At 62.6% G+C, this 83,962-nt stretch carries 78 protein-coding genes, 1 pseudogene and 1 CRISPR repeat array; of the genes and pseudogenes, 45 read left to right on the top strand and 34 right to left on the bottom strand.

Annotation, left to right across the window (positions count from 1 at the left end; genetic code table 11):
• Nucleotides 1-149 precede the first annotated feature (149 nt).
• Entirely contained in the window at nt 150-665 is a 516-nt protein-coding gene (locus BO1_RS24690; protein WP_028219831.1) for a hypothetical protein, read from the bottom strand.
• A gap of 284 nt (nt 666-949) precedes the next feature.
• Here BO1_RS24690 and BO1_RS24685 point away from each other — a divergent pair, with 284 nt between their 5' ends.
• The 10 genes from BO1_RS24685 to BO1_RS24640 all read left to right on the top strand — a co-directional run bounded on the left by BO1_RS24685 (nt 950) and on the right by BO1_RS24640 (nt 12,297).
• Nucleotides 950-1,897 carry a DMT family transporter gene (locus BO1_RS24685; protein WP_028219830.1) on the top strand — a complete coding sequence of 316 codons (948 nt, stop codon included), beginning with the start codon at nt 950-952 and terminating at the stop codon, nt 1,895-1,897.
• Nucleotides 1,898-2,011: 114 nt separating this feature from the next.
• Nucleotides 2,012-2,971 (top strand): 4-hydroxyproline epimerase, encoded by a 960-nt coding sequence (locus tag BO1_RS24680; RefSeq protein ID WP_156992388.1) that lies wholly within the window; start codon nt 2,012-2,014, stop codon nt 2,969-2,971.
• A gap of 8 nt (nt 2,972-2,979) precedes the next feature.
• Complete coding sequence (locus tag BO1_RS52635) at nt 2,980-4,170, top strand: NAD(P)/FAD-dependent oxidoreductase (protein ID WP_043286330.1); 1,191 nt, start codon at nt 2,980-2,982, stop codon at nt 4,168-4,170.
• Nucleotides 4,163-4,429 carry a (2Fe-2S)-binding protein gene (locus BO1_RS24670; protein ID WP_028219828.1) on the top strand — a complete coding sequence of 89 codons (267 nt, stop codon included), beginning with the start codon at nt 4,163-4,165 and terminating at the stop codon, nt 4,427-4,429. The genes BO1_RS52635 and BO1_RS24670 overlap by 8 nt, the downstream gene beginning before the upstream one ends.
• On the top strand, nt 4,426-5,694 hold the full coding sequence (locus tag BO1_RS24665) for an FAD-dependent oxidoreductase (RefSeq protein WP_028219827.1): 1,269 nt from the start codon (nt 4,426-4,428) through the stop codon (nt 5,692-5,694). Before BO1_RS24670 ends, BO1_RS24665 begins: the two co-directional genes overlap by 4 nt.
• Before the next feature lie 150 nt (nt 5,695-5,844).
• The gene (locus tag BO1_RS24660; RefSeq protein ID WP_028219826.1) at nt 5,845-6,618 is read left to right on the top strand and encodes an AraC family transcriptional regulator; all 774 of its coding nucleotides are present in this window, start codon (nt 5,845-5,847) and stop codon (nt 6,616-6,618) included.
• A 254-nt stretch (nt 6,619-6,872) separates the two neighbouring features.
• A complete protein-coding gene (locus tag BO1_RS24655) occupies nt 6,873-7,793 on the top strand; it encodes a dihydrodipicolinate synthase family protein (protein WP_028219825.1) in 921 nt (306 codons plus the stop codon).
• A gap of 143 nt (nt 7,794-7,936) precedes the next feature.
• Complete coding sequence (locus BO1_RS24650; RefSeq protein WP_028219824.1) at nt 7,937-9,580, top strand: APC family permease; 1,644 nt, start codon at nt 7,937-7,939, stop codon at nt 9,578-9,580.
• Between the two features lie 109 nt (nt 9,581-9,689).
• The gene (locus BO1_RS24645) at nt 9,690-11,282 is read left to right on the top strand and encodes an aldehyde dehydrogenase (NADP(+)) (protein ID WP_028219823.1); all 1,593 of its coding nucleotides are present in this window, start codon (nt 9,690-9,692) and stop codon (nt 11,280-11,282) included.
• Complete coding sequence (locus BO1_RS24640; RefSeq protein ID WP_028219822.1) at nt 11,275-12,297, top strand: Ldh family oxidoreductase; 1,023 nt, start codon at nt 11,275-11,277, stop codon at nt 12,295-12,297. Before BO1_RS24645 ends, BO1_RS24640 begins: the two co-directional genes overlap by 8 nt.
• 464 nt (nt 12,298-12,761) lie before the next feature.
• Nucleotides 12,762-14,551: direct repeats of the CRISPR family, unit length 28 nt; unit sequence GTTCGCTGCCGCGTAGGCAGCTTAGAAA.
• A gap of 95 nt (nt 14,552-14,646) precedes the next feature.
• On the opposite strand, the gene yfcF is transcribed toward BO1_RS24640, so the two are convergent.
• Nucleotides 14,647-15,279, bottom strand: a complete 633-nt coding sequence (gene yfcF / locus BO1_RS24635) for a glutathione transferase (RefSeq protein WP_028219821.1) — start codon at nt 15,277-15,279, stop codon at nt 14,647-14,649.
• 321 nt (nt 15,280-15,600) lie between these two features.
• Nucleotides 15,601-16,845, bottom strand: a complete 1,245-nt coding sequence (locus BO1_RS24625; RefSeq protein ID WP_028219820.1) for an MFS transporter — start codon at nt 16,843-16,845, stop codon at nt 15,601-15,603.
• A gap of 338 nt (nt 16,846-17,183) precedes the next feature.
• On the opposite strand from BO1_RS24625, the gene BO1_RS24620 reads away from it, so the two are divergent.
• The 4 genes from BO1_RS24620 (at nt 17,184) to BO1_RS24605 (ending at nt 22,409) form a co-directional block, all read left to right on the top strand.
• Nucleotides 17,184-17,996, top strand: a complete 813-nt coding sequence (locus tag BO1_RS24620) for an IclR family transcriptional regulator (RefSeq protein WP_028219819.1) — start codon at nt 17,184-17,186, stop codon at nt 17,994-17,996.
• 460 nt (nt 17,997-18,456) lie between these two features.
• Entirely contained in the window at nt 18,457-19,545 is a 1,089-nt protein-coding gene (locus BO1_RS24615) for a phosphotransferase (protein WP_028219818.1), read from the top strand.
• Nucleotides 19,546-19,607: 62 nt separating this feature from the next.
• Complete coding sequence (locus BO1_RS24610; RefSeq protein WP_028219817.1) at nt 19,608-20,825, top strand: acyl-CoA dehydrogenase family protein; 1,218 nt, start codon at nt 19,608-19,610, stop codon at nt 20,823-20,825.
• Nucleotides 20,826-20,843: 18 nt separating this feature from the next.
• Entirely contained in the window at nt 20,844-22,409 is a 1,566-nt protein-coding gene (locus BO1_RS24605) for a class I adenylate-forming enzyme family protein (protein ID WP_028219816.1), read from the top strand.
• A gap of 54 nt (nt 22,410-22,463) precedes the next feature.
• Here the strand turns inward: BO1_RS24605 and BO1_RS24600 are convergent, their stop codons facing one another.
• The 7 genes from BO1_RS24600 to BO1_RS56510 all read right to left on the bottom strand — a co-directional run bounded on the left by BO1_RS24600 (nt 22,464) and on the right by BO1_RS56510 (nt 30,581).
• Nucleotides 22,464-23,630, bottom strand: a complete 1,167-nt coding sequence (locus BO1_RS24600; protein WP_028219815.1) for an ABC transporter substrate-binding protein — start codon at nt 23,628-23,630, stop codon at nt 22,464-22,466.
• A gap of 122 nt (nt 23,631-23,752) precedes the next feature.
• Complete coding sequence (locus BO1_RS24595; RefSeq protein WP_028219814.1) at nt 23,753-24,460, bottom strand: ABC transporter ATP-binding protein; 708 nt, start codon at nt 24,458-24,460, stop codon at nt 23,753-23,755.
• Nucleotides 24,444-25,211: an ABC transporter ATP-binding protein gene (locus BO1_RS24590; protein WP_028219813.1), complete on the bottom strand. Its 768-nt coding sequence runs from the start codon at nt 25,209-25,211 to the stop codon at nt 24,444-24,446. Before BO1_RS24590 ends, BO1_RS24595 begins: the two co-directional genes overlap by 17 nt.
• The gene (locus BO1_RS52630) at nt 25,204-26,217 is read right to left on the bottom strand and encodes a branched-chain amino acid ABC transporter permease (protein WP_052409592.1); all 1,014 of its coding nucleotides are present in this window, start codon (nt 26,215-26,217) and stop codon (nt 25,204-25,206) included. The genes BO1_RS24590 and BO1_RS52630 overlap by 8 nt, the downstream gene beginning before the upstream one ends.
• Nucleotides 26,214-27,083, bottom strand: coding sequence for a branched-chain amino acid ABC transporter permease (locus BO1_RS24580; RefSeq protein ID WP_028219812.1), 870 nt, complete (start codon nt 27,081-27,083; stop codon nt 26,214-26,216). The genes BO1_RS52630 and BO1_RS24580 overlap by 4 nt, the downstream gene beginning before the upstream one ends.
• Nucleotides 27,084-27,561: 478 nt before the next feature.
• Nucleotides 27,562-28,653, bottom strand: a complete 1,092-nt coding sequence (locus BO1_RS24575; protein WP_407669998.1) for a porin — start codon at nt 28,651-28,653, stop codon at nt 27,562-27,564.
• 695 nt (nt 28,654-29,348) lie between these two features.
• Nucleotides 29,349-30,581 (bottom strand): helix-turn-helix domain-containing protein, encoded by a 1,233-nt coding sequence (locus BO1_RS56510; RefSeq protein WP_281179198.1) that lies wholly within the window; start codon nt 30,579-30,581, stop codon nt 29,349-29,351.
• A gap of 221 nt (nt 30,582-30,802) precedes the next feature.
• On the opposite strand from BO1_RS56510, the gene BO1_RS24565 reads away from it, so the two are divergent.
• From BO1_RS24565 to BO1_RS52610, 7 genes are read left to right on the top strand one after another with little or no spacing between them, the layout of a single operon-like run.
• Nucleotides 30,803-33,259, top strand: a complete 2,457-nt coding sequence (locus BO1_RS24565) for a TonB-dependent receptor (protein WP_043286280.1) — start codon at nt 30,803-30,805, stop codon at nt 33,257-33,259.
• A 23-nt stretch (nt 33,260-33,282) separates the two neighbouring features.
• Complete coding sequence (locus BO1_RS24560) at nt 33,283-34,068, top strand: tyrosine-protein phosphatase (RefSeq protein WP_167338387.1); 786 nt, start codon at nt 33,283-33,285, stop codon at nt 34,066-34,068.
• A 3-nt stretch (nt 34,069-34,071) separates the two neighbouring features.
• Nucleotides 34,072-35,421 (top strand): MFS transporter, encoded by a 1,350-nt coding sequence (locus BO1_RS24555; protein ID WP_084688168.1) that lies wholly within the window; start codon nt 34,072-34,074, stop codon nt 35,419-35,421.
• A gap of 28 nt (nt 35,422-35,449) precedes the next feature.
• Nucleotides 35,450-36,328, top strand: coding sequence for a metallophosphoesterase (locus BO1_RS52620; RefSeq protein WP_052409591.1), 879 nt, complete (start codon nt 35,450-35,452; stop codon nt 36,326-36,328).
• Entirely contained in the window at nt 36,325-37,098 is a 774-nt protein-coding gene (gene exbB / locus BO1_RS52615; RefSeq protein WP_052409590.1) for a tonB-system energizer ExbB, read from the top strand. The genes BO1_RS52620 and exbB overlap by 4 nt, the downstream gene beginning before the upstream one ends.
• On the top strand, nt 37,098-37,532 hold the full coding sequence (locus BO1_RS24540) for an ExbD/TolR family protein (RefSeq protein ID WP_028219806.1): 435 nt from the start codon (nt 37,098-37,100) through the stop codon (nt 37,530-37,532). The genes exbB and BO1_RS24540 overlap by 1 nt, the downstream gene beginning before the upstream one ends.
• Nucleotides 37,519-38,214, top strand: a complete 696-nt coding sequence (locus BO1_RS52610) for an energy transducer TonB (RefSeq protein WP_167338386.1) — start codon at nt 37,519-37,521, stop codon at nt 38,212-38,214. The genes BO1_RS24540 and BO1_RS52610 overlap by 14 nt, the downstream gene beginning before the upstream one ends.
• A 99-nt stretch (nt 38,215-38,313) precedes the next feature.
• Here BO1_RS52610 and BO1_RS24530 read toward each other — a convergent pair whose 3' ends face one another.
• From BO1_RS24530 to BO1_RS24520, 3 genes are read right to left on the bottom strand one after another with little or no spacing between them, the layout of a single operon-like run.
• Complete coding sequence (locus BO1_RS24530) at nt 38,314-38,763, bottom strand: VOC family protein (protein WP_028219805.1); 450 nt, start codon at nt 38,761-38,763, stop codon at nt 38,314-38,316.
• 55 nt (nt 38,764-38,818) lie between these two features.
• Nucleotides 38,819-39,826 carry a glutathione S-transferase family protein gene (locus tag BO1_RS24525; protein WP_028219804.1) on the bottom strand — a complete coding sequence of 336 codons (1,008 nt, stop codon included), beginning with the start codon at nt 39,824-39,826 and terminating at the stop codon, nt 38,819-38,821.
• An 11-nt stretch (nt 39,827-39,837) separates the two neighbouring features.
• The gene (locus tag BO1_RS24520; RefSeq protein WP_084688171.1) at nt 39,838-40,734 is read right to left on the bottom strand and encodes an alpha/beta fold hydrolase; all 897 of its coding nucleotides are present in this window, start codon (nt 40,732-40,734) and stop codon (nt 39,838-39,840) included.
• Nucleotides 40,735-41,445: 711 nt separating this feature from the next.
• Between BO1_RS24520 and gorA the strand changes: the two genes are divergently transcribed.
• The 8 genes and pseudogenes from gorA to BO1_RS24480 all read left to right on the top strand — a co-directional run bounded on the left by gorA (nt 41,446) and on the right by BO1_RS24480 (nt 47,785).
• On the top strand, nt 41,446-42,819 hold the full coding sequence (gorA, locus tag BO1_RS24515; protein ID WP_218002824.1) for a glutathione-disulfide reductase: 1,374 nt from the start codon (nt 41,446-41,448) through the stop codon (nt 42,817-42,819).
• A 330-nt stretch (nt 42,820-43,149) separates the two neighbouring features.
• Nucleotides 43,150-43,371, top strand: coding sequence for a hypothetical protein (locus BO1_RS60275; protein WP_167338385.1), 222 nt, complete (start codon nt 43,150-43,152; stop codon nt 43,369-43,371).
• A 233-nt stretch (nt 43,372-43,604) separates the two neighbouring features.
• Nucleotides 43,605-43,916, top strand: a complete 312-nt coding sequence (locus BO1_RS24505; protein ID WP_028219801.1) for a Dabb family protein — start codon at nt 43,605-43,607, stop codon at nt 43,914-43,916.
• A 112-nt stretch (nt 43,917-44,028) separates the two neighbouring features.
• Complete coding sequence (locus tag BO1_RS24500) at nt 44,029-44,643, top strand: glutathione S-transferase family protein (RefSeq protein WP_028219800.1); 615 nt, start codon at nt 44,029-44,031, stop codon at nt 44,641-44,643.
• Nucleotides 44,640-45,281 (top strand): glutathione S-transferase family protein, encoded by a 642-nt coding sequence (locus BO1_RS24495; protein WP_245643896.1) that lies wholly within the window; start codon nt 44,640-44,642, stop codon nt 45,279-45,281. Before BO1_RS24500 ends, BO1_RS24495 begins: the two co-directional genes overlap by 4 nt.
• Before the next feature lie 78 nt (nt 45,282-45,359).
• Nucleotides 45,360-45,515 (top strand): annotated as a pseudogene (locus BO1_RS59405) (malonic semialdehyde reductase); the annotation flags it as partial.
• A 33-nt stretch (nt 45,516-45,548) separates the two neighbouring features.
• Entirely contained in the window at nt 45,549-46,607 is a 1,059-nt protein-coding gene (locus BO1_RS24485; RefSeq protein ID WP_028219798.1) for a maleylacetate reductase, read from the top strand.
• Nucleotides 46,608-46,696: 89 nt separating this feature from the next.
• A complete protein-coding gene (locus tag BO1_RS24480; protein ID WP_028219797.1) occupies nt 46,697-47,785 on the top strand; it encodes an alpha/beta fold hydrolase in 1,089 nt (362 codons plus the stop codon).
• A gap of 120 nt (nt 47,786-47,905) precedes the next feature.
• Here the strand turns inward: BO1_RS24480 and BO1_RS24475 are convergent, their stop codons facing one another.
• Nucleotides 47,906-48,823, bottom strand: a complete 918-nt coding sequence (locus BO1_RS24475; protein WP_028219796.1) for a LysR family transcriptional regulator — start codon at nt 48,821-48,823, stop codon at nt 47,906-47,908.
• A gap of 221 nt (nt 48,824-49,044) precedes the next feature.
• Between BO1_RS24475 and BO1_RS24470 the strand changes: the two genes are divergently transcribed.
• Nucleotides 49,045-49,716 (top strand): glutathione S-transferase family protein, encoded by a 672-nt coding sequence (locus BO1_RS24470; RefSeq protein ID WP_028219795.1) that lies wholly within the window; start codon nt 49,045-49,047, stop codon nt 49,714-49,716.
• A gap of 184 nt (nt 49,717-49,900) precedes the next feature.
• Here BO1_RS24470 and BO1_RS24465 read toward each other — a convergent pair whose 3' ends face one another.
• The 3 genes from BO1_RS24465 to BO1_RS24455 all read right to left on the bottom strand — a co-directional run bounded on the left by BO1_RS24465 (nt 49,901) and on the right by BO1_RS24455 (nt 52,731).
• The gene (locus tag BO1_RS24465; RefSeq protein WP_043286277.1) at nt 49,901-51,049 is read right to left on the bottom strand and encodes a porin; all 1,149 of its coding nucleotides are present in this window, start codon (nt 51,047-51,049) and stop codon (nt 49,901-49,903) included.
• 633 nt (nt 51,050-51,682) lie between these two features.
• Entirely contained in the window at nt 51,683-52,117 is a 435-nt protein-coding gene (locus BO1_RS52600) for a hypothetical protein (protein WP_052409587.1), read from the bottom strand.
• 89 nt (nt 52,118-52,206) lie between these two features.
• Nucleotides 52,207-52,731, bottom strand: a complete 525-nt coding sequence (locus tag BO1_RS24455) for a gamma carbonic anhydrase family protein (RefSeq protein WP_028219793.1) — start codon at nt 52,729-52,731, stop codon at nt 52,207-52,209.
• 213 nt (nt 52,732-52,944) lie between these two features.
• Here BO1_RS24455 and BO1_RS24450 point away from each other — a divergent pair, with 213 nt between their 5' ends.
• From BO1_RS24450 to BO1_RS24435, 4 genes are read left to right on the top strand one after another with little or no spacing between them, the layout of a single operon-like run.
• Nucleotides 52,945-53,853, top strand: a complete 909-nt coding sequence (locus tag BO1_RS24450; RefSeq protein ID WP_028219792.1) for a dioxygenase family protein — start codon at nt 52,945-52,947, stop codon at nt 53,851-53,853.
• Nucleotides 53,854-53,865: 12 nt separating this feature from the next.
• The gene (locus BO1_RS24445; RefSeq protein ID WP_043286275.1) at nt 53,866-54,627 is read left to right on the top strand and encodes an SDR family NAD(P)-dependent oxidoreductase; all 762 of its coding nucleotides are present in this window, start codon (nt 53,866-53,868) and stop codon (nt 54,625-54,627) included.
• A gap of 25 nt (nt 54,628-54,652) precedes the next feature.
• Nucleotides 54,653-55,534: a BKACE family enzyme gene (locus tag BO1_RS24440; RefSeq protein WP_028219790.1), complete on the top strand. Its 882-nt coding sequence runs from the start codon at nt 54,653-54,655 to the stop codon at nt 55,532-55,534.
• A gap of 27 nt (nt 55,535-55,561) precedes the next feature.
• Entirely contained in the window at nt 55,562-56,554 is a 993-nt protein-coding gene (locus BO1_RS24435; RefSeq protein WP_028219789.1) for a quinone oxidoreductase family protein, read from the top strand.
• On the opposite strand, the gene BO1_RS52595 is transcribed toward BO1_RS24435, so the two are convergent.
• Nucleotides 56,545-57,597, bottom strand: a complete 1,053-nt coding sequence (locus tag BO1_RS52595; RefSeq protein ID WP_043286272.1) for a LacI family DNA-binding transcriptional regulator — start codon at nt 57,595-57,597, stop codon at nt 56,545-56,547. The genes BO1_RS24435 and BO1_RS52595 overlap by 10 nt on opposite strands.
• Nucleotides 57,598-57,973: 376 nt before the next feature.
• Here BO1_RS52595 and dctA point away from each other — a divergent pair, with 376 nt between their 5' ends.
• The 3 genes from dctA to BO1_RS24415 all read left to right on the top strand — a co-directional run bounded on the left by dctA (nt 57,974) and on the right by BO1_RS24415 (nt 61,309).
• Nucleotides 57,974-59,266, top strand: a complete 1,293-nt coding sequence (gene dctA / locus BO1_RS24425) for a C4-dicarboxylate transporter DctA (RefSeq protein WP_028219788.1) — start codon at nt 57,974-57,976, stop codon at nt 59,264-59,266.
• A 274-nt stretch (nt 59,267-59,540) separates the two neighbouring features.
• The gene (locus tag BO1_RS24420; RefSeq protein WP_043286269.1) at nt 59,541-60,317 is read left to right on the top strand and encodes a glutathione S-transferase family protein; all 777 of its coding nucleotides are present in this window, start codon (nt 59,541-59,543) and stop codon (nt 60,315-60,317) included.
• A 65-nt stretch (nt 60,318-60,382) separates the two neighbouring features.
• Nucleotides 60,383-61,309, top strand: coding sequence for a glutathione S-transferase family protein (locus BO1_RS24415; RefSeq protein ID WP_322788544.1), 927 nt, complete (start codon nt 60,383-60,385; stop codon nt 61,307-61,309).
• Nucleotides 61,310-61,367: 58 nt separating this feature from the next.
• Here BO1_RS24415 and BO1_RS52590 read toward each other — a convergent pair whose 3' ends face one another.
• From BO1_RS52590 to BO1_RS52580, 5 genes are all read right to left on the bottom strand, one after another.
• Nucleotides 61,368-62,294, bottom strand: a complete 927-nt coding sequence (locus tag BO1_RS52590; RefSeq protein ID WP_043286266.1) for a LysR family transcriptional regulator — start codon at nt 62,292-62,294, stop codon at nt 61,368-61,370.
• Nucleotides 62,295-62,463: 169 nt separating this feature from the next.
• Nucleotides 62,464-63,543 carry an alpha/beta fold hydrolase gene (locus BO1_RS24405; protein ID WP_043286265.1) on the bottom strand — a complete coding sequence of 360 codons (1,080 nt, stop codon included), beginning with the start codon at nt 63,541-63,543 and terminating at the stop codon, nt 62,464-62,466.
• A gap of 128 nt (nt 63,544-63,671) precedes the next feature.
• Complete coding sequence (locus BO1_RS24400; protein WP_028219784.1) at nt 63,672-64,385, bottom strand: SDR family oxidoreductase; 714 nt, start codon at nt 64,383-64,385, stop codon at nt 63,672-63,674.
• An 85-nt stretch (nt 64,386-64,470) separates the two neighbouring features.
• On the bottom strand, nt 64,471-65,625 hold the full coding sequence (locus tag BO1_RS52585) for an alkene reductase (protein WP_043286263.1): 1,155 nt from the start codon (nt 65,623-65,625) through the stop codon (nt 64,471-64,473).
• 3 nt (nt 65,626-65,628) lie between these two features.
• Complete coding sequence (locus BO1_RS52580) at nt 65,629-66,066, bottom strand: VOC family protein (RefSeq protein WP_063744708.1); 438 nt, start codon at nt 66,064-66,066, stop codon at nt 65,629-65,631.
• Between the two features lie 104 nt (nt 66,067-66,170).
• Between BO1_RS52580 and BO1_RS52575 the strand changes: the two genes are divergently transcribed.
• Entirely contained in the window at nt 66,171-67,103 is a 933-nt protein-coding gene (locus BO1_RS52575) for a LysR family transcriptional regulator (RefSeq protein ID WP_043286260.1), read from the top strand.
• Between the two features lie 81 nt (nt 67,104-67,184).
• On the opposite strand, the gene BO1_RS52570 is transcribed toward BO1_RS52575, so the two are convergent.
• The 4 genes from BO1_RS52570 to BO1_RS57890 form a co-directional block, all read right to left on the bottom strand.
• Nucleotides 67,185-68,090 carry an intradiol ring-cleavage dioxygenase gene (locus BO1_RS52570; protein ID WP_043286257.1) on the bottom strand — a complete coding sequence of 302 codons (906 nt, stop codon included), beginning with the start codon at nt 68,088-68,090 and terminating at the stop codon, nt 67,185-67,187.
• Nucleotides 68,091-68,215: 125 nt separating this feature from the next.
• The gene (locus BO1_RS24375) at nt 68,216-68,521 is read right to left on the bottom strand and encodes a YciI family protein (protein WP_028219783.1); all 306 of its coding nucleotides are present in this window, start codon (nt 68,519-68,521) and stop codon (nt 68,216-68,218) included.
• A 292-nt stretch (nt 68,522-68,813) separates the two neighbouring features.
• The gene (locus tag BO1_RS24370; RefSeq protein ID WP_028219782.1) at nt 68,814-69,728 is read right to left on the bottom strand and encodes a LysR family transcriptional regulator; all 915 of its coding nucleotides are present in this window, start codon (nt 69,726-69,728) and stop codon (nt 68,814-68,816) included.
• Between the two features lie 555 nt (nt 69,729-70,283).
• Nucleotides 70,284-70,841, bottom strand: a complete 558-nt coding sequence (locus tag BO1_RS57890) for a cupin domain-containing protein (protein WP_052409586.1) — start codon at nt 70,839-70,841, stop codon at nt 70,284-70,286.
• A 480-nt stretch (nt 70,842-71,321) separates the two neighbouring features.
• Between BO1_RS57890 and BO1_RS24360 the strand changes: the two genes are divergently transcribed.
• Nucleotides 71,322-72,071 carry an SDR family oxidoreductase gene (locus tag BO1_RS24360; RefSeq protein WP_028219781.1) on the top strand — a complete coding sequence of 250 codons (750 nt, stop codon included), beginning with the start codon at nt 71,322-71,324 and terminating at the stop codon, nt 72,069-72,071.
• A gap of 75 nt (nt 72,072-72,146) precedes the next feature.
• Here the strand turns inward: BO1_RS24360 and BO1_RS24355 are convergent, their stop codons facing one another.
• Both BO1_RS24355 and BO1_RS24350 read right to left on the bottom strand, forming a co-directional pair.
• Nucleotides 72,147-73,124, bottom strand: a complete 978-nt coding sequence (locus BO1_RS24355; protein WP_084688164.1) for a zinc-binding alcohol dehydrogenase family protein — start codon at nt 73,122-73,124, stop codon at nt 72,147-72,149.
• Nucleotides 73,125-73,183: 59 nt separating this feature from the next.
• Entirely contained in the window at nt 73,184-73,738 is a 555-nt protein-coding gene (locus BO1_RS24350) for a YybH family protein (protein ID WP_245643895.1), read from the bottom strand.
• A gap of 332 nt (nt 73,739-74,070) precedes the next feature.
• On the opposite strand from BO1_RS24350, the gene BO1_RS52560 reads away from it, so the two are divergent.
• A complete protein-coding gene (locus BO1_RS52560) occupies nt 74,071-74,982 on the top strand; it encodes a LysR family transcriptional regulator (RefSeq protein WP_043286255.1) in 912 nt (303 codons plus the stop codon).
• Between the two features lie 14 nt (nt 74,983-74,996).
• Here BO1_RS52560 and BO1_RS59395 read toward each other — a convergent pair whose 3' ends face one another.
• Both BO1_RS59395 and BO1_RS52555 read right to left on the bottom strand, forming a co-directional pair.
• Complete coding sequence (locus BO1_RS59395; protein ID WP_156992382.1) at nt 74,997-75,143, bottom strand: hypothetical protein; 147 nt, start codon at nt 75,141-75,143, stop codon at nt 74,997-74,999.
• Nucleotides 75,144-75,209: 66 nt separating this feature from the next.
• Entirely contained in the window at nt 75,210-76,121 is a 912-nt protein-coding gene (locus BO1_RS52555) for a LysR family transcriptional regulator (protein WP_052409585.1), read from the bottom strand.
• 89 nt (nt 76,122-76,210) lie between these two features.
• Here BO1_RS52555 and BO1_RS24325 point away from each other — a divergent pair, with 89 nt between their 5' ends.
• Nucleotides 76,211-76,540, top strand: coding sequence for a hypothetical protein (locus BO1_RS24325; protein WP_028219778.1), 330 nt, complete (start codon nt 76,211-76,213; stop codon nt 76,538-76,540).
• Nucleotides 76,541-76,852: 312 nt separating this feature from the next.
• Here BO1_RS24325 and BO1_RS24320 read toward each other — a convergent pair whose 3' ends face one another.
• A complete protein-coding gene (locus BO1_RS24320) occupies nt 76,853-77,737 on the bottom strand; it encodes a helix-turn-helix domain-containing protein (RefSeq protein WP_245643897.1) in 885 nt (294 codons plus the stop codon).
• Here BO1_RS24320 and BO1_RS61315 point away from each other — a divergent pair.
• From BO1_RS61315 to BO1_RS52550, 3 genes are all read left to right on the top strand, one after another.
• On the top strand, nt 77,625-77,939 hold the full coding sequence (locus tag BO1_RS61315) for a hypothetical protein (RefSeq protein WP_245643898.1): 315 nt from the start codon (nt 77,625-77,627) through the stop codon (nt 77,937-77,939). The two genes, BO1_RS24320 and BO1_RS61315, sit on opposite strands and share 113 nt — an antisense overlap.
• A gap of 97 nt (nt 77,940-78,036) precedes the next feature.
• Nucleotides 78,037-78,747 carry an iron-containing redox enzyme family protein gene (locus BO1_RS24315; RefSeq protein ID WP_156992381.1) on the top strand — a complete coding sequence of 237 codons (711 nt, stop codon included), beginning with the start codon at nt 78,037-78,039 and terminating at the stop codon, nt 78,745-78,747.
• The gene (locus BO1_RS52550; RefSeq protein WP_156992380.1) at nt 78,744-79,928 is read left to right on the top strand and encodes an MFS transporter; all 1,185 of its coding nucleotides are present in this window, start codon (nt 78,744-78,746) and stop codon (nt 79,926-79,928) included. The genes BO1_RS24315 and BO1_RS52550 overlap by 4 nt, the downstream gene beginning before the upstream one ends.
• Before the next feature lie 93 nt (nt 79,929-80,021).
• Here BO1_RS52550 and BO1_RS52545 read toward each other — a convergent pair whose 3' ends face one another.
• Both BO1_RS52545 and BO1_RS24300 read right to left on the bottom strand, forming a co-directional pair.
• On the bottom strand, nt 80,022-81,341 hold the full coding sequence (locus tag BO1_RS52545; RefSeq protein WP_167338384.1) for an MFS transporter: 1,320 nt from the start codon (nt 81,339-81,341) through the stop codon (nt 80,022-80,024).
• A gap of 174 nt (nt 81,342-81,515) precedes the next feature.
• The gene (locus tag BO1_RS24300; protein WP_156992379.1) at nt 81,516-82,037 is read right to left on the bottom strand and encodes a hypothetical protein; all 522 of its coding nucleotides are present in this window, start codon (nt 82,035-82,037) and stop codon (nt 81,516-81,518) included.
• Between the two features lie 902 nt (nt 82,038-82,939).
• Between BO1_RS24300 and lpxA the strand changes: the two genes are divergently transcribed.
• The gene (gene lpxA, locus BO1_RS24295) at nt 82,940-83,728 is read left to right on the top strand and encodes an acyl-ACP--UDP-N-acetylglucosamine O-acyltransferase (protein WP_028219774.1); all 789 of its coding nucleotides are present in this window, start codon (nt 82,940-82,942) and stop codon (nt 83,726-83,728) included.
• Nucleotides 83,729-83,962: the final 234 nt, after the last annotated feature.

The following is an 83,962-nucleotide window of genomic DNA, read 5'->3' as shown; positions in this document are numbered from 1 at the left end:
GGCCAACGCCTGCGGCCCGCCGCGAAAACAAGTTAAGGCCAACGCCTGCGGCCCGCCGCGAAAACAAGTTAAGGCCAACACTCCAAAGCAGCAACTAGCACGAGAAAGAGCGCCCGACCCCGGGCCGAGCAGGCCCAAAAAACCTCCCCTCAAAATCCGCGCTGGACGGAAAGCGTCGCGCCCGTGCTATGCGAATGCAGAATCGCGACGCGCCCCGTGGCGGAAAACACCCAGTCGTTGACGGTCAGCGACAGCCGCCGCTGGGGTTGCGCGCCAACTAGCACGGTGGTGTCCGGCAACTGGGTGATCGTCAATGCCGGCACAGGCGGCCCGCCCAGATGGAGATCGCTGGAGGTCTGCTGCGGCGCCGGGCCTGGCGTCGAAGCTTTCCCCGCACCGAACCGGAAGTCATGACTGACCTGAGCGCTATAGAAGTTGGTCAACTGCGTATCGAAAGGCGCATGCTGCTGCGCCTGATACTGGAAGTCATAGCGCTGCAGATAGCTTTGAGGCCCGGGAATAGGCGCGACGATCTCCACGGGCATAGGGGCAATGCTCGCGACCGTCATCTCCTCGGGCGCGTCCGCGACCGGGCCGTCCGCGAGCGCGTACCCGCTCAGCAGGAGACAGACTGCGCCGACAATCCTTTCGTTCAGGCACGCCATGAACATGCCTCCATTGAAGGAATGGAAACGTCACGCTACAGGATGTTATGTCTGAACAGACCGCTTTTGTCGCTGCACTTGCACTCAGACATTCTAGACAGTCAATCACGACTTGCTATGTAAATTTGTGCGAGCGCGCACATACAGAGCTTGGCGCGCGAAGCCCCGCCACACGCGTGCCCCTCTGGCGGTCTGTCGCTATCGGTTGTCAGTTTTGCGCTATATGACTTGAACGTGACGCGGGAATACTACGCCGGTCTAGAATAAAACTCGGCGGGTCCGGAATGAGAAAACATGTGGATGGCGCGGCAATCGCCATCATGGTGACGCTGTGCCTGATCTGGGGCTTCCAGCAGGTGGCGATCAAGTCGGTGGCTGGCGACATCACGCCCATGATGCAGGTGGGCGTGCGCTCGGGCGGCGCGGCGGTGCTCGTCTGGCTGTTCAACCGCTTGATTGCGCGCGAGCGCTGGCTGCCCGGCCTCGCGCTGCGCTCCGGGCTCGTGGTGGGCGTGCTGTTCGCGCTCGAATTCCTGTTCGTGGCCGAAGCGCTGCGCTGGACCAACGCCTCGCACGTGGCCGTGCTGCTCTACACCGCGCCCATGTTCGCGGCCATCGGCCTGCATCTGAAGCTGCCTGACGAGCGTCTCGCCCGCCTGCAGTGGGTGGGCATCGGCCTCGCGTTCGCGGGCATCGCCGTCGCCTTTCTCGGCCCGGCACTGGTGGGCGGGGGCCGCGTGGCGGGCGCCAACTGGCTGCTCGGCGACTTCATGGCCCTGTGCGGCGGCGTGGCGTGGGGCATGACCACGGTCGTCGTGCGCACGACCCGCTTGAGCGAGGCGCCCGCCACGCAGACGCTCTTCTATCAGCTTGCGTGCGCCTTTATCCTGCTGATGCCGTTTGCGTTCGCCACCGGCCAGACCAGGTTTCACGGCGCGCCGCTCGCGCTCGTGAGCCTCGTCTTCCAGACCACCGTGGTGGCTTTCGTGAGCTACCTCGTCTGGTTCTGGCTGCTGCGCCGCTACTTTGCGGCGCGCCTTGGCGTGCTTTCGTTCATGACGCCGCTCTTCGGCGTGGCGATGGGCGTGCTGCTGCTGCGCGAACAGGTCGACGCGGCCTTTCTCGCCGGCTCGGCACTCGTGCTAGTGGGTCTCTTGATCGTGAATGGCCAGGCGTGGCTGCGCCAGCTGTTCGTGCGCGGCGCCCGCGCGGAGGGCGGCGCGGGCATCTGAGCCTTGCGGCCGGGAATACCCGGAGGTGCCCGGGCAGGTCCGGCGCCCGCTATGCCGAAATCGTCATTGCCGTTGAGCCGTTCGAACAAGACGGCCAGACGGGCGAGACCTACGATTGTCGGCATGAAAACCCTCACCGTAATCGACTCCCATACCGGCGGCGAGCCCACGCGGCTCGTGACCGAAGGCGGCCCCGAGCTCGGCCGCGGCCCGCTCAGCGAGCGGCTCGAGATCTTCCGCCGCGATTTCGACCGCGTGCGCGCCGGCATCGTCAACGAGCCGCGCGGCTCGGACGTGATGGTCGGTGCGCTGCTGTGCGAGCCCCATGACCCGGGCTGCTCGGCGGGCGTGATCTTCTTCAACAACGTGGGCTTTCTCGGCATGTGCGGGCACGGCACGATCGGCCTGATCGTGTCGCTCGCGCATCTGGGTCGCATCGCGCCGGGCGTGCACCGTATCGAAACGCCCGTGGGCGAAGTCGAGGCCGAATTGCACGCGGACCGCAGCGTGACGGTGCGCAATGTGCCCGCGTACCGCTATCGCCAGGGCGTGCCGCTCGACGTGCCCGGCCTTGGGCGCATCCATGGCGACATCGCCTGGGGCGGCAACTGGTTCTTCCTCGTCTCCGATCACGGCCAGCAGCTCGAATTCGCCAATGTGGAGTCGCTCACGGAAACGTCGTGGGCCATCCGCCAGGCGCTCGAGGCCAACGGCATCACCGGCGAAGGCGGCGCGCTCATCGACCATATCGAGCTGTTCGCCCATTCCGGCCAGGCCGGCATCGACAGCCGCAACTTCGTGCTATGCCCCGGCAAGGCGTACGACCGCTCGCCGTGCGGCACGGGCACGAGCGCGAAAGTCGCGTGCCTCGCGGCCGACGGCCTGCTCGCGCCGGGCGCGAAGTGGCGCCAGGAGAGCATCGTCGGCAGCGTGTTCGAGGCGCAATACGAGACCGGCGCGGACCTCGCGCCCGGCTACGTGCGCCCGAGCATTCGCGGCACGGCGCACGTGAGCGCTGAATCGAAGCTGATCTTCAGCGACGACGATCCCTTCGCCTGGGGCATTCGCGCGTGACGAAGGCGATGGGTTCCTGTCCCGATGTGATCGTGGTGGGCGCGGGCATCGTGGGCGCGGCGTGCGCGTACGAGCTCGCGCAGCAGGGCGCCGACGTGCTCGTGCTCGAACGCGCGGGCGTGGGCGGCGGCGTGAGCGCGGCGGGCATGGGGCACCTCGTGGTGATGGACGATTCGCCCGCGGAGTTCGCGCTTTCGGCGTGGTCGCGCGAGCTGTGGCTCGATCTCGCGCCGCGTTTGGGCGAGCGCGAGGCGTTCGTGCGCTGCGGCACGCTGTGGGTGGCCGCCGACGACGAAGAATTGGCACTCGCGCAAACGCGCCAGCAGGCGCTCGTGAGCCAGGGCGTGGCGTGCTCGATGCTGGACGCGCAACAGGTGCGAGAGGCGGAGCCCGCGCTGCGTAAAGATTTGCAAGGTGGCATGGTGATTCCCGACGACGGCGTGGTCTATGCGCCCGCTGTCGCCGCGTGGCTGCTCGCGCAGCCGGTGAAAGGGCGCATGATGTGCAGGCTTCAGACGCAAGTCGCGCGTGTGGACCGCGCGGGCGTGGTGCTGGCCGATGGTGAAACGCTTGCCGCCGGCGCCGTGCTGATCGCCAACGGCCTGCAGGCCGCCGAGCTGCTGCCCGGCCTGCCGATGCAGGCAAAGAAAGGGCATCTGCTCATCACGGACCGCTACCCGGGCACGGTGCGCCACCAGGTGCTCGAGCTCGGCTATATCAAGAGCGCGCACAACGCGACCGGCACTTCGGTGGCGTTCAACGTGCAGCCGCGCCCCACGGGGCAATTGCTGATTGGTTCGTCGCGCCAGTTCGACAGTCTCGATCCCTCCGTGGAGCCGGCCATCCTCGCGCGCATGCTGCGCCGCGCCGCCGAGTATCTGCCGGAGCTGCCGTCGCTCAATGCGATTCGCGCATGGACGGGCTTTCGGCCCGCCACCACGGACGGCCTGCCGCTCATCGGCCCCGCCGCACAGTTTGCTGGCGACGCCTGCCACCGCTCGACGTGGCTCGCAACGGGGCACGAGGGGCTAGGTGTGACCACCGCGCTGGCCACGGGCAAGCTGATCGCCGCGCAGATGCTCGGCCTGCCGGACGCATTGCGGATCGACGCGAGCCCGTATTTGCCGGCGCGTTTTTCGACACACGCGGCGGCACCGGCTGCCACGCGTGCCGCGTCGACGGGAGCCACGCATGTCTGAGACGATTACGCTCAACGTGGATGGCCGCAGCGTTAGCGTGGCGCGCGGCAGTTCGGTCGTGGCAGCTGTCGCGCTTGCAACGAGTCATGCAGGTCTCGTCACGCGCCGCTCGGTGAACGGTGCCTTGCGCGGGCCGTTGTGCGGCATGGGCGTGTGCCAGGAGTGTCGCGTGACGATCGACGGCGTACGGCATCGGCTGGCCTGCCAGACCCTGTGCGCGGAGGGCATGCAAGTGGTCACGGGGAGAGCCGCCGAATGAATTTCGACATCCTGATTATTGGCGCGGGTCCGGCGGGACTCCACGCGGCGCGCGTGGCGGCGCACGCGGGCGCGCGGGTCGGCATCGTCGACGACAACGCTTTGCCCGGCGGCCAGATCTGGCGCCAGGGCCCGCAGCATCAGCCGGCCGGCCGCGCGCGCGAGGCCATCGAGGCGCTCGCGAAACTGCCCAATGTCTCGCGCATGAGCGGCACGCGCGTCGTGCAGGCCACCGGTGCGCGCCAGTTGCTGGTTGAAGATGCGGCGCGCGGCTATACGGTCGACTACGGCAAGCTCATCGTGGCGACGGGCGCGCGCGAGCGTTTCCTGCCGTATCCGGGCTGGACGCTGCCGGGCGTCACGGGCGCGGGCGGTCTCCAGGCGCTCGTGAAGGGCGGCATGCCGGTGCGCGGCGAACGCATCGTGATCGCGGGCACGGGGCCACTCCTCTGGGCCGCGGCCGTCACGGCGCGCGAGCATGGCGCGCGCGTGGCGGCGATCGTCGAGCAGGCGCCGCCGCATGCGGTGCGCCAGTTCGCGGCCGGCCTCGTGGCGACGCCCGCGAAGCTCGTGCAGGCGCTGCGCATGCGCCTCGATCTGCGCGCCACGCCATACCTGTGCGGCGCGCACGTGGTGGCGGCGGGCGGCGAGACGCAGGTGACGCACGTGCGGGTTCGCACGGCAAGCGGGGAAATGCGCGTCGATTGCGACCGCCTCGCCTGTGCTTATGGACTCGTGCCGAATACGCTCGTGGGCGCCGCGCTCGGATGCAGGATCGACGAATCGCAGGGCATGGCCGCCATCGCCGTGGACGACTTGCAGGCCACGTCGCTGCCCGATGTCTATGCGGCGGGCGAATGCACGGGCGTGGGCGGCATGGAGCTGGCGGCCGTGGAAGGCCGTATCGCGGCGCACGCGGCGCTTGGCGAGGACGCGCAGGCACGCGCGCTGTTCGCGCAGCGCGCGCGCTATCGGCGCTTTGCCGCGCGCATGCACGAAGCGTTCGCGCTCGATCCGCAATTGCGCACGCTCGCCGCGCCGGATACCGTGCTGTGCCGTTGCGAAGACGTGCGCTTTGGCGACGCCGCGCAATATCGCTCATGGCGCGACGCGAAGCTGCAGACGCGCTGCGGCATGGGGCCGTGCCAGGGCAAGATCTGCGGCGAAGCGGCGGCATTCTGCTTTGGGTGGCCGCGCAACGGCCAGCGCCCGCCATTCTCGCCAGCGCGTATCGGCACATTGCTCGAAGTCGAGAGCACGGCATAACGGAGGGCCTGTGCATCTGCACAGACATCGGGCGGCGGCGCGCACATCGCGCCGCCGCCCGATTTTCTTTCGCAGATGTGCCCGGCGTGGATACGCAAGCCTGCATCGCAAGGGCATAATCGAGCCGATTCCGACTCGTCATGCCTCGCGATGCCCGAACTGGTTCTGCCCACTCCCAACGAACACACGACGCTGCCGCAGATGGTGGCGCACTTCTCACTGCTGGAGCCGCTCTTCGACGCGATGCCCGATGTGGTCTTCTTCGTGAAAGACGACGAGGCGCGCTATGTGATTGCCAACGCCACGCTCGCCGCGCGCTGCGGCTTCAAGGACAAGCGCGCGCTGCTCGGCAAGACCGCGGAGGAGGTCTTCCCGAGGCGCTTCGGCCGCATCTACACGGAACAGGACGAAGCCGTCGTGCGCCTGAACAGCCGGCTCATCGACCAGCTCGAACTGCATCTCTATCCGGGGCGCCAGCCGGGCTGGTGCCTCACCTCGAAAGTCCCGCTGCATGACGCACAAGGGCGCGTGCTGGGCGTGGCCGGCATCTCGCGCGACCTGCAGGCGGCCGAGGGCACGCACCCCGCGTATCAGCGCCTCGCCATCGCCGCGAAATACATCCAGGACAACTACGCACAGCCGCTCAAGCTTTCGCATCTGGCCACGCTCATCGACATGTCAGTGGCGCAGATCGAGCGCTACTTCCACAAGATCTTCCACCTCACGCCGCGCCAGATGCTGCTGAAGACACGGCTCGACGCCGCCTCCGAGTTGCTGGCCGGCGACCTTAGCATCACCGACATCGCCACGCGCTGCGGCTATAACGATCACAGCGCATTTACGCGTCAGTTCAAGGCCACCGTGGGCCTGACGCCGAGTCAATATCGGGCGGTGCTGCATCCGCAGACTGGCGACGCGGATTGACCGGGCACGCGGGCGGGCAGGCCCACGGGCCGCATACGCTGTACGGAAGCAAGATTCGCGCGCGTATATCTAGGGGTTGTCCCGGATACGGTTCACCGACGCATCCCACGCGTTTACGCTGGCGTGCCCGATTGTGCCGATTTCGTCTTTTTGAGTCGCGAAAGCCCCCAAGCTTTACGCCCGCTGGATAGCGATACTTCTTCACATCGCCACACTGTGTTGGCGCGATCCATTCAACGAAGGAGATTGTCACTGTGAGCCGCAACGCGATCCAATGGAGCGGGGTGTTTCCCGCCGTCAGCACCCAGTTCAAGCCGGACTTCTCGGTCGATATCGATGCGACTCACCGCGTGGTGAGCAACCTCGTCAAGGACGGCGTCTCGGGCCTCGTGGTGTGTGGCACCGTGGGCGAGAACACCTCGCTGAACACCAGCGAGAAGCTGGCTGTGATCGAAGCCGCGCGCGACGCGGCGGGCGGCAAGGTGCCGGTGATCGCGGGCGTGGCTGAATTCACCACCGAGTTCGCGCGCCAGACCGTGCGCGAAGCGCAGCGCGTGGGCGTGGACGGCGTGATGGTGATGCCGGCGCTCGTGTACTCCGCCAAGCCGCACGAGACGGCCGCGCACTTTCGCGCGGTGGCGTCGAGCACCGACCTGCCGGTGATGGTCTACAACAACCCGCCGATCTACAAGAACGACGTCACGCCCGACGTGCTGATCGCCATTCAGGATTGCGAAAACATCGTCTGCTTCAAGGACTCCTCGGGCGACACGCGCCGCTTCATCGACTTGCGCAACGCCGTGGGCGACCGCTTCGTGCTGTTCGCGGGCCTCGACGACGTGGTGGTCGAGAGCATCGCTGTGGGCGCGGAGGGCTGGGTCTCGGGCATGTCGAACGTGTTCCCGAAGGAAGGCGAGACGCTGTTCCGCCTCGCGAAGCAAAAGCGTTTCGATGAGGCGCTCGCGCTCTATCACTGGTTCATGCCGCTGCTGCACCTCGACGCGCGCCCGGACCTCGTGCAGTGCATCAAGCTGTGCGAAGAGCTCGTGGGCCGCGGCAGCGCGCTCACGCGTCCGCCGCGCCTCGCGCTGGAAGGCGAAGCGCTCGCGCATGTGAAGGCCGTGGTGGAGAAGGCGCTCGCGACGCGCCCGCAACTGCCCGACGTGGGTCTGTAATGCCTTAGGGTCTGTTCGTCTGTGAACAGACCCGAAACCCTCGCACGCCGCGCGGCGCAATTCGCGTAGCCGTGCCTGCCGGCCAGGGTGAGGCGCGGCACGGCAACGTCCGCGGCCTCATTCCTATACGAGGAGACACGGCTATGTCCACACAAGGCAATCTGCATCGTTCTGCATCACTAAGTAATGTGGAGAATGCGGGCCATGCATTCGATGAGCAGGCAGGCGCTGGCCGCTTCAAGAAACAACTCTCGCTCACCGATCTGACCTTCATCGGCCTCGGCGCCATCTTCGGCTCGGGGTGGTTGTTCGCTTCCAGTCACGTCTCGGCCATCGCGGGACCGGCGGGCATCATTTCCTGGCTGATCGGCGGTTTTGCGGTACTGCTGCTCGGTCTCGTCTATTGCGAGCTGGGCGCGGCGCTGCCGCGCGCGGGCGGCGTGGTGCGCTACCCCGTGTACTCGCACGGACCGCTGCTCGGTTATCTGATGGGCTTTGTCACGCTCATCGCGTTCTCCAGCCTGATCGCCATCGAAGTCGTGGCCGCGCGCCAGTACGCCGCCGCCTGGTTCCCCATGCTGAGCAAGCCCGATTCGGGCAACCCTACGACGGTGGGCTGGTTCGTTCAGTTCGCACTCCTGTGTCTGTTCTTCTGGCTGAACTATTCGAGCGTGAAGACTTTCGCGCGGGCGAACAACCTCATCAGCATCTTCAAGTTCATCGTGCCGCTCTCGGTGATCGGCGTGCTGTTCACGTTCTTCAAGCCCGCCAATCTCACCGTGCACGGCTTCGCGCCGTTTGGCATGTCGGGTATCGAAATGGCGGTCTCGGCGGGCGGCATCATCTTCGCCTACCTCGGCCTCACGCCGATCATCTCGGTGGCGAGCGAAGTGCGCAATCCGCAGCGCACGATTCCCATCGCGCTGATCCTCTCGGTCCTGCTTTCCACGCTGATCTACGTGCTGCTGCAACTCGCGTTCATCGGCAGCATTCCCACCGATGCGCTCAAGAGCGGCTGGGAAGGCGTGAGCAAGGCCTTCTCGCTGCCGTACCGCGATATCGCGCTCGCATTGGGCGTGGGCTGGCTCGCCTATATGGTGGTGGCCGACGCGGCAATCTCGCCGAGCGGCTGCGGCAACATCTACATGAACGCCACGCCGCGCGTGGTCTATGCATGGGCGAAGACGGGCACGTTCTTTCGCGTGTTCACGCGGGTGGACGAGGCCTCGGGCATTCCGCGTCCGGGCCTGTGGCTCACCTTCGCGCTCGCGGTGTTCTGGACGCTGCCGTTCCCCTCATGGGAAGCGCTCATCAACGTGGTGTCGGCGGCGCTCGTGCTGAGCTATGCGGTGGCGCCCATCTCCGTCGCTGCGCTGCGCCGTAATGCGCCCGATATGGCACGGCCGTTCCGCGTCGGGCGCTTCGGCATCGTCGGGCCGGTGTCGTTCGTGATTGCCGCGTTGATCGTCTACTGGTCGGGCTGGGGCACCGTTTCGTGGCTGCTCGGCTTGCAGATCGTGATGTTCGTGATCTATCTCGCGGCAGGCCGCTTCGTGCCCACGCGCCAATTGAGCCTGGCGGACCAGGTGCGCTCGTCGATGTGGCTCATCGCGTTCTATGTGGTGATGATCGTGCTCTCGTGGCAAGGCAGCTTTGGCGGGACGGGCGCGCTCGCTCACCCCTACGACACGGTGGTGGTTGCGCTCGCGAGCCTCGGCATCTACTACTGGGGCGCCAATACCGGCGTGCCGGCCCACAAGCTGCAACTCGACGACGACGATCAGTAACGCCGCAGTTCGCCATCCGGCGGCAGGCCACACGCCATTCGTGCCGCCGGATTCCAATCCGTTTTGAATCCGGGCCTTGCCGGCCCGGTGGTTTTTTGAAGAGGGCAATATGACCTTAACCGGCCAGTCGCTGATCGGCGCGGCAAGCGTGCGAGGCACGAACGGCGCATTTCATGGCGTCGACGCTCGCACGGGCGAGGCGCTCGAGCCGGCATTCGGCGGCGCGACGCAAGACGATCTCGAGCGCGCCTGTGCGCTTGCCGAGAGCGCTTTCGATACGTACCGCGAAACCAGTCTGGAAGCACGCGCGGCGTTTCTCGAAACCATAGGAAAGCAGATCAATGCGATCGGCGACGCGCTGATCGAACGCTGCATGGCCGAAACCGGCTTGCCGCGCGCGCGTATCGAAGGCGAGCGCGGGCGCACGGTCGGCCAACTGAAGCTCTTTGCCGCGGTGCTGCGCAACGGCGATTTCATCGATGCGCGCATCGATCCCGCGCAGCCCGAGCGCAAGCCGCTGCCGCGCGTGGACCTGCGGTTGCGCAACATCGCGCTTGGGCCGGTGGCGGTGTTCGGCGCGTCGAATTTCCCGCTGGCATTCTCGGTGGCGGGCGGCGATACGGCTTCGGCGCTGGCGGCGGGCTGCCCGGTGATCGTGAAGGCGCATAGCGCGCATCCTGGCACCTCGGAGCTCGTGGGGCGCGCGATCCAGCGCGCCGTGCTGGCGTGCGGCCTGCCCGAAGGCGTGTTCTCGATGCTGTTCGACAGCGGGCTTGCTATCGGCCAGGCGCTGGTGGCCGATCACCGCATCAAGGCGGTGGGCTTCACGGGCTCGCGCGCGGCGGGCGTGGCGCTCATGAAGATTGCGAACGCGCGCCCCGAACCGGTGCCGGTCTATGCGGAGATGAGTTCGATCAACCCGGTGGTGTTGCTGCCGGGTGCGCTGGCGGCGCGCGGCGTGGCGATCGCGCAGCAGTTCGCCGCCTCGCTCACGCTGGGCGCCGGACAGTTCTGCACGAATCCGGGTCTCGTGCTGGCCGTGCAAGGCGACGCCTTGCGCGCATTCGAACAGGCCGCAAGCGCCGCGCTCGGCAACATCGGCGCAGCGACGATGCTCACGCCCGGCATTCACGCGAACTATTGCAAGGGCGTCGATCGTCTCGCCGCGAATCCCAACGTGGAACGGCTCGCACACGGTCCGGAGGGCGGCCGCTTCGACGCTCAGGCGGCGCTTTTTGCGACCACGGCCGAGGCGTTCCTCGCAGAACCGGGGTTGCGCGACGAAGTGTTCGGCCCGGCATCGCTCATCGTGCGTTGCAAGGATCTGGCGGAATTGCATGGCGTGTTGAGGGCGCTCGAAGGCCAATTGACGGTGGCCTTGCATCTCGAGTCGGCCGATCACGAAGCCTGCCGCACGCTCCTGCCCACGCTCGAACGCAAGGCGGGCCGCATCCTGGCGAACGGCTTCGGCACCGGCGTGGAAGTCGCGCATGCGATGGTGCACGGCGGACCGTTTCCGGCGACCACCGATGCGCGCACGACCTCGGTGGGCAGCCGCGCCATCGAGCGTTTTCTGCGCCCGGTCTCGTATCAGGATTTGCCGGACGATTTGCTGCCCGTGGCGTTACGCGAGGGGAATCCGCTCGGCCTCATGCGGCGCGTGGAGGGAGTGATTACTCGGGAGGGAAATCGGGATGACTAATCAACAAGCGGGCGTCACGCTTTCGCTCGACGAACTTTTTGCGCTGGCGCGCAAGGTGCTCATGCATCACGGCCTGTCGAGCGCTCACGCGGATGCGATTGCGCGCGTCATTACGCAGGGGCAGCGCGACGAATGCCATTCGCACGGCATCTACCGTTTGCTTGGATGCGTGCGCTCGGTGCGCAGCGGCAAGGTCGATCCGGTCGCGGAGCCCACCTTGCGCGATGTGTCGCCGGGCGTCCTTGCCGTGGATGCCCACTACGGATTTTCGTTGCTGGCGTTCGAGACGGGTTTGCCGGTGCTGGCGGAAAAGGCCCGCACGCAGGGAATCGCGGCGATGGCGATCAATCGTTGCTTTCATTTTTCGGCGCTTTGGCCTGAGGTGGAGGCGATCGCGGCGCATGGCCTCGTGGGCCTTGCGATGAACCCGAGTCATAGCTGGGTCGCGCCGGCTGGCGGCACGCGTGGCGTGTTCGGCACCAACCCGATCGCCTTCGCGTGGCCGCGCGAGCATGGGCATCCGTTCGTTTTTGATTTTGCGACCAGCGCGATTGCACGCGGCGATATCGAATTGCATGCGCGCGAGGGCAAGCCTATTCCTTCGCATTGGGCGATCGATCGTGAGGGGAAGCCGACTACGGATGCGCGCGCCGCGCTCGAAGGCGCGATGCAGACGTTTGGCGGTCACAAGGGATCGGCGCTGGCGGCCATGGTGGAGTTGCTGGCGGGCGCGCTGATTGGCGATCTTACGAGCATGGAGTCGCAGGCATTCGATGAGGGTGCGGGGGCGAGTCCTTGCCATGGCGAATTGGTGATCGCGATTGATCCGAGGCGGTTTCTTGGCGCGGATTATGAGGCGGGGCAGGAAAGGGCTGAGCGGCTGTTTGATGCGGTGGTTGGGCAAGGGGCGCGCTTGCCGTCGCAGCGGAGGTTTGAGGCGCGTGAGCGTAGCGAGCGTGATGGAGTGAGCATTCCGCTGGCGCTTTATGATGATGTTATGAAGTTGTTTGAGTGAGGTATTGGGAGGATGATGGCTGGATTGCACGCCGTGGTGGTTTGCTTCGGGCGTTGAGGCACTTTGCCAGGGAACGTTTCGTGTCGTTGCCGTGCTGCCTGCATGGCAGCGAACGCGATGGTTGCGCCTTGTCATGCCACCAAAATTCCCTTGACTGCCTACGCGGCAGCGAACGTCCGCCGCCGCGCGCTGCGCCTCGGCGGCGTTTTCTTAGCTACCTACGCGGCAGCGAACAAATCGTGACTCGACGCTATCGCGACGAAGCGTTTCTTAGCTACCTACGCGGCAGCGAACACGATCACGGGCTCATCGTCGATCTGGATCGTTTTCTTAGCTGCCTACGCGGCAGCGAACGCGCACACCGGCCCATCCGGGTCGGGCTTCACTTTCTTAGCTGCCTACGCGGCAGCGAACAATCTAGGACATTTCACGCCCCGGACTGCACTTTTCTTAGTTGCTTTCAGGTTCGCTGCCGCGTAGGCAGCTTAGAAAACGAGCACCTTGCCGCTCACAGAGACCGCTTCGTTCGCTGCCGCGTAGGCAGCTTAGAAAACTTCGAACGTTCCACCCTCGCCCAGCGTAGCGTTCGCTGCCGCGTAGGCAGCTTAGAAACACCATAGGCGCCGTCCTGAATCAGCCATCCCGGTTCGCTGCCGCGTAGGCAGCTTAGAAAAGATCACGGCGGCGCGGATCGAATCGCGCCGGGTTCGCTGCCGCGTAGGCAGCTTAGAAAAGTGCGTCACCATTTCAGACAAGCCCGCGATCGTTCGCTGCCGCGTAGGCAGCTTAGAAATCGCGTGGTCAAGTCCTGCACGACGGCAACTTCGTTCGCTGCCGCGTAGGCAGCTTAGAAAGCGACCCAGATGAAACGCACGTTCAAAAGCAAGTTCGCTGCCGCGTAGGCAGCTTAGAAAACGTCGAACCGCGTTTCGGGACGAGCATCAGGGTTCGCTGCCGCGTAGGCAGCTTAGAAATTGTCCTTTCGCGCCTTGAGCGGCGCCGTGTCGTTCGCTGCCGCGTAGGCAGCTTAGAAAAGATGATCCCGAGGCCAGGCAGCGACGACTCGGTTCGCTGCCGCGTAGGCAGCTTAGAAATCACGTTCGCGCTCGTGCTGATCATCGTTTCCGTTCGCTGCCGCGTAGGCAGCTTAGAAACTCGCCCAGCGTAGCCAGTGCCGCGTTCGCGAGTTCGCTGCCGCGTAGGCAGCTTAGAAATATGCGAATAACTGGCTCAGCCCCATCACTCAGTTCGCTGCCGCGTAGGCAGCTTAGAAAGCCGGCGGTACACGCGCAAGGCCAATCGCTTTGTTCGCTGCCGCGTAGGCAGCTTAGAAACTGCACGCTCGCCATCGGCGGCGATACGGTCATGTTCGCTGCCGCGTAGGCAGCTTAGAAACACGCCAACCGGGTTGAGTTTGGTGTTGTAGTGTTCGCTGCCGCGTAGGCAGCTTAGAAATGCATATAGAGTTGAATCGCGGTGCGCGCCGCGTTCGCTGCCGCGTAGGCAGCTTAGAAACCCAATTTCTCGCAAGTCGATCAACTTGCGAAGTTCGCTGCCGCGTAGGCAGCTTAGAAATTCGATCACGGTTAGCCAGGGTTGCGTATTGCGTTCGCTGCCGCGTAGGCAGCTTAGAAATTTTCAGTACCCTTTCCAATCGAATAAGTACAGTTCGCTGCCGCGTAGGCAGCTTAGAAATCGAGCTCGATAGACGTTTCGGTGCCCGCGGAGTTCGCTGCCGCGTAGGCAGCTTAGAAAAACTCCCGCGTGAAAATCTCTGCTTTCGTCCATGTTCGCTGCTGTCGTGCCGTTCGCTGCCGCGTAGGCAGCTTAGAAATACGCCACGGAGGGCGCTTGGCTGAAAAAATCGTTCGCTGCCGCGTAGGCAGCTTAGAAAAAACATGCAGCCCGGCACGCCGCCGCCGCAACGTTCGCTGCCGCGTAGGCAGCTTAGAGAGTAACCTGCAACGCACACACCAGATGCCTTATGTTCGCTGCCGCGTAGGCAGCTTAGAAATCCTGGTTTGGGGCGAGCGCCGTCTTCGCGCGGTTCGCTGCCGCGTAGGCAGCTTAGAAAAGGGGCAGATACCACACCTCGCCGAATTGATCGTTCGCTGCCGCGTAGGCAGCTTAGAAAGTCACGTCGGCGTCGAGCGTAACGTGTTCCGCGTTCGCTGCCGCGTAGGCAGCTTAGAAACGTTCACGAAGCTCGACGCCTCCGATGCGAGAGTTCGCTGCCGCGTAGGCAGCTTGGAAATAACAGAGCGTCGCTCATTCGCGCGCGCCAACGTTCGTTCCACTGAAACCCCCAGAACTCGCCAGTAGCTTGTCACCAACGTCAGCGTCACACCATCAAATCGCCGGCCGCTCCAACGCCACCCATCGCTGCACGGAAGGCCGCTGCCACTGATACCTCACATAGTCCGCAAGCAGCGGCGGCACCGCATCGCCATTCGCCACGAGGCGATTGAGCATCAACGCGAGATCAGTATCGGCAATGCACCACTCACCGAACAGGTTAGGCTGCCCATGCGCAAGCAGCGTCTCACACACCGCGAAGAGCTTGCGCACGCCGTCCTTGGCCACAGCGGAAAGCGGCGTATCAAACGGATGACGAAACACGACCTCAGTCGGCCTCTCGGTACGAAGCTGCAGAAGATCACTGCGCAACCAGGCCTGCACCTGACGCGCTCGCGCACGCTCCTGCCGATCCTCGGGATAAATCGGCGGCTCGGGAAACGCCTCATCCAGATACTCGGTGATCGCGGTCGATTCCGAAAGCGCGAAACCCTTGTGGATCAGCGTGGGCACACGCTGCGTGAGCGAGGTTGCGGCGAAGCCTGGAGCATGCTGTGCCTGCTTTTCCAGGTCGATGCCACGCAGTTCGAAAGCTAGCCCCTTTTCGTGTAGCGCCACGAAAACAGACATCGCATAAGGGCTCGCATATTGCGTATCGGCATAAAGTTCAAGCGTTGAATCTGGCAAGGCGGTCTCCATTGAACGTGGCGCGCGGCGTCACGACCATTCATATTACGCCCCGCGTGCACAGGCCTCCATTACGTCAACAAACTTCCGCTGGCGGCGTATGCTGCTGCCTTGAGCTCCATCGGCGTGGTGACGACGTACTGCATTCCCAAGACGCGCGGCCGAAATCTGGACGACCTCAATGACGCCGACGCTGCCTCGCGCATCGATCGCGCCCTATAAAAATCTCCACGTGGAGATTTATTGCAAATATGGCGATTTTCTCTAACTGATTTTCCAGCGATATTGGCCGATGCGAGGCGCCGCGGCGCGCAGACCGGCTCAGGCCGTGGCGACTGCCGCCGTCTCGCTCAGCGTAGTGATCGAGCGCAGGCGCACCGGCGGCGAGAGCGAGATGATCGCAAGCTGCGCGCCAAAGCCGATCAGCACGCCCACGAGGCAGCTGCCGATGCCAAAGCGCGTGCTGAGCCACGTGCCCAGCATGGCGCCGAGCGGCCGCGCGCCGAACGTCGCCATCATGATGACCGAGGAGACGCGCGCGACGAGGTCGCCGGGCGTGACGATCTGGCGTAACGACGTGGTGGAGATGGTCCACACGATGGGGCCAAACCCGAACAGAAAGAACGCCGCGAATACCGGCGCCTTCGCGTGAGCGAGGGCGCTGCTCGCCATGAGCACGGCGGCGATGGCGGCGCTCGACGGGCCGAGCAGGATTTGCCGGCCGAACGCGAGCCGCTTTGCGAGGCTTTTATAGAGAAACGCGCCCGCGACCATGCCGAACCCGTAGACGCCAAGGGCGAAACCCACCTCCGAAGCGCCAAATCCGAGCCGATGGATCGCGTACCACGCGAACACGGATAGCAGCAGGAACCACGACGTATTGAACACGAAGGCGGTCGCCACGATGGGCCGCAGCCACGGGTTGCTGCCGATGAAGCGCAGGCCATCCGCGAGTTCCTGCGCGACGTGCCTGCCCGAGGGTGGGCGGCGCGCCTCGCTGGGCAGGCGCGTCATGAAGCCCGCGCTCGCGAGCGAGAGCGTGAAGGCGGCGAGGAAGGCGACCCGGCCGGAACCCCATCCGGCGAGAATGCCGCCCACTGAGGGTCCCGCCGTATAGGCGATGCTGCGTGCGATCTCGAGGCGCCGGTTGGCGGCGAGCAGGCCGCCGGCATCGACGAGCGCGGCGACGAGCGAGGGCGCGGCCACGCTGAACACGACCGTGCCGGTGGCGATGGCGAATCCCAGTGCGCCCAGCGTGACGAGCGTGAGCGCGTGGCGCCAGAACAGCGCGAACAGCACGAAGAGGGCGGCGGCGCGCAGGAGCTCCGTCACGATCATGAGGTTCTTGCGGCGCACGCGGTCGGCGATCAGGCCGGCAGGCAACGAAAGCAGCAGGAACGGCAGCGTGTTGACGGCCTGCAGCGCCGCGGTTTGCTGCGCGGTGGCGCCGAACGCCACGACAGCGGCGATCGGAATGACGGCGATGGCCATCTGCTCGCTGAATTGCGCGGCGAGACTCGCGTGCGAGAGACGGCTGACGACGGTTTGCGTGTGCGGATGGTCCATGATTCGGTTTCCGATGCCTGGCGTGGCGAATTTACCTGGTAGTGCTTGTGAATGCGCGCTCGAAGCAGGCGGCTTTACGGCGCGCAGGAGACGGCCAGAGTGTTGGAATCGAGTCTAGGGACGGGTGGCGCGCGGGGCTATCCGGTTCTTGTGGTTCAATTTCGCGCTCGCGCATTCCGGCAGTGGGGGGCGCTGGGTGGAGCCGCACTGGGCGGCGCGCGCAGACGTGCTTAAGGCTTCCTACCCATTGACGCCCCCTTCCAATTTTGCGATACAGAATATAATTCCGCGTCCGAGCCGAGGCCGCGGGCCTCCGCGCCTCTCTACCCACTATCGCAATGTCCGAATCCGCGCAAAAGCAGAAACCGGCCCGAGCAAGCGCTCACAAGGAAGACCGCCATTTCGTGACCGCGCTGGCTCGCGGGCTCGAAGTCCTCGCGTGCTTCCGCGGCGGCGACACCACGCTCACCAATCAGGAGATCGCCCAGCGCTGCAAGCTGCCGCGCTCGACGGTTTCGCGTCTGACGATGACGCTCACGAAGCTCGGCTACCTCATCCATCTGGAAGACACCGGGCGCTACCGCCTTGGCACGGCGTGTCTCGCGCTCGGCAGCTCGATGCTGGCGCGCCTCGACGTGCGCAAGCTCGCGCGGCCCATGATGCAGGAGCTGTGCGAGTTCTCGGGCGGCACCGTTTCGCTGGGCGTGCGCGACCGCCTCTCGATGCTCTATATCGAAAGCTGCCGCAGCACCGCCGCGCTGGCGCTTACGCTCGACGTGGGCTCGCGCATTCCGCTCGCGACGTCGGCCATCGGGCGCGCGTGGCTGGCCGCCGTGGCGCCGCGCGAACGCGAGGACGTGATGGAGCAGATCCGCGAGCTCGACCACGTGGCATGGCCGAACATCAAGCGCGGCATTGAGCAGGGCGTGCGCGATCACGCGGAACTCGGCGTGACCTGTTCGTTCGGCGAGTGGCAGAAGGACGTGAACGGCATTGCCCGCGCGTTCGAGCCCGGCGGCGGCCTGCCGGTGATGGCCATCAACGTGGGCGGCCCGTCGTTTTCGCTCACGCGCGAGTTCTTGCTGGAAGAGGTGAAGCCGCGGCTGCTGCATATGATCGCGCAGCTGGAGGCCGCCATCGCGGGGCGCTGAGGCGCGTGGGCGCAAGCGGTCTGCTTGCGCCTTTCATTCCAGCCAAATTAATTCGTTATACAGATCAATTGGTACAGCTTCGACATAGCGCGGCGTCCAACGACATCGCTGCGGATCGCTTGAATGCATCGATGGTCACGTTCGTTCCCGGTCAGGTTCCCCACTCTGAACACGGCTTGAACCGGATCGCCAGATCGCCCGATCGCGTTTCGCCCGATGCCAGATGAGTCTTCAAGAGTTGCAGCTGGACTGATCGCCGGCAAGCCTCGCTCGCGTCGCGCTGCCCCGCCAGTGGGGTTTTTCCCGATCCGTCGACGCATTTCAGCGCTTTACACACCCAAACCGCTCGCGTTAGCATTTCTGCAATGCAGAATTCATGTTTGCTTTGCGGAATGATCTAGCGGCGGCAAACCTGCGCCCCAAGCGCAGCGCGTGCCGCGAAGGGAGACCTTTCGATTCCATGAGCATCGATCTCCAGACGAGTTTCAGCGGGACTCGCCCGGTTGCGCCCGCGCACGCGTTCGACGCCGCGCGGTTGGCCGCCTGGATGCGCGAGCATGTCCATGACTTCGCGGGCAGAGTCCAGGTCGAGCAGTTCAAGGGCGGCCAGTCCAATCCCACCTTCCTGATCGAGGCGGGCGGCGCGCGCTATGTTCTGCGCCGCAAGCCGCCGGGCGCGTTGCTGCCTTCCGCGCACGCCGTCGAGCGCGAATATCGCGTGATCCGCGCGCTCGCGCAAACACCGGTGCCGGTCGCGAGGGCCTACGCGTTGTGCGAGGACGCCGCCGTGATCGGCACGCCGTTCTATCTCATGGAGTATGTGGAAGGCCGCATCTTCTGGGACGCGGCGCTGCCAGGCCTGGCGCCAGGGGCGCGTGGCGCGATCTACGACGAAATGAACCGGGTGATCGCCGCGCTGCATTCGGTCGATCCCGTCGCGATTGGCCTTGGCGACTACGGCCGCGAGGGCAACTACATCGAGCGCCAGGTGGCGCGCTGGACGAGGCAATATCGCGCCTCGGAAACCGAGCGCATCGAGGCGGCCGACCATTTGATCGACTGGCTCCCGAAGCACATGCCCGCCGGCGATGAGCGCCGCATCGTGCATGGCGACTACCGGCTCGACAACGTCATCTTTCATCCACACGAGCCGCGCATTCTCGCGGTGCTCGACTGGGAGCTTTCCACGCTCGGCCATCCGCTCGTCGATTTTGCCTACCACTGCATGATCTGGCATATGCAGGCGGGCGCGCGGCGCGGTCTGGTAGGGCTCGATCTGGCCGCGCCAGGGATTCCCGACGAGAAGACCTATCTGCAGCGTTATCTGAAGAACGTTGCGCGCGCATCCAATGCGGAAGTTTCAGAAACGGACTGGGGCTATTACCTCGTCTTCAACATGTTCAGACTCGTCGGCATTCTGCAAGGGGTGATGGCGCGCGCACTGCAGGGCAATGCGTCGAACGCGCTCGCGCTCGAGACCGGCAAGCGCACGCGGCCGCTTGCGGAGCAGGCCTGGGCGCTGGCACGCGCGGTGGATGCCTTGCGCTAGTGCGGCAAGGCCATTGCTGCATACACGATACACAGTCTGACTATTCTCGCGGAAAGAGGCTTATGAACTTCGAATATTCGAGCAAGGTAAAGGAATTGCAGGCCCGTCTCACGGCGTTCATGGACGAGCACGTGTATCCGGCGGAAAAGCTGTTCGCCGGGCAAATGGATGCGGCGCGCAGCGCCGGCAATCCGTGGCAGCCCGCGCCGGTCATGGAAACGCTCAAGGAGAAGGCGCGCGCCGCCGGCCTGTGGAATCTGTTCCTGCCCGCGCACGAGTCGAAGGACGGGCTCACGAATCTGGAATACGCGCCGCTGTGCGAGATCATGGGGCGCTCGGCGATTGGCGCGGAGCCGTTCAACTGCTCCGCGCCCGACACCGGCAACATGGAGACGCTGCTGCGCTACGGCAGCGAGGCGCAACAGCACGCATGGCTCACGCCGCTGCTGGAGGGCAAGATCCGCTCGGGCTTTGCGATGACCGAGCCGGCCGTGGCGTCGTCGGACGCGACCAATATCGAGGCGCGCATCGAGCGCGATGGCAGCCACTACGTGATCAACGCGCGCAAATGGTGGACCTCGGGCGCGAACGATCCGCGCTGCAAAATTCTGATCTTCATGGGCAAGACCGATCCCGAGGGCGCGGACCGTCATCGGCGCCAGTCGATGGTGCTGGTGCCGCTCGATACGCCAGGCGTGACGGTGTTGCGCCATTTGCCCGTGTTCGGTTATGACGACGCGCCGCACGGCCACGCCGAGGTGCTGTTCGAGAACGTGCGCGTGCCGGTGGACAATGTGCTGCTGGGCGAAGGGCGCGGCTTCGAGATCGCGCAGGGGCGGCTCGGGCCTGGGCGCATCCATCACTGCATGCGGTTGATCGGCCGCGCCGAGCGGGCGCTCGAAGCCATGTGCCGCCGCACGACGAAGCGCACTGCGTTCGGCCGCGCGATTGCCGACCAGGGCGTGACGCGCGAGCGTATCGCCAATGCGCGTATCCTCATCGATCAGGCGCGCTTCCTCGTGCTGCATGCGGCGTGGAAGATGGACACGGTCGGCAACAAGGCGGCGCGCAAGGAGATTGCGATGATCAAGGTCGCCGCGCCCAACATGGCGTGCCAGGTGATCGACTGGGCCATCCAGGCGCATGGAGGCGCCGGTGTCAGCGACGACTTCGGGCTCGCGCGCGCCTATGCGAATGCGCGCACGATCCGGCTCGCGGACGGCCCCGACGAAGTCCATCGCAATGCGATCGCCAAGATGGAACTCGCGGCCTACCTTTGAGCAGCGGAGCACGACGACATGAACGTTTCTTCAAGCCCTTACGACGCGCCCTTCGTGAGCATAGGCGAGCAAATCCGCAAGTGGGCGCGCGAGCAGGGGGAACGCGCCGCGCTGATCTGTGACGACAAGCGCTATAGCTACGCGGAATTCGATGCGATGATCGACCAGTGCGCGAGCGCGCTGCAACGCGACGGCATCGCGCCCGAGGACGTGGTCGCCATTTGCGCGGGCGCGTCGCCGTGGTATGCCGCGGTGTTTCTCGGAGCGCTGCGCGCGGGCGCGGCCGTCGCGCCGCTGGCGCCATCCTCTCATCCCGACAGCCTTGCTGGGATGATCGAGAACTCCGGCGCGCGCGTGCTATTTCTCGATGAATCGGTGCGTGAAGCGCTGAAAAGCGCGGCCACGCCGCCCACGGTGCGCACGGTGTTGCTGGACGCACACGGCGACACCAAGGAGCCTGCCGGCATCGAGGGCTGGCTCGCGCCGCGCGGGACGGCTCCGCGTCACGTCGAGATCCAGCCCGCATGGGCCTTCAACATCATCTATTCGTCGGGCACGACGGGCATGCCCAAGGGCATCGTCCAGTCGCATGCGATGCGCTTTGCGTACGCGTTGCGCACTGTTGCGCGCGGCTACGGTCCCGAGGCGGTCACGCTGATCTCCACGCCGCTCTATTCGAACACCACGCTCGTGAGCTTCTTTCCCACGCTCGCGCTGGGCGGCACCGTGGTGCTGATGCCGAAGTTCGAGACGAAGCGCTATCTCGAGCTGGCGCAGCGCCATCGCGCGACGCACACCATGCTGGTGCCCGTGCAGTATCAGCGCCTGCTGGCCGACCCCGATTTCGATCGCTACGACCTGTCGAGCTTCGTTTCGAAGTCCTGCACGAGTGCGCCGTTCGGCGCGCGCCTCAAGGCGGAAGTGCTGCGCCGCTGGCCGGGCAGCCTCACGGAGTTCTACGGCATGACCGAAGGCGGCGCTTCGTGCGAGCTGTGCGCGGACGAGTTCCCGCACAAGCTCCATACCGTGGGCCGCCCCATGCCAGGCCACGAGATGCGCCTGATCGATCCGGAGGGCAAGGAACTGGAGCCTGGCAGTATCGGCGAGATCGTGGGGCGTTCGCCCACCATGATGACGGGCTACTACCGGCAGCCCGAGAAGACCAGCGAGGCCGAATGGTACGACCGTGACGGCCAGCGCTTCATTCGCACCGGCGACGTCGGCCGTTTCGACGAGGACGGCTTTCTCGTGCTCATGGACCGCAGGAAGGACATGATCATCTCGGGTGGCTTCAATATTTATCCGAGCGATCTCGAGCAGGTGCTGCTCACGCACCCCGAAGTGGCGGAGGCTGCTGTGGTGGGTGTGAGCTCGGAGCGCTGGGGCGAAACGCCCGTGGCTTTCGTCACGTTGCGCGAGACGGCCGCGTCGGATGCCCAGGCGATCGCGGCGTGGGCCAACGAGCAGCTGGGGAAGATGCAGCGGCTCGCCGAGGTGGTGGTGGTCGACACGCTGCCGCGCAGCGCGATCGGCAAGGTGCTCAAGCGCGAATTGCGCGAAAGCTTCAAGTCATCGAACGCTTGATCGTCAAGGCAAGTCCGCGCGAAGGCACGATGCCTGCGCGCGGGCTTGCCGCCGTTACTTCGCTGCGGCGAGCGCCGTGTCGGGCAGGGTCTTGATGCTGCCGCCTTCCACCACCGCCACCACCGGCCGGCCCATGGTCATGCCGCCGCGCGCATCCACGCCCGAGAGCGTATTGGGATTGTTCTGCGGCGGGAGCGACTTGACGGCCTGATCGAAGACCTTGCGGATCGCGGCGGCGTCGGTGGTCGTGCCCGCGAGTTTCATCGCCTGCGCGGTCGCCCACACTGCCGTGTAGTTGAGCGAGGCTTCCTGAGTCGGCATGCGGCCGTCATGGGTCTTGGCAAAGCGCGCGACGAAAGCCTTGGCGTCGGGCGAGGGATCGTCGCCCACCGGCATCACGCCGATCGAGCCCTCGAGCGCGCCATAGCCGCCCGCGATCTTCGCGACTTCATCGAGCTTCGCCTGGTCCATGATCGCAAAGCCGCCCTTGTAGCCCAGTTCGCGTGCCTGGCGAATGATGAGGCCCGTGGGCTCGGAGGGGCCGCCCACGAAGATCACCTTGGGCTTGGCGGCGAGCACGCGGCTCACGCCGCTGTAGAAGTCCGTCGCGCGGTTATACGACAGCGGGCTGTCGGCGACGATCGTGCCGCCCGCGGCCTGCCATGCGGGCTTGAATGCGGCGGTCCAGGCTTTGCCGTAGTCGGTGTCGGTGCTCGCGATGGCCACTTCCTTGCCGTACTTGCTCATTTCGTACTTCACGAACGCCGGGGTGTACGAGGTGAACTCGGGCGGAATGCGGATGGTCAGCGGATTGCCGCGCGCGGCGAGCTGCGGCACGCTGGTGTAGCCGAGCAGCAGGACCTTGAGCTGCTGATTGATGGTCTGGACTGCGTAGCATCCACCGGAGTGCGGTACCAGCACCACGGGCGCGTTGTCTTCCTGCACGAGACGGCGCACGTTGATGGCGGTTTCGCTCGGGTTGTACTGGTCGTCGAGTGCAACCACGTCGAGCTTCACCTTCTTGCCGCCCACCACCAGCCCGGCTTGATTGATTTCGGCCACGGCCATCTGCATGCCTTCGAGCACCTCCTGGCCATACTTCGCGGCGCCGCCGGAGAGCGGTCCGGAATAGCCGATATGCACGGCGGTTTCCTGCGCCATGGCGGGGGCGGCAAAGACGAGCGAGACGGCGAGCGCGAGGGGCAGCTTCCTGATGGTCATGAACGTATCCTCGAAGGGGTGACGAGAAACAACTGTTGAGATCTGCGAAGCACTGTGGCTGCTTGCTGGATCAGCCTGAAAGACGCCGCGCTGCACCGCATGCAGCACGGGCCGCGGGGAATTTAGCCGCCTACGTAGGCTCGGCGCACCGCTTCGTTGCCGGCGAGGCTCTCGTAGGTGCCTTCGAGCACCACGCGCCCCGACTCCACCACATAGGCACGATGCGCGATCTTGAGCGCCGCATGCGCGTTCTGCTCCGCGAGCAGCACCGTGGTGCCGGCGCGGTTGATGCGCTGGATCACCTCGAAGGTCTGCTTGACCACGAGCGGCGCGAGGCCGAGCGAGGGCTCGTCGAGCAGCAGCACGCGCGGGCGGCTCATGAGCGCGCGGCCGATCGCGACCATCTGCTGCTGGCCGCCGGAGAGCGAGCCCGCCGGATCGTCCTTGCGGCCGACGAGATCGGGAAAGAGCTCGAGCACTTCGTCCAGCCGCTTGCGATTGCCCACGCGGTCGCGCCGATGCAGATACGCGCCCAGCATCAGATTCTTCAGCACCGACATGGCCGGAAAGAGCTTGCGGCCCTCGGGGCAGTGGATCACGCCTGCGCGCACCACATCGGCGGGACACTTGCCGACCAGATCGACATTCTTCAGGCGGATATGGCCCGCACTCGCGCGCGTGAGCGCGCTGGCGGCACGAAAAATCGAGCTCTTCCCCGCGCCGTTCGCACCCAGCAGCACCACGAGCTCGCCTTCGCCCGCATGCAGCGTGATGCCGTGAAGCGCGCGAAAACCGCCGTAGTCGAGGCTCACATCATTGAACGTCAGCATGGTCGCTCCCGAGATAGGCGTCGATCACCGCCTGGTCTTTGCGGATCTCAGCGGGGGTGCCCTCGGCGATCTTCTCGCCGTGGTCGAGCACCATGATCTTGTCCGCGAGATTCATGATCATGCTCATCTTGTGCTCGACGAGGCACACGGTCATGCCGCGCCGCGCGATCTTGCGGATCAGCGCCGCGAGGCCGTCGGTCTCTTCGGGGTTCACGCCGCCCGCGGGCTCGTCGAGCAGCAGGAGCGCGGGATCGGTCGCCAGCGCCAGCGCGACGGCCACGCGCTTGCGCTCTTCCTGGGTGATGCCGCCCGCGGGGCGCGCCTCGAGGTGGGCGAGCCCGACGAAGTCGAGCGCCTCTCGCGCCTTGTCGCGGCAGATGCGCTCTTCGGCCTTGCAGCGACGCGTGCGCAGCAGCGCGTCCCAGAGCCCCGAGCGCGTGCGCAGGCGGTGGCCCACGATCAGGTTCTCCAGCACCGAAGCCGTTTCGAACAGCGCGGTGGCCTGAAACGTGCGCGCCACGCCGAGCCGCGCCATCTGGTCGGCGCGCAGGCCGGTCACGTCCTGGCCGCGCAGGCGGATCGTGCCGGTGCTGGGCCGGTACATGCCGCTGATCAGATTGAAGAACGTGGTCTTGCCCGCTCCATTGGGGCCGATAATGGCGTTGATGCAGCCTTCCTCGATGCGCGTGCTCACGTCGCTCACGGCGGTGAGGCCTCCGAAGCGTTTCGATAGGGTGGAGATCTCAAGCATGGCCGTCTCCGCTCGTGGCGCGGCGCGCGGTGGTGCTCGGGAGGCGGCGCACTGCGCTGCGGCTGCGCGCGCTCTGATAGAGGCCCACAAAGCCGCGCGGCAGGAAGATCAGGAGCACGATGAGCAGCGGGCCGAACACGAGAAAGCGATAGTCCTGCATGAACTGCAGCGACTGCGTGAGCCACGGCAATGCGATCGCGCCCAGCAGCGGCCCCGCCAGCGTGCCGATGCCGCCCACCACGATGTACATCGTCATGTCGAAGGTGTGGCCGATGCTGGCGAGATCGGGACCGAGAAAACGCACGAAGCCCGCGTAGAGACCGCCCGCAACGCCGGCATAGAAGGTGGAGATGAGGAACGCCAGCATCTTGTTGCGCATGAGGTCGATGCCCAGCGCCTGGGCCAGATGCTCACTGTTGCGGATCGCAACGAACGTGTGGCCCACGAGCGAATTCACGATGCGATGCATGAGCCACATGCCGGCGGCGAGAAACGCGAACGTGAGGTAGTAGAGCGCGCGCGGGCTTTCGAACGAGACCGGGCCGATATCGGGTGGCGCGGCGATGCCGATGATGCCCACCACGCCATGCGTGAGGCTGTCCCACTTCTCGATCACGAGAAAGATGATGTAGCCCACGCAGAGCGTGAAGATCGCGAAGTAGTTGCCTTTCAGGCGCAGCGAAATGAGGCCCACGAAGAAGCCCAGCACCCCGCTCACGACCCCCGCGAGCGCGAATGCAACCCAGAACGGCACCTGGTAGTCGACGGTGAGAATGCCCACCGTATAGGCGCCTATCGCCATGAAGCCGCCATGCGCGAGATTGAACTGGCCGGTGTAGCCGGTGAGCAGGTTGAGGCCGACCGTCGCGAGCGCGAAGATATAGGCCGTGGACATGACCGTGAGCGAATAGTCGTTTCGTACGAGAAACGGCAGCGCCACGCCGAGCACGAAAAGCGCGATCCAGCCCAGATAGCGCGTGTTGGGCGAGTTGGGCGGGTTCGTCATGATGCGCGCATCTCCCTCGAAAAGAGCCCTTGCGGGCGCAGCGACAGGATCGCCACGAGCAGGACGAAGGCAATCAGGTCCTGGTAGTCGGGCGAGACGTAGAAGGCGCCGAAGCTTTCGGCGAGTCCGATGATGAGGCCGCCCACCACGGCGCCAGGCACGCTGCCCATGCCGCCGAGGATGATGATGACGAAGGCCTTGAGGATCACTAACTGACCCATGGCGGGGTAGATGAGGTTGATCGGCGCGTAGAGCGCGGCGGCCACGGCGGCCAGCACGCCGGAGAGCGCGAAGGTGGCCATGCCCACTTTGCGCGGATCGATGCCCATGAGCGCGGCGCCTTCGCGGTTTTGCGCGACCGCGAGGATCGTCGAGCCCGCCACGGTGTGGTGCAGGAACAGTTGCAGCGCGAGCACGAGGCCGAACGCGCCGCCGATGATCAACAGGCGCTGGATGGGTGCGATCACGCCGCCCCAGTCGAGCACGCCTGGCCATGGCGGCGACATGCGATGGAAATCGGTGCCCCAGAGCGCCTGCGCGGCGGCCTCGAGAAACAGCATGAGGCCGATGGCGGCGATCATCGGCGCGAGCTCGGGTGCATTGCGCAGCGGATAGAAGACGAGGCGTTCCGCGAGCACGGCCAGCACGCCCACACACACTGCGGCCGCGGCCATCGCGCTCCAGTACCCCAACCCGAAGCGCGTGCTCAGGTAGAAGGCCGCGAAGGCGCCCACCATGTAGAACGCGCCGTGCGCGAAATTGGGCACGGCCATGATGCCGTAGACGAGCGTGAGGCCGAGCGCGACGAGGCTGTAGATGCCTCCGAGAGTCAAGCCGTTGAGTACCTGCTGCAAAAACAGATCCACCGTGACCTCCCGAACACGTGCCTTCGGCGCACGGCGCGATCGAGCGCCGGGGTGAAGGACGGAGATTGGACTGCCGCGCTCTGCTTTGCGACAGGCTTGCCTGGCAAATTGGCAAGGCTCAATTTGGCAATGAATTCTGCAGTGCAGTCAGCCTGGGGAAAGTACCAGACCGATGCGCGCGGACCATTACGGCGGCAATTTCTTATCCAAATAACATTGCGCGCAGCGCTGCAACGCCTTGTGCCGAGATCGGAGACGTCACCTTGACGCTCCAATATTGTCTCTATAAATTCCACTATGCAGAAATAAATTCTGCGAATCAGATTCGGTGGATCTATCTCGAACAACAATGAAGGTGAGCGACGATGCGCTTCAAGAATAAGGTCGCCATCGTCATCGGCACGGCATGAAGGTCTGATTCGCGCACGCGATCGCGCAGGGCGGCCCGTCTGAACCACGCGGGCCGCCCGTGCCCCAATCAGAACATGTGGCGGATGCCGATGCTCGCGCCCACTGTCGAGCCGGACACTTCGAAGAGCGCGTTGTTGATCGACAGGCCCGTGTCCATGCGTCCGTGGTTGTTCACGTAGCCGACCTGGCCATAGAGGGTCGTGCGCTTCGAGAGGAAGAACTGCACGCCGCTCGAGGCGAGGATCGAGTGATTGGCGCCTTCGTTGCCGTCGCGCGTGTAGTAGACGCCTGCGTTCACATCGAGGTAGGGCGTGACGAAGTAGCTGAGGCCGCCCGAGTAGACGCTGTTGTCGAACGAGTGGGCGACCTTGTAGAGCGCGTACGAGGCCGAAATCGTCAGGCTGTTTTCGAAGCGATAGCTCGCGCCGAGGGTGCGGCCCACGAACTCGACGGTGCTCGGCACGGGCGTGGTGGCCGCGGTCCCGCCCGCGTTGCCGTCATAGAGCGCGCCGCTGAGCGTGAGGCCGCCCAGGTGATAGCGCAGGCTCGCGGAGTACTGGCGGCCCGCCTGGAAGTCGCCCGCCGCGCCGCCGAACGCGAACATGCCCGACGCCTGCAGGCCCCAGATTTCCGGCGACGTATAGGTGATCGAATTGCTGTTGAAGAGGCCCGTGACATAGACGTTGTTCACGTAGCTCACGAGCGCGCTGCCGAAATACGACATGCCGCGCGGGTCGGTGTCGTAGAGCGAGAGAAAGAACGGCGAGTATTGGAGGCCGGCCTTGAGCGAGCCATAGGAACTGTCCAGGCCCACCCATGCCTGGCGGCCGAACAGGTTGCCGTTCGAATTGGCGAACTGCCCGTTCGCCACGCTGATGCCGCTTTCGAGCATGAAGACCGCACGCATGCCGCCGCCGAGGTCTTCCGCGCCGCGCAAGCCGAAGCTCGAACCGGTCATGCCGCTATCGGTGAACGAGAACTGATGCCCAGCGTTCTGGCCGGTCTGCATGTTCATCGTGTGGCTGGTGTAGAGCAGCGAGCCGTCCACGATGCCATACAGCGTCACGCTGCTTTGCGCATAGGCGGCGCTGCCCGTCATCCCCATGGCGGCGAGTCCGGCGGCGAGCAATGTCTTGCGTAGCATCTTGCAATTTAGCATTATGGAATCCTGATTAAATGACGTGGCCTGGAAACAACGGGATTCAACGGAATTCGCCCCCCGCCTGGCGTGGCGCGTCAGTTCGCGCGGACGTGGCGCAGGGGCGCCATCCGTGCGGGTTGCCGGCCTGGCTTTGCAGCGCGAGGCCGGTGTCGACGCGTCACGTGAACGTCGTTACGGGGATTGCAGCAGTAAATCGGGAAAGGACGCCATGCCGGTGAGGAGAGCCGGGCGCGCGCGAGTACGACGGCGCGCCGCGAGACGGTTTCGGATTGCAAGTTCAGGCCGATGCTCGTTCACCGATTCTCTCTCCACGAACCAGATGGGATTGCCAGGGCGTCCGGGGTGTCTGTCAGATGAAGGTTATTTTTGTACGAGCGTGCGGAAAGTGTCATCCTGGGGGAAATGCTAGCTGTACACAGGCGTTCGCGGCCTGGCATCGAACGCATAAAGCCATTACGAATCAACGGCTTGCTGTTTCTGGTGCGCCGTGCTGTTCACGCCAGTTGATGGCATCAATCGTCCTTGAATTGTCCTGGCGAACAAAGGACATGCTGCTATGGCACAGCATCAACGTTTCCGGATCGACCGCGCTTTCATACGCGCGATCGATACCAGAATCGCGAAGGACTACGCGTGCAATCGAATGGCCGGCGGGGGTTGGTGTTTCCGTCACCAGACGGCAAGGGCGCCTTCTAAAGCCGGCCCGTCGAAAACCGTCGCTCGGCTTCCGCAAAGCGGCTGTGCAGGCACTGCTCCCGTCTTTCCCCTGTCCAGCACGCCTGCGCCAGCAACGTCGCACCGACCGTCCACACGGAAAACGCATGGACGCTGAAGTCGGTGGCGTTGAGTTCGTCCTGATCGCTCCATTCCGGGTGCAAATAGTAGACGCCTCGCGTCATGCGCGTGCGCCACGCGAAGTCCGCGAGTTCGCTGTCGTACGCCGCGGCGATGATGGTTTCCAGCGAAGCCACATAGGCTGGCTTCGCGCCCGCACCCGTATCGATCACCACGTTCAGCGTGGCGCGGGTGGGTGAGGTCGTCGCCGGGACGGGGGCAGTGGCGAACCGGTCGTGAATGTAGCGGTAGGCGCCGTATAGCAGATCGTTCTTCGAACGAAAGTGGTAGCTCACCAGCGAGGGGGCAATCTGCGCTTCCTTCGCAACGGCTCGATGGGTCAATTCCGCCGGCCCGTGCTCCGCGAGGATGCGCGAGCTGGCCGCGAGGATCACGTCGCGCGCGTGCGCGGTGCGGCCGCCTTGCGATGCCTGGTTCTCCTGATGACGTTCGCGTAGCACCTGTGATGCGCAATATCGGAACCAGGCAGGGCATTGGGCGCGAGACTGCCCGATGGCGACGCGAAAGCCGTGCTCCACGAGTTCGGCGTTGAGGATCGGGATCATCGGATGCCGGCGGCAACCGAGCGAAAGCAGCTCCACGCCGGTGAGGTATTCGAGCAGGAACCGCGCGTCGCGTCGCGTCGCCGCAACCGTGCCGGCCAGGGCCTGGGCCAGTACCGCCCGGCGCCGGCTCGCCCAGCGACGCGCCATCGATCGCGAGCCGTCGCGTCGGGCGATGCTGGCGAGCGCGGCCACGCGCGCCAATGTGTCGGATGCATTCGCGCCGCACGAGTCGGCGATCAGCGCGCAGGCAATGGCCTGCGCCCCCTCCATTCCCCGCTGTCCCAGTGCCGGCAACACGGTGCCGAGCTGGGCGATACGTGCGGCGTCGCGTTCGAGCGCGGCGTCGTGCAGGGCGAGCAGCAAATCCTCCTTGGCGGGGAAGTGGCGCTGCACCGTGGGCGCGGACAGGCCTGCCGCGGCCGCCACATTTCTGATGGTGACGGCCGTCTCGCCCGACGTGCCCAGGATCGTCATTCCGGCTGCGATCAGTTTGCTGACGGTTTCTGTCTGCTGTGGAAGCCCCAACGTCCGTTCTCCTTGCGAAAAGATCGGCGCGCGTGATGCGCGAAATAATTAGGTGCAACTGTATCTTCAGTGTATCGAAAAATCAACTATCGCCATGAATTTAAGGAGTTTTTCTATGATTAGCGGGAAATTTGCACTTGGTACAACCGTAACATTGCCGTCACGATCGCCCGCTAAAGTGCGTGGCACTTCGCAACTGTCCGTATGCCCAAGGAGTGATCGTGTTCAAGGCAGCACCCCAATCCGGAAAGCGGCGCAATCGCCGCAGCTGTGCCCCCGTCACGCTGTCCGTTACCGCCATTGCCTGGGCCGTCGCCATGGCCGGTTCGGCGCGTGCGAACGCCGATGAAACCAAAACCGACGATTCGGAGAACATCGTGGTCACCGCGCAAAAGCGCGAGCAAAAGCTCAGCGATGTGTCGGCGTCCGTCTCGGCCGTGTCTGGCAAGTTCATCCAGCAGCAGCAGGTCCAGAGCCTGTCCACACTGTCGAATTACGTACCGAACTTTACGTACACGAAGGAGAGCGACGTCGACATCATCACGATCCGCGGTCTTGGGACCGCGGGCGGCGATACGCTCGAAAGCTCGGTCGGTGTCTATGTCGATGGCGTCTATCTGCCGAAGGCGCGCGACGCGATGTTCCCGCTGTACGATCTCGACCACGTCGAAGTGCTGCGCGGGCCCCAGGGCGCGCTGTTCGGCAAGAACACGATCGCTGGCGTGATCAACATAGAGACCGCGCGCCCGACCGACTACTGGACCGGATACGTTCAGGCAAGCTATGGCTCGTATGCCTCGACGGAGGAGACGGCTGTCCTCTCGGGGCCGCTTTCGCCCGTGCTGAGCATGCGCATTGCCGCCTACCACCGGCAGAGCGACGGCTATATCGAGAACGAAACGCCGGACCACTACGACGGCGGCGGCTACAACACGAACGCCGGGCGCCTGACGCTCGATCTGCATCCGAACTCGCAGTTCAAGTTGACCGGCAAGCTCGAGCTCCTCGACGATCAGGAACTGGGCTTGAGCCGCGAGCTGCAATATATCGGCCCCAAGGATCTCGCGAACCCCGCCTTTCAGGGCATTCCGAGCGGCCAGCTCTATCGCCAGATTTCGAACCAGACGGGCCTCTTCGACGTGGACAACACGCAGGGGCCGTTCGCATGGCTCGGCGCGCTGAACGCGAGCTATCGCTTCGATTCCGGCTACACGCTTTCGGCGACCGCGGGCTATTCGCACTTCGACAACCGCATCAGCTATGCGGACGCACTGCCGATCAACACGATCGTCCAGAACGATCCGATGACCCTCGCGACGAAGAACATCGAAGTTCGCCTTGCGTCGCCGGACGACCAGCCGTTTCGCTTCATCACCGGCTTCTACGCGGATCAGACTACGCTGAGCTACACCGGCTACAGCGCGCTGAATTTCGCGAGCGTTGGCAACGCCATCCAGAGCGCGCTGCTCGCGCGCGGCATACCGGCGGCCCTGCTGCCCAACGCAGCCGGCCTCGCGACCGCGAATACGGTCGTGACGCCCGGTAATGGCTTCAGCGAGGACTCGCATTCATGGGCGCTGTTCGGCGAGGCGAGCTATCGCTTCCAGCCGGCGTGGACGATTGTCGGCGGCTTGCGGTTCTCGCAGGACTCGGTCGCCATGAATCAGTATTTCGACCCGACCGATGCGAACGGCTTGCCGCTCGGTTCCGTGGCCAGCCTGAGCAGCGTGCTGCCGAAGCCGAATGCGCTCGTGGCGCCGGGCCTCACCATCGCACAGCTGCTTTCGAAGACCTACAGCAGCGTCTACAACACGATCTTCAGCCCGGCCGGCACGCCCGCCATCAATCAGTCGGAGACGGAGGATTCCGTCACGCCGTCCGTGCGGCTCGAGTATCGCCCGCGTCCGGCTACGCTCGTCTACGGTGTCGTGCAAACCGGCTTCAAGCAGGGCGGTTATGCGCCGGGAACGTCGGTTTCCACGCTCAACGATTTCGGCCCCGAGAAGGCGCTGGCCTTCGAGCTCGGCACGAAAACCCAGCTCGGTCCGGCCGACGTGTCGGCGGCGCTGTTCCGTACGCAGTTTCGCGACTTGCAGGTGTCGGCGATCAACGCCGAAGGCACCACGGACACGATGAACGCGGCCGGCGCGGTGTCGCAAGGGATCGAGCTGGGCACGCACTGGCATGTGACTTCCCACTGGAACCTGAGCGCCGATTACGCGTATCTCGACGCGCACTACACCAATTTCGACAACGCACCCTGTTCGATCGACCAGCTGCTCGCGTCGAAATCGTCGGTGTGCAGCCAGAACCTGTCCGGCCACCCGCTCCTGAATGCGCCCCCGAGCAGCTTTTCCGGCACCGTCGAATACCACACGACGTTCCAGCCCGGCTTCGAATTCAGCGCGGCCTTTACGGGCACCTACAAGTCCTCCTACTACACGGAGGTGTCCGATTCGAGCGAGCTGAAGGCCGACGCGATGCCGCTCTTCGACATCCGCATCGCGCTCGGCCGGCCGACGCAGCACTGGACGGCGGCACTGCTCGTGCACAACCTGTTCAACCGCCAGGGCGCGCTGATGGGACAACGGCCGTCGCTCGTGGCCGATCCTTCGACCTACATGGTCGTACCCAACGAACCGCGGATGATCATCGGTCAACTCCGCTACGAAATGTAATCACACTGACTACCATGAACGATATGAATTCGGATTCCGAACAGATAGAAACGGTACGCGCTGCCGTGCCGAACTTCCGCGATCTCGGCGGCTATGCGGCCGGTGTCGATCTCGTGACGCGCTCCGGCTGCGTTTACCGCTCGAGCGACCTGTCGCGGTGCGGCGCGCCGCAGTGGGATGCGCTGCGCGCGCTCGGCCTGCAGACGGTGATCGACCTTCGCGATGCGAACGAGGTTAGCGAAAGCGGGGGCGAGCTGTCTCCCGGCATCGAGCGCATCGCGATCGAGTTCCACCCGAGCCAGTTGCCCTGCGCGCAGGGCAAGTCGCCCGCCGAGGCTCCGCACGCGCTCGACGCGGACTTCATGATCGACATGTATCGCGATCTGGTGCGCCATCGTCAGGCGCAGTTCCAGCAAGTGGTCGTTCATGTCGCGCGTGCGGCCAGCGGTCCTGTCCTGCTCCATTGCACTGCGGGCAAGGATCGGACCGGTATCGCCGTCGCGCTGCTGCTGGAGGCGATCGGCGTGGGTCGGGACCAGGTCGTCACCGACTATCTGAAATCGAATGCGGCGATGCAGGCCATCGTGGCCGCGCGACGCGCGGCACGCCCGGATGCCGACGCCTCGCACACGGCCGCCGACGCGCAGCGGGCGATGCCGCTGCTGCGTGCGGACGAGCGCTACATCCGTGCGGCGCTGGAAACGGCGGATGCGGAATTCGGCGGCGCGCAGGCGTATCTCTCGGCAGACAGCGAAGCCCGGCGTGGCATCGACAAGCTGCGTGCGTCCTTGCTCGGCCAAAGCGAGTAAGTTATGCGAACCGTACCGTTATCGAGGCTCACGAACCGGCAACTGGTGTCGATGGGGCTGCCGTCGTTCGTCTCGGCTTCGCTGTTCGTGCCGCTGTCCTTCCTGATCCAGCCGTTTTACGCCGATACGCTGGGGCTCGGCCTCGCGGTCGTCGGGCAGATCCTGATGTTCGGGCGATTCCTCGATGTGCTGATCGATCCCGTGGTGGGCTGGATGAGCGATCACACGCACACGCGCTGGGGCCGCCGGCGTCCGTGGCTGTTCGCGAGCGTGCCACTGCTCGTCGCCGGCATCTGGCTGCTGTTTTCACCGGCCCGCCCCGTGACGCCGCTTTATTTGCTCGGTGCGCTGACGGTGTTCTACATCGGCGTGACGGTGTTCCTGATTCCCTATCACGCATGGGGAGCGGAAATCTCGAACGACTACCACGAGCGTTCGCGCATCGTCGCGATGATGATGTGGATGACCGCCGCCGCGGTACCGTTGACGGCGTTGCTGCCCAGCACGCTCGAACGCGTCATGCACCGCGGCATGGCGGGCCAGCTGCATGCGCTGGCGCTGCTCTATGTCGTGCTCACGCCCGCGGCTGTCGTGGGTCTGCTCGCGTACGTGCCCGAGGTGCAGGCCACGGCCACGCGTCGCACACGAAGCTTCGCCGCCGCGCTCAGGCATTACGCGCATTGGCTCAGGCAGCCGGACTTCCTGCGAGTGGGCGCGCTCAACGCACTGGTCGGCTGCTCGGAAGCCGCGAATACGGGCCTCTACGTGTTTTTCGTCGTCTATGCACTGCGCCTCGACCGCTGGGCGACCAGCCTGCTGCTCGTGCAGACGGTGGTGGGCCTCGTGTCGATTCCGCTGTGGCTGCGCGTGACGCGCCGGCTCGGCAAGTCGAAAGCGCTGCGGGTCGTGCTCGTCATCGATACGCTCGTGCCGCTTTGCGCGCTGCTGATTCCGGTCGGGCATCTGGTGCCGCTCGTCGTGTTCATGGTCATGCGCGGCCTGACGTGGGGCGCCGAGTACATGATCCTGCGCTCCGTGCTGGCCGATCAGATCCACCGTCATGCGAACCAGACCGGCGACGACAGCGCGGCCACTTCATTCGCCGTGTTTCAGCTTGGGCAGAAGATCGCCGGCGCGGTCGCGATAGGCATCATCTACTGGACACTGTCGCGCCTCGGTTTCGATCCGGCGCACGGCCGCCTGGCTGGCAACGAGATCGTGCGTGTCGCGTTCGCGGTGCTGCCTGCCATCTTCACCGGCATGTCGCTGCTGCTGTCGCGCGGCATCGAGCCAGCCCAACCAGAAGCCAGCATTGCGCAAGGATGTGCCCATGCCGGCGAAGTCCTTCAATAACCACTCACCATATTCCCGCACACCCACCATGTTCATCGTTCAGTTGACCGATCTTCACGTCGTCGAACCCGGCACGCTGGGCCACAACGGCACCGACAATACGCAGTATGTGGCGCACGCACTGAGCCGGGTCGGCGCGCTCGAACCGAAACCGCGCGCCGTCGTGCTGACCGGCGATCTGGCGGATCACGGCAGCGTGGCAGAATACGCCGCGCTGCGTGCCATGCTGGACGAAATCGACGTTCCGGCGTATCTGGCGCTCGGCAATCACGACAATCGTGCCAATTTCCTCGAAGTGTTCGGCAACGCGCCCTGTCTGGCGCAGCGCGGCGCATTCGTGCAATACCGCGTGAATCTCGGCGATCTCGATCTGCTGGTGCTCGACACGCTGCAGGAAGGCAAGATAGCGGGACACTTCTGCGACGAGCGGCTCGCGTGGCTCGCGGACGACCTCGCCGCGCACCGCGGTCGCCCGACCCTCGTCGCGCTGCATCACCCGCCGATCGATGGCCTTTCCCAGCTCGAATTCTTCGAGAAGGGCGGCGACTGGTATCACGCGCTGCTCGATACGCTCGGCACGCACGACAACATCATCGGCATCATGGCCGGACATACGCACCGCAGCGCGTCGACCACGACGCAGGGCATCCCGCTGCTCGTCGGGCCGGCCGCCTGCGGGTATCAGGCGCATATGAGCCTCGACTGGACCCGCCTCGACGTCACGCTGGCCTTCGAGGCCCCGACGATGTACCTGCACCGCTATGCCGATGCGCGGATCACGAGCCACCTGATTCCGGCCAGCGACGCGTTCTCCACGCTGCGCCCGCCATACGCCGAGCATCTGGAGAAGCTGGTCGAATCGATGCAGGCCCCTGAGCTCAACCTTTCTCAAGGAGTACTGAAATGAAGCGTAGCGATCAAGTATTCGCCGCCGTGCTGGCGGCTGTGGCATCCACGTGCGCGCATGCGCAGACGGAGCTGGCGCCGGTGCCGCACCTGAACGTCATCGAGATGTTCCGCCACGCCGACATGCTCGTGCAGAGCGTGATGCTGTTTCTCATCTTGTGCTCGGTCGTCACCTGGGCGGTCATGGCGGAGAAGTCGGTCGTGCTCGGGCGCGCGCAACGGCGCTCGCGCCAGTTCATCGCGAGCATTCGTGGCGTGCGGGCGGTCGAGGACATTGCGAAGCGGACCGCGGACGTTGCACCTTCGCCAGTCGGCAAGATGTGGCATGTCGCGAAGGAGGAATGGGACATGTTCCAGGCCAATCGCCGCGGCGCGGCGATCACGCCGCATCAGGCAGACAATCTGATGTCGCGCATGGTCGTGGCCGCGACGCTCGCTCAGGAGCGTGAAATGCAGGAACTGTCGCGCTCGATGGGCATCCTCGCGACGATCGGCTCGACGGCGCCGTTCATCGGCCTGTTCGGCACGGTGTGGGGCATCCTGAACAGCTTCATCGGCATTGCGGCGAGCCACGCGACGAGCCTGTCGGTCGTCGCGCCCGGGATTGCCGAAGCGTTGCTCGCCACCGCAATCGGGCTGTTCGCGGCGATTCCGGCCGTGATGATCTACAACAAGTTCGCGCGCCAGATCAGCCAGATCACCGGCACGCTCGACAGCTTCCAGGGCGAACTGTCCACCATCGTGTCGCGCGAGATGGAGGTGATCGGATAATGGGCATGACCGTCGGGGGCAACGGCCCCATCAAGCGCCATGCGTATCAGCAGAACGCGGAAATGAACGTCACGCCGTTCGTTGACGTGATGCTCGTGCTGCTCATCATCTTCATGGTCGCCGCGCCGCTCGCCACGGTCAGCGTGCCGGTGGATCTGCCGCCGGCCACCGACAAGGCGCCGCCTCCGCCGCCCGTCGAACCCGTCTACGTTTCGCTGCAGAAAGACGGCTCGCTGTTCATCGGCGAGCGTCACGTGGATGCCGCGAATCTGGTGGCCGAAGTGACGCGGGCCGCGAAGGGCGATCGCTCGCAGCGGATCTTCGTGCGCTGCGATCAACGCTTGATGTATGGAAAGCTGATGGATGTGATGAACCGTCTTCAGGATGCAGGTTATGACAAGGTTGGACTGGTGGCCGAGGATGTTGAGCATTGACGTCGCTTCGTTGCGGGAGATCCGATCCATGCGCGCCAGCGTGCTTGCCGGCTCGATTCTGTGTCATGCGCTGCTTCTGCTGGCGTTGATGCATGCGGGCCGCCCCGCGGTCGAGGCGCCGCCGAGGACGATCGACATCCAGATGATCGCTCCGCCGCCACCGCCGCCGGTCCCGGTGCCCCCGCCGAAGCCGGTGCCCAGGGCGGTGGCCAAGCCGGCGCCGAAGCTGCCGGCGGCAGCGCCGCCACGGCCTGCCATCGAGCCGCGCCGGGCGGCCCCGCAGCCGACACCGGTGCAGCCCGCGCCGTTTGCCCCCGCGCAACCGACGCAGACGGCCGGGCCGCCTTCGACGGCCGTGCCGGTGCCTGCGGCAGCGCCAGCTGCGACGGCGCCGTCCGTTCCGGACACGGAGGTTAGCGCGAGGCCGATCGCCGGCAAGCCACTCGTCTATCCACCCCGGATGCGGGATCAGGAGCACGAGGGCAGCGTGGACTTTGACTGTGCGATCGAAGCGGATGGATCGACGTCCGATTGCCAACCGGTGTCTGTCGAAGGTGGGGACGACTTCGTCGAGTCGGCGCGCAACTATCTGCAAGCCGCGCGATACCGGCCGGCGACGCACAACGGCGTGCCGGTGCGTCAGGCGCATCACAGGATCCATGTCGAGTTTCGACTGGATTGACGCGAATGGCGGTGAAAGGGGCGCGTGCCGTTTGCACGGCTACGCGCCAGTCTGGATTTTGGCTTTTGTCGCGGTAAGGCTCCGCGCCTTCTTCAGTTTTCAGCTGTGCCCGGGCGAGCCGAAGATATTGATCAGATTGCCCTCAGGATCGCGAATCATCGTCGATTGCATGGCAGGCGACAGGGGCAGTTCAGCCCACACGATATCCACGCCTTGTTCGGAGAGCGCCGCGGTTGTGACGGGAAGGTCCTGCGTCTCCAGAACCAGGGCCTTCCAGCCAAGCACGTCGAGGTGGTCGGGCGGCACCGTACGGTCGACAGGTCGCTTGTTGCGTGTGCCCGGGCGCGATATCAGTTCAAGCCGGAAGCCCATGCCGTCGAGCATGGCGTAAGCGGCGCCAACCGCATCGAATCGACCGCGCTCCGTCACTTCGAAACCCAGGACCTTGACGTACCAGCTCACCATGCGATCGAGATCGCCAACGGCCAGTGCGAAGTTGTTCAGACGAAGTTTGCCGACCTCCGGCAGGGATGTTTGAGATGTGTTCATGGTCGGAAGTCCATTGACAGGATTTCGAGTCCGTCGCGGACGGACTCGATCGGTGTTACGCAGCCGTTGAGTCGATGTCGCCGTTCGCGAGATGCGCACGGTTCGCCGGCGCGAGGAAATCGAGCACCGGTCCGAATGGCACGATGCCGGTCGGATTGATGCTGCGGTGGCTTTCGTAGTAGTGCCGTTTGATGTGCTGGAAGTCGGTTGTCCCGGCAACGCCCGGCCATTGATAAATGTCCCGCGTGTAGGCGGACAGGTTCGGGTAGTCGGCAATGCGCCGCAGGTTGCACTTGAAGTGACCCACGTACACGGCGTCGAAGCGAATCAACGTTGTGAAGAGGCGGATATCGGCTTCGGTCAATGTATTGCCGACCAGAAAGCGCTGCTTCGCGAGCCGCGCCTCGAGCCAGTCGAGCGTGTCGAAGAGCGGATGAACCGCTTCGAGGTACGCTTCTTCGGTCGTTGCGAAGCCGGCTTTGTAGACCCCGTTATTGACGGTGTCGTATACGCGGCGGTTGATCGCGTCGATCTCGGCACGCAGTTCCGCGGGATAGTAGTCGCCGGGTAGTGCACCGAGTCCGTCGAAAGCCGTATTGAACATCCGGATGATTTCAGACGATTCGTTGCTGACGATGGTCTTTTCACGCTTGTCCCAAAGCACGGGCACCGTGGCGCGGCCGGTGTAGTCCGGATCGGCGGACGTGTACAGCTGATGCATGAATTGCACGCCGTTCACGGCGTCGGGCACCACTTCGGGGCCCGGCGCGAAGGTCCAGCCGTTCTCGAGCATCAACCAGTGAACCACCGAGACACTGATCATCGATTCGAGACCCTTCAGCGCACGCACGATCAGCGTGCGATGCGCCCAGGGGCACGCGAGGCTCACGTAGAGGTGGTAGCGACCAGCCTCGGCCTTGAAGCCTGCGTGTCCGTCAGGACCGGCGGAGCCGTCCGCCGTGATCCAGTTGCGGAACGCTGCGTCCTTGCGCACGAAGCGGCCCTGGGTCGATTGGGTTTCATACCAGCGATCTACCCACTGGCCGTTGACAAGAAGGCCCATCTTCGTACTCCTCAGGGTGAACCCACAGTGTTGATGAAATTGACGATCGGGGGGATCGTCTGCTCAGGCGCCTCGGACAGCAGCCAGTGGCCCGAACCCTTGACGATGATCGCCTGCACATTGGTATCGACGAGGCGTGCCTGATCGATCAGGAACTGGCCCGAAGCCTTTTCACCCGTGAGGACGAGCATCGGCATCGTGAGCGGCGTTTTCGCGAACTCCGAGAAGTCTTGTGCGTCCTGCGTGAACGCGTGGAAGTATTCGAAGCCAGCACGCATCCGGCCCGGTTGGGCGTACGCACGCGTGTAGCGTTCGCGATCCGTTTCGCTAACCGAATGTTTCGGGTCTGCGGCGAAATCGTTCCAGAAGTGCTCGAAGTAAATCCGTTCGCGGCCTTGCACGAGTTTCAGAGGCGTTTCGCCGTAGAAGTTGTAGTGCCACTTGTCGCGCAGCAGCCAGACCTTCTGCCAGTCGCCCACGCCGGGAAGGAAAGCCTCCATGAGCGTGACCGTTTTGACTTCCTCCGGATATTGCGCTGCATACGCGTAGGTCACCATCATGCCGATGTCATGACCCACGATATTGATCTTGTGATAGCCCAACTGCTGGACCATGGCATGAATGTCTTGCGCCAACGCCTTCTTTTCATAGCCGCTGGCGGGTATCGAAGAGGTGCCTGCGCCCGGCAGATCGGGCGCGATGACGACGCGGTGGTCGGCGAGCTGCTCCATCAAGGGTATCCACATATGACTGGTTTGCGTATAGCCGTGCAGCAGGACGACGGGCGTGCCATCGCCGTGCCCGGCTTGCAGATAATGCAGCTTTAGGCCATTGACGGTGATCGTATGATCTTCGATCGGAATGGACGTTGCGCTGTGCGCTGCGCCTTGCAGTGTACCCGCCAGCATCAGCGCGGCGGCTACCTTGCCTGCAATACGTCGAAACAGGTTCAAGTTGTTCTCCAATATCAGTAAGGGCGCACTGCGACGGGTACCGACCGGTGGGCGAGGCCACCGCAATGACGTGACTTGATTCTGGGCGCGCAAGACGCTTTTGCCGTTCGACTTCGCCGATGGACTCGTTCGAAGGAGTTGCATATCTGGTGCAGGCCATGGATCCGTGCGCCTGCCAGGCGGTGTCTTTTCCGTACCGGTCGGCAAGCATGGCGCGACCACGCGCCGCCAGGGCGTGCCTGTCGCGATCGGGCCGCGGTCACAACGGGGGAGGGGGATCATCGGGCCCTGTCCCTGCTGAAACACGCCGATCTCGGCAAATTCGACCTTTCATCGCTGGTGCGCTGAACGGTCGGTGGCCAGACCATGCCGGAAGCGCTGCCAGCGTGGCGTGCGGAATGGGTTGGATATGGCGTCAATTCATCGCGTGCATAATTCCCATGTTAACTATGAATTGGTCAACGACCATCCCCACGCGTAAATTGGTACCCCTTATGTCAAGCAGTACCCTGTTCACAACAAGAAGACGACAGAAGCGCCCGGGAGGGCGACATGCTGGAGTTGTACAACGCAGTCGAAGAACATCAGAGGACACTCAAGGACCAGGCTGGATAGGAATCGCGCGGCGCGCGATTCCGGATCGCCGCGAGAAACGTCGAAATTGCCATGAAGAAGGAGTTTGCTGTGTCGGAATATGACTTTGATCTCTTTACCATCGGTGCCGGTTCGGGCGGGATTCGTGCGAGTCGTCGGGCAGCAGCGTTTGGAGCGCGTGTCGCCGTGGCAGAACAACGATTTCTGGGTGGCACCTGCGTAAATATCGGATGTATTCCGAAGAAACTGTTTTCCTACGCGGCGCATTTCAAGCAAGACTTCGAAGACGCGCGCGGGTATGGCTGGTCGTTCGACCAGCTTTCGTTCGACTGGCGCGCGTTGCTCGAGGGGAAGAACCGCGAAATCGAGCGTCTGAATGGCGTCTATGGCAATTTGCTGACCCAGTCTGGCGTCGAACTGATCCGCGGCCGGGCGAAAGTGACGGGACCGCACACGGTCGAGGTGGACGGTCGCACGTTGACTTCCAGGCATATTCTTGTCGCGACGGGAAGCAGTCCGACTATTCCTGAGATCGAAGGCGCGGAATATTGCATCAGCTCCGACGATGCGTTCTATCTGGACAAGCTGCCGGAGCGCGTCGTGGTGGTGGGAGGCGGATATATTGCGGTCGAATTCGCGTCCATCTTCAACGGTCTCGGTGTGGACACCACGCTGGTCTACCGTGGCGATCGCCTGCTCAAGCATTTCGACGCGGACCTCGGCAATTTCCTGGCAGAGCAAATGACGGCTCGGGGCGTGAAGATCCGGTTCCACACGGAAATCCGCAAGATTGAGCGTGAAGACGGTGTATTGCATTGCGTGACGGGCGATGGTGAACGTCTGTCGTGTGGCACAGTTCTATATGCGACTGGCCGGTTGCCGAATACAGCCCGTCTGGGCCTCGAAGACGTCGGCGTGGAGCTCGCGTCGAACGGTGCAGTGGTCGTGGACCCGACATTCCAGACGGCCGTGCCTTCCATTTACGCGGTGGGCGACGTCATTCACCGCATGCAACTGACGCCGGTTGCGTTGGCTGAAGGCATGCTGGTTGCCGACCATCTTTTCAACGGCGGCTCCGAACACATGGACTACAGCGGTATTCCAACCGCAATCTTCAGCCATCCGAACGTTGCAACGGTTGGACTGAGCGAGGAGCAGGCTATTGAAAGCGGGTACACGATCGACCGGTACCGCAGCGTCTTCACGCCGCTCAAGCACACCGTTTCCCGGTCCGGCGACAAGGTGTTGCTCAAGCTGATCGTCGACCGCGAGACAGATCGGGTCCTGGGTGTCCATATGGTCGGGGACGACGCCGGCGAATTGCTTCAGGGCTTTGCCGTGGCGATCAAGTGCCGCGCAACCAAAGCGCAGTTCGATGCCACGGTGGGCATCCATCCCACCATTGCCGAAGAGTTTGTCACGATGCGTACCAAGGTGGGTGCGTAGGCGTACTGTTGCCGAGGGACGGTTCGAAGTCGTGTTCTGATCGTCACCTCAATCGAAGTCGGTCAACATGGGCCCACGCGTCGTGGCACGTTCCGGTGTCCATGCCGAAAAAGAGATGTCGATATGCGTAATTTGCGCGGCAACGGACGGCCGTTAGTCATCGAGCAATGGGTGCCGGGGCCCTTCGTGCGCTCCCAGCTTGCGGAGTATGGGCAATTGCTCTGCACCGGGGACGGCGTAGTATGGATCGTTTCCCGGAGCCAACTGCGAGTCATACCGCCCCGCAGTGCGGCGTGGATCCCGCCGAATACCGATTTCTGGATTCGGGCCATGAACCGCGTGGAGCTTCGTTGCCTGAGTCTGGCCGATGGCGCGGTTGCCGTCCTGGGCGAGGCCGTTCGTGCATACCGGATCACTCCTTTGCTGGACGAAGTCATCGCCAGCATCGCACTACACGAATACCGGCAGGATCGGGGTATCGACTATCTGGACCATGCCTATCGGTTCGCAGTACTTGAGCTGGCGCGCGCACCTGTGGGAAGCGAAGCGTAGCCGGTTCGGACTTGCGTAAGGTCCGAGGAAGCCCTTTCATCATACCTGGGGTCCATTCCGCCGCGAGCGCGGCCGTGTTCAGTCGATTTGCAGTGCGTGGGAAGCAGGCTCCCACGTTTGCTGTGGCTCCGGTCGCTGAACGAAGCTACAGTGAACCCAATGATTTATCTCAACAAAATCTTCCGCGGAATCAGGTCTGATGACTTCGGGGATTTAAACAGTCGAATATCGAAATGATCAAACACATTGTGATGTGGAAAGTGGCGGGCGAAACACAGGAAGAAAAACTGGAATCCATTCAGAAAGTGAAATCGGCTTTCGATGGCATTGCGGATGTCGTTCCCGGTTTGACCCGCGTTGAAATCGGCGTAGATGTCAGTCGTATCGACTACGCGTGCGATGTGGTGCTCTACTCGGAGTTCGAGTCTCAGGCCGCTCTGGACAACTACATCACGCATCCTGCTCACCTGAAGCTGAAGGAAGATCTGGCCGGCGTGCGTGTTGCCCGATATCAAGTCGACTACGTCGCCGATCGCGCCGCCTGACCGGGATCTGAGGCAGCGTTTCGACCAACGGGTCGCCGAAAAACGGACTCAGATTTGCCGAAAACGGTGAACTCTCGAAGTACGCATCTGCAATACAGGAGGGGCAAGCGAAATGATAAAGCTCTACGGATGGGGAACGCCGAACGGGCGGAAGGTATCGATCGCTCTCGAGGAAATGGCGCTTCCATACAGCGTCACCCGGGTCGATATCACGAAGGATGAGCAATTTACGGAAGCGTTCCTTTCGCTCAATCCCAACAACAAAATTCCGGTGATCGTCGATGAAGACGGTCCGGAAGGTCAACCGATTACCGTATTCGAGTCGGGCGCGATCCTGATGTACCTGGCGGACAAGACGGGCCGCCTGATGCCTTCCTCGGGTCACGCCTACTACCGCACGCTCCAGTGGCTGATGTTCCAGATGGGCGGCATTGGTCCGATGTTTGGGCAGATGCATCACTTCCAGCGCTACGCGAAGGACGAGGCATATGGCGTCAAGCGGTACGCGAAAGAGACGCACCGGCTCTACGGCGTACTCGACGCTCAGCTGGCCCGCAACGAATTCGTCGCCGGTAGCGAGTACAGCATCGCCGACATCGCGGTGTATCCCTGGATTGCCAGGTTCGAGCTGCACCAGATCGAATGGTCTTCGATCCCCAACGTAATGCGCTGGTATGACGCGGTCGGCGCGCGGGATGCCGTAAAGCGCGGTATGGAGGCGCTGTGATCGATACCGGCTCTGCTCTCACGGTGCTGGGACGCAATACGTCTTCGAACGTCCAGAAGGTCATGTGGCTGCTCGCGGAAGTCGGCGCGGTTTGTACGCGCGTAGACATGGGCGGCGCATACGGAGGCAATCGGGAAGAGGCGTATCTCAAGCAGAATCCGAACGGTGTCGTGCCGACGCTTTTGCATGGCGAACGTGTTGTCTGGGAATCCAATACGATCCTCCGATACCTCGCCAACGTCTTTTCGGATTCGGGGCTTTACCCGACCGAAGCCGTTGCGCGCGCACAGGTGGAGTGCTGGATGGACTGGCAGTTGTCGGCCTTCGGTCCTGCAAACGTGCTGCTCTATCAAGGCATTATCCGAACACCCGAGCCGTTCAGACAGCCCGACGCGATCGAGAAGCATCGGCTACGCAACGCGGAACGGGTGGCCATTCTCGATGGCGTTCTTTCCCGCCAGAATTTTGTGGCAGGTAACGAATTCACGCTTGCCGACATTGCGATTGGGCCGCTGGTACACCGCTGGTTCAATCTTCCGGTCGAGCGTCCGGAGTCGAAGTACGTCCGGAAGTGGTACGACGGTCTATGCGAGCGCGCGCCGTTTGTCGAACATGTCCGGCAAATAGCGTTTGCGTAGGTGTAGCGAAGCGATATGTTCAAGCGCGCAGAGACGGACAGGAATCAGGCGATCCGGATTGCTTCTTCCACGCGAGCCATGTCGGGCTTCGATGCGCAAAAGGTGAACGCGACGTTCTTCCCCGACGGCCAGGTGAAGGTGAACTTCCTGTGCTGCCTGGGCGATGGCGATGCCGGCAAGCTCGCCGGCAGATTGCCGCGCCTGGCCTTTGACGACGCATGCACACTGCTGTGATACCGCAGCGCGTATTTTATCGAGGACGCGATCATGTCCAGGCCATTTGTCTATCAATCCCTCCCTACGCGGGTCATATTCGGCTACGCGACGAGCACGAAGCTGCCCGACGAGGCCGATCGCCTCGGCTTGCGCAGGTTGCTGGTGCTCTCGACGCCAGAACAGGCGCCGCTCGCTGCGGAGGTCCAGAATTTACTGGGCGATCGCGCAGTCGGCGTGTTCGACAGGGCGACCATGCACACGCCGGTCGAGGTCACCGCGCAAGCGATGGAGTTGGCTGGGTCGCTCCAGATCGACGGTGTCGTTTCGGTGGGGGGAGGATCGACAACGGGGCTGGGGAAAGCCATCGCATTGCGTACCGACCTGCCTCAGATCGTTCTGCCCACGACGTATGCGGGCTCGGAGATGACGCCGATACTCGGCGAGACCGAGGGCGGCCGAAAGACGACGCAGCGCGGACCCAGGATTCAACCCGAGGTCGTGATCTACGACGTCGATCTCACGTTGTCTCTGCCACCCGCCATGTCGGCCCTTTCCGCTTTCAACGCGATCGCCCACGCGGCCGAAGCCCTCTATGCGCCTGACGGGAACCCGATTGTGTCGCTGATGGCCGAAGAGGGCGTGCGCGCCATCGTCGACGCGTTGCCCCGCGTGATGAAAACCCCGGGCGACCCCGACGCGCGCGCCGCGCTGCTCTATGGCGCCTGGCTCTGCGCATCGTGCCTCGGCACGACCACGATGGGTCTGCACCATAAGCTCTGCCATGTGCTGGGCGGCCTGTTCGACCTGCCGCATGCGCAGACGCATGCGATCGTGCTGCCGTACGTGCTCGCCTATAACGAGCCGACGATTCCTCAAGCGATGACCCATCTTGCGCGAGCGATGCAAAGCGACGACGCGATCGCCGCGCTTCTGCAGCTCGAAGGCGAGTGCGGCATTCCGCTGGCGTTGCGGGACATCGGCATGCCGCGCGAGGGCATTGCGGAGGCTGTCGAGCAGGTGACGGCCAATCCCTATGCGAATCCGCGTGCTATCGAGGCCAAGGCTCTCACGGAGCTGCTCGAGCGCGCGTGGGCCGGCGGCGAGGGCTGAGGCAAGCCCTCGGTGACGATGACTCACGGAAGCCCGGAGGACTATCATGGGCGCTTACCGCCCCTCTTCCGTGAAAAGACAGACAACCTATGTATAACTCAAGAGTATTGTTATCGGCGCTCGCCATCGGTGTCGCCACCGTATTCGGTACAGGCGCGGTGCGTGCCGACGAGAGCACGCCCGCCAGCCCGCCTGAACAGGCCGGCGATTTCATTGCCCACGATTTCAGATTTTCCGACGGCACGGTCCTGCCGGAAGTTCGAATCCACTATGTGACGATAGGCACGCCTCGGCGCGACGCGCAGGGCAGGATCGACAATGCCGTGCTCCTGATGCACGGCACGACGGGCACCGGCGCGGAATTCCTGACGCCCCTGATGCGTCGCGAGCTGTACGCGCCGGGCCAGCCGCTGGATGCGCAGCGGTATTTCGTTGTGGTTCCCGATGGACTGGGGCGGGGCGGCTCGAGCAAGCCGAGCGACGGCTTGCGTACAGGCTTTCCCCATTACGGCTATGGTGACGTCATAGAGGCCAACCACCAGCTGCTGGTTGACGGCCTGCACGTCACGCACCTGCGCCTCGTGCTCGGTGTCTCGATGGGCGGCATGCAGACCTGGATGTGGGGTGAACGTTATCCCGACATGGCCGACGCGCTGATGCCGATCGTTAGCCAGCCCATTGCCATTGCGGGGCGCAACTGGTTGTGGCGACAAATGATCGTCGGTGCGATTCGTAACGATCCCGGCTGGCACAACGGTGACTACTCCACGGAACCGACGCAATGGCTTCGCGTCATGCCGATTTTCGCGGTACTCACCGTCAACCCGGCGCGCCTTCAGGAGCAGGCGCCGGATCGCAAAGCCGCGACCGCACTGTATGACAATCTGGTCGAGCAGGCGCGGAAGAACGACGCCAACGATGTCCTCTACTGGTTCGAATCTTCATGGGACTACAATCCCACGGCCGACCTCGGCAAGATTCGCGCCCAGGTCCTGGCGGTCAATTTCAAAGATGATCTGCTCAATGCGACGGATCTCGGCGTCATGCAGCGCCTGATACCGCTGGTTCCGCATGGCCGCTATGTGGAGGTTCCCGAAACCGAAGGGCATTCGTATGGGCACCAGACGCAGACCCATCCGGAAGCATGGAAATCGTACGTGGCCCAGCTGCTGGATTGAACGACATGAAGGAGACGCTTCCTTCCGCCGGGGCCTCCTTCGTTCTCTTCAAGACAATTGCAAAACACAATTGGCCTCGAGGTTGAATGACCTTCAACCACGGTGGAACAGTCGGGATCGTCACGCGAATTTATCGATGCCACGCACGAGCCGCTTCGCGAGCCTGGGCTGCTTCAACTGGTCGACCCACCATTGCAGGGCGCGGCCCTCGTGTTCACCGCGCCAGGCGACATAGAGCACATTCGGCTCACGCGGATCGACCGTGGCTTTCTCGACCAGCTCACCGCGCGCGAGCAGCGATGCGACCCGATGCCGTGGTAACCAGCCCACGCCAAGGCCGTCGCGCTGGGCGAGAATCTTCGCATGCATGGCCGGCAAGGCAAGCGAGTCCTGACCGCCGACGATCCCATACGCGCGCCCCGCCGTCATGCGCGCGGAATCCGCCACCACGACGGAGCGGTATGCAGCAATGCGCTCGCGTCGAAGCGGCTCCTTTTCGGCGGCCAGCGGATGCCGTGGCGCAACGGCGAATACCCATTCGACGACGCCGAGTTCGAACCAGCGCAAGCCGGGAATGGCGGGAGGTTCGTTGGTGGCGCCGACGATAAGATCCGCTCGGCCGTCGCGCAGCGCTTCCCACGTTCCGCTCAGTATTTCGTGGGTCAGGCGTAATTTGACGCCGGATTGCAGGCCATCGAACGCGCGGATCACGGGCATCACGGTTTCGAATTCGAGCAGCTCGTCGGAGACGATCCACAGCCGATCTTCCCAGCCGCTCGCGACCTGCCGCACACGCCGTGTCATCCGGGCCATGTCCAGCATCAGCCGACTGGCTTCTTCTGCGAGCAGATGTCCCGCCGGGGTCAGCTGCAGACGGTATCGACGCCGGTCGAACAGCAACGCATCGAAGCGCGTTTCCAGCTGACGGGCGGCGTGCGAAACCGTGGACGGCGCCTTGCCAAGCCGCGCCGCGGCACGGGACAGGCTGCCCGTCTCCCGGATCGCATCGAGCAACGCGAGTTCTTCCTCGGACAACATATTCGACTCCATCGAATAAGTTAATCGGTTAAATCGTACGGCAAACGGGTCGCGATCGTCCACCATGCCGTTATCGCGTTGACCGCAACTTGCGGCGGTCTAGCGCGGTTCCAGGCAAGCACTGTCCGGATGCGCCGGCTCTGTGATGTCACGGACGACTGAGTAAAGTCGTCTGCATTGAACCGCAGCCATTACCCTGTTTCCCATTTGAAGGAATCACCATGCTCCAGTTTTATTTCCACCCGTCGCCCAACCCGCTGAAAGCCGCCCTGCTGCTCGAAGAACTGCAGACGCCGTTTGAGCTCGTTGCGGTCGACACCTTCAAGGGCGAGCAGCACCTGCCGTCGTTCCTGAAGATCAGCCCGAACGCCAAGGTGCCGGCCATCGTCGACGACGGCGTTGCCGTGTTCGATTCGCACGCGATCCTGATGCACCTGGCCACGAAGCACGGCAAGTTTATCCCGGCCGAGCCCCGCGCGCGCGCCGAAATGCTGTCGTGGCTGCTGTTCATCGCCACCGGGCTCTCGCCGTTCTCGGGTCAGGCCGTACACTTCCTGCATCACTCGCCGGAGCCGGTGCCGTACGCGCGCAACCGCTATCTGAAGGAAATCGAGCGTCACTACCGCGTTCTCGATGCGCGTCTCGCGACCACGAAGTATCTGGCGGGCGACGAGTATTCGATCGCTGACATGGCACTGTGGGGCTGGGCCAACTTTGCCGGTTACATCTTCGGCGAGAAGGGCCTGAGCGAGTACCCGAACGTCAAGCGTCTGGTCGAGGAAGTGGCCGCGCGTCCGGCGGCGGCACGTGCGCTTGCCCTCAAGGAACAGCTCACGCTGAAGGCGGAATTCGACGAGGAAACGCGCCGCGCGCTGTTCCCGCAGAACGTCTGAACGGCTGGGTAAATCCGGAAACTCGAATCTGCCGGGGCAGAAGTCGCCATGCCTGCCGAGCATGCGCAACTGCTGCAGGAGAGAAGGGCGTATCGTCCGTGACGCCCCTCTCGCCGCACCGCCTGCAGAACAACTCGCCTTTCGCGCGGCGCACGTTTTCAAACGAAGCCGCGACAGAACGAAACTAGAAGAGGTGACGCATACCCAGCATGACTGCCGTTTGTTCATCACCCTTGGGCGGATTGCCCGCGCCGCCGGCGCTGATCGAGTACGCCGCGTGGCTGCTATTGATCAGATACGCGGCCTGCGCATACACGGCTGTTCGTTTCGACAGAAAATAAGTGGCCCGAATGGTAGGACGCGTCGCCCGTGCGTCCTGGGTGTGGTTGAGGATACGGGACACCTCGCCATCGAGCATGAGCGAGGGGATCACTTGATACGATGCGCCGATGTAGTAGAGGTTGTTGCTGACGCCGGGTGTCGCCAATGAAACGGTAGTCACGCGGCGCCCAATCCAGCCGGCGCTGAACTTGATGGCTTCCCAGGGCCGAATGTAACCGTTCAACTGTGCCCGTGCATCCTTGTCGCCGCTGCTCGTGAGGGCAAAGGACGGATCGCCGTCGTACAGATTGGCCGCCGCTCCTTCGCCACCGCGCTGTTCGTCGTAGGCGGCGGCGACGCCGAAAATGGTGGAGTCATATTTCAGCAGAGCAGACCATTGGCGGCATTGCAGCGGATCGCCGGGAACGGACCCAACGCAGATGCCCTGGCCCGGGGAATTCCCGGTGCCGGCTGCGTCACGTCCGAATGAATACGTTGCACCGATGGTCAGGCCATGGAAGGTGCCTTTGTAGGCAATGGTATTGTCGCTGCGGGCGTTCGCGATATAGGCGTCCAGCGAGTCGAGGCCGTAGACATCGGGCCCGGTAATATCGGCGTCTTCGAGCGCCCAATAGGTCATCGTGTACTGACGACCGAAGGAAAGCAGGCCGTACGGCGAATTGATGCCTACCCATGCCTGACGCCCAAAGAGGCGACCACCCTGATTCAGGCCACCCGTGTTTTCATAGATGCCGCTTTCCAGCACGAATTTGATCTGCAGCCGGCTGCCGATATCCTCGCTGCCCTGCAAGCCCCAGCGGGAGGGGAATTCGCCGGTGTTGGACGGCATCCGGACGACATTGCCGCCGGTGCTGCTGGCGTGAGACACGAATTCGACGCCGCTGTCGAGAATCCCGTACAAGGTGACGCTACTTTGCGCCTGCGCGGAGCCGCTCACCAGAGCAAGGCCGGACAGGCCGGCCAGCAAGGCAATTCGATACGATTTCGCCATCTTCGATCTCCTTTGAAAATCCGTCTTTTATTTAGGTATGCATATTTCTTGAACGGTGCCAATCCGTCTCGCCGGACGAGGCGGACTGGTAGAACGCGATGTTAAAAAATCGTCAATGCGAGGCGCTCGAAGTCATGGCGCCCTCTTTGTAATGCAATCGGTTGCATTGGCTTTTCTGAATAATGCAGCCGAAAAATAATTCTGTGTATCGCGGGAAAACCCTTTGTTATTCGAAAAATGTCGAGACATGGCCGTGCCGTGGCTACTGGCGAGAGGGGGATTCTTTGGATGCGATTGGGATGGAATAAGTGCAACCGGTTGCATTTATGCGTCACGCAGGAGGGCGCGCATGCCGGCCGGACTGGGGGCTTTGGGACGCGATCGTACCGCGCGCGTTTGTCGTTTCGGGCGCGAAAGCGTGGAGTGGCGCTTCGACGTTGCTGGTGGCGGGAAGACGTTATCCCGCCACGTCGGGCGACAAGGCAGGGTACAACGCCTTTCGGTTTAGCCCCCGTGCGCAAGAGGCGCCGAGCGTGCGAGACCGTCGTAGCTCCCGGGCATACGCCAGCCTCCTCCAGAAAAATCGTGATCTTGTGCCCGTTGGGCGTGGTCCAGTAGTAGAGCTCGTGCCGTTTATTGCGGTTGGCTCAGGGAATCATTGCCGTGTGTCCGGGTGCCCACCGTGCCGTCCTGTCGGCTTGCGATGCCAAGCGTCGAGAAAACCAGGCCAACAATCCAGAATACCGGGCCCAGGATGCCCGGCCAGATTCCCATATGGCCGGGTACGACTACGAACAGGATAAAGCCCGTATCGGCGACGCCTATGTTCACGAAATTGATCCAGTAGCCCCAGACGCTGTTACGCCAGTTCAGCGTGAGGGCGATACCGATGGCAGCAAGCGCAAAGAAGAGCAGATTCCAGGCATCCTGGAAGACTCGGCCTTGCGCCATCGAAAAACTCATGGACTGGCCGACGACGTAGACGGCATGCGCCGCCTGCAGGTGCAGTATTCCCCAGATGACGTAGCAAATGGCGCTGATTCGTGCGGAGGTGTTTGAAATGTTCATAAGTTTTCCTGAAGATTTCGCTAGAAAATGAATCCCGAATAGTCCGCCGGGCGCCGGTCGACCCTGGTTGGGCCCCCGGGGCGGCGGGTTCAGTCGACGATACGCAGTTCGCGCCGATAGGCGTCTTTGCGCGTGACATAGCGTGCCGCGGTGCCCAGAATCGATTCGATTTCATCCTGCCGGAGTGGCCGTTTGACGGCGGCGGGCGAGCCCAGAATGAGCTGCCCCGGCGCGAACTTCTTTCCGGACGTGACCATCGAGCCCGCTCCCACCAGACATTTTGCACCGACCTCGGCACCGTTGAGGACGACTGACTGAATCCCGATCAGCGATCCCGCGCGTATCGTGCATCCGTGCAACATCGCCTGATGGCTGATCGTCGCGCCTTCTTCCACAAGAAGCGGGAAGCCCACGTCCGTGTGAAGTACGGCGCCTTCCTGAACGTTGCTGCCCTCCGAAATGACAATGGGTTCGTTGTCGCCTCTGAGCACGGCGCCCGGCCAGATGCTCGCGCCGGCCATGATCACGACGTCGCCAATAATGGTCGCCTCAGGGGCGACAAAGGCTGAAGGCGAGATTCGCGGCCGCAGTTCACCTAAAGAGTAGATCGTCATGATTGTCCTGTTAAAGCAATCGATTGCATTCTACACCAGCAGACTGATCATGCAAGGCGCGTTTCCGGGTTGCGGCTTTCGGCCCTGTTATCAGGGGATCGATACGCCGGATCGGTGGACTATCTGCTGAGAAAGAACCGTTGACAGGCCAAATCATAATCCATAACATGCAATCGGTTGCATTAAGGCTATCTTGAGATTGGAGACGAATTCATGAACGGCGATCACGACGACGGAATCATTGACGACGAAAGTGCGCTTACCCCTATGGTGAAACGCGTTTTCGCCAGCACACCGGATGCACGTTTGCGGACATTGGTCACGGCATTTGCGGAACATGCGCATGCGTTTGTTCGCGAGGTTGGCCTGACCGAGGCCGAATTTCAGGCCGCCATCGAGTTTGTCGAGGGCATCGGCAAGGCCAACACCGACACGCACAACGAAGTCGTGCTCGCCGCGGATGTGGTCGGCATCTCGACGCTGGTCGCGCTGCTCAATAACCCGACGGAAGGCGGTCAGACGGCTGCCGCGCTGCTCGGTCCGTTCTGGCGGGGCAACTCGCCGCGGTGCGAACTTGGCGCGAATATCTCGCGGCACGAGACGGGTGCCCTGCCGATGTTCGTCAGCGGGTATGTGAGAGACGAAGACGGGGAGCCGCTCAGCGGGGCGACGGTTGACGTCTGGCAGGCGTCGCCGGTCGGGCTCTATGAAAATCAGGATCCGGAACAGCCGGATATGAATCTGCGCGGACGGTTCACGACCGACGCGCACGGCCGTTACTGGTTCGAAACGGTGCGGCCGGCGGGCTATCCCGTGCCGACCCATGGTCCCGTCGGGGCCTTGTTGAGAGCCCAGGGGCGTCACCCCTATCGTCCCGCGCATCTGCACTTCATGGTGTCCCGACCTGACTACAAGACGTTGGTCACGCAGATTTTTGCGGACGACGCGGAACACCTGTCGAGCGATGTCACCTTTGGCGTCGTGAGAAGTTGCGTGGGCCATTTCGAGTATCGCGAGGGTACCGAGGCCGACGCCAGGCTCAATCGCCCGCACTACGTCTTTTCGTATGACCTCACGCTTCATCCCGGGGTCAGCGAATTTCCCACTCCACCAATCAAATGAGTGAGTTTTGCCATGTCAAATTCGAATTCTGAACTGCAGCTGGATGGAAAGGTTGCGGTGATCATCGGCGGAAACGGCGCGATCGGGTCGGAAACCGCCAAAACGCTCGCGGCAGCGGGCGCGACGGTGGTGCTCGCGGTGTGGCAAGATCCGCACGGCGCGGCGCAACAGGCCGCGGCGTTGCCGGGATCCGGGCACGGCGCCGTGGAGGCGGATATCACATCGGAGAGTTCGCTCAGGAAGGCGGCGGCGGACGTGGTCGCGAAATGGGGACGCGTGGACATCCTGGTCAATGCCGCGGGCAAGACCTTCGCGATTCCGCATGGCGACCTCGATGCCTTGACCGACGAAATCATCGATTCGGTGTTTCTCGTCAACTACCGTGGCGTATTTTCGAGTATTCGGGCATTTGCGCCCGCGCTTCGGGAGTCGGGCGACGGCTTGATCGTCAATGTCTCGTCGATCGCGGCGACGACGGCGATCGGCAGCAATGTCGCGTACTGCGGAGCGAAGGCGGCCCTCGACAACATGACGAAAGCGCTGGGTCGCGCGCTTGCCCCGGGGATCCGGGTGCTGGGCGTGAGCCCCGGCGTGGTCGATACGGCATTCGTTCCGGGCCGCAGTAAAGACTTCAATGAGAAGGCCGCGGCTACGACGCCCCTGAAGCGGATCGGGCAGGTGGAAGACATCGCGCGTGCCATCGAGGCGTGCGCGACGAGGCTGACGTTCTCGACCGGCGTGACCATCGTGGTCGACGGCGGCAGGCATCTCTGAGTGGATCGGAACAGGGGAAAGCTCAATGTTGGACACCGTGATCATCACCTGCGCCGTAACCGGAAACCTGACGACGCCGGAGCAGCACCCGGGACTGCCGGTTACGCCGGAGCAGATTGCGACTTCGTCGCTCGAAGCCGAGGCGGCGGGCGCCTCGGTCGTTCATATCCATGTGCGCGATCCCGAAACCGGGCGGCCGTCGATGGAGATCGACCTCTATGCCGATGTCGTCGACCGGATTCGTCGTCGCAGCAAGGATCTGGTCATCAATCTGACGACGGGGCCGGGCGGCCGGTTCGTGCCGGGCGAGGAGGACCCGCGTGTGGCCGGTCCGGGGACGACGCTATTGCCGCCGCACCAGCGGGTGGAGCATATCGGGATCATCCGTCCCGACATCGCGACGCTCGATCTGAATACGATGAACTCCGGGGCGCAGGTCGTCATCAACACACCGGCCAACGTGCGAAAGATGGCCAGGGAGATTCGTGCGGCCGGCGTGCTTCCCGAACTCGAGGTTTTCGATTCCGGCGACATTCATCTCGCGCGCGATCTGCTTGCGGATGGAACGCTCGCTGGCCCTGGGCTTTTCAGCATCGTAATGGGCGTCAAGTACGGATTTTCCGCTGCGCCCGAAACGGTGGCCTATGCGCGTTCGCTGCTGCCGCCAGGCGCGATCTGGTCCGCGTTCGGCATCGGCCGGTCCGAATTCCCGATGGTGGCCCAGTCGGCGGTGATGGGCGGTCATGTGAGAGTCGGGCTCGAGGACAACATTTTCATGTCGAAAGGCGTGCTGGCGCAGAGCAATGCCCAACTCGTTGCGCGCGCAAAGGATCTGCTGCTCTGCATCGGGCAAAAAATTGCGACGCCGCGCGACGCGCGGCGGATCTACGGCCTGTCGGCTGACTGAATAACTGAACGTTGAAGGGTATACACCATGAGCGAGAATAGTTCGAATGCGCTGAAGATCTTCGAAAAGGCTCCGTCACTGGAGGCGCTTAGCCTCGATGTGACGCCGGTTTCGTTGCCGAAGATCGGTCCGGACGACTGTCTGATCCAGGTCTGCAGCGCCGGCATCAACATGAGCGACGTGAAGGCGACGCTCGGGCAGATGCCCCATGCCGTGTGGCCGCGTACGCCGGGCAGAGACTACGCCGGCATCGTGCTCGACGGTCCGGCCGACCTGGTGGGCAAGGAAGTCTGGGGCAGCGGCGGCGAGCTCGGTATCTCGCGCGACGGCACGCACTCGCGCCTTCTCGTGGTCCAGGCATCGAGCGTTCGGCAGAAGCCGTCGACCGTCAGCATGGCGGAGGCCGGTGCCATTGGCGTGCCGTTCATTACCGCCTATGAAGGTCTGAGGCGTGTTGGTCAGTGGGCGTCCTGCGAGAACATCCTGATTCTCGGTGCGAACGGCCGTGTCGGGCAAGCCGTCGCGCAACTGGCCGCGGCGCGGGGCCTGCAGATTTTCGGCGTTGAGCGGACCAGCGAGGCATTTCGTGGGAAGGCGGTGGCGCCGGTCGAAATGATCGATGCGAGTTCGCAGAATATTTCCGGGTACGTGCGCGACCGGACCGGCGGCAAGGGGGTCGACATCGTGTTCAATACGGTCGGCAGTCCCTACTTTGTCGAAGGCCATCTGGCGATGGCGAAGGGGGCGGCGCAGGTCTTCATTTCGACTTTCGAGCGCAGCGTGCCGTTCGACATCTTCACCTTCTTCCGCGGGCAGCACTCGTTCTACGGTGTCGACACGCTCGCCCTGAATACGCAGGCTTGCGCCGAAATCCTGGATGACCTGCATAGCGGATTCGAAGACGGAGCGTTGTCGCCGTTCCCGGTACTGCCCGAAAATATCTATACGCTCGACAATGCGGCTGAGGCATATCGTACAGTCTACCGGGGCTCGGGCGAGCGCCTCGTGATTCAGCCCTGAAGTGCCGTGATGGATCCGGCCTCGCGCACGGGCCCGGTTGAAGCGCGGACAACAAGCTTCGGCTTCAGACGCAGCTCGACTGGCTCGACGGTATCTTCATCGAGGCTGCTGAGCAGCAGGGAAGCCGCTCGCGCGCCAAGTTCGCGTTGTCTGATCTGCAGAGTCGTGAGCGGCGGGTTGATGACGTCCGTGAGCGCGGTGTCATTGTGCCCAATCAGTGAGATGTCGCGCGGACACACCAGATTCCTTTCCCGGAAGGTATCCAGGCAGCCCACTGCGATGAGGTCGTTGCCGGCCACGATCGCAGTGACCTGCGGGAAATTCTTCAGCATCGCCGTACAACTCTTGCGTCCCGCCTCGCGCGTATACGCTTCGCTTTCCTGGATCATGCGCGGTGCGACCGGCAGGCCGTGAGCGGTCATGGTCGCGTGAAAGCCGACTGAGCGCACGTGGCTGGTAGAGAACTTGAGCGGGCCGACGATGTGTCCGATCGCGCGGTGTCCAAGCGACACGAGGTGATCGACAGCGAGCCTGATGCTCATCGTGTCGTCGTTGATCACGCTCGGAATGCGGCATTCGTCTTCCATCCGGTTCAGGCTGACCGCCCGCAACCCTTCCTCGAGGCAATAGTCGACCACGGCATCGTGGCGCTCGGTCGAGGCAATGATCAAGCCATCGACCTGTCGCGACTGCATTTGCTGGACCACCTGCAACTGGCTGCGGGTGTCGCCGCTGGCGTCGACGATCAGGACGGTATATCCGGCACGACTCAGCACATCGTTTATGCCTGCGAGCATCAGGGGAAAAATGGCGTTCGAGAGATCCGGAATCAGCACGCCTATCAGGCACGATCGCTTGGTGCGCAGAGCCGCCGCGAGAATGTTCGGGCGGTAGCCCACTTCCTCGGCCTTCTCCAGAACCTGTGCGACTACGCTTGCGCTGATGAGGTGCCGTGTCGCCGGGTTGAGCACGCGCGAAACCGTTGACGGGTGGACCCCGAGTTGTCTGGCCAGGTCGGCGATTCGCAATTTCTTGTCGTTCATAACGGATTGGGTAGACAGTAGCGGCGACCCGGACGCACGGGGAGAGCCTCCCGCGTGCCCACCTTGTAAGGGGCACGCGCGGGTTCTATCCGCCTCGTTCGTCGCCAGGTACGCAATGGTGCCACACCCAATGGTGCCACACCGATAGCGTTCCGTATTGCTCGCGCGCCGGTCGAATTCACACGCGGCCGGAGCGGGTAGACGGAACTGCAGTCCGTGATTTTTCGACTTGACGACCGTTGGCTCGAGTTCTAAAGTGCAATCGATTGCATAACCTTTGTGCTTTCGTAGTTCGAGGTGTCGAGCGGCGGGCGTATTGCAGGAGCGATCGCACTGACTGAATCGGGCCCATTAAACTCAATACGTGGAGGCAGGCATGTCGAAGCTCGTATCCAGCTGGAAACGGCATTGGTACAGAGGACGAACGTTTCAGGTGGTCGCGGCTGTCGTGATCGGCATAGTAGTCGGGCATCTGTATCCAGACGTCGCAACGGGACTCAAGCCGCTTGCCGATATCTTCGTTCATTTGATCAAGATGGTGATCGGGCCCATTGTGTTCATCACTATCGTTACGGGTATTTCCAGCGCGGGAGACCTGCGCAAAGCGGGCCGCATCGGCCTGACCGCGCTCATCTACTTCGAGCTGGTCAGCAGTCTGGCGCTGGTGATGGGTCTGGTGGTCGCCAACCTGACTAGGCCCGGAGTGGGAGTCACGGTGGGTTCGCTCTCGAAGACTGCGGCCGTGGGACTGTCCAAACCCGTGGCCATCTCGTGGGCAGATACGCTGGTCGCAATTTTTCCGGACAACGCCGTCAAAGCCTTCGCGAACGGCGACCTTCTTCAGATCATCATATTTTCGATTTTCCTGGGATGTGCGCTATCCATGCTTGGCGAGAGAGGAAAGCCCATCGAGGAATTCTTCGACCGGCTCGGACTCGTTTTTTTCGGCACGATCAAGATCATCATGAAGTACGCGCCTGTTGCGGCCTTCGGTGCGATGGCCTTCAGCGTGGGCAAATATGGGATCGGGTCGCTGGTCGAACTGGGCAAGCTGCTGGCCTACCTGTATCTGTCGATGATCGTATTCGTCTTCGTGGTGCTGGGCCTGATCGCACGGATGAATGGCCTGAGTCTCTGGTTGCTGCTCAAGTACTGCAAGGAGGAAATTGTCCTCGTCATCGGTACGGCCGCAAGCGAGGCCGTTCTTCCAACCTTGATGATGAAACTCGAAGCGCTCGGCTGTTCGAAGCGCGTCGTGGGGCTTGTGATGCCGACGGGCTATTCGTTCAATCAGGACGGTGCTGCGCTTTATCTCTCGATGTCGGTGCTGTTCATAGCCCAGATGTATGGGATCAATCTCTCGCTATCCCAACAGATCGGCATTCTTTTCGTTCTGGTGCTCACTTCGAAAGGGTCGGCGGGCGTCACAGGCAGCGCGTTCGTGGTGCTCGCCGCGACCGTAGCCGCAACGCATGTGGTGCCGGTGGAGGGGGTGACGCTGCTGCTCGGCGTCGAGCGGTTCATGTCTATCGGGCGGGCTACGCTCACGGCGATCGGCAATGTGGTGGCGACCGTGGTAGTTGGGAAAATGGTCGGGGAATTCGATTCCGATGTGGCGCTGGAGCGCTACAAGACCCATTTCTCGGATACCTCGATGATTCAGATCTGAGAGCCAGGCGTTGTTCGTGCCTGAGCGATCCGGCACACCCGGATAGTTTACGCTGCCTGGAGAGGCATCCATGGCCGGAAGATGCGTTGATCAATTCGGATTGCGAAAATTATTTGGGGAGTAATCAGTGGTGTCCATTCGCCGCGTAGATTTTCAACATGTCAACATTGCATTGGTCAGTTGCGCGGTCGGCGCGTAAATTGATCGACAAGCCGGCAGACACTGCGGCATTTACCCACGAAATACGAAGGCACTGGAGAGGAAGGAGAGAAAAATGCTGGAACTTTATAACGCAATGCAATCGACGTGCAGCCAGAAGGTACGCCTGACGCTGGCTGAGAAGGGTTTGGACTTTGTCGAACATCGCATGAAGCTGTTCAAGAATGAGCAACTGGCGCCCGAGTATCTGAAGCTCAATCCGAACGGCGTGGTGCCGACGCTGGTGCACGACGGGGTTCCCATCATCGATTCGTCGGTCATCATGGAGTACCTCGACGAGGAATATCCGCAAACGCCGCTTCGGCCGGCCGATCACAAGGCTCGGGCGAACATGCGCGCGTGGATGCGTTTTTTCGAGGAGGTGCCGACGGTGGCGGTCCGGTTCCCGTCGTACAACGCGGCGTTCGCGCGGCACTTCAAGGACATGAGCGATGAGGAGTTCAAGGCGCTGGCGGCCTCGAAGCCCGTACGCGACAAGTTTCTTGGCGAGATGAACAAGGAAAAGGGTTTCAGCATCGAGCGCCTGCATCAATCGGAGGACAGTATCCGCAAGACCGCAGCGCGGATGGAGACCGTGCTCAAGGATGCGCCGTACCTCGTTGACGGCAAGTTGACGCTGGCGGATCTGTGCGTGCTTCCGCTGCTGATTCGCATGGAGGATCTGGGTTACGCGTACCTCTGGGAGAATGCACCGGGCGTTCAGGCCTGGATGGAGCGCGTCAAGGCGCGGCCTTCCTATGCGATTGCCTTCTATGAGGGCGCACTCCTTTCGCAGCAATATCCCGGTATCCGCGAAGAGCATCAAAGGATGCTGCATTTCGCTGCTGCCTGACGGGTTCCCTGCGGCAAATGAAATAGGGCAGGTAAAACATGGGAATGCTAATTAACGGATCGTGGTTGAGCAATGACGACGCCTACCGCCAGCACGCCAGCGGGGAGTTCGTGCGGCCACAGTCGGCGTTTCGAGAGTGGGTGAGTCCGGAGGCGTCCGCGAAATATCGCGCGCAGGCAGGCAGATATCACCTCTATGTCTCGAACGCGTGCCCGTGGGCGCACAGAGCGATCTTGGTGCGCGCCATCAAGGGACTGGAGAGCGTGATTTCCATGTCGACCGTTGCACCGGAGACGGGGGGAAACGGGTGGTCGTTCGTGGAGTTTCAGGGGGGCGATCCGGATCCCGTCTTTCAGGCGGCCCACCTGCACGAGATCTATTCCCGGGTCCGAAGCGACTACACCGGGAGGGCTACGGTACCCGTCCTTCTCGACAAACATACGGGAGAGATCGTCAACAACGAGTCGTCTGAAATCATCCGTATCATGAACGATTCATTCAATGCGTTTTCGCCTTATCCGGACACGAATCTTTACCCGGAGCACTTGCGTACCAGGATCGACGAAGTCAACGAGTGGGTGTACGCGACGATCAACAACGGGGTCTACCGGGCAGGATTTGCCACGTCGCAGGAAAAGTACGAGGAGGCCGTTAGCGCGCTATTTCTGTCGCTCGATCGCATCGAGCAACTGCTCGAGACGCAGGACTTCCTGTGCGGACATGCGCTGACGGAAGCGGATTTGCGCCTCTTTCCAACCTTAATCCGGTTCGATTGCGTCTATTATTTTCATTTCAAATGCAATATACGCCGGATAGCCGATTATCCCCGTCTGGCGGATTACGTTAAAAGGCTGTTCGAGTTGCCGGGTGTGGGCCGCACGGTCAACTTCAAGCACATAAGAAATCACTATTTCCGCAGTCATACCAAGCTCAACCCGAGCCGGATCATACCCATGGGTCCGGACCTGGCTGCGTTCAGCTACGCCAGCTGACCTGTTTGTTCGCAAGACCGAAGGCCAACCGACGAATGATACCCAGGGGAGTGGGTTGTCACTCGTCGCTTTTCCTTTTGCCGGGACCCAACGTCGCAATGCTCTGTATGGTTTGCCGTAGCCAGAGGTGAGCCGTGTCTTCGGTCGAGCGCTCATGCCACGCCATGCCGCTTTCGACGAGATGCTCGAAGGGGAGCCGCCCGATTGCCAGATCGTAGCGATCGCTCAATTGATATGCCACCTGCCTTGGAATGCTCGCGATCAGATCACTCTGTTCCAGCGCGAGTGGCAAGGCGAGAAATGTGGTTACCGTAGTCGCAATACGCCGCTTCAAACCCTCTTTCGCCAGGAGCGAGTCGACGGGGCCACGCGCTTCGCCGGTTGGTGAGACCAGCACGTGAGGCCATGCGACATACGAGTCGATGGTTATCGGATTGCTGAGAATCGGGTGGTTTCGGGACGCGACCAGCACCAGCGGATCTTCGAGCAGCGCAATGGTGTGCAGGCGCCTGTGACGTTCGTCGAGGTGGCCAATGAAAATGTCGAGTATGCCGTCGTCGAGCAAGGAGACGTACTGGTCCTTTGTCACGCCGCGCAAGCGGAGATCGATTCGCTCTCCTTGCTCTCGCACCGTGGCGATAAGCTGCGCGACGAGGGCGATTTCGGCGTACTCGGTCATGCCGATGGAGAATGTTCTGTGCGCCGTCGCCGGAGAGAATGGCAGGTTCGACTCGAGTACCGTCCGCAGTTCCTGTATTGCACCTTGAATCGGCACCGCCAGCGCGAGTGCCCGGGCGGTGGGATCCATGCCGCGGGATGTTCGGACGAATAACTCGTCATTAAAGATATCGCGAAGACGAGTCAGGGCGTGACTCATCGCGGGCTGAGACAGACCGATACTCGCACCGGCACGCGTGACGGCGCGTTCGCGCATCATCGCGTCAAAGGCTTTAAGAAGGTTGAGGTCGACGGTGTTGATGTTCATGTGGCGGTCAGCCTGTCCGGGAGAGGCAGTCGGCGGGTCCGGCGGGAACCTGCCCGGATACCTGCGCACACGGAAAGCGAGGCATCGGGACAAAGTCAGAGAGTAGCTTAGTCTCCAACGCGAGCGGACACGAGTCAACTGGGAGCACCGGGGAGCAAGGCTGATCGACTCAATTGGCGCTATGCAGTTCCACCATGCCACGCAGCAAGGCGGCGTTGAAGGCATCCGTCTCCTGCAGCTGCGGCGCATGACCCGATGCGGGAAACTCCACGAGCTTGGCGTGCGGAATCGCTGCGACGGCCTCATGCGCGAGTTTCGGATAATTTCCGAGTGTCGGCCGGATCTCGGGCGGTGCGAACTCCTTCCCGATCGCGGTGGTGTCCTTGTCGCCGATGATCAGCAAGGTGGGTGCCTTGATCTGCGGAAGTTCGTAGTAGACCGGTTGCGTCAGGATCATGTCGTAGAGTTCGGCGGAATCCCACGCCACGCGCGCGCGATTGGGGCCGCGGAACATGCCGGCCAGCATTTGCACCCAGGGTTCGTAGTCGGGACGCCATTGGCCCGCGAAATAGGTGTTCCGTTCATAGTTGCGGATACGATCCGCCGACGTATGCAATTCACGGTCGTACCACTGGTCGAGCGATACGGGCGGCACGCCTTTCGCACGCCAGTCCTCGAGACCGATCGGATCGACGAGCACGAGTTGCTCGGTCTGATCGGGGTACTGAAGCGCATAGCGGATGCCCAGCATGCCACCCGTCGAATGACCGATGATCGTCGCGTTCTGGATACCCAGCGAGGCAAGCAGGTCGTGCGTATTGGCCGCGAGCTGCTGGAACGTGAACTGATAGTTGTCCGGCTTGGTCGATTTGCAGAAGCCGATCTGGTCCATCGCAATCACACGATAGCCGGCTTTCGACAGCGCGCCGATGGTCGGCCCCCAGGTGGCCGCGCAGTAGTTCTTGCCGTGCAGCAGAACGGCGGTACGACCGTTGGCGGTCTGCGGCGCTGGCGGGACGTCCATGTAGGCCATCTGCACGTCCTGTCGTTGCGAGTGAAACTTGAACCACTTGACGGGCCACGGGTAGTCGAAGCCCTGCAGTTCGGCCCCATAGACCGGAGCGTCCTGGGTGGCAGCCGGGGCAGACGCAGAGGTCGCTGTTTGCGCGAAGGCGTCGAGCGCAACGACAGACGAGACAGTGAGTGTCGCCGCTACAGTCAGCGATGCAAGCAAGCGAAGCGTTTTCATGTGGGGATGAAATCCGTGGTGGGAGAATGTGACCGCTTACAGCAGCACGCCTCGCCGGTGGCGTGTGCTGCTGTCATTGTCGAGCAGAGCGGGTTCACGCTCGTGCAAAGGCGGTCAGCAATTTCATATCAGGCGATCGCGCCGCCGCCATCGACCAGAACAGTCGATCCGGTTGCGAACGGTGTCGTTGCGAGATAAACGACGGCATTGGCAACGTCTTCGGCTTGACCCACACGACGCGCGGGCAAGCGTGCTGCGGCACCGTCGTACATGGTCTGGCGTGCCTGCGCATCGAGTTTGTCCCACAGCGGCGTCGCGATGAGACCCGGCGAAACGGTGTTGACCCGCACGGGAGCCAGTTCGAGCGCGAGGCCGCGCGCCAGTGCTTCGAGCGCGGCATTGATTGCGCCTTGCAGTACGGAGCCGCCGCTCGGCCGCACGCTGAGAAAGCCCGAGACGAACGTCAGCGATCCGCCAGGCGCGATATCGACGAGGCGTGCGACGCGGTAAGCACCCCAGAACTTGCTGTTCATGGCCGTATAGGCGTCCTGCAGCGGGAGCTTGCGTGCCGGGCCGCCAGGCGTCTGTGCCGCCGAGATGACGACGTGATCGAATTGACCCGACGTCGCGAAGAAGGCTTCGACCGCGGCCTCATCGGTGGTGTCGAGCACGACGTGCGTGACCTTGCCGGCAATCTGCGCGACGGCGGTTTCGAGTTTCGCTGCGCTGCGCGATGCGATCACGACGTGCGCGCCTTGTTCCGCGAATGCCTTTGCCGTTGCAAGGCCGATCCCGGAACTTCCGCCGACGACGAGTACCTTGGCTGATTCGAGTTTGCTCATGCTGAGTCTCCAGAGGGGGAGTGCAGGGGAACCGCGCTGGCGCGCTTCGTGTCGCGCCAGCAGCGGAACGTTCGACGATGGGTGCTCAGGCTTCTACCGTTTCGGTGTCCAGCGTTTCGTTTGCCGAGGCTGCGGCGCCGGACCACGCGGGGTAGTCGAGATAGCCGCGGTCCGTACCGCCAAACAGCGTGCTGCCGTCGAAGCTGGCCAGCGGCAGGCCTTCGGCGAGGCGACGCGGGAAATCCGGATTTGCCACGAAGGGGCGACCGAATGCGACCACGTCGGCGTAACCCTTCGACAGCACCCATTCTGCCTTCGCACGGTCGTAGTTGCCTGCGACGACGATCGGCCGCGCGAAGCGGGCACGGAGCGACTCGCGGAACGTCTCGGTGAATTCCGGCGCGTCGTCCCAGTCGGCTTCGACGAGGTGCACGTAAGCGACGCCGCGAGCCTGCAGGAATTCGGCGGCTTCGAGGATCGTCGGCAGAATGTCCGGGCATGCCATGCCGCGCGCGGTCAGGAACGGGGCGAGGCGGATGGCGGTGCGCTCCGCGCCGATCTCTTCGGAAACCGCGTCGACCACTTCGCGCAGGAAGCGCAGGCGATTGGCACGCGAACCGCCGTATTCGTCGGTCCGCGTATTCGACGTGGTGCGCAGGAACTGGTCGACGAGATAACCATTCGCACCGTGAATTTCCACGCCATCGAAGCCCGCGTCCATCGCGTTGCGCGCGGCGCGCCGGAAGTCGTTCACGATCGCGCGGATCTCATCGACCGACAGTTCGCGCGGAGTCGGGCACTGCACCATTTCGCCGACGCCGGTCGTCGCGTTGACCTTCCAGATCTGACCATCGAACGGAATCGCGGACGGCGCAACGGGCAACGCGCCATCATGGAAATCCGGATGCGACATACGTCCAACATGCCATAACTGAACGAAGATCCGGCCGCCCTTTGCGTGAACGGCGTCCGTAACGAGGCGCCATCCCACGACCTGTTCGGTGCTATAGATGCCGGGCGTGAACGAATAGCCCTTGCCTTGCGGAGAGATCTGCGACGCCTCGGTGACGATCAGCGCGGCCGATGCGCGCTGCGCGTAGTACTGGGCCATCATCGCGTTGGCTGCGTCGCCGGGTTGCGTGCTGCGTGCGCGGGTCATCGGCGCAAGTGCAACGCGATGCGGGAGCGCATGGCCTGCCACGACAACAGGCTGAAAGAGGGGGGAAGTGCTGCTTGACATGGACTAAATCTCCGAAAGGGAAGAGCGCACGGAACGGGAGTCCGACTCTCCGTGTTGGCAATCCGTAAAATCGAGCGGCGCCACGAATTCGACGGCGACGTTCGGACTCAGGCGCACAAACAGTTGGCGTTGCTGGGTGTGCGGTACCTCGGCGAGGTTGTAGTGCGTAGCCGTAGCGTGCAGGCGCTCGATCAGCCTTTTCCATTCGTCATGGCTGTCGACACGAAACGCGACGTGATCGATGCGGGGCGAGCAGAGTCCGTCCGGCGCGGGTATCGTCGCGAGCACGATGTGCAGGAGCGGCCGGCCGTTGCCATAGAGCCAGTGGCCGGCGACGCCGAATGGCGGGCGCGGTCCTTCGGTCAGTCCGGCGACGTCCCGGAAGAAGCGCAGCGTACCGTGGAGGTCACGCGTGACGATCGATGCGTGGTCGAGATGCATGGATTCTGCTCATGGTCTGAACGAGTGCAGCCATTTTGTTGAAGAATCCCCGGTTTGATAATTGAGCTATCCTTTGAAGGATTTTCAACAACAATGGAAATATCGTGGAGAGCCTTGCTGACATCCGTCTTTTTGTCGAAGCGGCTAGCCTCGGCGGGCTGTCGGTGGCTGGGCGCAAGCTCGGACTGTCGCCCGCGGCGGCCAGTGCGAGGCTCGTGAGGCTGGAGACGACGCTGAATACCCGGCTTTTCGAGCGGACGACGCGCAAGTTGCGCCTGACCGAAGAAGGGCGAACCTATCTGGAGCACTGCCAGCTGGCGCTGCAGGCGCTCGATGACGCGCATGCCGCGCTACAGGCCGGGCGCAGCGTGGTGCGCGGCAAGGTGCGAATTTCCGCGACCTCCGATTTTGGCCGGCATGTCCTGAAGGGATGGCTCGACGCCTTCAGTGCGGAGTATCCCGACGTCCTTTTTTCCATGGTGTTGTCCGATTCGCTTTCGGATCTGTTGCAGGACAATATCGACCTGGCGATACGCTTTGGTGTCCCTCCCGATAGCTCTTTCATCGCGAAGCCGCTTGCGCCGAACCGGCGCCTCCTGTGCGCGTCTCCGGCCTATCTTGCTTCGCACGGCGTACCTCAGCATCCCGGCGAGCTCGAACGATTCGATTTCATCGTGCTGGGTACGGGCGCGTCGTCCGCCCACGAGTGGCGCTTCCGACGCAAGGGGGAAACCGAAACGTTCACCGTGCCGCTCGCGAAAGCCCGCGAGACGAACGACGGCGCGCTGGCGCGCGAGTGGGCCGTGGACGGGTATGGCCTCGTCATGAAGTCGATCTGGGACGTCGGGGCCGACCTGAAGGCCGGCCGCCTGGCGGTGGTGCTGCCGGAGTGGCGCACGCCCCATGCGCCAGTGCATGCGCTTTATCCCCGCAGTCACTACATGGCGCCGCGCGTCAGGGTGCTGCTGGATTTTCTCGCCCAGCGCTTTTCGGCCGCGGCGGACGAGTTTGCACGCATCGTGGCCGACGAAGCATAGCGGGCCGAACCTGGACCGGAAAGGCGTTGGGCATCGCCAGTGCGGCCTCTTTCGAATTCGGCCGCACGTGGCGTTGCGGTTTCACCCAATGCTGGCGAGCCGGGCCCCGTTTGGACCGTTAGCCGGATCGAGCAGAAGTTCGCAGGTCATCGTATGGAAAGGCACCGTTATTCCCGTTCCGTCGGGTGCTGTGCCCGCTGGATGCTGCGAGAACTGGCCAATGCAAGTCGAGCGAACCCCGAAGACCGTATCCGAATCGAGATACGGATCGCCATCAAGGAAGATGTGTGTGATCAGCGTGTCGTAGCCATCCTTCTGCGCCATGAAGTGAATATGAGCGGGACGCATGGGGTGTCGGTGCATGGCCTCGAGCATTCGACCCACCGTTCCATCCGTGGGAACCGGATAGTGCCTCGGCTTGACCGTGCGGAACGTCAATGTTCCAGACTCGTCGGTCACGAAGCGGGCGCGAAGCGACATATTCTCGTCCGACCAATCGGGATCCTGAACGTCGTAATAGCCTTCCGCGTCAGCCTGCCAGACATCGATCGTCACGCCTGCCAGCGGCTCGCCCGTGGTGCTTTTGACGGTCGTCGACACAAAGCACGGTTCACCGGCGGCGTCGTTGGCAATATCCGCGCCATGGGCCGGCAAGACCGGAGCGCCCGGGATATAGAACGGCCCGAATACCGTCTGTTCGGTTGCATTGCTCGAACGCTGGTGGTTCTGTGCGACCACGAGTTGCGATAGTCCAAGCGTGTCGCTCAGGAGGATGAATTCGTGACGTATGTCGGTGCACCTGTGGCCCGTTTCCGTCAGGAAGTCGATGCCTTTCTTCCATTCCTCCTCCGTCAACCCCGTTTCGCGCGCGAATGCGTGCAGATGCTGGATCAGGTTGATGAAGATCCCTTTGAGCCGGTTATCCGGCATGTCCGCCAAACGGGCGATTACCGCCTCAGTGATGTTGTCCTCGTTCAGATTGCGCATTGCAGTCTCCTTCATATTCGTTCGAACAGGTTCAAGCGCGAGTGCCGGTGATTGAACCGTGCAATCCGGCCGGAGCCCGCGGCGTGCCGTTGCACGGCGCGCCGCGTTACCGCTGCCGGCTGCGGTTACTTGACCATGTCGTTATGCTTGCCGTGCTTCCAGCGTTCGATGATGGTGGCCGAGAACAGACCTGCCTGGGTAAAGGGATCGTTTGCGACGAAGGCTTCGACCTCGTTCCAGTCCTCCGCTTCGAAGATCAGGAAGCTACCCGTCATGTCGCTGTCGCCCGTTCCCGTTCCTGGTCCCAGGGTCGGGCCACCCAACTGGATTTTCTGTCCGAAATGCGTCAGATACGCGAGATGTTCCGCGTAGTTGTCGAGACGGACCTGAAGGTTGCCGGGCTTGTCCTTACGGTAAATCAGAAACAACATGTTTGCCTCTCCATGCTTTTGGGGGCCCGCCTCAAGGAAAAGGCAGGCAATTGAGAAAACGTCGATTCAATCCGCGGCTGACTACATTGCGCGGCAACATCGAGCTATCACGTAGCGGTTGAGCCGGATTTCGTAGTACCAGGCACGTACCGGTTGATCCAGTATATGGACGTGCCGACGGCGTAGCCATGCCATGGCTGCAAACGTGCTTCCCGCTACGCGGGAGCGTTGCCTGCCGGATCGCTGTTAAAGTAGCCTCGCATATCCGGAATCAACGACAACCGAAGCCTGCTCATTCTGTCCACTTGCGCTCGAACTCCATTTTTTCGAAATGTTCGATCAGGAAGTCGATGAACGTGCGCACTTTGGCGGGTACGAACCTTCGACTGGCGTAGGCGAGATTGATGGTCAATCGCGGCAATTCCCATGCGTCGAGCACGGGTACCAACCGTCCGCTGAGGATGTCGTCGTAGATGACGTACTTGGGTTGCACGAGTATGCCGGACCCTTGCAGTGCAGCTGCCCGGATGACCTGGCCTTCGTTGCTTTTCAGCGCACCGCTAACTGGAAGTACCGTCGTGGTGCCGCGGCGTGTGAAATGCAGCTCGTCCGGGCGATTGGCGTAGCTATAGAGCAGGAGTTGATGGTTTTCCAGGTCTCCCGGGTCACGCGGTATGCCGTAGCGGGACAGATAGGCGGGTGAGGCGGCGAGTACACGCCGGGTCTCGGCCAGGCGCCTGATGGTGATGCTTGAATCGGCTTCATACTCCCGGGTCCGGACCGCGAGGTCGACGTCGCTGTCCAGCAGGCTCGTGTATCGATTGTTGACCTCGACGTGCACCGTCACCTTCGGATAGCGACGCGTGTATTCCGGCAGGATCGGCCCAATATGACGCATGCCAAACGATACCGTAGAGGCAATTCGCAGGACGCCGCCTGGACTCGTCGCGCTTGCGCTGACGAGCGATTCCGCCTCGTGAAGTGCCCCGAGCAATTGCTTGCAGCGCTCGAAGTGCTCATGCCCAATTTGCGTCAGATAGATGCCGCGTGTGCCGCGGTCGACGAGGCGAACACCAAGACGCGTCTCGAGGCCGATCAGGTAGCGGCTGGCGGAGGAAACCGACAATTCCAGTTTTTCGGCAGCTTTGGTGATGCTCCCGAGTTCCGCAACGCGTACGAACAATTCAATTTCAGTCAGTCGATCCATGACCTTGCGGCATCCAGACGTCTAGCAGGCAAAGCATGGGAGCGACCGAAACCGGTAGCATTCCTTTCTACTGGTGAACGTTCCTGCTTTGTGGCAACAGCCCCTGTTCCCCGCTCAGGTTCCATCGGCAGATTTCGCATTGATACCGGACCAGATCGACAAAGGCTGCAGGTTTAGCGTAGCCGCAAGTTACCGGATTGTCGTGCGATCGCATCGAACAAGATGTTCGAAACGGTCGCACGACAATCGGACCTGCGATTTTTATCATGCAAGTTATCCCGGTATGCGTACTTTTGACGAGTCTTCGCCCGGCTGGTAAGCGCACGCTTTCGCCGTCGATCGGATGGGAATCGACACGCTGGCGAACCCGTTCTCCTCCTCGCGGGCTATCGCGGCGCCTTGAGAATCTCTGTACGGACGATAGCGGGCGGCTCCGTTTGCGATCTTGCAACCTGAATGCCCTGAGTCGTGCCGCCAATGAGAAGGGCGGCCAATAGCCATCTGGATTTGAAGATTGCAGTCTCCTGTGTAATTCTGCTTCTGTGCCTGATCGGTTTATTGACCCGCGCCGGTGGACGGGAAATGCGTTCCGGTCGGGCCAATTCCGACCTCCTCTACGACCACGTCACCGTCCTTCGCCCAGCCCCAATGAAGGGTGTTGGGGGGAATGACCAGAATGCTGCCTGGCTCGAGCGCCTGTACTTTGTTTTCGTCGAATTTGTCGCCGGTGCCTGCATAGAACGTACCGGAAATGACGGTCATGATTCGCTGATCGGGATGGACATGGGGTTTGCTCTTGACGCCCGCGGGGTACAGCGCGGTGATGACATAAAGACCGGCTTGCTGCGCACCTCCGACCACATAGGCGGAAGACGGCCCGGCCATCTGTGGCGTCAGCGTGATCGAGCCGGGCTTGATCGTCCGGATCGTGGCATCCTCTGCATGGACGCTTCCGATGATCGACGTTGCCAAAGCCAGGCCCACACCATAGCGGATAGCGCTACGCATGCCATGAAAATATTCGATCCTGTCCTTCAGGTATTGCTTCAAGGAAGTGAGTGAACTTTTCGTAGAAAAATCAGGTTCAAGATATTGAAATTTATCGGTGATCATGAGGAATCCTTGTTTTGTCAACGCGCTGGATCGCTAGCTACGTTTTTTCTGGAAGAACAACAAGAACGGAGCAAGCGGGGCGGTGATGAATGTTGGTCGACTTTGGGAGGGTTGTCGTTCGAAATTCGTGACCAGGTCGTTCGAAAACGTCGAATGGGTGACGTAAGCGGCGAGTCGCGCCAGAGGGCACGGACCCTCTCGCCGTGCTCCGGGTTTGCCAGCGTTCCAGGTCTGGACGCTGGACGTCGCGGTAGCGGGGTCCAGTATTACCCTGCCGGTCGAAGGTTTTCATACATTGGTGCAGCAAGATAGTGCTGTACGCGCGTCTGATCTAACACCCTCCATTCAATCTGCGATGCCGTTCGCCCGCAGACACGTTCGAACGTTTCGAACGTCTTCGTCGCGAACGTCGTACGGCAATTCAACCGTGCCGGCGCACTATGGAATCACGGTATCTCACCGAACTCACTGGAGAAGATCATGACGCGCTTTCACAATAAATCGGTACTCGTCACTGGCGGTAGCAGCGGCATAGGATTGGCAGCAGCCAAGGCTTTCGCAGCCGAGGGTGCACGCGTCGTCGTCACCGGCCGTGACGCGGCGGCGCTCGAAGAAGCTCGGAGCGCGCTGGGCCCCAACGCGATCGCCATTCGCAATGACGCGGGTTCGGTCGCCGCGGCACGCGAGCTGGCCGAAGCGATCGGTAGCGCGAACATCAAGCTCGACGCCGTTTTCATCAACGCAGGCGCCGCAAAGTTTGCCCCGTTGACGGACGTGGACGAAGCGCTCTGGGATCTGAGCTTCAACACGAACGTGAAGGGCGCCTATTTCCAGATCCAGGCGCTCTTGCCCCTGCTGAACCCGGGCGCATCGATCGTGATCAACGGCTCGATCAACGCGCACATCGGCATGCCGGGTTCGTCGGTCTATGCGGCCAGCAAGGCTGCGCTGATTTCGCTCGCAAAAACTTTGTCGTCGGAACTGCTGCCGCGCGGTGTGCGCGTGAACGTGGTCAGCCCGGGGCCGGTGCAGACGCCGCTATACGGCAAGCTCGGCATGGATGCCGCAACGCTCGAGGCAACGGCTGCGCAAATCCTGAAACAGATTCCTCTCGGCCGTTTCGGGACGCCCGAAGAAATCGCCACCACCGTGCTGCATCTGTCGTCACCCGAATCGGCCTTCATTGTCGGTACGGAAATCATTGCCGATGGCGGCATGAGCCAGCTCTAATCCCGGCGGATGCGATCGCGGGCAAAGCCGACGCCGCGAGGGAGCGTTTCTCTCCAGAGACGGCGTCGGCGCATGTCATGGCAGCACAACGATCTTTCCGCCGGCTCTGTTTTCGTCCATGCACCGATGGGCTTCCACGATATCCGCGAGTCGAAATACCTTGCCGACCGGGATACGGAGCGTTCCTGCCGTTACCTGATCCAGCAGTTCATTGTATGGAGTCGCCATGAATTCCTCGACTCCGCCGTCGTAGATCGTCAGTCGTACGGTGCTGGGTATCACGTCCATTGGGCTGAAGTTTTCAAAAGCCCATTGATTGCCGACGATGCCGGTCATGCACACGACGCCGCCCGGCTTGGCGCAGCGCAACGAATCCTTCAAGGTCGTGGTGCCGATGAGTTCCAGCACCTTGTCGACGCCGCCGGGCGAGACTTCACCGATTTCCGGCGCGACCGTGCCCGAGTCGATGACGACACGGTCGGCACCGTTCATGCGCAAGGCGTCGCCTTTCTGCGGGTTGCGCGTCGTCGATATCACGAACGCCCCGTGCGCTTTGGCGATCACGGCGGCGGCGAGCCCGACCGAGGTCGTTCCACCCCGGATCAGCAGGCGATCGCGCTTTTGAAGCGCAAGCGCCTTGAACAGCGAGCCCCACGCGGTCTGCAGCATTTCCGGCATGGCCCCGAGCGTTTCCCAGGGCAGACTGGTAACCAGCTTCTGCACCTGATGGGCAGGGACGCAGACGTACTCCGCATAGCTGCCGTCAAAGTCCCGTCCCATGCCGCCCATCGCGGTGGCGACGGTATCGCCTTTCGCGAATTCCATGCCGGGCGCATCCTCCACGATGCCGACTGCCTCGATCCCGAGCACGCGCGGAAACCTGACGTTCGGAGAAAATCCCTGGCGTGTAAACATCTCGGACCGGTTGAGCCCGAACGCCTTGACACGGATCAGCACCTGGCCTTGCTGCGGTGTCGGTATCGGATGCTGTTCGAGCTTGAGCTTTTCAGGCCCGCCCGGCTCGTGGATCACTGCTGCATTCATGGTCTTCATAGATGCCCCCTGGCGGCCTTCGAGCGCGCATATACGACCGTGCGCAGGCCAGTTCGACTTCAACCCTCTCCCTGTTTGGGGTCCGTGTTGAACGTGTAGAGAACGATCTTCCACGTCCCATCGATCTTTCGAAGCACGAAGACCTCCCGGTTATAGTCGGTTACCTTCTTGCCGTTTTCAATGACGGCAGCGCCCACATGATGGTGCGTGCGCACGACCGCGGTATCGCCGTAAACGTTGATCGCGTCATAGGAGAAAACGGTGGAGAAACTGGCACTCCTGAAGAGTGCGTTGTAGCCGGCAATCTTTTGATCACGCGTCGCGTAGGTGCGCTTGTTGTTCCATTCGGCGACACTGCCCTCGGCAAACAGCCCGACGATCGTGTCCGTGTCCTTCGCGTTGAGGGCGCTTTCATAACGATGCACGACGTCGTAGACCTCGCGTTGCTTGGCGCTCACAGCCGGATCCGGCGAGTACGGAATCGCGTCCTCCGCGTAGACTGCCAACGGCGCCGACAAAGCGAGCGCCAACCATGTGGCAAGCGTGAATGCCGCCTTGCAGGCAATGTGATCACGGTGTTTCATGACGCAGGCCTCCTTCTCGAAACGACCCATGACTGTTGCGGATAGCGTCGCCGCAGGCTCAAAGCCTGACCAGCCGCATGGCATTCCCGCGGCCGATCCTTTCGCGGTCGTTGCCGGCGATTGCCGCGTTGTCGAACCACTCGCTCGCCATGGCCTCGATCCAGGTTCGTTCGCCGCATGTTGGGAACGTTATAGCAGCCACGATTTTCCGCTAGCCGGCAAAGCGAGAAATCATTTTCCATTTCCGGGAAGATCGGTGTGTCATGGCGCGACGCGTCTGCCGCCGGGCCGCCGTTTGGCGCGCCTGCTTGCCGTATTTTCGGGAAGCAGCGCACAATGGTCTTTCCAGAGATGGAAAAGCGATGGCGAACCTGAACTCGCTGGTGATTTTCGCAAGGGTGGTCGAGTCGGGCAGCCTTTCCGGGGCGGCACGCCGGCTCGGCATGCCGGTTTCCACAGTCAGCCGGCGCATCGCGGAGTTCGAGCAGGCGCTGGGCGTGCGCCTCCTTGAGCGCTCCACGCGCAATCTCGCCCTCACCGAACTCGGCAGGGAGGTGTACGAGCATGCCGTGCGCAGTGTCGAACTGGGTGAAGCGATCGAGTATGTCGTTTCCAATCACCTCGCGGACATGTCCGGGGTCTTGCGTCTTTCGGCTCCGCCAAGCATTTCGGATACCTTATTGATGCCGCTCGTGCTCGAATTCCAGAAACACTATCCGAACGTGCGTTTCCAGGTGCTCGTCACCGAGCGCTACGTGGAACCTATCGCGGACGGTGTCGACCTCGTGTTCCGCTTCGGCACATTGCGCGACTCGTCGCTGGTCGCAAGGCGCCTCCTGGCCTATCGGCATCGACTGGTGGCGACCCCTGCTTATCTCGAGCGTTTCGGCTCGCCAAAGAAGCCGCGGGATCTGCTCGGGCACCGGCTGCTTGCGTTCTCACACTGGAAACCGGATTGCACCTGGTCCTTCGTTCACGAGACGGGCCACGAAAAGCAGACGCTCACGTTTCAGCCCTTCTTCGAGATGAACGACTTTGCCGGCCTCGCGCCGATGCTCTTGTCCAGTTCCGGCATGGGTGAACTGCCTCCCGTGGTTCGGCCCGATCTGATTCGCGAGGGCAGGCTCGTCGAGGTGATGCCCCATTGGCACCTGCAGACCTTCGATCTTTCGCTTCTGTACCTGGGCAACCGGCACATTTCGAAGCCGTGCAGGCTTTTCAAGGAATTTGCCATTCAAATGGCGCCGGTATTGTTTCCGGATCTCCCCGAGTAAAACGCTCCGGTAAGCTAACGTATGATGAATGGATTGAAATGGGTGCCGTAGTCGTAGTGATCGAGGTTTTTCGCCTGCTTCAGCAAACGGACCACCCGATAGGTCACGTTGAGCGCCAGGAGCACACCCAGGTATCGAGGCGCTGCATCGGCATGTCGCATCGGGACACCTCATTCGATTCGTTAGACAACGTGCCGATTCCGTCTGGAGGGCCTCGCTTTCGCCGTTCAGACCGGCAGCGACGCGAAGAGGCCAGGCACCATCTGCGAGGCGAAGTCCCTGAAGATGCGGACCTGCCGCGGCAGATACCGGTCGCGCAGGTTGGCGATCGTGAGGTCGAACACCGGTAGATGCCAGTCCGGCATGACTTCGACAAGCCGCCTCTCGCGCACGAGTTCGGGCTGAACGATGGGCGGCAACTCGCCGATGCCGCAACCTTCGAGCAGCGCCACGATCAGGCCGGTGTAATCGTTCATCGCGATCACGGGCTGGAAGGAGACCGTTTCGGTTTCCCGGCCGTTGACGTGAACGAAGCTCCAGCTATAGTCCGGTTTCCAGAAGGAGAACGCGAAGAGCCGGTGCTCGAGAAGATCTCCCGGCGTTTGGGGAGGGCGGCACTTCGCAAGATATTTCGGACTCGCGACCACCTGATGGCGGTAGGTCAGCAGCGTGCGCGCGGCGAGCGTTGCGTCGGTGTAGGTGCCGACCTTGAAGGCGATGTCGACGTCCTCGGCGATCTGGTCGACGATGCGTTCGGTAATGAAGGCCTTGACCCGTACGTTGGGGTAAGCCTGCTGAAAGGCGCCGACGACGGGAACGATCAGAGAGTCGGAGATGCTCGGCGGCGCACAGAGCCGCAAGGTGCCGGACACCTCAGGGAGCCGGTTCGAAATGACATTGTCAACCGCTTCGCTGACCTCGCTGGCATGCCTCGCCAGTTCGAAGACCTCGGCGCCAAAGTCGGTGAGCCTCAGATGGTGGGTCGAACGCTCGAGCAGGCGCACGCCTAGCTGATTCTCGAGTTCGGCGATACGGCGGCTCACGGAGGAAACCGGCATCTTGAGACGCTTGGCCGCTTCCGAAAAGCTGCTTGCCTCGACGACCTTCGAGAAAATCAGCAGGGAATTCAGATCCTTCATCACCGCTTCGCTCTATCGGGTCCTCACGGCGCGGTCCTCACCGCACGACGGCATACAGGGTACCGCCTCAATGAACCCGCAGCAAGGCGGTGAACCTCGGGGCGCTTCGTTCGCGGCCCCCTCAGTCAGATCACCACCTGCTCGCCGTCCGGATTGCTCGTCGAGGTATTGAAACGTGGGGCGGTACGGGCGATTCGCGGGTCAAAGGCGTCGTTGTCCGGCTCGCGGCGACGGCGCTCAGCATCAAGCCTGGGGGATCGGCGCGAAAGATCGCCGTCGCCGAGTTGAAGGACGGCGCGCACGTGCGTGGGGATACGATCGCCGAGTTGGGCTATGGGGCCAATCCGCTGGACATGCTGATCTATACCGATCCTTTCGATCACAAGGACTATCTGCTGGTCACCATCGACGTGCCGTAGGGCGTCAGAGTCATTGCGACTGGCGCTACAGTTGTGCGACTGTGCGACAAAGCTGTTGCGACTGGCCTGACAGCCCGGTTTAGCCTCTTTGTCGCACGATAGAAGTCGCCAACCGATTTGACGCCGCGTTGATGACCCGTGGGACCGGAACCCGTTACTGCCGCTCGAGTCGGCGCTCAGTTAGATACTAAAAGGGCCGCTTTCCACCCGATCGCAGACGTTTAGATGTGGCTTATACGGTGCCTTTTGGGGCCGCATCTTTGCTCACCTGGGCGTGAGGTCAAATTTCCGAGGCCCGCCTTTAGATGGGGCTCAGATTGTGTGGTCCTCGTAAGCGCGCCACGCGCGAGGGCTAACGCCGAAACGTTTCGAAAAGACCCGACTGAAGTGAGCAGGGTCCTTGAATCCGCATTGGTAGGCAATGCTGGCGATCTGGTAGCGATCGTATTTCGGATCGCGCAGCCGCTCTGCGCAGGCATCGAGTCGCTTGCGTTGGAGAATCCGCGAGAAGCGGTCGCCGTGCTGGGCGAGCACGCGATAGAGATAGCGTTCGGAAATCTGCAGCGCCAGCGCGCAATCTGCGGGCGTCAACGTGGCCTCGGACAAATGCGCGTCGATATAGTCGTGGATCTGGCACCAGCGGACACTTTCGGGACGCGCTACGAATCCGGCCGCTTCTACGTAAAACTGCATGCAGGCGGCACCCAGCATCAGCACGAAAGATTGTTCGAGCGCAGCGACTGCCGAGACATGGCAGTCGGCAAGCCCGCTTTCCATTTGCCTCACGAGCTCGTTAAGGGCGCGCGTGAGCGAGTGCGAGGCCGGTGCGAGAACCGGGCCGCGTAGCGTCGAAGGAAAGTAGCCCTGCCAGCGCGCAAGCGGCACGCGAATCGCAATCAGGTGGACGCTCGCCCCGGAAAACGCCACGCTAGAGGGCTCGTGAGCATTTCGAAAGGTTATGTCGCCAATCTGAAACTTTAACCGGGTGTTCGCCTGCGACAGTTCACCCGCACCGTCTTTGACGATATTGACGAGCACCTCCTGCTCCTGGCTGCGCGCCACATGCTCGGCCCGATGCACGACTTTGAGCGCCGGCATGCGCAGATCGGCGATCATACCGCCGCCCAGCAATCGCGCCGTGCTCGCGGTGCCTGGCCCGTGCGATGGTGTGGCAATCGTGAGGTCGCCGGGCTGCATGATATTGCTCAATAGCGAATTCCATTCGCCGTTCGCGGCGGGCGCGCAAAAGACCTTTTGCGGCCATGAGGAAACGACGCTCGATTCGCTGTATGCCATGCCAAGGTTCATTGACAGTCAAAAATTTGGTTCAGTAGCAAACAAGTCAAGGTTACCGGAGGCTTCTATGATGCTCCGGGCACCGCAGCGCTACACCATCTGAAATAAAATTCACCCTGGAGTCTTCCTTGAGCACGTTACCGATTTCAATCGATCGCTCCGATTCGGAAGCGGAATTCTCCGCCACTACGCGCTCCTTGATGACGTTGCGCGAGCAACTCATTATCGACCGTCCCGTCAATTCGTGTATTCGATCTGACTCTGTTGCGCTATTTGAATTCTTCGAACTCTACGCGCATTTCGTTTATGACTTTGGCGGCTACGTGGGCGCGCTCTTTGCGAGTCTTTCAGACCTCGAAGCCAAAAAGCGTATTTACGATAATCTGCTCGAAGAGATGGGCTTTATTTCCAGCCAGGAGGTGCGATGGGAGCTGCACCACGGCGAGCTTTATCGGCGCTTTCTTGAATCTCTGCGACGCACGCAGGCTTATCGCAACGCGATCGATGCATGCCGCGCGCATGAACTCGATGCGCAATCGCGCGACATCTCGCGGCGCTTCTACGAAGGGCATCAGCATATTCTGCGCGCCGGCAACGATGCCGTGACGTTGGCAGCGTTCTCCTCGATCGAAGGCTGGGTCAGCCGCGAGTATGCCCTCTGGCGCGAACTGCTTGCTCACGCTGGCGAGGAAATGCGGTTCCTCGATATGCGCACGATCGACCTGCATTGCGAATGCGATATCGAACACTGCCGCGTGCTCGATGAGATTCTCGCGCGGTTCGTCGCATCAGGCGACACGAACGCTTCGATACACGCCGTCAACGCGGGCCTTCTGCGCGGCGTGCAGCTGTCAATCGGGCTGTTCGATGACATTGGACCTGCACTGCGTCCTACGGAGAGAGCGAGTTGAAGGGACAATTGTCGGGTTGGACGACGTTCGCATGTCTCATTCCGTTTCAGCTGATGTTCGGAATGGTGTATGCATGGGGCGGTATGGCGCCCGTTATTCAACGCGAAACCGGCTGGTCGATCGCGTCGCTCGACCTGATGTTTTCGCTGACACCACTGACCTTGTTTCCGGCCGTTCTTGCGGGTGGCCGTCTCGTTGCGCGATACCCGCCGGAGCGTGTGCTGCGGTGGGCCGGCATCTGCTTCGCGTGCGGCTCGCTCGCGGGATTGAGCAGCGGTTCGCCCTGGCTGTTCGCGCTCTGCTATGCCTGCGTGGCGCTCGGCGTAGGAGGCGGCCTGTCCACGCCGGCGAGCGTGGAAATCATCCGCCGTGCCGCCCCGCGCGCGCGGGGCCGCTTTTCCGGTGCGCTCCTTGCTGTCTATTGCTTTTCCGCGACGCTCAGCGTCCCGCTCTTTCTGTGGCTCGCGCGAGCGCAGTCCTGGCGTGTCGCGCTCGGCACCACGACGGCGGTTTGGTGTGCGCTGGGTGTCATCGCATTGTTCGCGCTGCGCTCCGATCCGCAGAAGCCGGCTGCAGTGAATGGCAACGTATCCTTGCGGGCGGACCCGTCGATGTTGCGGGCCGTGGTCTGGAATATCTGCCTGCTGTTTGCGTCCGTGCCATTCGGTTCAGCGTCGTTCGCCGCCATCGGCCGCCTCGCCGGCCTCTATGGGCACGGCGCATGGATCGGCGTCGCTGGAACGGCGGCGATCTCGCTCGCAAACGGCATCGGCCGATTCATGGGCGGCGCGCTATCCGATTTTCGCTCACCTCGCGCGACATGGTGCATCGTGCTCGGAATTGCCGTGGGCGGCTATCTGGCCGCCATCGCGGACGTGGTCCTGAAGTTGCCGGCGCTGTTCCTGCTGTTTGCTACGCTCACGGGGTTAGCGTTCGGTGCTGCTGCCGGCAAATTACCCGCACTGGCCGCACACACTGCGCCGGCGCGCCCGGCAGCCGTTTTCAGCGCGTACTTCGGCGCGTTCGCGCTGGCGAGCTTCGCGGGACCGCTCGTGAGCGCGATAATCGGCATCGCGGCGTCAATGACGCTGTTCGGTTGCCTGACGCTGGTGGCGTTTGTTGTGAACGCCTTGTGCCTGTGCGCGGCGCGCTTGCGCACAAGCACATCGCGCATGGCGTGATCGACTGACGGGCGGGCATCGCGCGCGGCGAACGATCGCGACGCCCGGTCAACGACGGACGGTGTGTGCCGCCTGCCTTGCGACGCTCGTCCTTCACGGGCGCGTACGGCGCAGGAATGCGCACGCGCAGAGCAGGAGCGCGCCCGCGCTCGCGATCAGTGCGACACCGAAATCCGACCATGACGCGCTCGTGCTCCCGTGCGCGATAAAAAGCCCGAAGACGGCGACGCCGAAAGCACCCGCGATCTGGCGCGAGAAGTTGACGACCGCGGAAATCATGCCTCCGCGCTCCGGCCCGATCGTCTGCAACGCGGTTGCGGTGATCATTGGCGTGATCAGCCCGACACCGAGTGAAATGAGCGTGAAGGCGGGCAGCATCGGCCAATACGCATGACGCATGGCCGGCAGCGCGAGCAGCAGCGTCCCGGGAATCAGCAGCCCGAGGCCGGTGAGAATCGAACGTTCGGGACCGCCGCGCCGGCTCAACTTCCCGCTCGCAATGTTCGAGACGATCAGCGGTAGCGTGACCGGAATGAACGCAAGTCCTGCCTGCAGCGCGCTCATCCTGAGGGCGTCACGAAAATAGAGGCTCGTGAAGAACACGATGCCGAAATATAGAAAATTGACGACCACGCCCAGCGCCAGCGCGCGCTGAAGCCCGCGATCGGCAAACAAGGAAAGCGGGATGGCAGGATGGCGGACGCGCTTCTCCGTGCGCATAAACCACACAAGGCCGGCAACGGTCGTAACGCCAAGCGAGCAAACTGCAAACGCGGAAAGGGCAGCGTAGTTGATGATCAGTATGAGCAGGCCTGTGGACGCGATGAGAAGCAGAATTTGCCCAGCCCAGTCGTTCGCACGCGCGGCGGATTTGGGTGGCGCATCGACGAATCGCGAAGTGAGTACGATACCTGCGAGACAGACTGGCAAATTGATGAGAAAGATATAACGCCAACTCGCAAACGACGTGATGATTCCGCCGATGATCGGACCGCATGTCAGCGCCGCACCGCCGAATGCCATCCATACCGACAGCAGCGTGAGGCGCAGTGCGTTGCGGCTGGCAAATGACCAGTTGATGACGGCCAGCGAATTGGGAACGATGATCGCGGCGCCGATGCCCTGAACGAAGCGAGCACCAAGCATGAAGGTGATGGTGGGCGCGCAGCCACAAGCGAGCGAACCCGCGAAGAAGAGCGCATACCCTACAATCAAGAAGTGCTTGCTTCCGTAACGGTCGCCGAGGACGCCGGATGAAAGCAGGAATACGGAAAATGCGAGTGTATAGGCATTGACGATCCATTGAAGCATTGAAACGTCGGCGCGGTAGTACGCCTGCATGGCGGGCAGACTGAGGTTCACGATCGACACATCAAGCTGCACGACGAAGTATCCGATCGAGGCAGCTGCCATGAGCAGCGCCACTTTCCAGGCATGCGTCGATGAATTGGCGTCTGTGATTGTACGGGTGGAGGGTGTAGATTCGAGCATGGAAATTGGGAGTGAAGGCATTTGCAAGGCGCGCTGCCTATTGGGACCAGGGCGAATGGCGGCAGTCTGAATGTCGCCCTGGCGCTGGCTACGCGTCTAGCCCTGCACGATACGCGGGCGCCCCTCGACGAAGTGTGCGTGATGATCGCGAAGCGAACGGACATTGACGGTCTTCATCAGCCACCGTTCCTTCAGCGCCTTTTCATCGCGAATGGTACCCACGTCCTTGTTGTGCAGGCAATCGTTGTTTGCCGAGCCGAGCAGATCGCCGGGCTGGATCAGAACGCGCTTCTTGAGGCGGTGAAGCACATCGATCAATAACTCGACGGCGCGTCGCGCTTCCGGCGTTTGGCCCTCCGTGCGATTTTCGAAGAAGCGGATGTCGGTTGGTGTCGCGCCGCCGAGGATCGGATGCAAGTCGGCCTCCCCGAGCTGCACGGCGCTCTTATACATCGTGAGATCGTCGAACGGCGTGTAGAACTCGTTGCGGCGCAAGACGTCACGCGTGTCCGAATCGAAAACTGGCGAAGATGCCATCTGCCGTACCTGCGCGATCGACGGGAATACGCTCTCAGGTTCAATGCACGGCTGGGTTAGCGGTGCATCGGTTGAAATCATATCCAGCCGGATCAGGTGCGTTTGGACACGGGGGAACCAATTACTTGACTGGCAGCGAACTCGATCAACCAAGTCGCTCGCCTGAGCGCTCGACTTCGCCAGCGTATTGCGACCACCTTCGACGTCAACGCGGGAGCGAGGGTCATTCGATACGGCAGCCCGCTTTCCCATGCGTGACAAGCGTGACAGGTGCAATCTGCAATCATCGACCGGACCCTGCGCAGTGATCTGAGCAACTTGAGCGGCGTACGTTCTGAGCGTTTGGTCCGCGTCGCCGCGTAGCGTCTGCGCCTCCCGTTGGATTTCAGGTATCCGAGCGGTCCTGCGGGCAAGATGCCACGCACCGACACGCGAGGAGCGGCATTTCGGACACCCTCGGGAGGGCCCTCGCTACGCGCCGAAGCGACTGTCCGTATCAACGAATTAGTCGAAGAATATCAATCTGCTGTCTCTGCACTCCGCGGCAATAGCAAGTTGACTGGCAGACCGTTTGGCCCTGAGCAGCAATTCCGACTACGATTCCGGAATGCCTGTTTAGGTCGATACATCTCCCGTAAGCATCGCCATAGGAACGCCCGCTTGACTCCTGGAAGCCGCCGTTAAGGGCGTGCGGGATCGAAGGGCAGTTGTGGGTCGGGTTATGCCACTTGCATCACGCGCACGCCCGAGACGATCATCACGTTCAGTCGTCGGGCGCCGAACGGCCAATTTCAGCCGGTCGGGACATGCGCCGCGATCGTCGACAATCGCCGTTGGTTTCAGGTGGCGATGGCAAGTCCAAGGCTCGGGGCAAGCGCGAACGAGGCCTCATATAATCGACGCGAGAGGCGATTCGAAGCTTGCTGCCCGGCTATTCGATTTGAGCTAAAGTCGAATGCTGGCATTCCTTATAGGCTACATTTGTGATCGACGAAACGACCGTTATCCACCCGACCGCAGTTATTGAAGAAGGCGCCGTCATCGGCGCTCGCGTCCGCGTTGGTCCCTACTGCTGTATTGGCGGCAACGTCGAGATTGGCGAAGGCACCGTGCTCAGGTCGCACGTCGTCATAAGCGGACACACTCGCATTGGTCGCGACAACATAATCTACCCATTCGCCTCCATCGGAGAAGACAACCAGGACCTGAAGTACGCTGGGGAGCCGACTGTTGTGGAGGTAGGCGATCGCAACAGAATCCGGGAAAGCGTCACGATCCATCGTGGCACAGTCCAAGGCGGCGGTATCACCAGGATCGGAAACGATAACCTATTGATGGTCAATGCCCACGTCGCCCACGATTGCGTCATTGGCAACCATTGCATTCTCGCAAACAATGCAACCTTGGGTGGCCACGTTATCGTGGATGACCACGTGATCATCGGGGGAATGTGTGCAGTCCATCAATTCTGCATCATCGGATCACACGTTATGGTGGGAGGTTGTTCTGGCGTCGCGCAGGATGTGCCGCCGTTTGTTATTGCCCAGGGCAATCACGCTTCACCGGTCGGAGTGAACACCACGGGGTTACAGCGTCGTGGCTTCAGCAAGGAAGCGATACAAGCCATTCGGAATGCATACAAGCTGCTATACCGGAGCGGGAAGACGCTCGACGAAGCGAAGCCGGGGATTGCTGACATTGCAGCGGCTCACGCCGAGGTCGAGCCTTTTTACGAATTTCTTGATCGCTCGACGCGCGGTTTGATTCGGTAAAGAAGGGACGGCTAGTACACACCCACTGAACGCCTGATTTTCAAAAAAAGTTGGAGGCCGACGGGGCGTATTATGCGGTTGGCATCGAAAAATGGGGCAAATGCGGGCCGTCCACCTCATCCGTCGGAATGTCCGGTATCAAGCAAATCGGCCGTCCCATGTGGGTCGCGTGCTGCCGACCACCGCCGTACATGCACGAACTACACGATATGCAATTTGCATCGGGCAGCACCC

The organism is Paraburkholderia oxyphila NBRC 105797 (assembly GCF_000685075.1).
Classification (GTDB): Bacteria; Pseudomonadota; Gammaproteobacteria; order Burkholderiales; family Burkholderiaceae; genus Paraburkholderia; species Paraburkholderia oxyphila.
Note: the sequence above shows the minus strand (reverse complement) of the source record. Positions and strands in the feature narration are given on the sequence as shown.

Bases quoted from the DNA above. Each gene is read 5' to 3' on its own strand.
- BO1_RS24690 (WP_028219831.1), bottom strand. From the start codon at position 665: ATGGCGTGCCTGAACGAAAGGATTGTCGGCGCAGTCTGTCTCCTGCTG.
- BO1_RS24685 (WP_028219830.1), top strand. From the start codon at position 950: ATGAGAAAACATGTGGATGGCGCGGCAATCGCCATCATGGTGACGCTG.
- BO1_RS52635 (WP_043286330.1), top strand. From the start codon at position 2,980: ATGGGTTCCTGTCCCGATGTGATCGTGGTGGGCGCGGGCATCGTGGGC.
- BO1_RS24670 (WP_028219828.1), top strand. From the start codon at position 4,163: ATGTCTGAGACGATTACGCTCAACGTGGATGGCCGCAGCGTTAGCGTG.
- BO1_RS24665 (WP_028219827.1), top strand. From the start codon at position 4,426: ATGAATTTCGACATCCTGATTATTGGCGCGGGTCCGGCGGGACTCCAC.
- BO1_RS24660 (WP_028219826.1), top strand. From the start codon at position 5,845: ATGCCCGAACTGGTTCTGCCCACTCCCAACGAACACACGACGCTGCCG.
- BO1_RS24650 (WP_028219824.1), top strand. From the start codon at position 7,937: ATGTCCACACAAGGCAATCTGCATCGTTCTGCATCACTAAGTAATGTG.
- BO1_RS24645 (WP_028219823.1), top strand. From the start codon at position 9,690: ATGACCTTAACCGGCCAGTCGCTGATCGGCGCGGCAAGCGTGCGAGGC.
- BO1_RS24640 (WP_028219822.1), top strand. From the start codon at position 11,275: ATGACTAATCAACAAGCGGGCGTCACGCTTTCGCTCGACGAACTTTTT.
- BO1_RS24625 (WP_028219820.1), bottom strand. From the start codon at position 16,845: ATGGACCATCCGCACACGCAAACCGTCGTCAGCCGTCTCTCGCACGCG.
- BO1_RS24620 (WP_028219819.1), top strand. From the start codon at position 17,184: ATGTCCGAATCCGCGCAAAAGCAGAAACCGGCCCGAGCAAGCGCTCAC.
- BO1_RS24615 (WP_028219818.1), top strand. From the start codon at position 18,457: ATGAGCATCGATCTCCAGACGAGTTTCAGCGGGACTCGCCCGGTTGCG.
- BO1_RS24610 (WP_028219817.1), top strand. From the start codon at position 19,608: ATGAACTTCGAATATTCGAGCAAGGTAAAGGAATTGCAGGCCCGTCTC.
- BO1_RS24605 (WP_028219816.1), top strand. From the start codon at position 20,844: ATGAACGTTTCTTCAAGCCCTTACGACGCGCCCTTCGTGAGCATAGGC.
- BO1_RS24600 (WP_028219815.1), bottom strand. From the start codon at position 23,630: ATGACCATCAGGAAGCTGCCCCTCGCGCTCGCCGTCTCGCTCGTCTTT.
- BO1_RS24595 (WP_028219814.1), bottom strand. From the start codon at position 24,460: ATGCTGACGTTCAATGATGTGAGCCTCGACTACGGCGGTTTTCGCGCG.
- BO1_RS24590 (WP_028219813.1), bottom strand. From the start codon at position 25,211: ATGCTTGAGATCTCCACCCTATCGAAACGCTTCGGAGGCCTCACCGCC.
- BO1_RS52630 (WP_052409592.1), bottom strand. From the start codon at position 26,217: ATGACGAACCCGCCCAACTCGCCCAACACGCGCTATCTGGGCTGGATC.
- BO1_RS24575 (WP_407669998.1), bottom strand. From the start codon at position 28,653: ATGCTAAATTGCAAGATGCTACGCAAGACATTGCTCGCCGCCGGACTC.
- BO1_RS24560 (WP_167338387.1), top strand. From the start codon at position 33,283: ATGAATTCGGATTCCGAACAGATAGAAACGGTACGCGCTGCCGTGCCG.
- BO1_RS24555 (WP_084688168.1), top strand. From the start codon at position 34,072: ATGCGAACCGTACCGTTATCGAGGCTCACGAACCGGCAACTGGTGTCG.
- BO1_RS52620 (WP_052409591.1), top strand. From the start codon at position 35,450: ATGTTCATCGTTCAGTTGACCGATCTTCACGTCGTCGAACCCGGCACG.
- exbB (WP_052409590.1), top strand. From the start codon at position 36,325: ATGAAGCGTAGCGATCAAGTATTCGCCGCCGTGCTGGCGGCTGTGGCA.
- BO1_RS24540 (WP_028219806.1), top strand. From the start codon at position 37,098: ATGGGCATGACCGTCGGGGGCAACGGCCCCATCAAGCGCCATGCGTAT.
- BO1_RS52610 (WP_167338386.1), top strand. From the start codon at position 37,519: ATGTTGAGCATTGACGTCGCTTCGTTGCGGGAGATCCGATCCATGCGC.
- BO1_RS24530 (WP_028219805.1), bottom strand. From the start codon at position 38,763: ATGAACACATCTCAAACATCCCTGCCGGAGGTCGGCAAACTTCGTCTG.
- BO1_RS24525 (WP_028219804.1), bottom strand. From the start codon at position 39,826: ATGGGCCTTCTTGTCAACGGCCAGTGGGTAGATCGCTGGTATGAAACC.
- BO1_RS24520 (WP_084688171.1), bottom strand. From the start codon at position 40,734: ATGCTGGCGGGTACACTGCAAGGCGCAGCGCACAGCGCAACGTCCATT.
- gorA (WP_218002824.1), top strand. From the start codon at position 41,446: ATGAAGAAGGAGTTTGCTGTGTCGGAATATGACTTTGATCTCTTTACC.
- BO1_RS60275 (WP_167338385.1), top strand. From the start codon at position 43,150: ATGAACCGCGTGGAGCTTCGTTGCCTGAGTCTGGCCGATGGCGCGGTT.
- BO1_RS24505 (WP_028219801.1), top strand. From the start codon at position 43,605: ATGATCAAACACATTGTGATGTGGAAAGTGGCGGGCGAAACACAGGAA.
- BO1_RS24500 (WP_028219800.1), top strand. From the start codon at position 44,029: ATGATAAAGCTCTACGGATGGGGAACGCCGAACGGGCGGAAGGTATCG.
- BO1_RS24485 (WP_028219798.1), top strand. From the start codon at position 45,549: ATGTCCAGGCCATTTGTCTATCAATCCCTCCCTACGCGGGTCATATTC.
- BO1_RS24480 (WP_028219797.1), top strand. From the start codon at position 46,697: ATGTATAACTCAAGAGTATTGTTATCGGCGCTCGCCATCGGTGTCGCC.
- BO1_RS24475 (WP_028219796.1), bottom strand. From the start codon at position 48,823: ATGTTGTCCGAGGAAGAACTCGCGTTGCTCGATGCGATCCGGGAGACG.
- BO1_RS24470 (WP_028219795.1), top strand. From the start codon at position 49,045: ATGCTCCAGTTTTATTTCCACCCGTCGCCCAACCCGCTGAAAGCCGCC.
- BO1_RS24465 (WP_043286277.1), bottom strand. From the start codon at position 51,049: ATGGCGAAATCGTATCGAATTGCCTTGCTGGCCGGCCTGTCCGGCCTT.
- BO1_RS52600 (WP_052409587.1), bottom strand. From the start codon at position 52,117: ATGAACATTTCAAACACCTCCGCACGAATCAGCGCCATTTGCTACGTC.
- BO1_RS24455 (WP_028219793.1), bottom strand. From the start codon at position 52,731: ATGACGATCTACTCTTTAGGTGAACTGCGGCCGCGAATCTCGCCTTCA.
- BO1_RS24450 (WP_028219792.1), top strand. From the start codon at position 52,945: ATGAACGGCGATCACGACGACGGAATCATTGACGACGAAAGTGCGCTT.
- BO1_RS24445 (WP_043286275.1), top strand. From the start codon at position 53,866: ATGTCAAATTCGAATTCTGAACTGCAGCTGGATGGAAAGGTTGCGGTG.
- BO1_RS24440 (WP_028219790.1), top strand. From the start codon at position 54,653: ATGTTGGACACCGTGATCATCACCTGCGCCGTAACCGGAAACCTGACG.
- BO1_RS24435 (WP_028219789.1), top strand. From the start codon at position 55,562: ATGAGCGAGAATAGTTCGAATGCGCTGAAGATCTTCGAAAAGGCTCCG.
- BO1_RS52595 (WP_043286272.1), bottom strand. From the start codon at position 57,597: ATGAACGACAAGAAATTGCGAATCGCCGACCTGGCCAGACAACTCGGG.
- dctA (WP_028219788.1), top strand. From the start codon at position 57,974: ATGTCGAAGCTCGTATCCAGCTGGAAACGGCATTGGTACAGAGGACGA.
- BO1_RS24420 (WP_043286269.1), top strand. From the start codon at position 59,541: ATGCTGGAACTTTATAACGCAATGCAATCGACGTGCAGCCAGAAGGTA.
- BO1_RS52590 (WP_043286266.1), bottom strand. From the start codon at position 62,294: ATGAACATCAACACCGTCGACCTCAACCTTCTTAAAGCCTTTGACGCG.
- BO1_RS24405 (WP_043286265.1), bottom strand. From the start codon at position 63,543: ATGAAAACGCTTCGCTTGCTTGCATCGCTGACTGTAGCGGCGACACTC.
- BO1_RS24400 (WP_028219784.1), bottom strand. From the start codon at position 64,385: ATGAGCAAACTCGAATCAGCCAAGGTACTCGTCGTCGGCGGAAGTTCC.
- BO1_RS52585 (WP_043286263.1), bottom strand. From the start codon at position 65,625: ATGTCAAGCAGCACTTCCCCCCTCTTTCAGCCTGTTGTCGTGGCAGGC.
- BO1_RS52580 (WP_063744708.1), bottom strand. From the start codon at position 66,066: ATGCATCTCGACCACGCATCGATCGTCACGCGTGACCTCCACGGTACG.
- BO1_RS52570 (WP_043286257.1), bottom strand. From the start codon at position 68,090: ATGCGCAATCTGAACGAGGACAACATCACTGAGGCGGTAATCGCCCGT.
- BO1_RS24375 (WP_028219783.1), bottom strand. From the start codon at position 68,521: ATGTTGTTTCTGATTTACCGTAAGGACAAGCCCGGCAACCTTCAGGTC.
- BO1_RS24370 (WP_028219782.1), bottom strand. From the start codon at position 69,728: ATGGATCGACTGACTGAAATTGAATTGTTCGTACGCGTTGCGGAACTC.
- BO1_RS57890 (WP_052409586.1), bottom strand. From the start codon at position 70,841: ATGATCACCGATAAATTTCAATATCTTGAACCTGATTTTTCTACGAAA.
- BO1_RS24360 (WP_028219781.1), top strand. From the start codon at position 71,322: ATGACGCGCTTTCACAATAAATCGGTACTCGTCACTGGCGGTAGCAGC.
- BO1_RS24355 (WP_084688164.1), bottom strand. From the start codon at position 73,124: ATGAAGACCATGAATGCAGCAGTGATCCACGAGCCGGGCGGGCCTGAA.
- BO1_RS24350 (WP_245643895.1), bottom strand. From the start codon at position 73,738: ATGGGTCGTTTCGAGAAGGAGGCCTGCGTCATGAAACACCGTGATCAC.
- BO1_RS52560 (WP_043286255.1), top strand. From the start codon at position 74,071: ATGGCGAACCTGAACTCGCTGGTGATTTTCGCAAGGGTGGTCGAGTCG.
- BO1_RS59395 (WP_156992382.1), bottom strand. From the start codon at position 75,143: ATGCGACATGCCGATGCAGCGCCTCGATACCTGGGTGTGCTCCTGGCG.
- BO1_RS52555 (WP_052409585.1), bottom strand. From the start codon at position 76,121: ATGAAGGATCTGAATTCCCTGCTGATTTTCTCGAAGGTCGTCGAGGCA.
- BO1_RS24320 (WP_245643897.1), bottom strand. From the start codon at position 77,737: ATGCAGCCCGGCGACCTCACGATTGCCACACCATCGCACGGGCCAGGC.
- BO1_RS24315 (WP_156992381.1), top strand. From the start codon at position 78,037: ATGACGTTGCGCGAGCAACTCATTATCGACCGTCCCGTCAATTCGTGT.
- BO1_RS52545 (WP_167338384.1), bottom strand. From the start codon at position 81,341: ATGGCAGCTGCCTCGATCGGATACTTCGTCGTGCAGCTTGATGTGTCG.
- BO1_RS24300 (WP_156992379.1), bottom strand. From the start codon at position 82,037: ATGATTTCAACCGATGCACCGCTAACCCAGCCGTGCATTGAACCTGAG.